We start from the raw sequence: 110983 nt of genomic DNA, 5'->3' as shown, positions 1-110983 counted from the left end.
GTGTCCAAGAACCCGGCCGAGGCCGTCGGTCTTTCCGATCGCGGCGTCATCGAAGAGGGCCGCCGGGCCGACCTGGTGCGCGTGCGCCTCGACGACCACGTTCCAGTGGTGCGCACGGTCTGGCGGCAGGGGCGGCGGGTCGCGTGATGGCTTCGGCATTGATCGAGCGTGAACTGTCGGCCGAGGCGTTTCCGATACGCGACGGCGTCTTCGTTGCCGTGGTGGGCCCGAGCGGCGCCGGCAAGGATACGATCATCGGCCATGCCAAGGCGCTTTTCGCCGACGAGACGCGGCTGGAGTTCGTGCGCCGCGTCATCACCAGACCGAGCGACACGGCAAGCGAGGATCACGACACGCTGGCCGATGCCGCCTTCATCGAGGCCGAAGCCGACGGCGCCTTCGCCGTCTCCTGGGAGGCGCACGGCCTGCGCTACGGCCTGCCGGCCGAGGTCGATTGGGCAGTGGCCAACGGCCATGTCGCTGTCGCCAATGTATCGCGCTCGATCATCCCTGCCTTGCGAAAGCGCTATGCCAATCTGGTCATCGTCGAGATCACCGCTTCGCCCGATGTGCTGGCCGGGCGGCTGGCGATGCGTGGCCGCGAGTCGCGCGGGGAGGTTCTGGCACGCCTGGCGCGAAGCGCGCCTGTGACGCTCTCCGGACCCGGCGTCACCTCGATCGACAATAGCGGTTCGCGCGAAGCGGCAGGCGAGCGCTTTGCCGAGGTGCTGCGCAAGGCGATGGCGTTCTCCGACATGTCGGGGCTGATCGACTAAAGGTGTTGATGGTCAGGTGGCGCCCGCCTGACCTGAATATCGAATGCACCTTCGTTCTATGCCGCGTGCCGGTCGTGGTCGGCACGACGCGTGCCGGCCGACGGCGTTGCCGAAGGTTGTGTCGGCGCGTCCAGAACCGCGACGTGATGGCGGTACACCATTTCCCAGCCTTTCCAGCCGGTAAACAGCAGGATGCAGACAACGATCAATGAAAGCAGCACTCCCCATGGGCGAACTGCCGCTTCGGCGCCTTGGCTGTAGCGAAGATAGAAATTGATCAGCGCCAGAACGACGGCGGTCAAATTGCCGACCATATGGTACCAGGCGTCCGTCAGCGCGCGGATGCGCGGCTCGCTCAGGAAATCGATAAAGCCGGCAATCGCCGCCAGGAGAGCCATGACGATGGCTGCTCCAATCAGCCACATCGACGCGCGTGCCCAAAAGGCGTCGGCAGTCCCCCAGAACATCAAATCGGTGAGAAACGCGCCGACAAGGAACGCGACAGGAAAGGGAATGAGCATCGGATGGATGGGATGACCTCCCACCTTGGCGGTGCTTAGCAGATTCGCGGCCATGACAATGCCTCCGAATAGAAAAGCTTTGAACAACGCCCAGACAAGGGTTTCGTTCCAATCCGGATGGAAGCTCGCAAGACCGTTTTCGCGATGCCGCCCCCCTTTTGCACTCAAGTCACTTGGGGCCGCACAGATACGGCCGACAACAGATCGAGCGGAATTGCGGGGCGGGCGAGATAGAGCGGCGTTATCTTTCGACGGCCACGGCGGATGGTGGCTTTTTGCCCCTGACTATTCCGCCGCTGCGCCGGCGATGCTCTTGCGGCTGGCGTCGACCATGCGCCGCCGCGCGCGGAACACACCCCATTGCTGGTCGATCAGCACGCCGATGAGGATGACGCCGCCCATCACCGCGAAGTTGAGCGAGGACGGGATGCCGAGCAGATTGACGAGGTTCTGCAGCTCCTGCAACAGCACGGTGCCGAGGATGACACCAATCAGCGAGCCCTCGCCGCCGCGCAGCGAGAAGCCGCCGAGCACGGCCGCGGCAATGGCGTAGAGCTCGTAGAACTGGCCGTGGCTGGCTGGCGAGATGGAGCGCGTGTACATGGCGAAATAGATCGCCGACAGCGCCGTCAGTACCCCGCAGATGACGTAGGCGGCCATGACGACACGCCCGGTGCGGATGCCGGAATATTTCGCCGCCTCCTCGTTCTTGCCGATGGCGTAGAGATAGCGGCCGAACACCGAGCGGTGCAGCACCACCCACATGACGATGGCGATGACGATCAGGGCGAAGAAGGAGTTCGGCACGCCCCAGGAGCGGCCGGCGGTCAAGAATTCGAGCTCCGGGAAATTCTGGCCGAAGGCGAAGCCGGCGGTGCCGTCGGCGGTGTAGAAGCGGGCGACGCCGCGATAGATCAAAAGGCCGCACAAGGTCACCACGAAGGGCTGCAATTTGAGCCGCGTGATCAGCCAGCCATGCGCCAGGCCGATGATGGCACCGAGCACCAGGATGAGCACGAAGGCCAGCGGCCATTCCATGCCGCGCACGGCGATGAAGTCGATGAAAAGCGTTCCCAGCAGCGCCACCAGCGAGCCGACCGACAATTCGATGCCGCCGGTGATGATGACGAAGGCCTGGCCGATCGACAGGATGCCGAACAGTCCGATCAGGTTCGAGGTGTTGGCGAGATTGATCGGCAGCAGGAAGCGCGGATTGATGATGGCGACGATGGCGCCGACCACCAGGATCAGGATCAGCAGGCCGAGATCTTTCTTGCTCATCATCTTCTCCCCAATGCCGGCCCGAGCGCTTCCGCGGCGCGGCGGCAGAATCATTTCGGCTGCTTGCCTACCGCCAGCAGCAGCACGTTTTCCTGGCTGAACTGGTCCTTGTCCAGAATGCCCGAGATCTGGCCCTCATGCATGACGGCGATGCGGTCGGACACGCCGATCACCTCCTCCATGTCGCTGGAGATCATCAGCACGGCGACGCCGGCGTCGGCCAGCGCACGCATCAGCCCGTAGATCTCCGCCTTGGCGCCGATGTCGATGCCGCGCGTCGGCTCATCGAGGATCATCACCTTGGGGTTCATCGCCAGCCATTTGGCCAGCACGACCTTCTGCTGGTTGCCGCCCGACAGCGTGCCGGTGCGCGTCTGAACCGAGGGCGCCTTGATGCCGAGATCTTTTTTCTGCTTCTCGGCGGTTGCCGTTTCGGCGCTGGTCGACACCAAGGAGCGCTTGGCATGCGCCGGCAGGTTGGGCAGCGAAATGTTCTGGGCGATCGAAAGGTCGAGCAGGATACCGGTCAGCTTGCGGTCCTCCGGCACCAAGAAGATGCCGTGCGCGACGGCATCGGCCGCCGAGCCCAGGGAGAGCGGCTTGCCGGCGAGCTCGAGCGTGCCGCCGAGGCTGCTTTCGATGCCGAAGAACACCCGCGCCAGCTCGGTGCGGCCGGAACCGACAAGGCCGGCAAGGCCGAGGATTTCACCGCGCCTGACGTCGAGATCTACCGGGCGGCCGGGATAGGTCGGGGTGCGGATGGCCTTGGCCGACAGGGCGACGGCGCCGGGGGCGCGGGCCGCCTCGGAAGCCTTCTCGCGCTCCTTCAGCATGCGGCCGATCATCAGCTTGACCATCTGGTCGTGGTTGATGTCGCGCTTGGGCAAGGTGCCGGCCAGCATGCCGTCGCGCAGCACGATGACGCGGTCGGCGACGCGCTCGACCTCGTGCAGGCGATGCGAAATGAAGATGACGCTGATGCCGTCCGCCTTCAGCGCCTTGATGACGTCGAGCAATTTGTCGGTCTCGGCGATCGGCAGGCTCGACGTCGGTTCGTCGAGGATGACCAGCCTTGCCTTGATCGACAGCGCCTTGGCGATCTCGACCATCTGTTGCTGGGCGAGCGACAGTTCGGCGACGGGCGTGTCGGCGGAGAAATTGGCGCCGACGCGCTTCAGGAGCGGCGCCACCATGGCGCGCAGCCTGGCGCGATCGACGAGCCTGAGCGGCCCGGCGCGCAGCGGTTCGCGGCCGAAGAAGATGTTGGCAGCGACGTCGAGATTCTCGAACAGGTTGAGTTCCTGGTGGACGAAGGCGATGCCGGAGCCAAGGCTGCCCTCGACGCTCAGGCCGTCATGGGCGGTGCCGTCGACGGTGACGGTGCCGCTGTCCGGCCGCGTCACGCCGCCGAGGATCTTCATCAAGGTGGATTTGCCGGCGCCGTTCTCGCCGACGAGACCGATGACCTCGCCCGGCCTGACCTCCATCGAGAAGCCATCGAGCGCTACGACGCCCGGATAGGTCTTGCGCACGTTCTCGAGGCTGAGGAACGCGGTGGTCGCGGCGATGGATGTGTCGGAATAATTCATCATGCCTGACAGCGTTGGCGGGCCGACCTCTTGGCAGACTGACTGGCCTCGAAGGGTTCGTCAATGCAAGAGCAGCCGGCTCAAGCGACGTTGAGCCGGCTGAACTGCCTTCGGTCTTAGTTTCCAGCCATCGCCTTCAGATTGGCGGCGTAGGCGTCGACGTCATCCTTGCCGATGATCTTGGTCGGGATGATGATGAGGCCGTCGGCCGGGATGCCCGACTTGTCGCCCTTGAGATAGGATGCCATCAGCTTCATGCCCTGATAGGCCCACTCGAAGGGCTGCTGCACGACGGTGGCGGCAATGGTGCCTTCCTTGACGCCGCCCAGGGTGATCGGATCGTCATCGAAGCCGACGACGGTGATCGAGCCGAGCTTGCCGGCATCGCGCAGCGCTTCATAGATGCGCGGCGTGTTGTAGGAGTAGAAGCCGACCATGCAGGTGACGTCGGGGCTGGCGACGAGCGCGTCCTCGACGTTCTTCTTGGCGCGGGCCTGGTCGATGTCGTCGCCGCGCACGTCGACGAGCTCGATCTTGGTGCCGGCCAGGCCATCCTTCATGCCCTGGATGCGCTCCTTGGCATTGTCGGCGCCGAGCAGGCCGACGAAGCCGAGGCACTTGCCGCCATCCGGCATCGCCTTCTTGGCGATTTCGGCCGCCTGCTTGCCGGCATCGACATTGGACGAGCCGATATAGGCGACGCGCTTGGTCTGCGGAGCGTCGCTGTCGGTGGTGAACAGCGCCGTTTCCGAGGCGATCTTGTTCAGCCCGTCGGTAGAGGTCTTGGGATCGACGGCCGAAACCATGATGCCCTTGACGCCGGCGGTGACCAGATCGTCCATCAGCCGCTGCTGGATGGCGACCGAGGACTGCTCGGGATATTTCAGCTCGAGATTGTAGTCGGGCAGTTCGCCCTGCGCCTTCTTGACGCCGGCCTCGGCCGCCTTCCAGAAGTCGGAAGCGCCGTTGACGACGAAGGCCAGCGTCGGCTTGTCGTCGGCGCGCGCGATCGTGCTCGCCGTCAGGCCAAGCAGCAGCGCCGCGGTGGCCACGGATGCATTGCGTATCAAGGATTTCATGTTCAACCTCCCGTTTTGGCCGGTCGTCGGACCGGCCGATCCTGCACTTGTCTGATTTGCCGTTCGCGGCTTGGACGCCCTCCTCCTCAAGGGTTCCCGGCACTGAAGATGGCGTCGTTCCAGCCACGGCGACGGACTTTAGAGACTCATCCCCCGTTCGTAAATAGTCCGATTTGTCTGACATATCACATGTCCGCGACAAGGCTTCGCGGGGTACTGTCCGCTTGCCATCGGGCCATTCGCATGCACCGCGCCCCAGGGAAAACGGACGCGACGGACCGACGTTACAGCGCATTTTCGTATTAGTAAACGGTATTAGTTACGTTCGATGGCGACCACGCCGGCGGTGACGCCGTTGGGTTTGCCTGGAATGCAATGGCTTGGCGCAAACGGGGTAATCGGGTCATATGCTGTGATTTGAGCTGCCCGGAGCCGGCTAGCCAGTAGACCCGTCGTCTGCTAATAGATATAAGTTAGCCGATATTTCTATAAACCGGCGCGGCCTTGATGGTCGCCGGGCAGGCCGGACAGGCCGGGGAACACGGACAGCATGAGCGAGACCACCGATATCGCGACGGCAAGGCGCCGCAAGGCACCGGTGAAGCCCAAGGGCCGGGTCACCATGACCGACATTGCGCGCGCCGCCGGCTGCTCGCAGGCGACTGTTTCCTTCGTGCTCAACAATTCGCCTGGCATAAAACTGTCGCGACAGACGCGCGAGCGGGTGATCGAGGCGGCGCGGGCGCTGGGCTATAGTGCGCCGGCCTTTTCGGCGCTGAAGGCGCCGGCCGCCGCCTTCGACGGGCTGGACGGAGTGATCGGCTTCGCCGTCGACCAGCTCGCCACCAGCCCGGAAGCCGTCGTCGCCATCGAGGGCGCGCGCCAGGCCTCGTGGAACGCCGGCAACGTGCTTCTGGTGGCGCAGACCATGGGCGACGCCGTGATGGAGCCGCGCGCCATAGAGGCGCTGACCAGGCGGGGCATTTCGGCGCTGATCTACATGACCATCTTCACCCGCGAGATCACGGCGCCCGACTTCCTCTACAGCCTCGACATCCCGGTGATCCTGCTCAACTGCTACACGTCGGATTACGCCTTCCCCGCCGTGGTGCCCTCCGAGATCGCCGGCGGCCAGAACTCCACCCGGCACCTGATCAGCCATGGCCACCGCCGCATCGCCACCATCACCGGCGAGCCCTGGATGCAGGCGGCGCAGGACCGCCTGAAAGGCTACCGCCGCGCGCTTGCCACCGCCGACATCCCTTTCGATCCCGAACTGGTGGTCGAGGGCGACTGGTCGGCAAGTGCTGGCTATGCCGCGACCGTCAAGCTCCTGGCGCTGAAGGACCGCCCGACCGCCATCTTCTGCCAGAACGACCGCACCGCGATCGGCTGCTACGAAGCGCTGAAGGAAGCCGGCCTGCACATCCCGCAGGACATCTCCGTGGTCGGCTACGACGACGAGGAAATCGCCAGGCATCTGTTCCCGCCGCTGACCACCTCGATCCTGCCGCATATGGCGATGGGCCAATGGGCGATCGAACAGCTCGAGGCGCCGGCGACGGTGGGACGGGGGCGCTATCCCATCACCAAGCTGGAATGTCCGCTGGTGGAGAGGGAGAGCGTGCGGGCCGTGGCAGGCTGACCGACCGGCCGACAAGGCAGGCATTTGGGTGATGAAAGCCGGCGCCGCGAGCGCCGGCCGGCCACGGACGTTCCCGCTGCCGGGGCAGCCAGGCGTGCCCTTTCAATTGGCACAGCAAGCGGTCTGGCCGCCGGCCCCGAGGCCGCGAAGGCGTGAAAAATGCCGGCCAGCGACGCCGCGAGAGCCCTATTGCGCCAAGATTCGAGGACATTTGTTCCAAGCGCGGCGTGTTGGTTGAACAGATTGGGTTGCAGGCATAGCCTTGCGTCGTCCACCGGGGCTCGCCTCGAGCTTGCGGGGGCAACAGGCGGCGGATCGCGGCGTGCCGCTGATCGAGGAGACGAACATGCAGCTCGAACAATCCCTTGCCGGCATGCGCCGGCGCGACCTTCTCAAAATGATCGGCATTACGGCGGGCAGCGCCGCAATGTACCAGGCCATGACCAGCATGGGGCTGGCGGCAGAGTCCGATTACAAGGGACCGATCAAGCTCGAAGGCGACCCGAAGGGCGCTTCGGTGCTCGTCCTGGGCGCCGGCCTTGCCGGCATGCTGGCGGCGCTGGAACTGCGCCAGGCCGGCTACAAGGTGAAGATCCTCGAATACAATGCCCGCGCCGGCGGCCGCAACTGGACGATACGCGGCGGCGACACCGTCACCGAACTCGGCGGCTACACGCAGAAATGCGAGTTCGACGAGGGGCTCTACCTCAATCCCGGCCCCTGGCGCATCCCTTACCATCACAACGGGCTGTTGGCCTACTGCCGGAGGCTCGGGGTGACGCTGGAGCCGTTCCAGCAGACCAATCACAACGCCCTGCTGCACTCGACCGAGGCCTTCGGCGGCAAGCCCAAGCGCGTGCGCGAGATCGAGACCGACTTCAAGGGCCACACGTCGGAGTTGCTGGCCAAGGTGGCCAAGAAGGGCCAGTTGGAAGGGCTTGTCTCCAAGGAGGACCAGGAGGTGCTGCTCGAGGCGCTGCAGTCCTGGGGCGCGCTGGACAAGGACTACAGCTACAAATCCAGCCTCGCGACCGCCGAATTCCGCGGCTACGAGAAGGAGCCGGGCGGCGGCATCGGCGCCGAGCCGGTGGCGGGTCAGATCATCGGCGCGTCCGACGTGCTGAATTCGCGCCTGTGGGGCAGCCTCGCCAACTTCTCGCTCTACGAATTCCAGACCACCATGTTCCAGCCGGTCGGCGGCATGGGCAGGATCGGCGAAGCCTTCGCCAAGCAGGTCGGCGACCTCATCACCTACAATGCCAAGGTCACCAAGATCGCCCAGAACGACAAGGGCGTGACGGTGACCTATGAGGACGCGAAAAACCCCGGAACCGCCCAGGAAGCCAGCGCCGACTGGTGCGTGTGCACCATTCCGCTCACCATCCTCAGCCAGATCGAAATCCAGGTCGGCGGCGCCATGCAGGCGGCGATCGGGGCGGTGCCCTATGCGTCCTCGGTCAAGGTCGGCCTGCAGATGAAGCGCCGTTTCTGGGAGGAGGACGAATCGATCTTCGGCGGGGTCAGCTACACCAACCTGCCGATCTCGCAGATATCCTACCCCAGCACCGGCTTCAACGCCGGCGGCAAGGGCGTGCTGCTCGGCTGCTACACATGGAACGGACCGAACTCCTACGAATTCACCGCCATGACCCCGCAGGAGCGCGTGCAGAAGGCGGTGGAATACGGCGCGCAGCTTCACCCGCAATACAAGCAGGAATTCGAGACCGGCGTTTCCTGGGCATGGCACCGCTCGCCCTTCACGCTTGGCTGCGCGGGCGACTGGACCGAGGAGGCACGCAAGGAGCATTACGACAATCTGTGCCAGATCGACGGCCGCATCGTGCTGGCCGGCGAGCATGCCTCCTACATTCCCGCCTGGCAGGAGGGCGCGATCCTGTCCTCGCTCAACGCCATCACCCGCCTGCACCAGCGCGTCATGCAGGGATGAGGTCATGCCGATCCCTTCGTTCACCCCGTATCCCGCGAGGCATCCCATCATGAGCAGCTCCTTCAAAAGACCCTGCGGTCTCATCGCCGCCATGGCCGCCGCCATGGCGTTCACGGCTCCCGGCGCGTTCGCCGATTCGGCCGGCGTCACGTTCAGCCAGGGCGATACTTTCACCGAAAAGGACGGCGCGGCGCTCTATGCCAATGTCTGCGCCGCCTGCCACCTGGACAAGGGGCAAGGCGCGGTCGGCGCCGGCCACTATCCGGCGCTGGCCAAGAACAAGAACCTGGAGACCGGCGGCTATCCGGTAAGCCTCGTCCTGCACGGGCAAAACGGCATGCCGCCGGTGGGGCAGATGATGAGCGACGACCAGGTCGCGGCCGTGGTCAACTATGTCAGGACGCATTTCGGCAACGACTACAAGGATGCCGTGACGGCGCAAGACGTGAAGGATGTCCGCTGATTGCGGATGTCGCCCGCACATGCGGCACCGCAAACCGCGCGGCGGGCATTTTGGCGCTCGCCGCCCTCTCGAATGGAAGGAAACGGGTCATGAAACCATCGATCGGGAAATCATGGATTGGGGCCGCCGTGCTGGCGGCGGGAATGCTGGCGGCCGGCGCGGCCGTGGCCGACGACGTCGTTCGCCACAAGATTCCGAATTCGGATTTTCCGATCCTGCGCGCCGTCGAGGTGCCGGCCGGCAAGACCACGGTCTATCTCAGCGGCGCCGTGCCGTCGGTCATCGACGAGAAGGCGGACAAGGCGACGGTCGCCGCCTATGGCGACACCGAGGCCCAGACCGGCTCGGTGCTGAAGTCGATCGACAAGACGCTGGCCGATCTCGGCCTGAAGATGGGCGACGTCGTCAAGATGCAGGTCTTCCTGGTCGGCGATCCCGCCAAGGGCGGCAAGATGGATTTTGCCGGTTTCATGAAAGGCTACACGAAGTTTTTCGGCACAAAGGACCAGCCGAACCTGCCGACGCGTTCGGTGGTGCAGGTCGCGGGCCTCGCCGGCCCCGGCTTCCTGGTCGAAATCGAAGTGACCGCCGTGCGGCCCTGAAGCCGGGGCGTTCGGCCAGCCCGTCGAGCCAGGATGCCGAACGGGCTGGCGAGGCGCGGATCTGGCGGGCCGCGAACCGGGGCGGCTGAAGCGGCCTCGCTCGCCCAGGCACCCACCGAAAGGCGGAGTTGGGCGATGTTGACCCGCCAGTGAGGGCTAAACCGCGCGGAGCCCACGCCCAGGCACTAGCCATTCGTCGAAGGCAGGTCGCGCGACCGCGGACGGAAAACCGCCTCACACCTTTCCCGGAATTGCCCTAGCCTCGCCTCTTCAGCGCAGGGAGAGCGAGATGACATCAAGTTTCACCGTTCATGACGCCAGCGGATATGAGCAGCTCATGGGCCGCTGGAGCCGCAAGCTCGCGCCCAAATTCATCGACTTCGCCGGGCTTGCCCGCGGCGAAAAGATCCTCGACGTCGGCTGCGGCACCGGCAGCCTGACATTCGAGCTGGCCAAATCCGCCGAGCTCGCGGCGATCGCGGCAATCGACTTTTCGCCCGTCTTCGTCGAGGCGGCGAAGCGGCGCAACACCGACCCGCGCATCGAGATCCAGCAAGCCGACGCCACCGCCTTGCCGTTCGCCGACGATGGTTTCGACCGCGCGCTGGCGCTGCTCGTGCTCCACTTCGTGCCGGAGGCCGGCAAGGCGGTGGGCGAGATGCGCCGCGTGGTGCGGCCGGGCGGCGTGGTGGCGGCCGTCGTGTGGGATCATCTCGGCGGCATGCCCGGCATGCGCATGATGATCGACACGGTGGCCGCGCTCAGCGAAGGCGGACGCCAGATGCGCAGCCGCTATTGCTTCCAGCCGATGATGCAGCCGGGCGAAATGAAGCGGACTTTTGTCGAGCAGGACCTGGCCGACGTGACCGAAACCGAGCTGATGATCCGCATGGACTACCGCGACTTCGACGACTATTGGGCGCCGATAGCGGCCGGCGAAGGCCCGCTCGGCAAATACATGATGACGCTCGACCCAGCCGAGCGGACGCGCAGCGAGGCCGCCGTCCGCGATGCCTATGAGGCCGGCCGGCCGGATGGCGCGCGGTCGTTCGCGAATGTTGCCTGGGCTTGCAGGGGCGTGGTGCGGTAAGGGCGCCGAAGAACCGCCCATCCGCCATCTGCCGCCCAGGCCGGTCTCCATGAAGACGCGCCGGCGCTATTGCGGCAGACCGGCGGCCTGCAGCGCCTCGCCGAGGCATTGCGCGAGCGCCGGGGCACAGTGCACGGCCGCGAACTGCCGACCGTAGCGAAACGTCGGATGCAGCTCACGCACCCGCGCCGCTGCCGCCGCCGCCTCTTCCAGCCGGCCGAGCTTGGCCAAGGCGGCGGCCAATTGCACATAGGTGATGCTGTGGGCGGGATTGGCCTGCACCGACCTGTATGCGGCGCGGCAGGCCTCGTCATAGCGGCCGCGCAGCAGATGGCTCATCGCCTGCGCGTCGAAGGCGGCGAAGGCCCAGGGGTCGAAGGGGCTGAGCCGCATCCCGCGCTCGCTCCACGCGATGGCCTGCTCCGCTTCGCCGCTCCAGCCGAGGATGACGCTGCCCAGAATGTAGGTCAGGGCGGATGACGGGCTGACGGCAAGCGCGGCTTCCAGGGCGGTGAAGGCGGCCTTGCGGTCATGTCCATCCATGCCGATCGAAAACCCCGCAAGGGTAAGCGCGGCCGCGTCGTCCTGTCCGTGCAGGATGGCCAGGCGGGCATGGCGCACCGAAGCCTCGCGATCGGCTTCCTGCAAGCCGGCGCGAAGGAACAGGCAATGGTGGCACATGGCGGCGTTGCCATGGGCAAGCGCATAGGTCGGCTCGAGTTCGATGGCGCGTTCGAGCAGCACGAGCGCCTGCGTCACCCGCTCGGGCATGCCGGAATCCACGTCCGGCTGGGCGCGCAGCACGAGGTCGTAGGCATCGAGACTGTTGGGGCGCTTGCGCCTCACCCTCTCGATTTCGACACGCCGCAGGCTGGGCGCGATCGCGCCGACGGCCGCCAGCGCGATCTCGTCCTGCAGCGCGAAAATATCGGCGGAGGCGCGGTCGAAGCGCTCGGCCCATATGTGGGCGCCGGTCGAGGTGTCGATCATCTGGCCGGTGACGCGCACGCTGCCGCCGGCCCTGCGCACGCTGCCTTCGAGCACATAGTGGACGCCGAGCTCGCGGCCGACCTGCTTCACGTCCACCGCGCGCCCCTTGTAGGTGAAGGAGGAGTTGCGGGCGATGACGAACAGCCAGTTGATGCGCGCCAGGCCGGTGATGATGTCGTCGACGATGCCGTCGGCGAAATAATCCTGTTCGGGATCGCCGCTCAGGTTCGAGAACGGCAGGACCGCGATCGAAGGCTTGCCGGGCCATGTCAGCGTTGCCGCCTCGGGGCCCAGACCACCGATCGCGACCTCGGGCCCGACATAGCGATAGCCGTGCCGCGGCAGCGTCTCGATCCAGCTTCCGCCGCCGGCCGCGCTCTCCAGCATGCGCCTGGCCGCCGCGATCTGCACCGTCAGATTGCTGTCCTCGATCGCTTGCCCCGGCCATGCGGCGTCGATCAGCGCCTGCTTGGGAACCGGCTTGCCCGTGCGTTCGACAAGCAGCGCCAGCAGCGCGACGGCCCGTTGGCCGAGTGGCGTCGGCTGGTCGCCGTGGAACAGGATCCCGGCTTCGCCGTCGATGCGAAAGGGGCCAAAGGCGAGGCTTGTTGCCATTCCCGAAGGAGATACCGTTTGCAATCTTTTCGCAATGATTTCGCAACGGCTTCACGACTGGCCGGCTCGATCGAGGCATCCTGTGCCGGTGGCTGCGGGAAAAGCAGCGAACCGATGGAGGATCAAATGAGCGCCGCACCTGTCATCCGGATGCCCGACGAGACCAAGGGGGTCATGCTGCGTGGCCAGCCGATGGTGTTTCTCGTCACCGGCGGGGATACCAGACACACGAGCATGTTCGACTGGACCATACCGGCCGGCTTCGCCACCGGCCTGCATGTCCATCGCGTGCAGGAAGAGACCTTCTATGTGCTTGACGGCGAATGTGTCTGGTACGTGGGCGGAAAGGTGATCCGGGCGACGCCGGGCACCTTCCTGTTCATTCCGCCCGGCGTGCAGCACAACATCACCAATGTCGGCGAAAAACCGGCCCGCGTGCTGATGACCGTCTCGCCGCCCGGCCATGAGCACTATTTCGAAGACCTTGCCAGGCTTGCCGCAAAGGGCTCCCCGGATCCGAAGGCGCTCGCCGAGCTGCGGAACCGCTACGACACCGACCAGCTCTCCACCCTGACGACAAGTGCCTAGGCGAATTGGTGCATAGGCGTAATTGGCCCGCTTACGGGGGGCGAACGCCGGCCGCCGGCGCCTGCGTTGTCTGGACACAGCAAAGATTATCGCTGCGGCCGAGAGGCCAGGCTTGGCTTTGGAGGCTGGCCTGTATCCCGCCGGAAATTTTCCTGTTCGGCTATGACGACGAGGAAATCGCCCGACATCTGTTCCCGCCGCATATTTCGATAGGCATGGGCGATCGCGCAGTTGGAAGCGCCCGTGGTGGTGCGAAGGAGATGTTATTCGATCACCAGACTGGAGTGCCCGCTGGTGGGGCGGGCGAGTGTGTGGGGTTAGTGGATGGCTTCCAGTCGAGCGGTTTTCGGATCATATTGGAAGTTCACAACTGACCCATCCCGAATCTTACCCACGACGTCATCGATCACCGGCAACGGAACAAGGAACCATTCCCTGGGCTTCACGGGATGCCCAAAACGATCCTCGATTGCAAGGTCGAGGCGCGCGGGCGCAAACACGCGATGCAACACGTTTTCCAGTTTCGTCCGATTGATATTGAAGAGCTTGTAGGTGGCAACGATCTCGACATCTGCAAGGAGATAGGTCGCATCCAGCGCAGCGTTGGCAATTCGCGTCTCGACCTTGCCGCCAGTTACACCAATCTTGTGAATCAGTTCCCTATGAGGCGCGATGTCCGGATGATCGGACTTGCTGCGCAAGACGTAGATCGTTCCACTCTCCAGGTCGTCGTCTGCTGCGTCACCGCCGAACAGCGGCCCGGCTGAAGGGTCGGTGATGCGCCGGCCAGCTTCGTCGCGATGCAGCGCTCGCTGAAGCGAGCGCAGCAGCACGTCGCTCTCCGTTCCATTGTCGTAGATGACCCGGAGGCGACTGTCGCGCCGATCATAATCCGTAACGAATTCTTCCCCGGCTTCGGCGACAAAGGCGATCTGTCCACCGACGATGAAGAACTCGCCCTGCTTGATTTCGGCCATGGTCTGGAACCGCCGAGTCTGCCGAACACCTGCGTCCAATTCCTTCTTCACCTGCTCCAGGATCGGCTTGAACCGCTCGAAGTCTTTGCAGACGGTGCGATTGGCGATCTCCTCGGCCGCGCGCACTTCCTCACGCGGCCTTACGTGGGTGAGTTTCGTAATATCAACGGCCTCGACCTTCTCGACGCCGAGTTCGGCAAGCAGCGCGTCGTCGTCCGCATCTTCGGCGAACCCGCCATGGGCCTGCACAAATGGCTTTAAAAGGTCGTATCGATCGAACTCCGCCACCAGCGCGCGGCAATCCGGCAGTTCACGCAGCCGATCAAGCCGAACGGCATAGAGCCGCTCGAAGATATCGCGCTCCTCGCCATGCTGGGGTGGTCGGCCGTGTTCGTCGACAAACTTCAGGATATCCTCGAAGCCCGCGATGACGCGCTCTTCCGTCGGCGTGCGTGCAGCCGCTTTCTTGGTCTCGACCGAGACGCCAAGCGCTTCCAACAGTTCCCTGTCGTCATGCTCAGGCATTGGCAGCTGCAACGTTTCTCTGGAGGAACGCGACGCCCTCGGCCATCCGCTTCTCCCACGCATCCGGAGACGTGATCTCCGGAAGCCGGCCGCGTTCGGTCTTGAACCTCAAGGCGCGTCTGGCGAGGTCGCGGGCTTCCTCGATGGTCATGCTGATCCGCTTTCCCGCGATCACCGCAGCCACCTGCTTCAAGGTCTGCTCGCTCATCGACTTCGCCAGGATCGCATAGGCAGCCTCGAACGGGTTGATACGGTCGATCAGATCGATGTCGAGGTTACGCACGTCCATTGCGTATTTGCGTACCCCATCGATCAAGGACGAACCGCCCCTTACCTCGCCCTTCTCGTCCATTTCCGCCGCGATCGCCTTGGCCTTCTGGGTGAGGTTCAACGCAGCCACCGCGTGCTGCCGGATCGCTTCCTGATCGGTCTCGCTGAGCTCGGGATAGCGTTCCTTGACGATCTTCCCCATGCGGACCTGAGTCAGCTCCTCCGGCACGGTCTCCTCGTCGAAGAGGCCGCGCTCCAGAGCGGACTTGTCCTGCACAAAGGCGGTGATCACCTCGTTCAGATCGTCCCGGCAGATGCGCTTGGCTTCGTCGCTTTGCGGTGTCACGAGACCATTGATCTCCAGATGGAACTGGCCGGTCGTCTCGTTGAATCCGACATTGGTGCCCTTCGGATCGTATCCGCCTTCGCCATAGTCAAATCCAACGCGCTCCCCGCTGTTCTTCGGTGCAAAGTCGAAACGCGGCGCAAGCACCTGCTCCATCAGCAGGCTGGCCGCGATGGCTTTCAGCGTGTCGTTTACGGCGTCGATGACCACTTCTTCGCTCGCATCCGGCTCGGCGATCAGATTGGTGAAGCTGGCGCTCGCCTTGCCTGGCGCGTCACGGGTCGCACGTCCGATGATCTGGATGATCTCGGTCAGGCTGCTCCGGTAGCCCACCGTCAGAGCGTGTTCGCACCATATCCAGTCGAAACCCTCCTTCGCCATGCCAAGCGCAAGGATGATGTCGACATGGTCGCGATCATAGCGGTGCGAGGGATCCTTCAGCGCACCGACCACCTTGTCGCGTTTGCCGGGATCGTCGTCGACGAGGTCGGCGACCTTGATGACCTTCCCGGCCGGCAGCCGAACAAGATGGAATCCGGTTGCGGGGTCTTCGCCCTCCCATGACCCGAGCGCGTCCATGATCTCGTTCACCTCCCTCACCTTATCCTTGGTGCTCTCGCGGGAATTGACGTTCGGGATGTGGACGATGGTCTTCCTGGCCGGGTCGAGCACCTTCATGATCGCGTCGAGATAGCGGCCCGAATAAAAGAAATAGCCGATGTCGAGCGACTTCAGATGCTCGTAGCCGTTGAGCTGCTCATAATAGGTGTACGTCACCGAAACGAATTTTGACTCATCGGACGGCGACAAAACGGCCTCGGCGTCGCCACGGAAGTAGGAACCAGTCATCGCGACAAGGTGCACCTTGTCGCGCGCCAAGAACTGACCGAGCTGGGCGCCCAGTCGATTGTCCGGATTGGCGCTGACGTGGTGGAACTCGTCGACGGCTATCAGGCAACCGTCGAAAGCGCCGACGCCAAGCTCGTCGACCGCGAAACGAAAGGTGGCATGGGTACAGACCAGCACTCGGTCTTCGCTCCCAAGGAACTGGCCGACAGCCTTCACCTTTGACTTTGCCACGCTCGGCGTGTCGATGCCGGGGGCGTTGCACAGGTTCCACTGCGGTCTCACCGTCCAGTCCCAATGGAAGCCACATTGCGACAGCGGCTCGTCGGCGAAGCTGCCGCCGATAGAGCGTTCCGGCACGACGATGATCGCCTTCCGGATGTTTTGATTGTGCAGCTTGTCGAGCGCGATGAACATCAGAGCACGCGACTTGCCGGACGCGGGCGGCGACTTGATGAGAAGGTATTGCTCGCCGCGCATAGCGTAGGCGCGCTCCTGCATGGTGCGCATACCAAGCTCATTGGCCTTGGTGGAGGCGCCTGTGTGGGCGGTCCGCAAGGAAACAGATGGGATCGTGTTCACCGCCATGCCATCAAATCCTGTAAAGCTGAAGGAGTTCGGCTGCCCAACTCGGGAACTTCGACCAATGAAAGATGCCTCGTTCCGCCCATGAGACCGTTTCTCCAATCTGACCACGCCCCACCACGGCAGCTAGGACATCGTCGTGCGGGTAGACGTAGCAGTCATCTCCGAGAATGAAGGCGATGTGCAGGTCTCGCCCGCAATATTTCTTATAGAACCCAAAGCGCCCCTTCAGTTGAATTCGTAAAACATTCGTACCGTCCACATGGACGGCAAGGAAATCCGCTCCGTGCCAGTCATCGTTGAGACGAAGACAATTGTATCCGTAGTCAGCCAGCCGCCCAGCCACCTTCTGGAAATTGTAATTTTCCTTCTGACGGGCGTTGAGGCTTTTGTATGCTATTCTTTCAAACATCAGGCATCCCTTTCGTCAAAGCGACGAAGAAACAATCGCGCCGTGATCAGGCTGATCTGGAGACGGAACGTGGCATCGTCCTCTTCGGACACTCCAGGGTGACCACCATGCGGATGCATTCTGTTCATGAGGGCCTGGACGTACTGTGTCTTCTGGCCATCCCATTCGTTGTAGTCAGCGAGCAGAAATGGCGGTTGCACACCCCCGCCCAGGAAGTCCCGTTTCGCCTTACGTCCTTCTTGGCGCTACAACCGAGGCGCTCCGCCATCTCGTTCAGGTAGCTCTTGTAGAAATTGCGAAGCGCTCCCTTCGCTGATGCCCATTCACCGCGCTGGAATGCTGCTATTGCCTGCTTCAGATGGCCCTTGGCGACATGAAATCCATGGCGATCTAACAGAGTCGCTATCTCGCTTTCGGCTTCCCGAAATGCGAGTTCCGGCACGTCCTCAGGCAGCATCCTGACCAGTTGTGTTAGCTTTTCAGTGCGAGCGCTCTGCCAAGGACGATCAAGCTCGATCTCGGTGCTGGTCTCGACAATCTCGAACCCGTCAAATCGCAAGCCAGCTGTGAGCTTCCTCCAACTTTGGCTGCTCCTGACATGGTCCGGCGCCTTGATTGCTGTTTCCACTAAGGCCCTCTTAAGATCGACGATCCCGGCTTCCGTGTAGACTTCGATCACCTCATCGATGGCGGTCTGAGACAGACTTGCTACCCGAGCCGCCTTGCTGGAGCCGCCGCATCGATCCGATATGCCCCATTGGACCGCTAGGACGTCAAGATCGCTGTGAGAGTGGAAATCTGACACTACCTCTGCGGCAGCAACAAGCGTCATGTGGTTGAACTCGCTCATGCCGCTCTCTTGGCCTTGGTCATCTTGGTGTAGAGGTCGAACAACTTCTCTAGCCGCTCGGTGTCATTCCGGAAGCGCCGGCCGATATAGATGCGCTCTAGCGTCTCGTCGTTTCGCTCATGGGCAGCGCGAAGGTCGTCCGGCATGTCCTCTGGATCATAAAGGTCTGCGATCGTGGCCGGGAAGTGCGCCTCGCGAACAAGCAAGATGTCCTCAGCGCACCGGGTCAGGTCGGCCTTGTTCTTTTCGGTGAGTGTCGGAACAGGGAAAGCGTTCCAGCCCATGGTGCTGGAGTAGCGCAAACGTGTCTCCAATTGTCCGCAAACTGTTCGTACCCAAATCATATGAAGCCGCGACGCAATCAGCGCTACGTTCCACACAGGGGCGTCGTACAAGGCGAATGCATTATCAGACACAATCGCATGGGAAGGCAAAAGTCCCACAGGGAGGTAGGGGCGGGATTCTGATGTGACCTTTGGAACGACAATTGAGTAATCTACACCTCGTCCCTGGATCTGCCTGAATCTGTGTGGCTTATCGGCATAATCTCGCGTTGACGCCGCTGTACTTGCAGCTCGCATCGCGCCGACGGCAGCTAGGCGATGCTCTATAAAGGGCGATGCTCTCGCAACATTAACATCAACATCTTCAATCCATACGCACTTCCTGACTATTCCTTTCACAAATTCTTGGGCACCGACGAATTCAAAAATGAATCTAGACAGAAGTGGCTCACCCTCCAGCACCTCTTTGGCTTCAGACGCTGACAATATTAGATTTCCGCCATCTGACGGTTTGTTTCCCCACACCATTGCGGCTTTATCCGCAGGACTTCGTGAAATCGCCTCTACAATCACGTTGGGTCCTGATACGAGATAAGCGTTTATATATTCCGTCTGCTTGGCAGTAACGCTCCCGTCGTCGACAATTGAATACAACCAGCGCATTCTGCCTGCATGATTCGAGATGCCTACAACGGCAACAGTTACGCCCGCGTTGTAGCTGGCAAGATTAGCCCATTTGAAGGACGTGTGAGCAAAGGCGATCTCATGGCCCGTCTCGAAGATCAACGGCCAGAGGATCGGTACTTGCTCTCCTTGACAGATCGAGTTGGTGGACACGAACGCTGCCATCGCGTTGGTCTGCGTACCGTAGTCAGCAGCCTTCATGAACCAGCCAGCGACATAGTCGAGCGACTTCCAGCTTTTGGTTCGACTCTCGAAGATCGCTTGCAGTTCTGACTTCTGCTCCGCTGATTGCCATGTGAAGCCCAAATAAGGCGGATTTCCGCAAATGTATGTCTCACCACCTTCATTCTCGAAATCGATCTGCGCTTGGTCGAGCGGCGTATGAAACAGGTCTTCGGCGTGGTGCTTCACGCCTATTCCAGTCGGCGGGCAGATGCTGAGCCAGTCTAACCGCAGCGCATTGCCGCACGTGATCCAATTCATGGCGTCGAGCGGCAGGAACTCGGCCAGCGCCTCTTTCTGTCCGCGATAGAGCACGTCGCATTGATACTCGGCTATGATGAGGGCGAGGCGTGCGATTTCGGCCGGAAAGTCGCGCAACTCGATGCCCCGAAAATTGGTCAGCGGGATTTCCGAGCGGAGATCCCGCTCGCCACGCCGCCGATTGATCTCTGCCTCGATCGCTCGCATTTCCTTATAGGCGATGACGAGGAAATTGCCGGAGCCGCAGGCCGGGTCGAACACCCTGATCTTCGCGATGCGTTTGCGTAGGTTAAGCAGCATGCGGGAATTGTCGCCCGCCTCCTCCAGCCGAGCCCGCAGATCGTCGAGGAAGAGCGGGTTCAGCACCTTCAGGATGTTCGGCACGCTTGTGTAGTGCATGCCGAGTGCGCCGCGCTCCTCGTCGTCGGCGACGGCCTGGATCATCGAACCGAAGATGTCCGGATTGATCTTCTTCCAGTCGAGATTGCCGATATGGATGAGGTAGGATCGGGCAATCCGGCTGAAGCGCGGCACGTCCGTGCTGCCGGAGAAAAGTCCGCCGTTCACATAAGGGAAAGCATCGGCCCAGCGAGGGAGCTTTGCGGGCGTCCGATCCGCGATTTTGGTGTTCATCGCCCGGAAAAGCTCTCCAATCACCTCGTGGGTGTTCGAAGAATCTCGCGCGCTCATCTGGTCGACCGTGGCCGTGAAGAGGCGGCTGCCGTTGAAGATGTCAGTGTCCTCGGCGAAAAAGCAGAAGATCAGACGCGCCATGAAATGATTCATGTCCGGACGACGATCGGCTGTGCTCCACTCGGGATTGTCTTTCAGAAGCTCGACGTAGAGACGGTTGAGCCGCCCGGTCGCCCGAATGTCAAAGGAATTTTCACGGATCTGCTTGACCGTCGTGATTCCGGCTAACGGCAGGAAAAAGCCGAAATAGTTCGGGAAATCCGCGTACTCGCAGGCAACCGTCTCGCCGCTGGTCAGGTCCTCTGCCTCGAAGGTGACGCCGTCGGTCGCCAGGATGAACCGGGCCTTGTTGGCGGCCGTCTTCGGACTCGACCGAAGCGCTGGCAGCGTTTCGCCAACCTGGCCTTCCTGACAGACCGCGATGTGGATATTGTTGCGTTGGAGGACGCCTCCCGCCACATCCGAGGAATTGGACGAACTGCTGCGCAGCCGCTTGACCGTGGTTTCCTTATTGCCGAACGCCGTTAGGAAAGCGAACGGGAACTCGTCGCGATCGAAAGGCGCCGCCGCCAGTTCGGATACGGCCTCTTCGATCTCTACCGCGTTCAACCCATCCCCCAAATCCCAACAGTCGAATTAGGCTCGACTGCGAACGCGGCTCTTTGATTAGCTCTAGCGCTAAATGTACCGCTATCAGTTTATCCGACTCGCGGTGCACCTCAAGCAGCAACATTGGCGCACCCGACAGGATTCGAACCTGTGACCTCTGCCTTCGGAGGGCAGCGCTCTATCCAGCTGAGCTACGGGTGCTTCCCGGCGGGCCGGAAAACGAACCGGGTGAACCGGCAAGTCACGGCTTCTTAGCGGAAGCGGGCGCGGGCTTCAACGGGCAATTGGAGATTGGCGGTTTCCAAAGGTTCGCCTCGCGGGTGGTGCCCCGTCGCGTGCGGCGTTCCCCCTCTCCGTCTCGGCTTCGCCGAGCCACCTCTCCCCCGCCCTTGGCGGGGGCGAGAAACTTGAGCCCCTCACTGCCCCGTCTCACCCTCACCCGCCCGCCTCGCTCTTCACCGCCCGCCTCCTCACTCCCCTTGCCGCCCTCTTCGCCTTCTTCGCGCCGGTCAGCTCGTGCATGGCGTCGAGCTGCATCTGCTGCATTTCGGCCAGGCGCGTCCATTGGCGCGAGATGAGGTAGTCAAGTTTTTCGTGCAAATGGCGCACTTCGAGCTCGGCCTTGAGGTTGACGCGGTAGTCGTTGAAGGAGCGCAGGCGGTCTTTCACCTCCTGGCGCTTCTGGCTCATCATGATGATGGGCGCCTGGATGGCGGCGATGCAGGAGAGCAGCAGGTTGAGCAGGATGAAGGGGTAGGGATCGAAGGCGCGGTTCAAGCCCTCGAACAGGTTGATGGCGATCCACACCAGGAGCACGCCGGCGAACGAGATCAGGAACCACCAGCTGCCGCCGAAGGCCGCCATGTTGTCGGAGACGCGGTCGGCGAACGAGCGGTGCTCCTCGAACTCCTCTTCCGAGTTTTCCGAAATCGTGTCCTGCCTGGCGATCGATTCCACCACCTGGCGGTCGAGCTCGGAGAATTCGCCGTGCTCCTGCTGGAGCAGCTCCTCCATGTAGCGCATGCGGTAGCGGCCGAGCTCCTCGCGGCTGATGCGGGCGCCATGCGGCAGGTCGGGATGGTCGGAGCGGATGCGGTCGGCCAGGCTCGGGCGCAAATCGTCGATGCGCACCAGGTCGCGCTTGCGGAATTTGCGGCCCGAGATCGCCGACGGTCTTTTCTTGGGCTTGGCCCGCGAGGCTCCGGGCAAGGCGGGCTCGGAGTCCGGCACCTCCGGCGTGTCGAAATGCTCGTCCGAAACCCCGTGCAGGTCCTCCCCCGTGGTCGGCGCCTCGAAATACTCGCCGCCGCTGTCATTGTCCGCCGCCTGCTGCTCGGACGCCTTGGGAAGGGTGCTCATGATGCGGGCTCCTGCTGTGGTGGAAGACGATAGACCGATGCGGCGATGCTTAGCCAGCATCGCGGCGATTTGGCATGCCTATGCCACGTCTTGCGGACGATTGCGTGACAGGAAGGGGCAGCGGGCCGCCTTTCGGGGCTCGCCTGGTAGACATTCGAGGTTGGCGGCGGCTCTGTGAAATCGTCATCAACCGCTGAGGAACCATAACGGGGGCGAAGCTCCGTCGCGGAGCCTGGATCCATTCAATGACATTGGCCGCAGCGGAGCAGAATTGCGAACCGTTGCGGCGCTTGCCGAGTCGCGGCATGGATCCTCGCGCCGCGTCGCTACGCTCCTTGCTCCGCCCGTGGATGACGAAGTGATTGGCCGGCGCCTGGGCGACGGCAACAAAAACCCGCCTTGCGGCGGGTGGCCGGCGCAAATCAGCACCATAGCGAGAATAGTAGCATAGTTGCCTTCACCCTGTCAAGAAAAAATTCCTATCGGGTCAAGTGGACGCCATCGCCCGCTTTCGAGCGACTGCGCCGCCCCTCACTGTCCTGCCGGACATCTCTCCCCGTAGAACGGGGAGAGAGGGGCTGTTATCGCCGGTTTCGCCCATCACCAACGCTGCAAAAAGGGTGCCGAGGTTGCGGCCAGCCCCTTCTCCCCGTCACTATACGGGGAGAAGTGCCCGGCAGGGCGATGAGGGGCGGCACCGACTTCGATAGTTGAGCAAGCTGGTCCGAAGCGAGGCAGCCCCGCAGTTCGCCCGCTCACTGCTGTTCGGCGTACATCACCCTGGTCGGGGCGTCGGCCGGCGACAAATTGCGCTGGATCAGCGCCTCGACATGGTCGTTGCGCTGGCGGGCGCTGTCGGCGCCCATCACCACCACGATCAGCTGGCGGCCATCGGCTTCGTAGGAGGTGACGATGTTGAAGCCGGAAGCCCTGATATAGCCGGTCTTGATGCCGTTCACGCCGCGCACGCGGCCGAGCATGTCGTTATGGCCGCGCACCAGCCGGCCGCGGAACATGAAGTCGCTTTCGGAAAAATAGTGGAAATGCTGGGGGAAGCGCTGGTGCAGCGCCATGCCGAGCACCGCCATGTCGCGCGCGCTGGTGACCTGGCCGTCGTCGGGCAGGCCCGAGGCGTTGCGGAAAATGGTGCTGGTCATGCCAAGCTGGCGCGCCTTCGACGTCATCATGGCGGCGAACTCGTCCTCCGAGCCGCCGAGATATTCGCCCACCGCCACCGCCACGTCATTGGCCGACTTGACGACGATGGCGCGGATGGCGGAATCCACGTCGATCGTTTCCCCGCGCCGGAAGCGCATCTTGGTCGGCGGCTGCGAGGCCGCGTGGTCGGAGACCGGGATCTGCGTTTCCTTGGAGACGCGGCCGCTCTCCATCGCCTCGAACAGGAGGTAAAGCGTCATCATCTTGGTCAGCGAGGCCGGATAGCGCTGCGCCCTCGAATTGACCTCGAACAGCTGCTTGCCGCTTCTGATATCGACGACGATGGCGGCGTATTTCTGCGGCGGCGCCGGCACGGCGAGCACAGAGTCCGGCGGTGTCGTGGTCGAGCAGCCCGCAACCATCAGCAACAGGCCAAGGGCGACGAAAAGTCTCTGGACGAGCGGAAGGCGACGCTGGTGGGACAAGGGCAAGTCTGTTCGGGTCAGGCTGTTGCTGAGATGCGGCGAAGCTAACGTAACCCGCCAGCCGCGTCCATTTGGTTAATGGCGGTAGCCCCAGCTTTGTCTGCTTTCGCAAGCTTGCGTTCCAAGGTGATGCAAAATGCCGGTCGCGACGCTTGCGCAACCGGTGGCGAACGGTTCTTGTTGCGCTTTCGGATTCGATGAGAGCACCATGGATACGCTCACCCTCAAGGCACGCGGCATTTCGGTTTCGCTCGACACCACGGTCGGCCATATCGCCGACATGGTGGTCGAGGATGGCGGGCGCCAATTGCGGCCGCTGCACCGCGCACCCTGGGTCGGCGCGCCACGCGATACGCTGCCGGCCGACTTGCCCGAGGGCACGGTGCGACTGTCCGGCGATTTCCTGTGCGCGCCGTTTTCGCGCAGCGACGTCGAGGAAGCGCCGCTGCATGGCTGGCCGGCCAACAGCGCCTGGGACGTCACCCAGAGCAGCGCCGTGGACGGCGGCTGGCGAGCCGTTTTCCGGCTGCGCCGCAAGGTCATGGGCGCGACCGTCGACAAGATCCTGACGCTGCGCGACGGCCATGCCTTTCTCTACCAGGAACATGTGTTTTCCGGCGGCCACGGCGCGATCTCGGTCGCCCATCATCCGATGACGGCAATGACGGATGGCGGCCGGCTGGCCTTTTCGCCAAAACGCTTCGCGGCCTCGCCCGCCGATCCGCTGGAGCCCGACCCCGTGCGCGGCCGCTTCCTGCTCGCCTATCCCGGGCGCAGCAGCGATCTCGGCCATTTTCCCGCCGCGGGCGGCGGCACGCTCGACCTGACGGATTACCGCATGGACGACCGGCGCGAGGATTTTGTCACGCTGGTCGAGGCCGATCATGGCGGGCCGGGCTGGACGGCCCTGGCGCGCCGGGCCGAGGACGATCTGGTTCTGGTGCTGAAGAACCCGGCGGAGCTGCCGGTCACCATGCTGTGGTTCAGCAATGGCGGCCGCGACTACGCGCCGTGGAGCGGACGGCATCTGGGCGTGCTCGGCATAGAGGACGGGCGCACGGCGATAGGCCACGCCGCCTCGATCGGCGACAACTGGCTGACGCGCGAAGGCGTGGCGACGGCGTTCGCGCTCGGCGAAGGCGCCAGCGTCTCCTTCCGCCATGTCATCGGCGCCCTGCCGCTGGCGGGCGGCGAGCCGCCGCAAGAGGTCACCACGGCGGAGGGCCGCATGCGGCTCTTGGGCCGAGGCTCGGCGCGGGAGGTGCCGTTCGACAGCGATTTCCTGCGCATCGGGCAGGCCGCGGCTGGTTGAGCGGATTGGCTTCGAACGTCGGCGTTTCGACACTTGACCACCGCACCTTACCCAAAATGCCGGTTTGAAATTTCCGCCGAGTGCCGCCAGAATAACGGTCGCGCCAACCATCAGGGGCAAGCGAGGCCGCCATGTCCGAAATCGCCCATCTCGCCGCCACCATCTTCAAGCGCGCCGGCAAGGCAAAGCGCTTCATCGTCGCCATTGCCGGACCGCCGGGGGCCGGCAAGTCGACATTGTCGGCGAGCCTGCACGATCTGCTGCCGGAAGGCGCCGTGGAGGTCGTGCCGATGGACGGCTTCCACTATGACGACGTCGTTCTCAACCAGCGCGGGCTGCGCGCGCGAAAGGGCGCGCCGGATACGTTCGACTTCGGCGGCTTCGAGACGCTTCTGAAGCGCATCCGGGCGGGAGAGCCCGACATCGCCATCCCGGTGTTCGACCGCGGCATGGAACTGTCGCGCGCCGCGGCGGCGATCATCGGCGCGGAGACCAAATTCATCCTGGTCGAGGGCAATTACCTGCTGCTCGACGAGGAGCCGTGGTCGCGGCTGGCGCCGCTGTTCGATTTCTCGATCTTCGTCGAGGTGCCACGCAACGAGCTCGAGCGCCGGCTGATGGAGCGCTGGCACGAACATGGCCGCTCCGAGGAGGATGCGCGCGCCTGGATCGCCTCCAACGACATGCCCAACATCGAACGCGTGCTGGCGCGGCGCCGGGCGGCCGACCTGGTGATTGGTTAACCTGCTTAATTGTCGGTATTTTTCGACGGGAACCTTAAGGGGTTTCGCACCGTTATGGCGGGGAACCGATTGTCCTGCGTAAGGGGATTTTGCAATGGCAACCAAGGCAAGAAAACCCGCGACCGCCAAGACCAGGACGACGAAGACGACGCAGGCGAAAGCCGGCGCTGGTCCGGCGATCGCCGAACGTTCGAAGGACGCCAAGCCCAGCTTCGGTAAGGCCGCGCCTCGGAAGGTCGCGGCCGCGGCCGCAAAGCCGGCCAGCGCGCGCAAGCCGGCGCCAGACAAATCCGGCGCCGTCCGCACCGTGGCGAGCGTTGCAGCCGGCGCGGTGGTGGCGACGGCACGCGGCGCCGCTTCGCTGGCGGCTTCCGTGATGGGCAAGGGCGGCCCGAAAGCCAAGGCGAAATAGCCCAGCCGAGTCGGCCAAGGCTACGATATCCCGCGCCCCAGGGCGGCCGGGCCGCTTCAGCCCTTTGCCGGGATTGTCAGGCCCTTCTGCACCGCCGGCCGAGCCAGGCCGCGCTCCAGCCATGCCGCCACATGCGCGAAATCATCGAAGCCGACGAGGTCGCGCGCTTCATAGAAGCCGATCAGATTGCGCACCCAGCCGATGAGCGAGATGTCGGCGATGGTGTAGTCATTGTCCATGATCCATCGGCGGCCCTTCAGCCTGCCGTCGAGAACGCCGAGCAGGCGGCGCGATTCATCGCGGTAGCGTTCCAGCGGCCGCTTGTCGGCGATCTCGCGGCCGGCGAATTTGTGGAAAAAGCCGACCTGGCCGAAGATCGGGCCGACGGCCGCCATCTGGAAGAACACCCACTGGATCGTCTCGTAGCGCCGCGCCGCGTCCGCCGGGACGAGCAGGCCGGTCTTGTCGGCGAGGTAGAGCAGGATGGCGCCGGACTCGAACAGGCCGATCGGCTTGCCGTCGGGACCGTTCGGATCGATGATCGCCGGTATCTTGCCGTTGGGATTGAGCGACAGGAATTCCGGCGTCCAGCTTTCGTTTTTGCCGATGTCCACATAGTGCGGCTCGTAGGCCAGGCCGATCTCTTCCAGGGCGATCGATATCTTCACCCCATTCGGGGTCGTCGCCGAATAGAGCTGGATCCGGTCCGGGTGCCTGGCCGGCCAGCGGGCGGTGATTGGAAAGGCGGACAGGTCGGCCATCGAGAACTCCTGGGCGGGATTTCGCACCGAGCGGCGCGGTCTGGGTGGGGTCGGCAAAGAATTAGGCGTACGCCCCGGCACGATCAATGCGGCGTCAGGCGTTTGGCCGTGCACGCACAGTCAACAAATCGAATGATGCCGGCATCGGGAGCCGGCAGATTGACCTGCCGGGGCAGAACACGATCGCCGGGATCAGATCGCCTTGAAGGCCAGCACCGCATTGGTGCCGCCGAAGGCGAAGCCGTTGCTGATGGCGGCGCGCACCTTGCGCTCGCGCGCGACGTTCGGCGTCACGTCGAGATCGCAATCGGGGTCGGCCTCGCGGAAATTCGCCGTGGGCGGCACCACGCCCTCTCGGATCGCCATCACGCAGGCGATCATCTCCAGCCCGCCCGAGGCGCCAAGGCAATGGGCATGCATCGACTTGGTCGAGGAGACGGAAAGCGAGCGCGCGTGCTCGCCGAAGACGCGCTTGATCGCGGCGGTCTCGATCTGGTCATTGGCCTTGGTGCCGGTGCCGTGCGCATTGAGGTAGTCGATGTCCTCGGGATTCAACCCGGCGTCCGCCAGGCAGAAACGCATCGCCGCTTCCGGCCCTTCTATGGTCGGCGCAACGATGTCGGAGGCATCGGCCGAGAGGCCGGCGCCGACGATTTCGGCGAGGATGTTTGCGCCGCGCGCCACCGCATGGTCGTAGCTTTCCAGAATCGCCATGCCGGCGCCTTCGCCGAGCACCAGGCCCTGACGGTCGGCCGAAAACGGCCGGCAGGTATCGGGCGACAGCACGCGCAGAGCCTCCCACCCCTTCAGCACGCCCCAGACCAGCGGCGCCTCGGTGCCGCCGGCGACCATGACGTCGGCGCGGCCGAGCCTGATCTGGTCGACCGCCGATGCGATGGCGTGGTTGGCCGACGAGCAGGCCGAAGTGACGCCGAACACCGGTCCGCGCAGGCCGAGATGCATGCTGACCTGGCCGGCGGCGGCGCCCGGCATGACCTTCGGCACCGTGAAGATGCCGGCGCGATTCTTGCCCTCGATCAGGATGGCGCGATAGTTCTCCTCGACCGTCTCGAAGCCGCAGACGCCGATGCCGATAACGGCACCCATGCGGTAGGTATTGTCCGCATGGGCGGCCAAGCCGGACTGCTGTAAGGCTTCGCGGGCGGCAATCACCGCCAACAGGCTGAAACGGTCCATCGAGACCAGCTGCTTGCGCTCGATGCCATGGTCGGGCAGCCCCTTGATCTCGCAGCCGATCTTGACCTTCAAATCGTGCAGGAACGGGTTATCGATGGGGCCGATCGCCGAGCGGCCGGCGCGCATCTCGGTCCAGATCGCCGGCACGTCGGTGCCAAGCCCGCACAAACCGCCGATGCCGGTAATGACGACGCGCTTGTGCATCCGGTCAGGCTTTTTTCGCGATCAGCGCGCGAACGGCCTCGACCATGTCGCCAACATTCTTCAGGTTGCTCCAGGCATCGACCGTGTTCATCTCGATCTCGATGCCATACTGCTCCTCGAGATCGAAGATGATCTCGGTCAGTTCCAGCGAATGGATGCCGAGCGCCGTCAATTCGGTGCTGGTGGTGATCTCCTCGCCGCCCGGCTCGGCATGAGCCTTGATCTTTTCGATGATTTCGGTCGCCAGTTGGTCAGCCATTCGGTTTCTTCCCCACTTTGTCGTTTCCCGACGCCAACTGAACAGCGCCTTTTTGTCCTCGATATCAGGCCGCGACCGTCGCCTTGGACCCCCGCCAGGCGTCGCATGAGCGTACCAAGGTGGCTCCCTCTATAGAAACGGAAACGCCATCAAGCAACAAGCTATATATCGACAAAACCGCCGCGGTGCTTAACCTGACGGCGTGGATACGATCGAACATACCGGATTTTCGGCCCCGCCGGCGCAGCGGGCGGCCGGACTGGCGCAGCTCGTCTGCGCCAGTCAAGACGGCCGCACACGGCTGCGCCGCCTCTATCAGGACGGTTCCGCCAAGATAAGGATGCCGGCCGTTTCCGGCGGCCCGCTGGAAGCCGTGCTGATCAACACCGCGGGCGGGCTGACCGGAGGCGACCGCCTCGGCTGGGAGATCGACGTCGGCGCGCATGCCAGCGCCACGATAACGACGCAGGCCTGCGAGAAAATCTATCGCGCCGCTTCCGACCGGGCCGAAGTCAGCGTCCGGCTAACGGTCGGCGAAAACGGCCGCGTCGCCTGGCTGCCGCAGGAGACCATCGTTTTCGACCGATCGGCCTTTGCCCGCACGCTCGACCTTGATCTTGCCGCCGGCGCCGAGGCGCTGGTGCTGGAAGCCACCGTCTTCGGCCGGACGGCGATGGGCGAACGCGCGGTCCAGGGCGGCTTTCACGACCGCTGGCGCGTCCGCCGGGGCGGGACTCTCATCCATGCCGAGGATTTCCGCATCGGGCCCGACATCGCCGCGACCCTGACGCGCCCGCCGATTGCCGGCGGCGCCGTCGCCATGGCGACGGTGCTATTGATCTCGCCGCGGGCGGAAGCGCTTCTCGATCCAGTTCGGGAGATCATCGGCGGCCAGGGCGGCGCCAGCACCTGGAGCGTGCAGGAATCTGGCAAGCTTCTTGCGAGGCTTTATGCCGGCGACGGCTACCGGCTGCGCCAGCATCTGGTTCCGCTCGTCGGCTTGCTCAACGGAAAGGCGGGGCTGCCCAAAATATGGTCACTGTGATCGTGTCCGCATCATTCCAGGGAAACGCATGAACCTGACGCCGAGGGAAAAGGACAAGCTGCTGATCGCCATGGCGGCGATCGTGGCGCGCAAGCGGCTGGAGCGCGGCGTCAGGCTCAATCATCCGGAGGCGATCGCGCTGATCACCGACTTCGTCGTCGAAGGCGCCCGCGACGGCCGTCCCGTCGCCGAGCTGATGGAAGCCGGCGCCCATGTCGTCAGCCGCGCCCAGGTGATGGAAGGCATCGCCGAGATGATCCATGACGTGCAGGTGGAGGCGACATTCCCCGACGGCACCAAGCTGGTGACCGTGCATGAGCCGATACGGTGAGGAGACAGATATGCTTGAGCTGCGCCCGAACTGCGAATGCTGCGACAAGGACCTGCCGCCGGAGGCGACGGATGCGCTAATCTGCACCTTCGAATGCACCTTCTGCGCCGATTGCGTCGAAGACGTGCTCGGCGGCGTCTGCCCCAATTGCGGCGGCAATTTTTCGGCACGGCCGATCCGTCCGGCGGCAATGCTGAAGAAATATCCGGCGTCGACCAAGCGCGTCCTCAAAGCCGAGGGTTGTGGCCCGCGCGAGGCCGCGTGAACGCCAGACGACCCTGATAGGCCAGACGATCCTGATAGGAAAGACGCACCGATGATCTCAGCACAGATGAAACGCACAGCCCTCTCGGCGATTCTGCTCATGGCAGCCGCCATGCCCGCTTATGCCCATGTCGGGGCCGGCACGACCTCCTCCTTCGCGGCCGGCTTCATGCATCCGCTCTCCGGCCTCGACCACATCACGGTAATGGTCGCGGTCGGCCTGTGGGCGGCACAGAAAGGCGGCGAGGCTGTGTGGGCATGGCCGGCCGCGTTCGTCGGCGTCATGCTGGCCGGCGGCGCGCTCGGCATGCTGCATGTGCCGCTGCCCTTCGTCGAGCCGGGCATACTGGCGTCGGTGGTGGCGCTCGGATTGTTCGTGGCGCTGGCCGTCGATCTTCCTGTCACGGCCGGCGTCGCCATCATCGGCGCGTACGCGCTGTTTCATGGCCACGCCCATGGCACCGAAGTGCCGGAAAATGCCGCAGGGCTTGAATATATGGCCGGCTTTGCCGTCGCCACGACGCTGCTGCACGCCGTCGGCATCGCCGCCGGGCTTGGCCTCGGCAGGCGATTTCGCGTGCTCGTGCGGGCCGCGGGTGCCGCCTGCACGGCGATAGGGCTCGGCCTCGTCTTCGGCGCCGTGTGACGAACGATGATCCCAGGTGAAATCATTCCCGCCGACGGCGACATCGACCTGAACAAAGGCCTGCCGACGGTTACGCTCAAAGTGGCCAACAGCGGCGACCGGCCGATCCAGGTCGGCAGCCACTATCATTTCTTCGAGACCAATGAGGGCTTGAAATTCGACCGCGAACAGGCGCGCGGCATGCGCCTCGACATCGCCGCCGGCACCGCCATGCGCTTCGAGCCCGGACAGGAGCGCGACGTTACGCTGGTGCCGCTGGGCGGCAAGCGCGAGGTCTATGGCTTTCAGCAGAAGGTGATGGGCAGGCTGTGAGGCCGAGGGCGTCTCATGCGCGGCGTGCAAAGAGGGCAAAGGGCTTTCGGGCGAGCACGAAAGCGAGTTGTGCCCTCGGCTCAACCGGACGGCTTGGCCGCCGCATAGATGACGATTTTTCCGGGGTCGTCGAATTCCACAGCGAGAACGTCCTGCGCAAGCACGCGTCGCGAGTCGATGGCATTGAACAGCAGCGCGTTGGCCTCGATCTCCTTGCGCAGCTCCGCAATGTCGTCCTGATGCTGCTTGACCTTGGTTTCGATCGCCGGCGGCGGACCGCCTTCGGTGCGCGCGGCATCGGTCAGGAACACGATATCGACCTTGTCGAGCTTGGATGTCTTGCGCACCGTGCCGATGTTTTCACGCGTCCGATCAATCGCCCTGGCAACTTTGCCGGCTTCGGCATCGCTCCTGGTTTCTTCCTGCTTGACGTCCGAGCCGATGATCCGGTTGACGGTCTCAGGGCTTTCGAGCCCTTGTGCGTGAAGGGAGGCTCCGGGGCTGCCCACCGCCAGGAATGCCATGGAGGCGAAGGCATAGAGCCGTCTCTTGCCGGGATTGATCGCCATCGCTCGCTCCTGGACGGGTTCATTTCGCGGCGCCGTTCAGCGCCGATGAAACGAAACGGCTCCTGCCCGGCCAAGGTTCCCTTCCAGATAGCGCGGGCGGACCGGACGACGGCCCGCCGCGCAGGCGCGCCGTCAGCTCGCCTTCTTGGTGATCAGGGTCAGGGCGCCGTTGGGCTCCATGCTGGCCGCGACCACCTGCGCCGAGGTCATTCCCTTGGCCTCGAGGGCGGATTTGACCTTAGGCGTGGCATCGATCGAGCTGCGCAGCTTCTGCAGGCCGGCATCGCCGCGCTGGGCGATCACCTGGTTGACCTGCGTCTGGGTGTCCTTCGGCAGTTCGGTGATGTCGACGATGTTGACGCTCTGGATCGTCGGCGCGGCCTGCTGCCCGCCGGGGGCGGGCGCGGCCGGCGCTGCCGGAGCGGGCTGCTGCGCGGGCTGCTGCTGGGCAATGGCGGCACCCGCCAGCATCAGGGTGGCGGCAGCGGCGAGAACTATCGTTTTGCGCATGGATTTTCCTTCCATCGATTTGGCAAACGGTCGTTTTGGGGTGACCCTCCAACCTCAACCGCCAAATGGGATCAGAAGGTGTCGACCAGCGGGTCATTGCGTGACCATTGGATGGCAGCAATGTGCAGCCCGGTTTCACCAGCACCGCAATTCGGGAGCAATCACTGATGGCCAGAATAACCCGCGCCGCCTATGCGCAGATGTACGGCCCGACGGTCGGCGACAGGGTGCGGCTTGCCGATACCGAACTCTTCGTCGAGGTCGAGAGGGATTTCACCATTCATGGCGAGGAGGTGAAATTCGGCGGCGGCAAGGTCATCCGCGACGGCATGGGCCAGAGCCAGGTTTCCCGCGCTGAAGGAGCGGTCGACACCGTCATTACCAATGCGCTGGTGATCGACGCCAGCGCCGGCATCTTCAAGGCCGATATCGGCCTCAGGGACGGCCGCATCGCGGCAATCGGTAAGGCCGGCAACCCGGACACGCAGGATGGCGTCACCATCATCATCGGCCCCGGCACCGAGATCATCGCCGGCGAAGGCAAGATCCTTACCGCGGGCGGCTTCGACGCGCATATCCATTTCATCTGCCCGCAGCAGATCGAGGAAGCGCTGATGTCGGGCATCACCACGATGCTGGGCGGCGGCACCGGCCCGGCGCACGGCACGCTCGCCACCACCTGCACGCCCGGGCCATGGCACATGGCGCGCATGATCCAGTCCTTCGACGCCTTCCCGATGAATATCGGCCTGTCGGGCAAGGGCAACGCTTCCCTGCCCGCGGCGCTCGAGGAGATGGTGCTGGGCGGCGCCTGCTCGCTGAAGCTGCACGAGGACTGGGGCACGACGCCGGCCGCGATCGACTGCTGCCTGTCGGTGGCCGACGACCATGACGTGCAGGTGATGATCCACACCGACACGCTCAACGAGAGCGGCTTCGTCGAGAACACGGTGGCGGCGATCAAGGGCCGCACCATCCACGCATTCCACACCGAAGGGGCGGGCGGCGGGCATGCGCCCGATATCATCAAGGTCTGCGGCCTGCCCAACGTCATCCCGTCCTCGACCAACCCGACGCGGCCCTACACGGTCAACACGCTGGCCGAGCATCTCGACATGCTGATGGTCTGCCACCATCTGTCGCCGTCGATTCCGGAAGACATTGCCTTCGCCGAAAGCCGCATCCGCAAGGAGACCATCGCGGCGGAGGACATTTTACACGACATCGGTGCCTTCTCGATCATCTCCTCGGATTCACAAGCGATGGGCCGCGTCGGCGAAGTGGCGATCCGGACCTGGCAGACCGCCGACAAGATGAAGCGCCAGCGCGGTTCGCTGCCGCAGGAGACCGGCAACAACGACAATTTCCGCGTCCGCCGCTATATCGCGAAATACACGATCAACCCTGCCATCGCGCATGGATTGTCCAGGGACATCGGCTCGGTCGCTGTCGGCAAGCGCGCCGACCTGGTGCTGTGGAACCCGGCCTTCTTCGGCGTCAAGCCTGATATGGTGCTGATCGGCGGCATGATCGCGGCGGCGCCGATGGGCGACCCCAACGCCTCGATCCCGACGCCGCAGCCGATGCACTATCGGCCGATGTTCGGCGCCTATGGCAAGGCGCGCACCAACTCGTCGGTAACCTTCGTCTCGAAGGCGGCACTGGAGTCCGGTCTGCACGGCCGGCTCGGCGTCGACAAGCAGTTCGCCGCGGTCGAAAACACGCGTGGCGGCATCGGCAAGCACTCCATGGTGCTCAACGACGCCACGCCGCATATCGAAGTCGATCCCGAGACTTACGAGGTTCGTGCCGACGGCGAACTCTTGACCTGCGAACCAGCGACGGTGCTGCCGATGGCGCAGCGATATTTTCTGTTTTGATAAGATCGCCGCGAGCCATTGCCCTCGTTAAATGCGGCGGTGAGTGGGTTGTGCCGACTGCCCGAATGGGCCCACTCGTTCTCCGCGGGCTTGGAAATTGTGCACTTTGGGAGCAATATCTCCTCAATGAACAAGATATTTCGCAAACAGCAATTGACGCCCTACGAGGCCGACTATGCTCAGTGGTGCGCCGAGCAGGGCGCGTTGCTGCGCGAAGGTCGTCTTTCCGACCTCGATCGTGAGAATGTTGCCGAGGAGATCGAGAGCTTGGGGCGGAGCGACAAAAGGGAAATTGCGAGCAGGCTTGGCACTTTGGTCCTTCATTTGCTAAAATGGGAGTTTCAGTCTGAGCAGCGCAAAACGGGCTGGTTGCTGACAATTCGGGAGCAACGGCTTCGGATTGAGGGCCTGCTTGATGAAAGTCCGAGCCTCAAAAAATATCCTGCGCAGGTGCTCGATCGAGAGTTCAAGATAGCAAGATTAAAGGCCTTGGACGAAACAGGCCTGAGAGATCGGGATTTCCCTGTCCATTGCCCCTATGGGATCAAGGAAATCTTGGACGATGATTATTTCCCAGGATCACCGTGGTCTTCAGACAACCTTATGCGCGAATAGACTGATAGTGGTGTGTTGACGGACGTTCCATCACCTGGCGAGCATTCGGCATGGCCACCGAAATAGCTTCGCCCCACGACATCTTCCCGCATATCCGCATCGTCCTGGGCATGGTGATCGGGCTCGGCGTCGCGCGCCTGTTGTCGGGGGTGGCGCGCATCGTCCAGCATCCCGGCCAGTACCGGCTCTATACGGTGCATCTGGCCTGGGTCGCTTCGGTGCTGTTGATGCTGGTGCATTTCTGGTGGTGGGAGTTCGGCCTCTACGCCATCGAAACATGGACCTTCGGCAAGTACCTGTTCATCATCTTCTACGCCATCACCCTGTTCCTGCTCTGCGCGCTGCTGTTTCCGGATTCGATGCTCGACTACACCAGCTATGAGGATTTCTTCTATTCGCGCCGCGCCTGGTTCTTCGGCCTGCTGGCCGCGACCTACGTGCTCGACGTGATCGACACGCTGCTAAAGGGGCCGGAGCATTTCGCCCGCTTCGGCAACGAATATCTGTTTCGCACGCCGGTCTTCGTCGCGCTGTGCATCGCCGCGATCCTGGTGCGCGACCGCCGGTTTCACATCGCCTTCGTCGCGGCGGCGCTGATTTACCAGGTATCGTTCATCCTGCGGCTGTTCGACACGATCGTATGACGGCCGCGGATGCTCTAGGCTGACCGGGAAAGGCAGGGTTCAATCATGTACAAGGCCGTCGGATCGCGTGGATCCCGGGTTAGCCGTGTTCTGTGGATGCTCGAAGAACTCGGGCAGGCCTATGAATTCGTCGAAATTCCCCTGCGCTCGCCCGAAGCCTATGCGCTCAATCCCTCGGGCAAGGTGCCGATCTTGATCGACGGCGAGCTGACGCTGACGGATTCGGCGGCGATCTGCGTCTATCTCGCCGATAAGCACGCGGATAAGGGCATGGGCGCCAGTCCCGGCCTCGCAGGCCGCGCCGAAATGGATTCCTGGATGCATTTCGCCCAGTCCGAGCTGGAAGCGCCGTTGTGGAACAAATTGCGCCACCGTTTCCTGCTGCCCAGGGAAGTCCGGGTCGATGTCGGCCCCGCGGCCGCCTACGATTTCGCCTCGGAGGTCAAGGCGCTGGACCGCCGGCTTGGCGACAAGCCTTTCGCGCTCGGCGACCGGTTCTCGGCTGTCGACGTGCTGCTCGGCGACATGGGCGGCTGGGCCCGAGCCGGCCGCTTTCCAATAGAATCCGACCGCGTCAACGCCTATTTCGACCGCGTGCTTTCACGCCCTGCCCGTGCCCGGGCGCAAGCCAATGGCGGAGCCATGAAATGAAGCTCAACCTCAACACCGACTTCACGAAGTTCCCGCGCGCCATCTCGGTGCTGACCTCCGGCAATGCCGGCACCACGGCGCCATCCGGCCGCGCGGTTCTTGCCCATGACGAGCGGCATCTGCGCCGCCGGGCGATCGAATTGTCCGATGGCAGCAAGGTACTGGTCGACCTGCCGGAGCCCGTCACCCTCAACGACGGCGACAGGCTGGTGCTGGAAGACGGCCGCCACGTCGAGATCATCGCGGCGCCGGAGGAGGTCTATGATATCCGCGCCCGCGACGCCGTGCATCTGGCCGAGCTTGCCTGGCATATCGGCAACCGCCATCTCGCGGCGGCGATAGAGGCGGAGCGCATCCTCATCCTGCGCGATCATGTCATCAAGGCGATGCTGGAGGGGCTCGGGGCCACGGTGAGCGAGGTTTCCGAACCGTTCAAGCCGGTGCGGGGCGCGTATTCCGGCGGCCATGACCACGGCCATGCGCACGCCCACAGCCACGCCGAAGCGCACAGCCACGGCGGGTCGCATTCGCACAACCATTCGCACGACCACCATGATCACCACGACTGATCAGCCATCCGGCATCGCCCTGCTGCGATTGATGGCATGGCTGTCGCCGGTCTTTCCGGTCGGCGGCTTTTCCTACAGCCATGGCCTCGAACGCGCCGTGCATGATGGGCTGGTGACCGATGCGGCGGGCCTCGCCGCTTGGCTTGAAACGCTGGTCGAGATGGGCTCCGCCTGGAACGATGCCGTGCTGTTCGCGGAGAGCTGGCGCAACGCCCGCGACGGCGGCGATCTGGCCGAAGTCGCCGCACTGGCCGAGGCGTTGGCCGGGTCACGCGAGCGCCATGCCGAGACGATGCTGCAAGGTGCTGCTTTCCTGAAGGCCGCGGCGGCGTGGCCCAACCCGGTGCGGGCGCGCCTGCCGGCGGAGTGTGCCTATTGCGTCGCCGTAGGCGCGGTCGCCGGCGGAAACGGCATCGCCTTGCCGGACGCCCTGTCCGCCTTCCTGCAGGCCTTCTTCTCCAATCTCGTCCAGGCTGCAATCCGGCTGGGTGTCATCGGCCAGAGCGACGCCGTGATGCTGCTCGCCAGCTTCGAAGTACTGGCCCTTGCGACGGCCGCCCGCGCATCCCGCTCGACAATGGACGATCTCGGCGGTTGCGCCTTTGTCTCTGATATCGTGGCGATGCAGCACGAAACCCAGTATTCGCGATTGTTCCGCTCATGATCGTCCTTGCCTTCATCCTCTCATTCGTCCTGCTGGTGATCACCGCGTTGCACGTTTATTGGGGCATTGGCGGGATATGGCCGGGCAAGGATGCGGCATCCTGCGCGCATGCGGTCGTCGGCTTTCGCGGCGTCGACGAGATGCCGGCGCCGTTCGCCTGCTTTGCCGTCGCCGCCTGCCTGGCGCTGGCAACGCTCTGGCCGATGGCTCTGGAGGGTGTGTTTGCCTCGCCCTTTCCCAGGGAAGGCCTCGCCGCCACCGCGCTGCTGATCGGGCTGGTGTTTCTCGGACGCGGCATTGCCGGCTTCACGCCCCGGTGGCGCCGGCTGGCACCGGAACAGCCTTTCGCGCGGCTCGATAGGAGCCTTTATTCGCCGCTGTGCCTGCTGATCGGGCTCGGCTTCGCAGTTCTCGCCATCACGGAGTTCCCGACATGACGCAGCCCAACGGTCCCCTTCGCATCGGCATTGGCGGCCCCGTCGGTTCGGGCAAGACGACGCTCACCGAGAAACTGTGCAAGGCGCTGCGTGAGGAATTCTCCATCGCCGTCGTCACCAACGACATCTACACAAGGGAAGACGCCATGATGCTGGCGCGGCTGCAGGCGCTGCCGGAAGAGCGCATCGTCGGCGTCGAGACCGGCGGCTGCCCGCACACCGCCATCCGCGAGGACGCCTCGATCAATCTGCAGGCGATCGCGGAGCTCAACCGCAAATTCCCCGATCTCGACATCATCTTCATCGAATCCGGCGGCGACAACCTTGCCGCCACCTTCTCGCCGGATCTCGCCGATCTCACGCTCTATGTCATCTCCGTCTGCCAGGGCGAGGAGATCCCGCGGAAAGGCGGCCCGGCGATCACCCGTTCCGATTTCCTGATCATCAACAAGAGCGACCTGGCGCCCTATGTGAACGTCAATCTCGACGTGATGGAGAGCGACGCCACCCGCATGCGCGGCAAGCGGCCGTTCGGCTTCACCGACCTGTCGCGCGGCAAGGGGTTGCGGGAGGTGATCGATTTCATCGTCGAGCATGGCGGCTTGAGGCTCGGGACCGCCGCAAGCACGGCGGCGTGAGCCGGCTGCACCAACCGAAACCGGTTGCGGGCACAAGCAGGGCACGGCATTGTTCCTAAAACCCGGAGGATTTTTCGATGAGCATCGCCCGCCTGCAAAAGGAACCGCTGACCAACCTGCCCTTCTACGAGGAGCGCGTCGATCTTGCCTGCGCCTTCCGCTGGACGGCGCGGCTCAACATGCACGAGGCGGTGGCCAACCATTTCTCGCTGGCGGTCAACGAGGACGGCACAAAATTCCTGATGAACCCCAATCAGGTGCACTTCTCGCGCATCAAGGCGAGCGACCTTTTGATGATCGACGCCAACGATCCCGAGACGCTGTCCGGCCCGAATGCGCCCGACCCGACGGCGTGGGGCCTGCACGGCGCCATCCACCGCAACGTCCGCCATGCGCGCTGCGTCATGCATGTGCATTCCATCCACGCCACCGTGCTGGCCTCGCTCGCCGATTCTAGGCTGCCGCCGATCGACCAGAATTCGGCGATGTTCTTCAACCGCCACGTCGTCGACGCCCATTATGGCGGTCTGGCCTTCGAGGAAGAGGGCGAGCGCTGCTCGCAGCTCCTGACCGACCCCAAGGTCAAGGTAATGGTGATGGGCAATCACGGCGTGCTGGTCATCGGCGACACGGTGGCCGACGCCTTCAATCGCATGTTCTATTTCGAACGCGCCGCCGAGACCTACATCAAGGCGCTGTGGACAGGGCGGCCGCTACGCACGCTTTCCGACGCCATCGCCGAGAAGGCGGCAAGCGAAATGGACGACTATCCCGGCCAGGCCGAGCGGCATCTCAGCGAGCTGAAGGCGATCCTCGACGAGCAGGAGCCGGTCTACCGGAACTGAGGTTTAAAGCCCCAGTTCAGCCCGCAATTCCTCGGCGCTGTTGATGACCACCGCACCGGGCGGGCCGTCCATCGGTTTTTCCGGCCAGAAGATCGTCTTCATGCCTGCCGCCAGCCCCGCCATGGCGCCCGGCCAGCTGTCGTCGACCGCCACCGCGTGCGCGGGATCGACATCGGCCAGATAGGCGGCGCGCAGGAACGGCTCGGCTTGCGGCTTGCCTTCGCGCACGTCGTTGCGGCTGATGGTCTTCATGCCTGGATAGATCAGGCCGACCATGTGCAGATTGGCGTCGACGATCATGCGGTCGGAATTCGAGACCACGGCTTGCTGCACGCCAAGCGCGCGCAATTCGTTGAATATCTCGATCGCACCGGGGCGCGGCTTCAATGTCGCGACAAGCGGCAGATAATGCTCGTATTTATGGACGATCCACTCGTCGAAGGGCAGATCCAGGCCGAACTCGTCGCGCATCATCAGGTAGACCGGCCAGGCAGCGACCCCGAGAACGCGCTCATGCAGGTCGGGCGGAGGCTGAAGGCCGACATTGCGCATCGCCGCCACCAGGGCTGCTTCGTGCAGCGGTTCGCTGTCGACCAGCGTGCCGTCCATGTCCCAAAAAACCGCTTTCGGTGTCATGCAACGCTCCTTTTGGCGTTCCCTTAAAGGGTTTACCCCGCGAGATAAACCATCCGGACGGCAGAACGTGCCACCTGTCGGAACGGAAATCCCCCTTTTGCCTGCCGTGGAATCCCCAGGCCGACGATGATCCGGCCGATCCCTCGCCCGCAGAAGCAAGCAATTGCCCTGGCGATTGACAATTGCGCAGCGCGCTGTTCCCTGCGAAAGTAGGCGCGACCGCTTCCATGACCGGCGGTTTCGGGAGGCAGGACGTGAACAACCGGCAGGAGGGCGGCAGCAACAGGTTGGACGATGCCGCGCGCGCGGGCTGGCTCTATTACGTTGCCGGCAACACGCAGGACCAGATCGCCGCCACGCTCGGCATCTCCAGACAGACGGCGCAGCGGCTGGTGTCGCTGGCAGTGTCGGAAGGCCTGATCAAGGTGCGCGTCGACCATCCGATCGCCAACTGCCTCGACCTCGCCGCCCGCCTGAAATCGCGCTTCGCGCTCGACCTGGTGGAGGTGGTGCCGAGCGACCCGACCTCATCATCGACGACGATCGGCATCGCCGAGGCGGCGGCAGCGGAAATTGAGAGGCGACTGAGATCGCCGGCCCCGATCGTGCTGGCGATCGGCACCGGCCGTACGCTGAAGGCGGCGATCGAGCAACTGCCGCCGATGGAGTGCCCGCAGCACAAGGTGGTGTCCCTGACCGGCAATATCTCGCCGGACGGTTCGGCCGCTTTCTACAACGTCATCTTCACCATGGCCGACAGGGTCAAGGCGCGGTCGTTCCCGATGCCGTTGCCGGTCATCGCCTCCTCGCCGCAGGAGCGCGAGATGCTGCTCAGCCAGCCGATGATCCAGCCGACGCTGGCGCTGGCCGCGGAGGCCGACGTCACCTTCGTCGGCATCGGCGACCTCGGCCCGAAGGCGCCGCTCTATGAGGACGGCTTCATTTCCGACGCCGAGCTGAAGGCGCTACAGAAGGCCGGCGGCGTCGCCGAAATTGTCGGCTGGGTGTTCGATCGCGACGGCCGCATGATCGAGGGCATCACCAACGACCGGGTGTCGTCGGCGGCCCTGCCGTCACGCGAGAAGTCGCTGGTCATCGCGCTCGCCATGGGTGAACGCAAGCTGCCGGGCATCCTGGCGGCCGTGAACCGCCGGCTGGTCAACGGCCTTATCACCGACGAACGAACCGCCGCCGCCCTGCTGGCGAGCGGATGAGCCAAAAGCCTCGAGGCAACATCGATTTGCGATAAAATCCGGGCGGGCTATCCATGCCGTCCGAAGGGGTCGTTGCCGTCGAGGAAGCCAAGGTCCCGCCGCAAGTGCGGTGACAGGTCCCTGATGTCGAGATGCGCCTTTTTCCTGGTCGCGAACCAGCCGAATCCGTCCGCAAGCCATGAAATCCAGCGATGATCCGGAGCGGGAGTGCATTTTTGCTGCGCCATGGTCATGATCGTCAACCTTCGCTATCTTCAACCCGAGTGACGGGCTGAGGATGAATGTCGGTCTTGCCGGCCGCCTTTGCCAATCGAACGTCGATAAGGACCCATAAGGAGGCTTTATGCCGGATCTCAGCTCGCGACAGGTTGCGCAGCTTCCGCCGCTGCAGGCGATCCGGGTGTTCGAAGCGGTGGCGCGGCATCTGTCCTTCACCAAAGCGGCCGAGGAACTGGCGATGACGCAGGCAGCGGTCAGCTATCAGATCAAGGTGCTGGAGGAGCGGGTCGGCGCGCCGCTTTTCCTGCGCCGGCCGCGACAGATCGAGCTCACCGAAGCCGGACAGCGCCTGGCGCCGGCGGTCAGCGAGGCCTTCGCCATACTCGGCCAGGCCTATGCGGCGGCGCGCGGCGGGGCGGACGGTCTGCTGTGCGTCACCACGGTGCTGACCTTTGCCTCCAACTGGCTGGCGCATCATCTGGGTTCGTTCCAGATCGCGCATCCCGCCCTTGCCGTGCGGCTCGACACATCCAGCCGCCTGACCGATTTCGCCCGCGAGGATGTCGACCTTGCCATCCGCTCGGGCGGCGGCAAATGGCCGGGACTGGAGGCCTACAAGCTGCTCGACGCCGATTTCACGCCGATGCTGAGCCCCAAGCTCGCCGCGAGCATCGGCGGCGTCAAGGAACCGGCCGATCTGCTCAAGCTGCCTATCCTCGATCCCGGCGACATCTGGTGGACGCAATGGTTCGAGGCCGCGGGCGTGCAAAGCCATGACCTTGCCAAGCGCCCCGGCAGCAGCATGGGCGCGCAGGCCTATGAGGCCAATGCGGCCATCGCAGGCCATGACGTGGCGGTCCTGACCAGGGCGCTGTTCAAGGCGGAACTCGCCGACGGCCGCCTGATCCAGCCCTTCGACCTGGTCGGCGACGACGGCCACGCCTACTGGCTGGTCTATCCGGAGGCGCGCCGCAACGTGCCGAAGATCCGCGCTTTCCGCGACTGGATCCTGGCCGAGATCGCCTGCTGACCGGCTAACTCCAGGATCAAAACCGCGCTCCATCCAGATCACCGTTGTCGCCCGCTCCGCACCTGCGGGAAGGCCATTTGCAACGCGCCAGGTCGGCGCTCCTCCATCGAGTGTGCGCTGCACCATCGAATCTGGCTTGACATAATTCATTCTTAGTGAGTAATTGCTCACAGCCAAGGCAAATGCTCATCTTGGTCCATGGGAGGAATTTGATGAAACTTCGTACGCTCATCCTGGGCTTGTGCTCGGCCAGCGCGCTCGCGTTCGCGGCACATGCCGAATCCATCACCATCGCCACCGTCAACAATGGCGATATGGTCCGCATGCAGAAGCTGACCGACGACTTCACCAAGGCGAACCCCGACATCCAGCTCAACTGGGTGACGCTGGAAGAGAACGTGCTGCGCGAGCGCGTGACCACCGACATCGCCACCAAGGGCGGCCAGTATGACGTGATGACCATCGGCACCTACGAGGTCCCGATCTGGGCCAAGCAGAGCTGGCTGTTGCCGCTCGACAAGCTCGGCGACGACTACGACGCCAAGGACATCATCCCGGCGATCGCCGGCGGCCTCTCGGTCGACGGCAAGCTCTATGCCGCGCCCTTCTACGGCGAAAGCTCCTTCGTCATGTACCGCAAGGACCTGATGGAGAAGGCAGGGCTGAAGATGCCCGACGCGCCGACCTGGGACTTCATCAAGCAGGCCGCCGACAAGATGACCGACCGCGCCAATGGCGTGAACGGCGTTTGCCTGCGCGGCAAGGCCGGCTGGGGCGAGAACATGGCCTTCCTGACCGCCATGTCGAACTCCTTCGGCGCGCGCTGGTTCGACGAGAACTGGAAGCCGCAGTTCGACCAGCCCGAATGGAAGAACACCTTGCAGTTCTATGTCGACCTGATGAAGGCCGACGGCCCCGAGGGAGCGTCCTCCAACGGCTTCAACGAGAATTTGGCGCTGTTCCAGCAGGGCAAGTGCGGCATGTGGATCGACGCCACCGTCGCCGCCTCCTTCGTCTCCGATCCCAAGGCCTCGCAGGTCGCCGACAAGGTCGGTTACGCATTGGCGCCTGACAATGGGCTCGGCAAGCGCGGCAACTGGCTGTGGGCGTGGTCGCTGGCCATTCCCGCCGGCACGCAGAAGGCCGATGCCGCCGAGAAGTTCGTGTCATGGGCAACCAGCAAGCACTATGCAGAACTGGTCGCCTCGAAGGAAGGCTGGGCCAACGTTCCGCCGGGAACGCGCTCCTCGCTCTATGCCAATCCAGAGTACCAGAAGGCGGCTCCGTTCGCCAAGATGACGCTGGACTCCATCAATGCCGCCGACCCGACGCATCCGACCGTCAAGCCGGTGCCCTATGTCGGCGTGCAGTTCGTCGCCATCCCCGAATTCCAGGGCCTCGGCACGACCGTCGGCCAGCTGTTCTCGGCAGCCCTTGCCGGCCAGTCGAGCGTCGACGACGCGCTGAAGCAGGCCCAGGACGCCGCAACCGCGGCGATGACCGAGGGCGGCTACATCCAGTAAGGCTCCTCCCGGTGCCTAAGGCCGGTCGCCGACCATGGCCGGCAACGGCCGCCCGAAACCCAGTTCGGGCGGCCACTTCCCGACAGCTCGAGAAAATTCCGTCCGATCCTTGAAGGGTGACCGTCATGGCTACTCAGCAGACCCGTTCGCTTGCCCGTTTCATGATGGCGCCATCCGTCGTCCTGCTGCTCGTCTGGATGGTCGTTCCGCTGGCGCTCACGCTCTGGTTCTCCTTCCAGCAGTACAATCCGCTCAATCCGATCCGCGACGGCTTCGTCGGCTTCTCCAATTACGCGCTGTTCTATTCCAACCCGGCCTTCCTGCAATCGATCCTGAACACGCTGCTGATCGTCGTCAGCGTGCTTGTGATCACCGTGGTCGGCGGCATCCTGCTGGCGCTTTTGATCGACCAGCCGATGTGGGGCCAGGGTATCGTGCGCATCCTCGTCATCTCGCCGTTCTTCGTCATGCCGCCGGTGGCGGCCCTGGTCTGGAAGAACATGATCATGCATCCGCAATACGGCGTCTTCGCCGACATAGCGCGGTTCTTCGGCCTCCAGCCCATAGACTGGTTCGGACAATATCCGCTGACCGCCATCATCATCATCGTCGCCTGGCAGTGGCTGCCTTTCGCGACGCTCATTCTTTTGACTTCGCTTCAGTCGCTGGACGGCGAGCAGAAGGAGGCCGCCGAGATGGACGGCGCCGGCTTCATCAGCCGCTTCATCTACCTGACGCTGCCGCACATGTCGCGGGCGATCACCGTCGTCATCCTGATCCAGACGATCTTCCTGCTTTCGGTCTATGCCGAGATCCTCGTCACCACCAATGGCGGTCCGGGATACGCCTCCACCAACCTGCCCTTCCTGGTCTACCAGAAGGCACTGCTCGAATTCAAAATCGGCCAGGCCTCGGCCGGCGGCATCATCGCGGTCATTCTCGCCAACATCGTCGCCTTCTTCGCCATGCGCGCCGTCGGCAAGAACCTTGACAGGTAAGGGAGGAAAAGATGGCACGCGCAGTCACAACCCGGCACAAGACGATCGCGACGGCGGCCGCCTGGATCGTCGCCCTGCTGATCTTCTTCCCGATCCTCTACACGATCATCACTTCGTTCAAGTCGGAACAGGAGGCGATCCAGGGCTTCAACCTGATCCCGTCCGGGACCTTCGAGAGCTATTCCGAGGTCCAGGCGCAGAACGGCTATTTCAAGTTCTTCCTGAACTCGGTGCTGCTCTCGGTCGGCTCGACCATCCTGGCCCTGCTGGTCGCCATTCCGGCGGCCTGGTCGATGGCGTTCTCGCCGACCAAGCGGACCAAGGACATTTTGATGTGGATGCTGTCCACCAAGATGATGCCGGCCGTGGCCGTGCTGTTTCCGATCTACCTGATCTTCCGCGACACCGGCCTGCTCGACAGCCGCATCGGCCTGATGGTGATGCTGATGCTGATCAACCTGCCGATCGTGGTGTGGATGCTCTACACCTATTTCCGCGAAATCCCCGGCGAGATCCTGGAAGCGGCGCGCATGGACGGCGCCTCGCTGTGGAACGAGATCATCTATGTGCTCACACCCATGGCGGTGCCGGGCATCGCCTCGACCATGCTGCTCAACATCATCCTGGCCTGGAACGAAGCGTTCTGGACGATCCGGCTGACCACGACGGAAGCGGCACCCTTGACCGCCTTCATCAGCTCCTTCTCCAGCCCGCAAGGCCTGTTCTGGGCGAAGCTCTCGGCCGCCTCGACGCTGGCGATCGCGCCGATCCTGATCATGGGCTGGTTCAGCCAGAAGCAACTGGTGCGCGGCCTGACCTTCGGTGCGGTGAAGTAGGGGCGCCGTGAAGTAGCAGCGTGCGCCAGGCGGCGGACGGAAATCCACCGGGAGGAAAGCATGGGAAATATCACGCTCAAGAACGTCTCGAAATCCTTCGGCTCGACTTCGATCATTCCGAACATCGATCTCGTCATCGAGGACGGCGAGTTCGTCGTCTTCGTCGGCCCGTCGGGCTGCGGCAAGTCCACGCTGCTGCGCCTGATCGCCGGCCTGGAGGACACCAGCGGCGGCACCATCAACATTGACGGTCGCGACGTCACCGGCGAGGCGCCGGCCAAGCGCAAGCTTGCCATGGTGTTCCAGTCCTATGCGCTCTACCCGCACATGACGGTGGCCAAGAACATCGCCTTTCCGCTGAAGATGGCGGGCGAGGACCAGGCGACCATCGACAGGAAGGTGAAGGACGCCGCGCGCGTGCTCAACCTCACCAATTATCTGGAGCGCCGCCCCGGCCAGCTTTCCGGCGGCCAGCGCCAGCGCGTCGCCATCGGCCGCGCCATCGTGCGCCAGCCTTCGGCCTTCCTGTTCGATGAACCCCTATCCAACCTCGACGCGGCGCTGCGCGGAACGATGCGGCTGGAGATCAGCGAACTGCACCACCAGCTCAAGACGACGATGATCTACGTCACCCACGACCAGGTCGAGGCGATGACCATGGCCGACAAGATCGTCGTGCTGAATGCTGGAAATGTCGAGCAGGTTGGCTCGCCGATGGAGCTCTACAAGACGCCGAAGAACCTGTTCGTCGCCGGCTTCATCGGCTCGCCGAAAATGAACCTGATCGAAGGCGCCCCGGCGGCGAAGTACGGCGCCAAGACCATCGGCATCCGGCCCGAGCACATGGCGATCTCGACCACGGCGGGCGATTGGAAGGCAACAGTCGGTGTCGCCGAACACCTGGGATCCGACACCTTCCTGCATGTCCAGGCCGACGGTGTCGGCCCGCTGACGGTGCGCGCCGACGGCGAACTCAGCGTCCACCATGGCGACAGCATTTATCTCACGCCCGACAAGGCCAAGCTGCATCGCTTCGGCCCCGACGGCAAGGCGTCGGCGGCATGAGGCTGAAAGGCAAATCGGCGCTGATCACCGGGTCGGCGCGCGGCATCGGCAAGGCCCTCGCCGAAGCCTATGTCGGCGAAGGCGCCACCGTTGCCATAGCCGACATCAACCTCGAGGCGGCGCAAAAGACGGCCGCCGAGATCGGCGGCAAGGCCTATGCGGTCAAGCTCGATGTCACCGACCTCGCTTCCATCGACGCGGCGGTGAAGGCCGTCGAGACCAGGACCGGCGGTCTCGACATCCTGATCAACAACGCCGCTTTGTTCGACCTGGCGCCGATCGTCGACATTACCAAGGCGAGCTACGACAAACTGTTTTCCGTCAACGTCGCCGGCACGCTGTTCATGCTGCAGGCGGCCGCCCGCTCGATGATCGCGCGGGGCAAAGGCGGCAGGATCATCAACATGGCGAGCCAGGCCGGGCGGCGCGGCGAACCGCTGGTCGGCGTCTATTGCGCCACCAAGGCCGCCGTCATCTCGCTGACCCAGTCGGCGGGACTCGACCTGATCAAGCACCGCATCAACGTCAACGCCATCGCGCCCGGCGTCGTTGACGGTGAGCACTGGGATCATGTCGATGCGCTGTTCGCCAAGTTCGAAAACCGGCCGAAGGGCGAGAAGAAGAAGCTGGTCGGCGAGAGCGTGCCCTATGGCCGCATGGGCACGGCCCAGGACCTGACAGGCATGGCGGTCTTCCTCGCCAGCAGCGACGCCGAATATATCGTCGCCCAGACCTACAATGTCGATGGCGGCCAGTGGATGAGTTGAGGCGGGGGCGGCCTCTTCTCCCCGTGCCTCCGCGGGGAGAAGAGGCCAACATCAAGGTGGCGGCCGCATCGCCTCGGAAGGCATGTGCCGCTTCCTACCCTCTCCCGGTGAAGGGGAGAGAAGGGTAACGAAGGCCGCAACCCGGCCAAAGGGTAAACAGATGACCGTGAAACTCTCTTCCGCCAATCTCGCCAACCTGCCGGCCAGGGTCGCAGGTCCGAAATACGACCGCGCAGCGCTGAAGGCCGGCATCGTGCATTTCGGCGTCGGCAACTTCCACCGCTCGCACCAGGCCGTCTATCTCGACGAGCTGTTCAATTCGGGCGTCGGCCACGACTGGGCGCTGGTCGGCGCCGGCGTGTTCGAGGGCGAGAAGATCGGCCGCGGCAAACTGGAAGAGCAGGACTGGCTGACGACGGTGGTCGAGCAGGACGAGGGTCATATGAGCGCCCGCGTCACCGGCGCCATGATCGACTTCCTGACGCCGGGCGATGCCGCCGCCATCATCGAACGGCTGGCCGATCCGGCGATCAAGATCGTGTCGTTGACCATCACCGAAGGCGGCTATTTCATCGATCCTGCCTCCGGCGTGTTCAACCCGACGCATCCCGATATCGTCGCCGATGCGCAGCCGGGCGCGACGCCGAAGACCGTGTTCGGCATCATCCTCGCCGGCCTGGTGCGGCGGCGCGGCGATGGCATCGCACCGTTCACGGTGATGTCCTGCGACAACATTCCCCACAACGGCCATGTCACCTCGGATGGCGTCATCGGGCTGGCCCGCCTGATCGACGAGGATCTGGCGGCCTGGGTCGGCGGCAATGTCGCTTTCCCGAACGCGATGGTCGACCGCATCACGCCGGCCACGTCGGACCGCGAACGCGCGATCCTGGCCAAGGATTTCGGCGTCGAGGACAATTGGCCTGTCTTTTGCGAACCCTTCCGGCAATGGGTGCTGGAAGACCATTTCACCGACGGCCGGCCGCCGCTTGAAAAGGTCGGCGTGCAGTTCGTCAAAAACGTCGCGCCCTACGAGCTGATGAAGATCCGCATCCTCAATGGCGGCCATGCCACCATCGCCTATCCGGCCGGGCTGATGGACATCCATTTCGTGCATGAGGCGATGCAGGAGCCGCTGGTGCGCGGCTTTCTCGACAAGCTCGAGCATGACGAAATCATCCCGACCGTGCCGCCGGTGCCGGACACGGTCCTGGAGGATTATTACCAGCTCATCGAAAAGCGCTTTTCCAACCCCAAGATCGGCGACACGGTGCGCCGGCTCTGTCTCGACGGTTCCAATCGCCAGCCGAAATTCATCATCCCGACCATCGCCGACCGCTTGAAGGCGGGAAAGAGCGTCGCCGGCCTGGCACTTGAATCGGCGCTGTGGTGCCGCTACTGCTTCGGCACGACGGACAGCGGCGCGGTCATCGAGCCCAACGATCCGAACTGGGACCGCATGCAGGCGACGGCAAAGGCGGCAAAGGACGCGCCCGCCGCCTGGCTTGCGATGGAAGACATCTATGGCGATGTCGGGCGCGCCACCGCGTTCGTCGAGGCTTTCGCGCATGCATTGAACCTGCTGTGGACGGATGGCACGCGCGCCACGCTGACGCGCTACCTCGCCGGCAAGCTCTGAAACGGGACCATGGCGCCGGAACTGGTCATTTTCGACTGCGACGGCGTGCTGGTGGACAGCGAGGCGCTGTCGGTCTCGGCACTGCTCGGCATGATCGCGCTTGCCGGCGGCAGTATCGGCGAGGATACGGCCTACGAGCATTTCCTCGGCAAGAGCATGAAAAGCGTGCGCGAGATCCTCGCCCGCGACTTCGGCCTGCCCATCACCGATCAGCACCTGACCACGATGCGTGTCGAATTGATGCGCAAATTCCGCGAGGAGCTGAAGCCAATCGCCGGCGTCAAGGAAGTGCTGCCGAGGCTCGGCTTGCCGTTCTGCGTCGCCTCCTCGGGCACGCTCGACCGCATCCGCTATACGCTCGACGTCACCGGCCTGCTCGGATTGATGGAGCCGCATCTGTTCAGTGCCGGCATGGTGGCCAGGGGCAAGCCGGCGCCCGACCTGTTCCTTCATGCCGCCGCCTCGATGCGGGCGCATCCGCGCAAATGCCTTGTGATCGAGGACAGCCCCGCCGGCGTCGCGGCGGCGCGGGCGGCTGATATGCGCGTGTTCGCCTTCACCGGCGGCGCGCATGCCGGCAACCCTGCCCTGAAAGCGCGGCTTGCGTCGAGTGAGCCGGACTTTATATTCGCTGACATGCTGCAATTGCCCGATCTGATTGCAGGCCTGGGAGCGAGAGACAGAGCATCTTGACGAAACAGTTCGTTTGCGCGGTCGATGTCGGCACCGGGAGCGCCCGCGCGGGCATTCTCGACACCAGTGGCACCTTGCTCGGCCGCGCCGAGCACCCGATCGCCATGCACCAGCCGAAGGCCGATCACGCCGAGCATGATTCGCGCGATATCTGGTCAGCCGTGTGCGCCGCGGTGCGTGCGGCCCGCGAAAAATCCGGTGTTGCCGCCGAGGACATTGCCGGCATTTCCTTCGATGCCACCTGCTCGCTGGTCGTGCGCGACAGGCAAGGCGGCCAGCTCAGCGTTTCGGTGACCGGAGAGGAGCGCTGGGACACCATCGTCTGGCTCGATCACCGCGCCATCGCCGAGGCCGACGAATGCACGGCGAGCGGCCACGAGGTGCTCGACTATATCGGCGGCGTGATGTCGCCGGAAATGGCGACGCCGAAGCTGATGTGGCTGAAGCGAAACCTGCCGAAGACCTGGAATGAAGCCGGCTATCTATTCGACCTCACCGACTTCCTGACCTGGCAGGCGACGGGGTCGCTGGCCCGCTCGCAGTGCACGCTGACCGCCAAATGGACCTATCTGGCGCACCGGGAACCCGCATGGCAGCGCGATTTCTTCGAACTCGTCGGCCTCGGCGACCTCTTCGAGCACGGCAATCTGCCCGAAAGGGCCAGTCCGGTCGGCGCCTACATCGGCTCTTTGAGCGCGCAAGCAGCGGCGGAGCTCGGCCTGACGGAGACATGCCGGGTCGGCGCCGGGGTGATCGATGCCTATGCCGGTGCGCTTGGCGTGCTCGGCGGGTTTGCCGGCGACGAGCGGAATATCGGCCGTCATTTGGCGCTGATCGCCGGCACATCCTCCTGCGTCATGGCGATGTCACCCGATCCGCAGCCCTTCGCCGGGGTCTGGGGGCCATACTACGGCGCCGCGCTACCGAAGCTGTGGCTGTCGGAGGGCGGCCAGTCGGCCACCGGCGCCCTGCTCGACCACATCATCCGCTGGCACGGCGCGGGCGGCGAGCCGAACGCGGCCATGCATGCGAGGATTGCAAGCCGCGTCGCCGAGCTGCGCGCGGCGGAGGGCGATGCCCTTGCCGGCCGGCTGCATGTGCTGCCCGACTTTCACGGCAACCGCTCGCCGCTCGCCGACCCGCATGCGGTCGGCGTGGTCAGCGGCCTTACGCTGGATTCCTCCTTCGACAGCCTGTGCCGGCTTTACTGGCGCACCGCCGTGAGCATCGCGCTCGGCGTGCGCCATGTGCTGGAAGCGCTGAACGAGAACGGCTATCTCATCGACACGCTGCATGTCACCGGCGGCCACACCAAAAATCCCCTCTTGATGGAACTCTATGCCGACGCCACCGGCTGCACGGTGGTCGAGCCGCTGGCCGACGAGGCGGTGCTGCTCGGCACAGGCATGGTGGCTGCGACCGCCGCCAGGCTTTTCCCCGACCTCAACGCGGCCTGTCTGGCCATGCAGCAGGGCGGCAGGACCCGCGCCGCCAACCCGGCCGCCGGCGCCCGCTTCGATCGCGACTACCGGATTTTCCTGGAGATGCACCGGCAACGCCAGGCGCTCGACGCGATCCAGTAGAACGCGCCTTACCGTGTCAACAAGGATAGGCCGGACTTGGCATCGAACAGATGCATATCCGATTCGTCAAACGTATAGCGGACATCGCTGCGGATAGTTGGGCAGACGCGGCTGGGAACGAGTGCGCTGATCTCCTTGCCGCCAAGAGCGAATGTCACCAGTGCATCGTTGCCATGAAACTCGATGAGATCGGCCGTTCCCGCCAGGAAATTTCCGGCGCTGCCGGGGGTCGCGGGCTTGAGATCCGGAGGCCTGATGCCAAGCACCGCCTGCTCGCCATGTTGTAGCTTGAAGCGCGAGCCGTCGAGGGTGAAGACAGTTCCGCCATTGGTCAGCGTCCAGCCATTTTCTTTCCGGGCCACTGTCACATCGATGAAATTCATGTTCGGCGTGCCGATGAAGCCGGCAACGAACAGATTGCCCGGCCGCTCGTAGATTTCCGCCGGCGAGCCGACCTGCTCGATGACGCCGTCCTTTAGCAGCACGATGCGGTCGGCGAGCGTCATCGCTTCGAGCTGGTCATGGGTGACATAGACGGTGGTGGTCTTCAGCGACTGGTGCAGCCGCGCGATCTCGACGCGCATGTGGTTGCGCAGCTTGGCGTCGAGATTGGACAGCGGCTCGTCGAACAGGAAGACTTTCGGCGTCTTGATCATGGCGCGCGCGATCGCCACGCGCTGCTGCTGGCCGCCGGAAAGCTCGGCCGGCTTGCGGCCGAGATAGGGTTCCAGCCCGAGCGTCCTTGACACCGCTTCGACCCGCTTCTGGATCTCGGCCGCCGGCACTTTCTGGCGCCGCAGCCCGAAGGCGATGTTGTCGAAGATCGTCATGTGGGGGTACAGTGCGTAGTTCTGGAACACCATGGCGATGCCGCGGTCGCCCGGATCGAGATCGTTGACCACCTTGCCGCCGATCGAGACCTCGCCGCCGCTGATGTCCTCCAGCCCCGCCAACATGCGCAGCAAGGTCGACTTGCCACAGCCGGACGGGCCAAGGAACACGACGAACTCGTGCTCCTCGATCGAGAGATTGAGGTCGCGGATGACCGTCGTGGTGCCATAGGCCTTGTCGACATGAGAACAGGTGATCGCGGACATGGTCAGCCCTTTTCGCCGCTGAGCAGGATCTGCAGCTTGACGTCCTGCGGATGCGCTGCCGCCGCCCGCTCGAAAGCCTCGATGCTGTCGGAGAAGGGATAGGTGCCGGTGATCAGCGGCTTGAGATCGACCTTGCCGGAAGCGATGAGCTGCAAAGCGCGGTCGAAAATGTTGGCATAGCGGAACACGGTTTCGATGCGCACTTCCTTCGATATGGCCGCCGGCACGTTGAGCGACACCGGCTCCACCGGCAGCCCGACGAGCACCACCGCGCCGCCGGGGCGCACGACGTCGAACAAATCAGCGAAGGCCTTGGGGCTGCCGCTGGCCTCGAAGACGATGTCCGCACCCCAGCCATCGGTGGCCGCGCGTACCGCATCGACCAGCGGCTGCTCGCCGATGTTGACCGGAACGACGCCGGGATAGCGCCCGGCAATTTCGAGCTTGGGCGCGGAGAAGTCGGAAATCAGCACTTTCGAGCAGCCGCCGGCCAGGGCGGCCAGCGCGATCATGATGCCGATCGGGCCACAGCCGACCACAGCCGCCACGTCACCCGGAACGATGCGCGCGCGCGCCGCCGCCTGCATGCCGATGGCGAAAGGTTCGACCATCGCGCCTTCGGCGAAGGAGACGTTGTCGGGCAGCCTGTAGGTGAACGCCGCCGGATGCACGGCTTGCGGCGCCAGAATGCCGTGCACCGGCGGCGTCGCCCAGAAGGTGACGTCCGGGTCGACATTGTAGATGCCGAGTTTTGTCGCCCGCGACGACAGGTTCGGTACGCCCGGTTCCATGCAGACGCGATCGCCGACCTTCAGCGTCCGGACATTGGCGCCGATCTCGACGATCGTTCCGGACGCTTCGTGGCCGAGCACCATCGGCGCGCGCACGACATAGCTGCCGATGGCGCCATGGGTGTAATAATGCACGTCGCTACCGCAGACGCCGACCGTGTGGATGGCGATCCTGACGTCGTCCGGCCCGACCTCGAGCGGCAACGCGATTTCGCGCAGCGACAGCTCGCCCTTTTTCTCAAGCACCAGTGCCCGCATCGTGTCGTCCTCGCTTCAAGTCTTTTTTTTCCGGAAAACGGAATTCAGGAAGCCGCTGAGCACGCCGAGAAACAACAGCGGCGGCAGCGACAGAAGCACGACCGAGGCGTTCAGGATTCCCCATGGCACGTTCATGCCTTGCTGGGAGAGTTCCGAGGCGACGATCGGCAAGGTCTTGGCGTTGGAGCTCGACAGCATCAGCGCGATCAGGAACTCGTTCCAGACCAGCACGAAACTGAAAGCCACCGCACCGATCAGCGAACGCGCCGCGACCGGCAGCGCAATCCTCCAGAACACCGAATAGGCGCCGTAGCCATCGACGAAGGCGGCTTCCTCGACCTCCTTCGGCACGGCCTGGAAGGCAGGAATGGCGAGCCACATGATCACCGAGATGGTGAGCAGGCAATAGGTGACGATCAGCGCGGCGAGCGTGTCGTAAAGCCCGAGCTGAAGCCAGATCACCATCAGCGGGATGGCGACCGCCACCGGCGGCAGGAAGCGAAGCGACAAAACGAAGAACTGGATGTCGCCGGCCCAGCGGTTCGGGTAGCGCGCCACCGCGTAAGCCGCCGGCAGGCCGAGCACCACGCCGATCAGCACCGCGCAACCGCAGGCGACGACCGAATTGTAGAGGCCGGTCATGACGCTGTCGCGGCCGACGATATAGCTGATGTTGGCCAGCGTCGGCGTGAACACCAGGCGCGGGACGCGGGTGATGATGTCGACATTGTTCTTCAGCGAATTGAGCGCCGTCCAGAGCAACGGAAACACGGCCATGAAACCGGCAAACGCCAGCACGGTCTTGCCGATCAGGCGGCCAGGTCTCATGCGATATGACCTCATGCCTGCACCCGCCTCCACAGCATGGTGAAGGTGATGACCGTGGCGATCATCATCAGCACCGCCATCGCCGAGGCGTAAGAGACCTTGCCGGACTCGATGAAGCCTTGCGAGAAGGCGTACATGTCGAGCGTCTCGGTTGCCACGCCCGGACCGCCGCGGGTCATCACATAGATCAGATCGAAGGAGCGCAGCGATTCGATCATCTTGACGAACATCAGGCTGACCAGCGGCGCCTTCAGCATCGGCAAGGTCACATAGGCGTGGATCTGCCAGCGTTTGGCATGGTCGAGCCGGGCCGCCTCGATCGGCTGCGGCGGCAGCGTTTCCAGGAGCTTCAGCACGATGACGGCGAAGAACAGGCCCCATTGCCAGACATCGACCGATGCGACCGCGAACAACGCCGTCGACGGCTTGGACAGCGGATCGAAGATCAGCCCACCGGTCAGCAGTCGGTAGGGGTAAGTGGCGATGCCGTAGAGCGGATGATAGGCGAACTTCCAGACGAAGGCCGCCGAGACGCGCGGCAGCAGGACCGGGATGATGAACAGCAGACAGTAGATGTTGCGCAGGCGCGGCGACGCGACCTCGAACATCAGGACGCCCAAGCCGATGGCGACCGTCATTGTCGCGATGACCGTGACGAATTCCCATTTCACCGACACCCAGACGGCGTTGAGAAAGCGGCGGTCGACGAACAGGTCGGCGAAATTCGAGAACCAGACATAGGAATAGGCTGTCGAGCTGAGTTCACGGTTCTGCAGGGCGATGACGACCGCGTAGAGCGTCGGCACCATCGACAGCACCAGAAGGATGGCGAGTGTCGGCACGACGAAGGTGACCGGCAGGGATGAGCGTCGCGGCATCTGTCTAACCTCTGCTGCGTCTCGAACGATTGAGCATGACTGACCTTTCGCGCGAAGGCTGGCTCAAACCGCAATGATGAACCAAGACCTGCGGCGCACAGGTTCCGGCGCTCCACCGAATGCCGTGGACCGCGCGCCGCAGGGGGAGGATGGCTTATTTCTTCACCAGCTCGTTGGCATAAGCCTCGAGTTCGTTTAGGCCGCCCTTGATATCGGTGCGGGTGCCGGTGACCAGTTCCTCGAGGATGATGCCCCAGCGGTCGCCGAGATCGGGCCAGCGCGGGTCCTGCCAGAAATTGACCGCCGTGACTTTGCCGGTTTCGGCCAGTGCCTGGCCGAGATCGGCGCCGTAAATATCGGCGAATTCCTTGCTGGCCAGGATGCTGGTGCGGTTCAGCTCGCCGAACTGGTGGGCGTCGAGCCGGCGCTTCTCGTTTTCCTTCGATGTTGCCCAGGCGATGAACAGGCCGGCGCATTTCTTCGACGCGTCGTCGGCATTGGCCTTCGTCGCGATGGCGAGGCCATGGCCGTAACCGCCGCCCGGCAGTGGCGACGGCGGCGGCATGAAGCCGATGTTGCCGACGACCTGCGAGGTCTTCGGATCGACCGCCATGCCCGACAGCGGCGTCGATTCGACCAGGATCGCGACCTGGCCCGACAGGAAGGCGCCGGTCGATTCATCCCAGCTGCCGGTCTGCGTGCCGGGCGCCGAATCCTTGAACAGTTTCAGGTAGGTCTCGGTCGCCTTGACCGCGGCATCCGAATTGAAGGCCGGCTTGTCACCGTCGAACCACTGGCCGCCATAGGCCTTGAAGAAGGGCATCCAGCGCCAGACATTGGCGCCCGAACCGCGCGCGCCGCGCAGCGCGATGCCATACATGCCCTTGTCCGGATTGGTCAGCTTCGGCACGTCGGCGATCAGCTCGTCGAGCGTCTTCGGCGGCTGGATGCCGGCGGCCTCCAGCACGTCCTTGCGGTAGACCATCAGGTCGCCGCCGCCGGTCAGCGGTGCGAACCAGACCTTGCCGTCATAGGTGGCGACCTTCTGGCGGCCGGGGTCGAAATCGGCATAGTCGTAGTCGGCCGGATAATAGTCGGCCAGCGGCACGATCCATTTCGAGGAAGCGAACAGCGCGACATTGGCTTCGTCGACATAGTAGACGTTGTAGTTGCCGACCGTCGACGCGTCGGCGCGCGATTTTGCCCGGCGGTCGTTCTCGTTGAGGTAGTCGATCTGGAAGCCGGCGCCGGCAAGCTTCTCGAACTCGGCCTTGGAGTCCTCCAGAAGCGTCAGGCCGTCACGTGGCTGCGCCAGCACCTTGACCGGCGCCGAGCAGACCGGCGCCTGCGCCAAAGCGATGGTGGAAACGGTAGCGGAAAGCATGAAAGCTGCACCAAGGCTGGCAGCGAGCCGAATTGGTTTCATTATTTTCTCCTCCAGGAACACGTCGCAGGAAGCGGACGTCCTCGGGTTGCGCGATCCTCACCATCGCCCGAGCGACTTGCCACCCATCGCCAAAATGCGGAGTTGCAGCGGCTCGCGCTAGAAGCCCCGTTGCAGAAGACCTGTACTTTTATGCATTGTGCGGCGCAAAATAGCCCGCCCCGTGACGAAGTCCGTCACACGAGTATCGATCGCATCTAAGCCGTTGATTTAGGGCGTGCTTACGCGCGCATCGCCAGCCGCTGCCGCGACAGCTTGCGATAGGATGACGGCGTCATCTTGTGCTTGCGCATGAAGGCGCGGTTGAAATTGGAGATGTTCATATAGCCGACCTGGAAACAGATGTCGGTGATCGGAATATCGGTATCGGCCAGCAGCTTGCAGGCCTGCCACAGCCTCAGCTTGGCAAGGTGGTCACTGAAGGAATTGCCGGTGTTCTTCTGGAAGAAGCGCGAGAATGTGCTCTCGGTCATCCCAGCGAGCGCCGCCACATCAGGCAGCTTCAGATCCTCGGCGAAATGCTGGAACAGATAGGTCAGCGTGCGCTGGATGATGTCGAGCGAGGCGGCATCCAGAACAGGGGAGAAATCCGGCGAGGACAACAGCTCGTATTCGTCGGTCCTGGCGAGGAGATCGACGAGGTTCAGGAACAGGCAGAACCTGGTTAGCCCGCTGACCTCCCCCATCCGTTCCATCAGCTCGGCGCCTTCCAATGCCGTGCGGCCATGAAAAACCATGCCGCGCAGCGACCGCTCCAGGAACGGCTCCAGTTCGCGCAGTTCGGGCAACAGGCCAGCCGACCCGCGCAGCCTCTCGGCATCGAACTGGAGGACGATGTCGCGGCCTTCGATCAGCTCGCCCGGCTGCACCGCCGTCACCCAATCATGCGGCAGCCCGCCGCCGACAATGGTCAAGTAACCCGGTCCGAACTCGCCGATGTGGTCGCCGACCAGCACGACGCCGGAGGATTTTCGCAACAGGTGGATTTCGTACTCCGGATGGAAATTCCAGACATTGCGCTCCCAGGGATAGTCGTCCAGCCGCCACAGGAAACTGTCGCTCGCCTCGGTGACGATATGTTCGAAGGCCGGCGCCGTGCGCGGGATCGCGGCCGGATTTTTCCTGCGCCTGAACTGCATCCTTCCCTCCCGGCAATTCGCCGGCTGCTCATGTCTCCTGATGATCCCGTAGCAGCCCCTGGCCGGCAAGGGAACGAGACGCAGGCATCTCCCTGAAATGCCGCTGGCTCAATCTCTTCCGGTGCCTCCTCCCTTGCCTTCATGTCGCATTTCGTTCAAGAGACGGCGCAAACGCCGCGAAACTGAAGGTTTTGCCGTTTGACACGCGGCTTCCGGCTTTTTGCCGACGCGCCGCGACCTTGAAAGAGCGGAACAATGTCTGCGATCGAAGCCGGCGCTCGCGCGCCGGAAAATCTTTGGCGTCAGGAAATCAGGGCGACTTTGGCGCTCGCCTGGCCCATGGTGCTGACCAATCTCGGCCAGACCGCCATGACGGCCACCGACGTCATGATGATGGGCAGGCTGGGGGCGGACACGCTGGCCAGCGGCGCGCTTGGCGCCAATCTCTATTTCATGCCGCTGATCTTCGGCCTCGGCCTGATGCTGGCGACCTCGCCGATGATGGCGACCGAGCTCGGCCGCCGCCGTCATTCGGTGCGCGACCTGCGCCGCACCGTGCGCCAGGGCCTGTGGCTGGCGATCCTCATCTGCATCCCGATCTGGATCTTCCTCTGGCACGGCGAGAACGTGCTGCTCGCCATGGGCCAGGAGCCCGCTCTGGCGCACAGCGCCGGCATCTACCTGCGCTGGCTGGAATGGGCGGTGCTGCCCTTCTACGGCTATATCGTGCTGCGTTCCTTCATATCGGCGCTGGAGCGGCCGGGCTGGGCATTGATAATCGTCTTTGTCGCCGTCGCCTGCAACGCGCTCTTCAACTGGGTGTTCATGTTCGGCAATCTCGGTGTTGCGGCCATGGGCATATCAGGCTCGGGCCTTGCCACCTCGCTGTCCTCAACGCTGATGTTCGTCGGCATGGCCGCCGTGGTGATGTGGGAGAAGAAATTCAGGCGCTATCATCTGTTCGGCCGCTTCTGGCGGTCCGACTGGCCGCGCTTCAAGGGCCTGCTGCGGCTCGGCCTGCCGATCGCGGGCATCCTCGCTTTCGAGGTGACGATCTTCAACGCCGCGGCGCTGCTGATGGGCCTGATCGACGCGGATTCGCTTGCCGCGCACGCCATCGCCATCCAGATCGCGTCGATCTCCTTCATGGTGCCGCTCGGCCTCAACCAAGCGGTGACGGTGCGCGTCGGGCTTGCGCATGGCGCCGGCAATCCGGAAGGCGTCTCGCGCGCCGGCTGGACCGCCTTCGTCATCGGCGTCTCGTTCATGGCCCTGATGGGCCTGATAATGATCCTGTGGCCGCATCTCCTGATCAGCGCCTTCATCGACCTGGCCAATCCGGCCAATGCCAGGGTGATCACGCTTGCCGTATCGTTCCTGGTCTTCGCGGCCCTGTTCCAGGTCTTCGATGGCGCGCAAGCGGTTGCCGCCGGCATGCTGCGCGGCCTGCACGACACCAAGGTGCCGATGATCTATGCCGCCATCGGCTACTGGGGCGTCGGCCTGCCGCTGGGCGTGCTGCTCGCCTTCCCGTTCGGCTTCCATGGCGTCGGCATCTGGATCGGGCTGTCCAGCGGACTGGCGGTGGTGGCGGCGCTGCTTCTGGCGCGCTGGCTACGGCGGGATCGCCTCGCGCCGCCGCTGGTGTTCGAACACTGATGCAGAGGGCCGCCGGGTTGTCCGGTGGCCTTTCCGTCATTGTCGGCGTCAGCTGTTTTTGAGCGCCGGGCTGAACACCATCAGGCTCAGTATTTCGAACAGCACCTGGGCGCCGGCATGCGCGGTGTTGGTGGTCGCATCATATTGCGGCGCCACCTCGACCACGTCGCCGCCGACGATGTTGAGGCCTTTGAGGCCGCGCAGCAGTTCGAGCACTTCCCGAGTCGTCAGGCCGCCGACTTCCGGCGTGCCGGTGCCCGGCGCGAAGGCCGGATCGACGCTGTCGATGTCGAAGGAAACATAGGTCGGTCCGTCGCCGACTATTCTGCGCGCCTTCTCGATAATGGCGGGGATACCGAGGCCGGTCACCTCCTCGGCATGGATCACGGTCATGCCGGATTCGTAGGTGAACTCCCACAGATATTCGGCCGAGCCGCGGATGCCGATCTGGATGGTGCGCGTCGGGTCGAGCACGCCATCGAGCACCGCGTTGCGGAACGGGCCGCCATGGTGGAACTTGGTCATGTCGAACAAGCCGCTTGTATCGCAATGGGCGTCGATGTGGATGAGGCCGACCGGGGCCTTCTTGCCGACGGCCTTCAGGATCGGATGGCTGATCGAATGGTCGCCGCCGACCGACAATGGAATGACGCCGGCATCGACGATCTGGTTGGTGCGGCGCTCGATGTCCTCATGGCAGGTCTCGAGTCGGTAGCGGCTCTGGAACGGCACGTCGCCGATGTCGGCGACCCTGAGCTCATGCGTCGGTGCGCATTCCAGCACGTGATTGTAGGGGCCGATGCGCTCGATGGCGCGCAGCGCCCGCGGCCCGAAGCGGGAGCCCGGCCGGTTGGTGACGCCGAGATCCATCGGCACGCCTGTTATCGCCACCTGCAAATCGCCGAAATCCGGGTTGTCGGCCGATATTTCGCGATAGGGTGCGGCGAGGAAGGTGGGGATACCGGAATAGGGCGCCAGCCGCGTGCCTGACTTGGAGAATATCTTGTCGGCGACCTTGCGGAACTTCGGGTCGAACATCTCGCCGCCATGGCTCTCGCCATATTTGCGGCGCAACGCGTCGAGCTTGCCGCTGTCATAACCCATGTCGGTTTTCTCCTGTCTGTTTCTCCGGAGTGTCCGGTAGCGCTTTGGAAAAATCAATTGCGTTCGGACGGGTTGGCTGCCGCAGGTCTTTCTTTTTGTCGGGCCAGCCTGAAACCGGGCAGCGCTTTTGCCAATTCGATGCTATGAGGCCTGTCGCGATCATGGGCGGCAGGCAGCGAAGGCGGTAACGAGACATGGCCAGGACCGATATTGCGCGGCGCGTCTACAACCATACCTGGAAGCTCGACCCGATCGTGCGCAGCCTGCTGGACACGGATTTCTACAAGCTTCTGATGCTGCAGATGATCTGGGGCATGTACCCCAAGGTCGACGCCACCTTTTCGCTGATCAACCGCACCACTTCGGTGCGGCTGGCCGAGGAGATCGACGAGGGCGAGTTGCGCGAACAGCTTGACCACGCCCGCACCTTGCGCTTCTCCAAGAAGGAGATGATCTGGCTGGGGGGCAACAATTTCTATGGCCGCAAGCAGATATTCGAGCCGGAATTCCTGGCCTGGCTGGAGAATTTCCGGTTGCCCGAGTACGAGCTTTCCAGGCGCGGCGGGCAGTATGAACTCTCCTTCAGCGGCCCGTGGATGTACACCACGCTGTGGGAGATTCCCGCACTCGCCATCATCAACGAATTGCGCTCGCGCGCCGCCTTGCGGTCGTTCGGGCCTTTCACGCTCGACGTGCTCTACGCCCGCGCCAAGGCCAAGATGTGGGCCAAGACCGAACGGCTGAAGGCGCTGCCCGGCATCCGTATTTCCGACTTCGGCACGCGCCGGCGCCATTCCTTCCTGTGGCAGCGCTGGTGCGTGGAAGCGCTGAAGGAAGGCATCGGCGAGGCTTTCACCGGCACCTCCAACGTGCTTCTGGCCATGGACAACGACCTCGAGGCGCTGGGCACCAACGCGCATGAACTGCCGATGGTGCTTGGGGCGCTGGCCAATTCGGAAAAGGAATTGAAACAGGCGCCCTACAAGGTGCTGCAGGATTGGCAGCGCTACTATGGCGGCAATTTGCTGATCGTGCTGCCCGACGCCTTCGGTACGGCTTCCTTCCTGCGCGACGCGCCGGACTGGGTGGCCGACTGGACGGGCTTTCGCCCCGACAGCGCGCCGCCGATCGAGGGCGGCGAGAAGATCCTGTCCTGGTGGCGCGAGAAGGGCAAGGACCCCAGGCAGAAGCTGCTGATCTTCTCCGACGGGCTCGAGGTCGAGACCATCGAGGAGACCTACCGCCACTTCAAGGGCAAGGTGCGCATGTCCTTCGGCTGGGGCACGAACCTGACCAATGATTTCGAGGGCTGCGCGCCTACGGCAACCGACAGCCTCGACGCCATATCGCTGGTCTGCAAGGTGACCGAGGCCAACGGCCGGCCAGCGGTCAAGCTCTCCGACAATCCGGCCAAGGCGACGGGCGACCTCAAGGAGATCGAGCGGTATCTGCGCATCTTCGGTGAAAAGGACCGGGTGGAGCAGTTGATCAAGGTGTGAGGGCACCACCGGTGCTTCCGGCATCGCCATACGAGACGGCAAAGTCGGATAGGCTGAGTTCCTTGGCGCCCTCCTCTGTCCTGCCGGACATCTCCCCCTCAAGGGGGGAGATCATGCTGTCATCTTCGTCTTCGCGAACCTCCGGCGTTGCAAGGGAAGCGCCGACAGAGAAACCGCCAATCTCCCCCCTTGAGGGGGAGATGTCCGGCAGGACAGAGGGGGGCGCCGTAGAGTGCCGTCGTCGGTCATTAGCATCTTTGCCTATCGCTCTATTGCTCCTCTCACCCACCCCAGCCTTCGCCCACGCCTCGGACCGCGGCCACGTCCTGCTTCTCCCGACCGGCTATTACCTTGTCGGCGGCGCTTTCGCCGTGGCCGCCAGCTTCCTCGTGCTGGCGCTGCTGCCGGCGCATCGGCTCGATCGTTTCTGCCGGCGGCGCCTGCCACTGTTCACACTGGGTGATGATGCCCGCACCGCTGCCAGCCTGATATCCTTTGCCGGCTTTGCATGTCTCATCGCCGCGGGTTTTCTCGGCAGCCGCGATCCGCTCTCCAACCCGCTGCCTCTGGTGATCTGGACACTGCTGTGGGCCGGCTTCACGCTCCTGCAAGGTTTCCTCGGCGACCTCTGGTCCTGGCTCAATCCCTGGTACGGGCCGGTGCGTCTCCTGTCGCGCCTGGCCGGCAGGGGCGGTGAAGCGGCCAGGCGCCTTCCATCATGGCTCGGATACTGGCCGGCTGTCCTCCTGTTCTTCGCTTTTGCCTGGTTCGAGCTCATCGATCCGGCGCCCGACGATCCGACACGGCTGGCCCGGGCCGCCGGCCTCTACTGGTTGTTCACCTTGCTGGCGATGCTGTCGTTCGGTTATGGGGCGTGGGCCCGTAGCGGCGAATTCCTTACCGTCTTCTTCTCGATGGTGGCACGCTTCGCGCCGCTCGTGCGCGACGAGCGCGGCCGGCTTGCGCTATGCTGGCCGGGCGCCAAGCTGCTGACCGCCGCGCCTTTGCCGGCAAGCGGCGTGGCCTTCCTGCTGCTCGCCCTGTCCTCGGTTTCCTATGACGGCCTGTCGAAGACCTTCTTCTGGCTGGGCCTGTTCGGCATCAATCCGCTTGAATTCCCCGGCCGCACGGCGGTGATCGGCAGCGGCAGTTTTGGCCTCGTCCTGACATTCATGCTGCTTGCGGCGGTCTTCCTGCTTGCCGTGGTCGTCGGCCAGAAGCTCGCCGGCGACGGCCACAGGCTTGGCGAGGCGACGGGGCTGCTGGTCTGGTCGATCGTGCCGATCGCGCTCGCCTACCACATCGCGCATTACCTGACGGCGCTGCTGGTCGACGGCCAGTATGCGCTTGCGGCACTGTCCGATCCGTTTGCGCTCGGCTGGAACCTTTTAGGCACCGCCGACATGCAGATCGAAGCCGGCATCGTCGCCGGCGCGGGCTCGGCATGGTGGCTGTGGAACATCCAGGCCGGTGCCATCATTCTCGGTCATCTGCTTGCCGTGCTCGTCGCCCACGGCTTCGCCGCACGCCTGCATCCGGTTCCCGCTCGCGCCGCGCTCAGCCAGTTTCCGCTCACCTTGCTGATGATCGCCTACACCGTCTTCGGCCTCTGGCTGCTCGCCACGCCGACCGTTGGCTAGACGCGGTGGAAATAAACCGGGATCCCCCTGGGGAAACGGCATTGCCGTGTCCGGACTTTGGTGATTTAGTTTGTACACATGCAATTTCGGCCGTCCGCAGGAAGCGGTCTGCTACGTTCCAGCCATTGGTCAAAACTCAAAAACAGGGGAACTGCCGTGACTGACAAGAATGGGTTTTTCGATCTCTCCAAGGCCGGTCTCACCCGCCGCACCGCGCTGAAGGGTCTGGCCGCCGGCGCCGGCCTGGCGGTCGCGCCCGGTTTCGTCCGCTACTCCCAGGCGCAAAGCTCCGCCCCGATCAAGATTGGCTTCCAGTCGCACCGAACCGGCATCGGCGCCGCCTATGGCCGCTGGTACGAGAAGACCACGGCCGCGGCGGTCAAGGCGATCAACGCGGCCGGCGGCATCAATGGCCGGCCGGTCGAGGTCATCATCGAGGATGACGGCACCGATCCCGGCCGCGGTGCCGAGGTGGTCGGCAAGTTCGCCACCCAGCACAAGACCGACATCGTCTTCGGCACCTTGTTTTCGCACGTCGTCATCGGCTCGGCACCCGCCGCCGGCGAAGCCAAGATGCCCTATTTCGTCGTCAGCGAAGGCCACCATGTCGCCTCGACCAAGCTCAACCGCTATGTCTTCCAGCCCGGCATCACGGACGTAAAGAGCCAGATCCAGTCGATGGCGCCGTGGATCGCGGCCAATGCCGGCAAGAAGGTGACGCAGATCTTCCCCGATTTCGCTTTCGGCTACGACCACCGCGACTACCTCCCGCCGGCGCTGAAGGCGCAGGGCGCAGAGGTCATCGCGCAAATCGCCATTCCGCCGACGGAGAGCTCCTTCACCAAATACTTCCCGCAGATTCCGGCCGAGACCGAGGTGATCTACCACGTCATGGTCGGCCCGGCGGTGCTCACCTTCGTCAAGGAGCTTGGCGAGTTCTACGGCTCCAACCGGCCGCAGCTGTTCGGCTTCATCGATTCGCTCGAAGCCGTCGACATCAACAGCCCCGGGCTCGAATTCCTGGACGGCAGCCATTTCTGGGAAGGCTCGCCACGTTATGCCCAGACGGACGATTCCGAGGCGCAGAAGGCCTATCGCGCCGCCGTCGGCATCGATGACAATGGCGCGGCCGTCGGCGACCCCAAGGATGTCTCCACCGCCGCGCATATGTTCGGCTGCTGGGAGACGCTCTACGTCGTCAAGAAGGCGATGGAAGACGCCGGCTACAAGGGCCCGGAAGACCGCGCCAAGCTGGTCGAGGCGACCGAGGCGCTGACCGAATTCGCCGAAGGTCCGGAGCATCCGCAGGGGCCAAAAACCTTCAACGGCAAGATCCACCAGTGCTTCGGCATCCAGAACATCTCCAAGGTCGACGGCGGCAAGCTCAAGGTGGTGCACAAGACCAAGATCGAGGACGGGCTTTACGAGGCCGAGGGGGATTATACGACGCAGGCGTTGTAGGCTTAGCCATCTAACAAGCGTGAGCGCCAAGCCGCCCCCCTCTGTCCTGCCGGACCCGGCCCTTCGCTGTCGCTCCGGGCGTTCGTCGTTCGGAAAGCCAAGCAATTGGCTTTCCGTCCGCTGCGCGGACCACTTCTCACCCCCCTCAAGGGGCGCGATTGCGCTATCGGTGAGTGCCTAACCCATGCATTTCGGACCCCACCTCCTCCTTGCCGCCCTCGAAGGGCTCGTCACATCCGCCGTGCTGGCGCTGACCGCGCTCGGCCTGTCGCTGGTGTTCGGCGTGATGCGCGTGGTCAACGTCGCGCATGGCGAGTTCTTCATGCTGGGAGCCGTGCTCGCCTGGGCGATCACGACTGCGATCGGAGGCCATCCGGCGCTCGGGTTCCTGGCGGCACTTATCATCGCACCGCTGGTCGTCGGCGCCCTTGCACTGGTGGCCGAGCGGCTGGTGCTGCGCCGGCTGAACTACAATCCGGAAGCCACCATCGTCGCCACCATCGGCATGCTCTACATCATCCAGCAGCTGGCGCTGACCTTCTATGGTCCGGAAGCGCGCCCGGTAGAGCCGCCCTTCAGCTATCGCATCCTTCTGCCGTGGTTCGGCTATTCGGGCTACAAGCTGTCGATCATCGCGGCATCCGTCCTTCTGCTCGTGGTGACATGGCTGGTGCTGACGCGCACCAGGGTCGGCCTCGTCATGCGTGCCACGCAGTATGACAGCGAGACGGCGCAGGCCTTCGGCATCCCTGTCGATCGAGTCTATGGCGGCGTCTTCGCGCTCGGCGCCATGCTCGCGGCCATCGCCGCGGTGCTGATCGTGCCGATCAGCCAGGCGCATTACCTGATGGGGCAGGACCCGCTGCTGCTGTCCTTCATCGTCGTCATCATCGGCGGCCTCGGCTCGTTGCGCGGAACCGTCATCGCCGCCGTGCTGATCGGCCTGTCCGACGGCATCATCTCGATGTTCTTCTCGCCGACGCTGGCCAAGATCATCGCCACGCTGCTGGTCGCCATGGTGCTGGTGTTCCGGCCGCAGGGCCTGTTCGGGACGACGACGCGATGAGCGAGACCTCGCCGGCAAAAGCCTATGGCTTGCATCTCGGCGTCATCGCGCTGCTTTTTGTCCTGAGCTTCGTGCTGCCGGATTATCATCACGGCCTCGTCGCTCGTATCATGGTGCTGACGGTCTTCGCCATGGGCTACAACATGCTGTTCGGCTATGTCGGACTGCTCAGTCTCGGGCATGCCATGTTCTTTGCCGCAGGCCTCTACGGCGCCGGCCTTGCCGTCATCCAGCTTGGCTGGAGCGTGCCGGCGGCTTTGTTGAGCGGTATCGCCTGCGGCGCGGTGCTGGCACTGGTGATCGGGCTGCTGGCGCTGCGCACCACGGGTGTCGCCTTCATGATCGTCACCATGATGTTCGCGCAGGTCTTTTACCTCCTCATCCTCTATTTTGCCGCGTGGACCGGCGGCGACCAGGGCATGGTGGTGCCGCAGCCGGCACGCGTCCTGAATTTCGGCGCGACGTCGCTCGATCTCACCAATCCGACGGTGCGCTACATGAGCGCGCTGGCTCTGTTCTCGCTCGTGCTTCTGGTCACGCTGGCCGTCGTCCGCTCCCGATACGGCCGCGTGCTGGTCGCCATCCGCGAGAACGAGGAACGGACCAAAATGCTGGGGTACGACACCTTCTCCAACAAGCTCGCCGCCGTGGTCGTCTCCGGCGCCATCTGCGCGGCGTCGGGCGCTGCCTATGCGCTGCTGTTCGGCTATGTCGGCTCGAGCTTCGCCTCGGTACAGTACTCGATCCTGCCGCTGCTGTGGGTGCTGCTCGGCGGCGCCGCCACCACGCTCGGACCGCTGATCGGCACGCTGTTCATGTACTATGTCATCGACGTCACCAGCGGCTTCACCTCCGCCTACCTGTTGATCGTCGGCGTCGCGTTGATCCTGCTGGTGCTGTTCTTCCCGAAAGGCATTCTGGGCAGCATCCGGCAGCGCTGGCTCGGATGGCTGCCATGACGCCGCTTCTGACCACCAAAGGCCTGTCGCGCAATTTCGGCGGCCTGCGCGCCGTCGACAGCGTCGATTTCACCTTGGTGCCAGGCGAAATCTGCGCCGTCATCGGCCCCAACGGTGCCGGGAAGACCACTTTCGTCAGCCTGATCAGCGGCCGTATCCCGCCCTCGTCCGGATCGATCGTTTTCGACGGCTCCGACATCACCGGCCTGCCGGCCTATGTCAGGGTCCGCCAGGGCATCGCCTACACGTTCCAGATCACCAGCGTCTTCGCCAATCTCAGCGTCTACGACAATGTCGCGCTGCCGGTGCAGCTCACGCTGAGCGACGGCCTTTCGAAGGGCGCGATCAAGGCAGGCGTCATGTCGGCGCTCGAACGCACCGGCCTGGCCGACCGCGCCCATATGCAGGCCGGGCAGTTGTCCTATGGCCACCAGCGGCTGCTGGAGGTGGCGATGGGCCTGGCGCTGAAGCCGCGCCTGCTGATCCTCGACGAGCCGACGCAGGGGCTGGCCGACAGCGAGATCGACAATTTCATCGCACTCGTGCGCGACATCGCCGACCGCGCCACGGTGCTGCTGATCGAACACAACATGCCTGTCGTCATGCAACTGGCCGACCGCATCACCGTCTTCAACGCCGGCAAGATCCTGGCAGAGGGCACGCCGGAGGCGATCCGCGAAAATGCGGCGGTGCAGGAAGCCTATCTCGGGACCGCCCCATGACCGAGACGAGCAAGACGCAAGCGTTGCGGATCGCGGGACTGGACTGCTTCTATGGCGAGGTTCAGGTGCTCTATGGGCTCGACCTGGCGCTGAACAAGGGCGAGGTGCTGTGCCTGTTCGGCCGCAACGGCGCCGGCAAGACGACGACGCTGAAAGCCATCATGGGGCTGGTCCGGGCGAGTGCCGGTTCGATCAGCCTCGCAGGCCAGGAATTGACCGGTCTGGCCGCCCACGAGGTGCCTAAAGCCGGCATTGCCTATGTGCCGCAAGGCAGGCGGCTGTTCGCCGAAATGACGGTGGCGGAGAACATCGAGATCGGGCTGATGGCGCGCGGCAAGGGGAAGGCCGTGCGCGAAAACGTGCTCAACCTGTTCCCGGTGCTGCGCCAGCGGCTCAGGCAGCGCTCGGGCACCTTGTCGGGCGGCGAGCAGCAGATGCTGGCCATGGCACGCGCGCTCTGCCTGGAACCGCAGGTGCTACTGCTCGACGAGCCGACCGAAGGGCTGATGCCGTCGATGATCGCAAAAATCCGCGAGACGGTGGCCAAGCTGCGCGAACTGGGCGTTTCCACCATCCTGGTGGAGCAGCGGGTCGATGCCGTGCTGTCGGTCGCCGACCGCGTCGCCTTCATCGAGAATGGCCGCAACCGTGAGACGGTCGACGTAGAGGCGTTGCGCGCCGACCCGTCGGCGGTCAGGCGCTATGTCGGCGTAGGCTGAGGATTTGCCCTCCCCTTGTGGAAGGTAAGGGCCTGGCGTCCTCGCCGGCTCACCCGAAGAACAGGAAGCCCGCCATCAAGAACGTGGGGATCAGCACCGCGCCCGACCATGCCATGTAGCCGAAAAAACCCGGCATGTTCACGCCGCGGTGCCGGGCAATGGCGTAGACCATGAAGTTCGGCGCGTTGCCGATATAGGTGTTGGCGCCCATGAACACCGCACCCGCCGAGATCGCCGCCAAGGTCGAAGCGAGCTCCGTCATCAGATGCCGGGGAGCGCCGCCGGCCAGCTCGAAGAACACCAGGTAGGTCGGAGCGTTATCCAGGAAGGACGACAGCGCTCCGGTCAGCCAGAAATAGGCGAGATCGTTGGGCATGCCCTGCGCTGACGTGACGAGCGCGACCAGCGGCGCAAGCGCGCCTTCGTGGCCGGCCCTCAGGATGGCGACCACGGGCACGATGCAGACGAAGATGCCGGCGAACAGTTTCGCCACTTCCGCGATCGGCCCCCAGTTGAAACCGTTCGCCTGCCGATACTCCTTGCGCGAGACGGCCAGCGAAACGAAGGCAAGCGCCAGGATGACGACATCGCGCACAAGGTTCTGCAACTCGAGGTCCACCCCCTGAATGGAAAGACTGATGCCGGGCTTCCATGTGGCCGAAAGCAGGATCGCACCGATCACGCCGGCCAGCAGCGGCAGGTTGGGCAGGCCGCGGATGCGCACTTTCGTGTCCGGCGTCGGGTCCTTGATCTTTGGCGCGCCCATTTCGCGGCGATGCAGCGTGGTGTCGATCGCCAGGAAGACGGCGAGCACGACGACGCTGACGAACAGGGTCTCGCGCCAGAGGTTGGCGGTGGTCCAGAAGAAATCGACGCCGCGCAGGAAGCCGACGAACAGCGGCGGGTCGCCGAGCGGCGTCAGCGAACCGCCGATGTTGGACACCAGGAAGATGAAGAAGATGATGACATGGGCGTTGAACGCCCGGTTGTCATTGGCGCGGATGAGCGGCCGGATCAGGATCATCGAGGCGCCGGTGGTGCCGATGACGGAAGCGAGCAGGGCGCCGATGAGCAGCAGCCCGGCATTGACCAATGGCGTGCCGTGGATGTTGCCGGCCACGAGAATGCCGCCCGAAATGGTGAACAGCGCGAACAGGAGAATGATGAACGACATGTATTCGGTGAGCAGCGCATGCAGCACCGCTTCCGTTGCCACCGTCGTGCCGAAGGCCGATGCGAGCGGCACCACCACGAGAGCCGCCCAAAATGCAGCAATCTTGCCGTAATGATGCTCCCAGACATGGTTGAAAAGCAGCGGTCCCGTGGCGATCGAAAGCAACAGCCCGGCAAAGGGCAGCGCCCACCACAGCGACATCGTCCGGCCTGGCAGGCCGTGCTCTTCCGCGGCGAAGGCCGTTCCCGGTAACAGCATCGCGACAGCCACCACGGCACTTGCCGTCAAAGCCGTCGCCCCTATCGACCCCTTCTCTTCTCCCACGATGAGGTCAGTCCGCCGCGTGGTCTTCGAGCGTCACGCCTGCTTGGCGCATCCTTGCCAACATCGTCTCGACCGAACCGTTGAGGTCGATCCCGCGGCAGGCATCGAGCCTGACAGTGGTCCTGAACCCCTGCTTGACCGCGTCGAGCGCCGAGAAGGCGACGCAGAAATCGGTCGCCAGGCCGACCAGGGTCAGAGTGTCGATGCCGCGCTCCCTGAGATAGCCGGCAAGGCCGGTCGGCGTCGTGTGGTCGTTCTCGAAGAAGGCCGAATAGCTGTCGATATCAGGCCGAAATCCCTTGCGGATGACGAGCTCGGCCTTGGTCCAGGCAAGACCCGAGTGAAAATCCGAGCCGAGGCTGCCCTGGATACAATGGTCCGGCCACAATGTCTGCTGGCCGTAGGGCATCTCGATGGTTTCAAAAGGCTGGGCGCCTGGATGGCTTGAGGCAAAGCTCGAATGGCCGGCTGGATGCCAGTCCTGCGTCAGCACGACATGATCGGTTCGCCGGATCAGGTCGTTGACCAGCGGCACGATCTCGTCGCCGCCGGTCACAGCCAACGCGCCGCCAGGGCAAAAGTCGTTCTGCAGGTCGATGACGACAAGCGCTTCTTCGGCCATGGGGTTCCTTCCTGTCGATATCGGGCGCGGGCTCCCAGGGGATCCCGGCGAAAGAAAGCCGCTGGCGCGACCGGAGGGAGAAACTTGACCAGATGGCGGGCCGCGTCAACCATTAGAGCGCCGGGCGCAACCCCGAACGCGCAAAGGGCGCCCCAGCACCTAGATTTTGCGGAGAACAAATGCGTGGCGGCGGCAGCCGTGCGGGTGCTGCGCAAACTCCGGCTTTGACAATTTCCGCCGACTTGATATCATTTGCATACGAATGAATTTAAGCCGGGCCCGGACGCCGGCAAGTTCCCTCGGAAAGGCCCTTTTTCTGGGAAGGCAAAGCGTGATCCGTTACGCGAAACCCACCACGGTCGACGAGGCGCTCGCCCTGCTTGGCGAAGCTTCGTGGCGCATCCTTGCCGGCGGCACCGACTTCTACCCGGCGCAAGGCAACAAGCCTTTCCGCGACAATGTGCTCGACATCAACGGGCTGGCCGCGCTGCGCGGCATTGCGGAAACGGAAACGCACTGGCAGATCGGGGCGCGCACCAGCTGGACCGATATCGTTCGCCATCCCTTGCCGCCGGCCTTCGATGCGCTGAAAGCGGCCGCGCGGGAGGTCGGGTCCGTTCAGATCCAGAATGTCGCCTCGATCGCCGGCAATCTCTGCAACGCTTCGCCGGCCGCGGATGGCGTGCCGGCGCTGCTGGTGCTCGACGCCGAGATAGAACTGCGCTCGGCGCAAGCGGTGCGCCACCTGCCGCTCCGGGAATTCATCCTCGGCAATCGCCGCACGGACCTGCGGCCCGGCGAGATGGTAACCGCCATCCGCGTGCCGAAAGCGGCCGGCGCGGGTATGTCGGCTTTCGTCAAGCTCGGCGCGCGGCGCTATCTCGTCATCTCGATCGCCATGGTGGGGGCACGCCTGGTCGTGCAGGACGGCATCGTCGAGCAAGCGGCGGTCGCCGTCGGTTCCTGCTCGGCTGTTGCAAAGCGGCTCGGCGGGGTCGAGGCGGCCCTGCGCGGACTGGCGGCGGATCATGGGCTGGCCACAGCGGTCCTCGCCGCGCCGATGGAAGAGCTGTCGCCGATCGGCGACGTGCGCGGCAGCGCCGAATACCGGCAGGACGCGGCGCGCGAAATCGTTGTCCGCGCCGTGCTTGCGGCGGCGGGGCCGGTGAATGGTGACAGGACGGCGGCGGCATGAACAAAGCACAGCCTGACATCAGCCAAGGTCGACCCGGCGGAGCCCTTTCCGACAGTGACGCAGGTCAGCCCGGCCTCGCACGCGCCGAGATTACCTTCGCGGTCAATGGCGCCGCCGTCTCGGTCAACGTGCCGCCGCTGCGCCGGCTGTCCTCGGTGCTGCGCGACGAATTGCTGCTGACCGGGACCAAGGTCGGCTGCGACGCCGGCGACTGCGGCGCCTGCACGGTGCTGGTCGATGGCGATCCGGTCTGCGCCTGCCTGATGCCGGCGGCGTCGGCCGCCGGAGCGTCGGTAACGACGGTCGAAGGGCTCGCCAATGGCCGGCTGTCGGCACTACAGGCCTCCTTCCTGGCGCATGGTGCGGCGCAGTGCGGCATTTGCACGCCGGGCCTGCTGGTGGCGGCGACGGCCCTGCTGGACAAGAAAGCCAGGCCGAGCGAGATCGAAGTGCAGGACGCGCTTGGTGGTGTCCTCTGCCGTTGCACCGGGTACCGGAAGATCGTCGCTGCTGTGATGGATGCCTCCGCCCAGGCTGCAAGCCTGGATTTCCGTCTGCCTCGGTCCGGTCACGCCATTGGCTCCTCCCCGATCCGGCTCGATGGCGTGCCGAAGGTGACCGGCGGTGAGAAATTCGGCGGCGATTCGTTCCCGGCCGATGCGCTGGCGGTGCTGGTAATCCGCTCGCCGCACTACCATGCCAGCTTCGCCTTCGGCGACCTCGACGGCTGGGCAAAAGCTCGTCCCGGCATCGCCGGTATCTTCACGGCGGCCGATATCCCGGGAAAGAACTGTTTCGGCGTCATCGGTCCGTTCGCCGACCAGCCGGCTCTCGCCGAAGGCTTGGCGCGGTTTCGCGGCGAGGCGGTGGCGCTTGTTGCCGGCGAGCGCGAGGCGATGCTCGATCTCGACCTGTCGGATTTCCCGATCCGCTGGACCGAATTGCCACATCTGTTGCAGCCTTGCGAGGCACAGGCCGAAGGAGCGGCGCTGATCCATGCGAACCGCCCGGCCAACCTTCTGACCAAGGGCTTCGTCGAACGCGGCGATCCCGAGACGGCGCTTGCCGATGCCGCTGTCACCGTGACCGGTGCGATCGAGACGGCCTATGTCGAGCATGCCTATATCGAGCCGGAAGCCGGCCATGCCTATATGGATGGCGACATGCTGGTCGTCGTCGCCTGCACGCAGGCGCCCTATATGGACCGCGACGACACGGCGAAGGTGCTGGGCCTGCCCGTCGACAAGGTGCGCATCGTGCCGACCGCGACCGGCGGCGGTTTTGGTTCCAAACTCGACGTGTCCCTGCAACCGCTGATCGGCCTGGTGGCGATGAGGACCGGGCGGCCGGCGGCGCTTGCCTACACGCGCAATGAATCGATGATGTCGACCACCAAGCGCCACCCGGCGCAGATGCAAGCGACCATTGGCGCCGACGCCGAGGGCCATGTCACCGGCATGATTTTCTCAGGCGATTTCAACACCGGGGCGTACGCGAGCTGGGGACCGACCGTCGCCAACCCTGTGCCGGTGCATGCCTCGGGTCCCTATGCGACCCCGAACTACCGCGCCGAAGGCCGCGCCGTCCATACGCATGGGCCGATTTCCGGCGCTTTCCGGGGCTTCGGCGTGCCGCAGGCGACGATCATGCAGGAGACCTTGTACGACGAGCTGGCCGGCAAGCTCGGCATCGACCGGCTCGACTTCCGCTTGAGAAACTGCCTTCGTAACGGATCCGAAACAGTCACCGGACAGAGACTGGAATCGGGCGTCGGCATTGCCGAATGCCTCGATGCCCTGCGGCCGCATTGGGCGCGTGCAGTGGCTGACGCGGATGCCTTCAACAGTGCCAACGTGGATAAAAAGCGCGGCGTCGGCATCGCCTCCTGCTGGTATGGCTGCGGCAACACCTCGCTGCCCAATCCATCGACCATCCGGGTCGGCATCGCGGCGTCAGGCGAGATCATCCTGCACCAGGGCGCGGTCGACATCGGCCAGGGCTCCAACACCGTCATCACGCAAATCTGCGCCGACGCGCTCGGCCTGCCCTTGGAAAGGTTCCGGCTGAAAAACGCCGACACCGCGATCACTCCCGATGCCGGCAAGACCTCGGCCTCGCGCCAGACCTTCGTCACCGGCAAGGCGGCCGAGAAGGCCGGCCGCGCCTTGCGCGAAAAAATCCTGCGCTTTGCCAATGTCTCGGAAAAAGCGTCGCTTCAGCTCGAAGGTCCGGCGATCGTCATCCGTGAGGGCGAGGCGGTCCGCCGTGTCGATCTTGGCACACTCGAAGCGGATATCCACGGCTTCGTCTTCCGCGCCGAGGAGACCTACGACCCGCCGACGCTGCCGCTCGACGCCAAGGGCCAGGGCAAGCCCTATGCGGTCTATGGTTACGGCGCGCAGATCGCCGAGCTCGAGGTCGACCTCAAGCTCGGCACGGTCAAGCTGGTCAAGATCACAGCCGCGCACGATGTCGGCAAGGCGATCAACCCGCTGCTGGTCGAGGGTCAGATCGAGGGCGGCATCGCGCAAGGCATCGGCATGGCGCTGATGGAAGAGTATATTCCCGGCCGCACCGAGAATTTGCACGATTATCTCATTCCGACCATCGGCGACGTGCCGCCGATCGAGACGATATTGATCGAGGTGCCAGACCCGGAAGGGCCATTCGGCGCCAAGGGCCTGGGCGAACATGTGCTGATCCCGACGGCGCCGGCGATCCTCAACGCCATCCGCCATGCGACCGGCATTACGATCACAAAAGTTCCGGCAACGCCGACGCGCATCCGCGCCGCCATCCGCGAGAAGGAGGCATGCCAATGAGCGAGCTTGCCGAACGCTTCGAAACCCATGATCCCGGCGAGAAGCTGGTGGCGGAGAAGATCCGCTGCGATGCCTGCCCTGTGATGTGCTACATATCAGATGGCCGCACCGGCGCTTGCGACCGCTACGGCAATGCCGGCGGCCGGATCGTGCGCATGGACCCGCTGACCATTCTCGATCATACCGCCGAGATCGGCGGCGCTGTCGTGCCCTTCGTCGCCGAGGGCGAGGCCTGGGACGGCGAACTGGTCAACACCGGCCGCCGCTTCGTCACGGCGATCGGGGCAGGAACCACCTATCCCGACTACAAGCCGGCGCCCTTCATCGTCAGCCAGCAGGTCGAGGGCGTCGATCTCGTCACCGTCGTCACGGAGGGCATCTTCTCCTATTGCGGCGTCAAGGTGAAGATCGACACCGACCGTCATATCGGACCCGAAACGGCTGTCGTGCGGTCGCAACGCGAGGCGATCGGTCATGTCACGACGGGCGAATATGGCTCGCAGATGCTGTCGCTGGGCGGCGTGCATCATCTGACCGGCGGCTCCAAGGCCGAAGGCCGCGCCACCTGCGATGCGCTGCTCGATCTGTGCAACCGCAAGTCGGTGGAACTGACCATCGATGGCGGAGCCACCATAACAGTCGAAGCCGGCAAACCGCCCGTCATCGACGGCAAGCAGGAGCACCGCATGCGGGTCGGCTGCGGGTCGGCGACCATCGGCATGTTCGCCACCCAATGGCGCGGGCTGGTTGACGAGGTGGTGGTGGTCGACGACCACATAACCGGCGTCGTCTCGGAGCATCAGGCCGGCAAGGTGCTGGGCTGGCAGGACACGGGGATAAAGATCATCGGCCGCCGCTCGACGCCTGGGCGCTATTTCAAGGTCTCCGAGCCCGGTCTCGGCTGGGGCGGCACCAGCATATCCGACCCGCTGTCGATCCTGGGCGAATGGAACGCCAAGAAGGGCGCGCGGCCCGGCCTGTCGCTGCTGATGGTTTCGACCACCGGCGAGCAGTTCGCCTATTACGAACTCGACGACCAGTTGAAGCCAGTCGAAAAGCCATTCCCCGAACGATTGCAGAAATCCGTGGGGCTGATCGAGGATAATTGCGAACCGGCGCTGTGCACCGTGCTGTTCATCGGCGGCGCCGGCGGTTCGCTGCGCGCCGGCGTCACCGAGAATCCCGTCAACCTGACGCGTTCCGTGCAGGGCCTGACCACCTATGTGACGGTCGGCGGCGCGCCGGTCTATGTCTGGCCGGGCGGCGGCATCACGCTGATGGTGGATGTGACGCGCGTGCCGGAAGGCGCCTTCGGTTATGTGCCGACGCCGGCGCTGGTGGCGCCGATCGAATTCACGCTGCGCCGCGACGACTATATCAGGCTCGGCGGCTACGAAGCCGAGATCCGCAGCGTCGAGGATGTCGTCGCCAAGGGCGGCGAGTATCTGAACGCGCGCCGGGGCGACGGTGCGCCGGCCGGCAACCCGTGGCCACCGCTGGCGCAGTTGCGGCGCGCGCCCGCGAACGGGGCCGGATGACGATGAACGGCCCGCAAGCGCATTGGCTCGGGGATGGCAGGCGGCTGCACCTCAATCACGGGCCGATCGACCTGATCGTCGAGGCCTTTGGGACGCCAGGCGAATGCCGGCGAGCTTATGAGCAGGCCGTGGCGCGATTCCAGACCATCCTGCCGGAACTGGTGGAGGAATTGCCCGAGTTGCGCCGGCCGGCCACGTTGCGCCCCCGCGCCTTCGCCGGATCGACGGCGCGGCGCATGGAAGCGGCAGTTACCCCATTGGCGGACGACTTCATCACGCCGATGGCAGCCGTCGCCGGTTCGGTAGCCGACGAAATACTTGCCGCACTGATTACCGGGCGAAAACTCGATCGCGCCTATGTCAACAATGGCGGCGACAGCGCGCTTCATCTCGGTACCGGCCAATCGATCACCCTTGCCATTGCCGGCACCGGCCATGGCCTTGCCGACCGCATCGTCATCCGCGCCGAGGACGGCGTGCAAGGCGTTGCCACCAGCGGCTGGCGCGGGCGCTCGTTTTCCTTGGGCATCGCCGACGCCGTCACCGTGCTGGCGAGGACCGGCGCAGAGGCCGATGCCGCGGCGACGCTGATCGCCAATGCCGTCGACTTGGCCAACCATCCCGCTATTCGGCGTGTGCCCGCGCATGATCTGGCGCCGGACAACGACCTTGGAGACAGGCTGGTGACGCAAGAGGTCGGTCCGCTTTCTGCCAAAGAGATTGCCACGGCGCTGGACAGGGGACTTGCCGTCGCCGAAGATTTCCACCGCAGGGGACTGGTCGCCGCATCGGCGCTGTTCCTCGCCGGCCAGACCCGCATCGAGGGCTCAATGGCGCTTGCCGCGCCCGACAAAAGTCCAGGGAAGGAAGTTGCCCATGCCTGAGTTTCCGCTCCGCAAGATCGTGGTGCTGACCGAAGAGATCTTTCATGAGGGCGGGCCGGCGCCCAAGGTGCCGCGCCGCCGTGCCGCCGCCATGGCGCTGGTAAAGAACCCGTTCGCCGGGCGCTATGCCGAGGAGTTGCAGAGCGCCATGGACGATCTGAAGCCGCTTGGCCTGCTGCTCGCCGACCGGCTGATCGCGGCATTGGGTGGCGACGTGAAGCAGATCGACGGCTATGGCAAAGGCGCCATCGTCGGCATCTCGGGCGAACTCGAGCATGGCGCGCTTTGGCATGTGCCGGGCGGCTACGCCATGCGCGAGCGGCTCGGCGACGCCAAGGCGATCGTGCCGTCGGCCAAGAAGGTCGGCGCCTTCGGCTCGCGGCTGGATGTGCCTCTCGGCCACATCAACGCCGCCTATGTGCGCAGCCATTTCGATGCGATGGAAGTCGGCGTCAGCGACGGACCGCGTCCCGACGAGATCCTGTTCTGCCTCGCCATGACCTGCGGTCCGCGCGTGCACAATCGCATGGGCGGCCTGGCCGCCGACGACATCAAGGCATGGGACGGGCTGCGGTGAGCGGCGAAGACAATCTGCTGAAGCTGGTCGAGGTCGAGGAGGCGGACGATCAGGACTACCACCTGCAGGAGCAGGTCGGCTTCATCCTGCGCAAGGCGCATCAGCGCCACGTCTCGATCTTCGCTGCCCATATCGGCGACCTGACGCCACCGCAATTCGCGGCATTGGCCAAGCTGCGCGATGTCGGCGAGACTTCGCAGAACCAGCTCGGCACGCTGATCGCCATGGATGCGGCGACGGTGAAGGGCGTGATCGACAGGCTGAAGGCGCGCGGCCTTGTCGAGCTCTCCAAGCACGAGGGCGATAAGCGGCGGCTGCTGGTCAATTTGACCGCCGAAGGGCGCGAGGCGATCGAACGCCTGATCCCGCTGGCGCGCGAGATTACCGAGGAAACCTTGGCACCGCTCACGGCCAGGGAGATCGCCACCTTCATGAAGCTGCTGGCGAAATTGGCGTAGGCCGGCGACGAGGTCCTTTCCTCTCCCTCCGGACGGGAACCACCTGGCCACCGCCGCCGACGGATATTGAAAGGGGACCAGGGCGCAAGAACCTTCCTGCACCGCGCTAAGGGTCGACTCCCACTCCGTCGAGCTTCGCTCGACACCTCTCCCCCGATCGACGGGGGAGAGGTGGGCGCCAAGCTGTCCTGGGACGAAGAACCTGGACCTTGGGCCGGCGCTTATCTCCGGCGAAATCTCAGAGGCCGTTGTCCTTCAGCACCTGGGCGGCGTTTTCCTTGGTGATCTTCTGCGTCGGCAAGGTGATGGTCTTCTCCACCTTCTCGCCATTGAGGAACTTGATCGCCTGCCGAAGGCCCTCGGCGCCCGGGGTGACATAGGTGAAGGTCGCCGTCAGCTCGCCCTTGTTCACCATCTGCACGCCTTCGTTGGGCAGGCCGTCAATGCCGATGAACTTGATGTCCTTCTCGCGGCCGACATCCTTGGCGGCAAGATAGGCGCCATAGGCCATCGGGTCGTTGTGGCCGTAGACGAGATCGATCTTCTCGTTGCTCTTCAGCGCGTTGGCCATCAGATTATAGGCCTGGTCCTGCTTCCAGTCGCCCGACTGCTGGTCGAGCAGGTACTTGATGCCCGGCTCCTTGTCGGTGAACTCATGGAAGCCGTCATGGCGGTCATGCGCCGGCTGGGTGCCCATGCCGCCCCAGATCTCGACGACATTGCCCGATGCCTTGCCCTTGCCGCCGAGCAGCTCGACGGCATATTCGCCGGCCGCGCGGCCGATCAGCTTGTTGTCGCCGCCGACGAACTGGGTGTAGTCCTTGGTGTCGACATTGCGGTCGAGCACGAAGACCGGGATCTTGGCGTCGATCGCCTGCTGCACGACGCCGGTCAGGCCGGCCGATTCCTTCGGCGACACGAGCAACGCATCGACCTCCTGGCGGATCAGGTTCTCGACATCGGCAACCTGCTTCTCGGTCTTGTCCTCGCCGTCGGTGATGATCAGCTCGACCTCGGGATGCTTTGCGGCCTCGGCCAGGATGTCCTTGTTGAACTGCGCGCGCCAAGGCTCGATGGTCGTCACCTGCGAGAAGCCGATCTTCCACTTCTTGTCCTGGGCCATGGCGTGGCCGGTGGAGAGCAGCGCGGTGGTGGTCAGCAATGCCGCGCCAAGGGCGGCAAGCTTCAGCGTGTCACGTCGTTTCATTTCTTGTTTCCTCCGAGATTGAGAGACCGGGTCTCTTGCGACGGCCGTTTTGCCGCGGCCGTTTCCTTGTGCGCCGCTCCGGGCAGGCGCAGATAGGCTAGGAGATCACCGGCATTGCGCTCCTGCACGAGCACTGTGCCGATGATGATCATCCCCTTCAGCACCAGCTGAAGGTTCGAATTGATGTTGTGGAGCTGCAATATGTTGGACAGCAGCCCGAAGATCAGCACGCCGCAGAATGTCCCGGTGAGGCTGCCGCGCCCACCCATCAGGCTGGTGCCGCCGATGACCACGGCGGCGATGGCGTCGAGCTCCAGGCCGGCGCCGGCATCGGGCTTGCCTTGCCGGTACTGCGCGACATAGAGCACCGCGGCAATGCCGGCGAGCAGGCCCGAAACGGCGTAGGTGACGATCTTGACCCGGCCGGCGGCGATGCCGGAAAGCCTGGCCGCCTCCTCATTGCCGCCGATGGCGTAGACATAGCGGCCGAACGGCGTGAAGCGCAGCACCGCGCCATAGATCAGGATGGCGCCGAGGAAGAACAGGCCGGGCATCGGGACGACGCCGAACACCATCGAGCGCAGCAGCTCGAAATCCTCCGTGGCGTTCGAGCCGGTATAGACCGGCAGCACGGCATTGTTCTGGCCGGCGGTCAGCCGGGCGATGCCCAACGCCGTCACCATCATCGCCAGGGTGACGATGAAGGGCTGCAGCCGCCCGGCAACGATGATGAAGCCGTTGAGCGCACCGAACAGCAGGCCCACGCATGGCGCGACCAGCAGCACGCCGAGGACGCCGAATTTTGGTTCGACCTGCGGCAGCAGGTACCACAGGGAAAGACAGCACAGGACCACGCCGACGATTGCCGGCGTGACCAGGCCGCGGGCGCGGCCCAGCCTTGCGTCGCGCGAGGCATCGGCGCCGGCGCGCGACTTTTCGAGATTGAGGAAGATGAAGCGGGTGACGATGAAGCCGAGGCAGAGCGCCACCACGGCGACGGTGGGCACGCCAAGCACCACTCCCGGCGTCACGCCCGGAACCGTCAGCAGCATGGCGCAGACCACCGAACAGATTGCCATCAGCGAACCGACCGAAAGATCGATGCCGCCGGTGATGATCACCGCCGTCATGCCGGTGGCGATCAGGCCGGTGGTCGACACCTGGCGCAGCACGTCGAGCAGATTGCCGTAGGACAGGAAGATGTTGTTGCCCTTGGAGCTGACCGGCGAGCCCAGCACGCCGATCAGGAAGATGGCGATCAGGCCCCAATAGAGCTTGGTGCGGGACAGGAGTTTCAAGGCGGTCATGCGGCAGGTCTCGAAATCGTGCGGCGCGGCGCGGCGAGACGCATGATGGCCTCCTCGCTCGCCGCATCGCGGGAAAGGATGCCGGTCTGGCGGCCATCGGCCATCACCAGAATGCGGTCGGAGAGGTGCAGCAGTTCCGGCAATTCGGAGCTGATGACGGCAATGGCCAGCCCGTCGCGCGCAAGCTTGAAGATGAGATCGTAGATCTCGCGCTTGGCGCCGACGTCGATGCCGCGCGTCGGCTCGTCGAGAAGAAGCACGCGCGGCCGTGTCGCCAGCCATTTGCCGATGACGACCTTCTGCTGGTTGCCGCCCGACAGCGTGCCGGCTGGCTGGTCGATGTCCTCGCAGCGTATGCCGAGCGCCCGGACCGCGTGGCGCGCCAGCTCCTGTTCGCCGGCCAGCGAACGGATGCCGAAGCGCGCCAGCGATCCGACCAGCGGCAATGCGACGTTGTCTGTAATGGAAGCCTGGAGATGCAGGCCTTGCGTCTTGCGGTCCTCGGCCACCAGCGCAATGCCGAGGCGCCTGGCATCGCGCGGCGAGCGTATCTCGACCGGCGCACCGTCGAGCCGGATCTCGCCGCCGGTGCGGCCATCGCTCGAACCGAAGATCGCCTCCAGGATCTCGGTGCGCCCTGAACCCAGCAGCCCGCCAATGCCAAGGATTTCGCCTTCGGCGAGTTCGAAGTTGACGCCGTCGATCACGGTGCGCCAGCCATGGGCGTCGGGTTTCGTCAGCGACAGGTTCTCGACGGAAAGCACGACTTCGCCGACGGAACGGCGCTCCTCTTCCGAGGAGGCCAGCAGGTCTCGCCCGACCATTGCCGAAATGATGGCGTTCTCGTCGAGCTCGCCCATGGGCCGCGTCAGCACGTGGCGTCCGTCGCGAAACACCGTGACCCTGCCCGCCAGGTGCATGACCTCGTCGATGCGGTGCGAGATGTAGACGATGGCGACGCCGCTGTCGGCAAGCTGGCGGATGATGCGGAACAGCCTCTGGCATTCGGCTGGAGAAAGCGCCGAGGTCGGCTCGTCCATGATCAGGATGCGCGCCGACATCGACAGCGCCTTGGCGATCTCGACCAGTTGCTGTTCGCCGACGCGCAAGGCGCCGACGCGGGCTTCCGGGTCGAGCTCGATGCCCAGCCGCTGCAGAAGAGCGCTGGCGGCGCGGCTGCTCGCCTTGCGGTCGACGATCAGCCCGGCGATCAGCTTCTCGCGCCCGAGAAAGATGTTGTCGGCGACGCTGAGTTCGGGGACCAGGTTAAGCTCCTGGTGGATGATGGCAATGCCGGCGGCCTCGGCGTCGCGCACGCCGGCGAAATTCGCGGCTACGCCGTCGACGCGAACCGTGCCTTCATAACCCGTGTAGACACCGGAAAGGATTTTCATCAGCGTCGACTTGCCGGCGCCGTTCTCGCCCATCAAGGCGTGGACCTCGCCGCGCCGCAGCTCGAAACCGACGTCGACCAAGGCGGCAATGCCGCCGAAGCTCTTGGATACGTGCTCAGCGCTTAGGACGACATCCGAACGATCCGCCGCAACATCCCGACGCGCGATGGAATTTCCGTGCTCCATGACAAAGGCGGCCTCCCTTCCGTCGTCGTCTGACCTCATGAACGCTATTCTAAACGTTTCGATCCTGTCAAGCTTCTATCTGGTCACGTGAGATTGGCTCATTTCAATTCTTGCGAAAAACCGCGATATTCCGTAGGTATGATGCATAGAGAGGCGGCGAAACGTTTCGAAAATGGCAAGGTCAAGGCAGACAAGGCAGCGAAAATCGACGGCGCCGACCATGCTTCACGTGGCCGAAGCGGCGCGCGTGTCGGTCGCCACGGTTTCGGCGCTGATCAACGGCACGGCGACCGTCAGCCCGGAGCTCAGCCAGCGCATCGAGCAGGCGATCCGCGATATCGGCTACAAGCGCAATGCGATCGCCCGCAGCCTGAAAATGGGCACCACGCGCACCATTGGATTGACTGTCCCGCACATCACCAATCCGTTCTTCACCGATGTCGTGTCAGTCATCCAGCAGGCCTTCGACCGCGCCGGCTATGCGGTCATGCTGTGCTGCACGGACGAGGACCTCAACACCCAGGACGACCAGATCAGGCTGCTGCTCGACCGCATGGTCGACGGGCTGATCGTGGCGCGCGTCGGCGATGGGACGATCCTCAAGCGCATCGTCGACGACGCCAACGTGCCGGTCGTCCTGCTTGACCGCATCTGCGACGGTGTCGACACGGATGCCGTGGTGCTCGACAACCAGCGCGCCGTGTTCGACGCCATCACCTACCTGATACATCTCGGGCACCGGCGCATCGGCTACATCACCGGAACGTCGGATATCTCACCGATGCATGATCGCATGGCCGGATATCGCGAAGCGCTTCAGGCAGCCGGCCTGCCGGTCGCCGAGGAGCTGGTACGTTCCGGCAATTTTCACGAGATCGACGGCTATAACGCGGCCATGCAGCTGTTGTCGCTGCACGACAGGCCGAGCGCGATCTTCTCCGCCAACAATCCGATGGTGATCGGCACCATGAAGGCAATCCGCGATATCGGCCTGTCCTGCCCGGAAGATGTTTCAATCGCCTGTTTCGACGATTTTCCGTGGTCGGACGTGTTTGTCCCGCAACTGACCACGGTGGCACAGCCGGTGCAGGCGATCGGCGAACAGGCGGCCAATTTGCTGCTCGACCGCCTTGCCGGAAATCGCGACGCGCCGCCGCGCAAGCTGGTGCTCAAGGGCCGGCTGATGATCCGCAATTCATGCCGACCGCTGGGAGCGGTGGCGCAGAGTGTGAGTGCGTAGAGCGGTTCAGTGGTTGAATCGCTATCGGCAAGCGCCGAGCTGGAAATCTCACGCCGCTTGCGACAGCGATTTGTGGGCGTCGGCCAGGATTTCGAAGGACCTCACCCGAGCCGCATGATCGAATATCTGCGCGGTGACCATCAATTCGTCGGCGCCGGTGCGGCGAACGAAGGCGTCGATGCCTTGCCGCACCGTTTCCGGCGAGCCGACGACGGCGCAGGACAGCGCCTGGCCGAGCATGGACTTGGCCATCGGATCGAGGTCGCGGTCATAATTCTCGACCGGTGGCGGCAATTTTCCGGGGCGGCCGGTGCGCAGATTGACGAAAGCCTGCTGCAGCGAGGTGAACAGCAGCCGCGCCTCAGTGTCGGTCGGCGCGGCAAAGACGTTGAGGCCGAGCATGACATAGGGCTTGTCGAGCTGTTCCGACGGCTGGAAGCGCGAGCGGTAGATTTCCAGCGCCTGGTCTAGCTCGGCCGGCGCGAAATGCGAAGCGAAGGCGTAGGGCAGGCCGAGCATGGCGGCAAGCTGCGCGCCATACAGGCTGGAGCCGAGGATCCAGACCGGCACGGTCTGGCCTTCGCCCGGCACGGCCCGCAGCCGCTGGCCCTCTTCCGCCGGCAGGAAATAGCCCATCAGCTCGACGACGTCCTGCGGAAAATTGTCGGCACCGGCCTCGAGATTGCGGCGCAAGGCGCGCGCCGTGTTCATGTCCGTGCCGGGCGCCCTGCCGAGGCCGAGATCGATGCGGCCGGGGAACAAGGCGGCCAGCGTGCCGAACTGCTCGGCGATGACCAGCGGCGAGTGATTGGGCAACATGATGCCGCCGGCGCCGACGCGAATGGTCTTGGTGCCGCCCGCGACATGGGCAATGACGACCGAGGTGGCGGCACTTGCGATGCCCGGCATGTTATGATGCTCGGCCAGCCAATAGCGCTTGTAGCCCAGCCGCTCGGCATGGCGGGCAAGATCGAGCGAATTGGCCAGCGACTGCGAGGCATCGCTGCCTTCGACGATCGGCGACAGGTCGAGGACGGAAAGGGCTGCCATGTCAGGTCTCCACGAGATTTATCTCAAGCACCCTGCCTCGAAGGCCGTGCGGTCGGGAATGAGGATGCCAAGCCGCCCCCGAGCGCATCGTCAAATCCGCTGGCCGCGGCCATGCGTTTCTGCTCGGCGGGGCTGCCGCGATGATGGACAGGAAATGCAATCCCGGATCTGTCGACGCCAAATGTTGGCGACGCGCCCAGCCGCGCATCGCGCAAGCCGGCATGGCCGATGCGAGCGAAACAGTCGTCGAGGTCGAAGGAAGCATCGCTCATGGGAAGGGCACCGGCCATTGGACCGGCCGGATATAGGCATTCGAGCCAGGCGCCGCAAACCAGACGCGCGGCTTTATGCCGGAGCCTTACCTTCCTCGGTGGCCTCATCTTCCACCGCCGAGAGATGTTGTGCCGCCAGGAAGTTGCCGACATGGCTCAGACCGTCGAAGTGATCGCAGAACACCTTGATGAGGACCAGCAGCGGCACCGCCATCAGCGCGCCGACAAAGCCCCATAGCCATGACCAGAAGGCAATGGCGATGAAGATCGCCACGGCGTTGATCTCGAGCCGCCGGCCGACAACCATCGGCGTTACGAATTGGCCTTCGACGATGTCGCACAAAAGCAGGAAGGCAGGCGCCAACAACGCATAGGAGATCGTGTCGAAGCTGATCAGCGCGATGATCGTGACCACGATGAGCGTGATCATGGCGCCGACATAGGGCAGGAAATTAAGCAGAGCGGCCGTGGCGCCCCAGACGAGCGGGTTGGGCATACCGAGTGCCCACAGACCAAGGCCAATGATCGTGCCGAGGCCGATATTGATGATGGTGACGGTGAGCAGATAGTGCGAGATTTCCCGTTCCACGTCGTAAACGACCCGCAGCGCCCGCTTCTTCTCGGTGAGGCTGGCGAAGGACTGGATGATCTTTTCATAGAACATCGTGCCTGAAGCAAGCAGGAACAGCGACAGCACGAAGATGATGGTCAGGCTTGTTCCCGCCGAAAGAATGTTCGAGGCCGCCGACGACAGGAAGCCAGACTGGGCTACCGCGACTTTCTGTATGCCCGGCTCCTGCGACGTCTCGGTGAGGCCTTCGATCTGATGTGTAACCTCCATCATCCTCTCGAGCGGAGGTCGCAAATGCGCCAGCCGCTCGGTCAGCCGCTGGCCGATCGACGAAGTGTTGTTGATGAGATCGATCACCGGGCCGCTCAGCAGGTAGCCGGCGCTGGCGAAGAGGCAGAGGGACAGAAGCACCAGAAGCGTCGCCGAAATCACCTCGGGTATGCCGCGCTTGCGCAGAAGCCTGACGATCGGCGTCAGCGTCAATGCCAGCAGAAAGGCCAGTATGACCGGCATGAAGAAGGCACGGGCGAAATAGAGCGCGTAGATGGCCATGAAGATGAAGATGCCGACGAGCAGCGAGCGTATCAGATGCGTGTCGGCGCGGGCGGCGATGCGCGCCTCTTCTGCTTCGGAAACGCCCGCGACCGAAGCGGTGGGGTCAGCTTTCATCACGGTCCCTCGGCGGCGCACCGCAATTGGCGCAACCGCTGAGAAAACGCCCCTGCCGGTCCAAGGTTCCGTGAGCCGGCGTTGACGGCGAGCCCACGAGGCCCGCCGTCGCGGTTATTGTTCCCGCGCAATTTTTCGCGGAAGTGCAACACTACGCGGCAGGCGCCGGGGCCGGGACGGCGTCAGCCGTTTCCTTGCGCACGATCGGCGCCACCCTGGTGCCGTAGAGTTCAATCGCCTTCATGACCTTGGCATGCGGCATGATGCCGATCGCCATCTGCAGCAAAAAGCGGTCATTGCCGAAGATCTTGTGCTGGGCGACGATCTTCTCGGCCACCTGCTCGGGATTGCCGACGAACAAGGCGCCGCCCGGGCCGCGTGACTGGTCGAAATGCGCCCGCGAGGTCGGACCCCAGCCGCGCTCGCGGCCGATGCGGTTCATCACCTCGGCCTGTGGGCCATAGAAATCGTCGGCCGCCTTCTCGGTCGTGTCGGCGATGAAGCCGTGGACGTTGATGCTGGTGGCAAGACCCTTCGGATCGGCGCCCGCGCGCCTGGCGGCCTCGCGATAGAGGTCAAACAGCGGCGCGAACCGCGCCGGCTCGCCGCCGATGATGGCGAGCGCCAGCGGCAGGCCGAGCGCGCCCGCGCGGGCGGCGGACTGCGGCGTGCCGCCGATGGCGATCCAGATCGGCAGTTTTTCCTGCAAGGGGCGTGGGTAGACGCCGCGATCGTTGATCGGCGCGCGCAGATTGCCGGACCAGGTGATCTTCACCTGATCGCGGATGGCGAGCAGCAGGTCGAGCTTTTCGGCGAACAGCTCGTCATAATCCTCAAGATTGTAGCCAAACAGCGGAAAGGATTCGATGAACGAGCCGCGCCCGGCCATGATCTCGGCCCGGCCGCCGGAAAGAAGGTCGAGCGTGGCGAATTGCTGGAAGACGCGGACCGGATCGTCCGAAGACAGGACAGTGACGGCGCTGGTCAGTTTTATGCGTTTGGTTTGCTCGGCCGCCGCGGCCAGAGCCACGACAGGCGCGGACGCGGCATAGTCCGGCCGGTGATGCTCGCCAAGGCCGAAAACGTCAAGGCCGACCTGATCGGCCAGTTCGATCTCCTCGATCAGGTTGCGCAGCCGCTCGTGCGGGCCGATTGCGCCGGGGCCCGGCTGCGGGCTGACGTCGGCGAAAGTGTAGAGACCGAGTTCCATCTGGTGTCATCCTGGCGTTTGATTTTCGCGCTAGAGGTAGCGATCAGCCCGTATCACCACCAGAGGGTCTGACTGCGAACAGTGCGTGTCCGTTTCGGCCGCGAAGGCGTCTCCCGGCTGCAACAGCACGGAATTTCATGGCTGGCATACCGTTTTGGCGCTTGAACTCCCGGTTTTCGCGCGTATGTAAGCGTCGCGAATTGACTTCAGGGAAGTGGACTTGGCTATCTACAGGGAAAAAGACATTTTCGAGCGGCGCAACGCCGCGAACGAGGCAAAGAAGGCGCTTCTGGAGCGCTTCAAGTCGAAGCCGGCGGCGGACGATCCCGCGGTGCTGGCGCGACAGGCCGAACGCAAGGCTATCCTTGCGGCGCGTGAGATACGCGAGGCCGAGAAGGCGAGGCTGAAGCAGGAAAGGCTGGCACGCGAGGCAATCGAGAAGGCCGAGCGCGAGGCCGCAGCCGAAGCCGCACGGGTCGCGGCCGAAGAGGCGGCGCAGGCGGAAGCCAGGATTCGGGAAGCCGAAGAGGCCGAGCGCATCGCGCGTCTGCTGGCCGACGAGGCCGAGCGCAAGGCGAAGCGCGACGCGCGCTATGCGGCGCGCAAGGCGCGCACCGGCAGGACACCGCCAGGCTTTACCGGCCGCTAGCCTCAGACCGCCGGAGCAACCTGCTTCGAGGATCAGGGTCGCTGCGAAGCGGCCCTGCATGCGTTTGTCCGCGCGCCAATTCGTGCGATTGCCGACGCCGTTCGTGATGCGACTTTCGCAAAATTGCTCTGTTTGCTTCGACGCAATTTCGGATGGAAAACCGCTTCGCTTCCTGGATTGCTTTATGCCGCGAATTTCAGCCCCATAATGCCGCAGACGATGAGCGCGATGCAGGCGAGCCTGATGACGGTCGCCGGCTCGCCGAGCAGCCAGATACCGAGCAGCGCCGTGCCGACCGTGCCGATGCCGGTCCACACCGCATAGGCGGTGCCGACGGGCAGCGCTTTCAGCGCCAGTCCAAGCAGCGTGAGGCTGACGATCATCGAGGCGACCGTGAGCACGGTCGGGACGAGGCGGGTGAATCCGTCGGTATACTTGAGGCCGATTGCCCAGCCGATCTCGAACAGGCCGGCGAAAAACAGAAAAATCCATGACATGGGGAACGCTCCATCCAAGCATCGCACCGACGTCCGTTCAGGACGATGCAATGCGCGATCGACCGAGCACCGCGGCAGCCGATGCCCTGTCAGACAGTGGGCGGGTCGTCCCGACCGGATTTCAGGAGATGTGGGGTCGTCCCCGCACCAGATATAGGGTGTCTTAACGCCCGATCAACAAACTGCCGGCGGTGTTCCGAACGCCGCCGGCGAACTCCATCCGAGGCACGCGACTATTTTTCCTTGAGCCTCGTTGCCTTGACCGGCGGCGCCTTGAGCGTGGGAGCAGCGGCCGGCTTCTTGGCGTCCTTCTTCGGCTTGCGGGCCTCCTTGCCTGCCTTCATCGCACCTTTTGCCATGATTCGTTCCTCCAGTTGCGGGAAGTGAAGTGAAACAAGAGAAATGCCTGTAGGCAAGGGCCGTTCGCGGTCACGGCCGCGAAAACCGGCAACCTGTTTCGGCGGCCTTATGAATCCGAACCGGCGCGCAGCGACTTGAACGGACGGGGTGTTGGTGCGTCGCGATGGCCGCGGAATTTCGGCGGGCCCGCAGCATGATCTCAAGGAAATCGGCTCCCACTTTTCCTGCAATTACTCTAGACTTCGCGTGTCGGACAGGACGACAGGGAAGCAATGGCGGGGCATGGCGGCTCTCGAACGGTCATTTACGCGGCGCTCGCCGGCAATCTCGCGATCGCGCTGACCAAATTCGTCGCAGCCTTCTTCACCGGCAGTTCGGCGATGTTTTCGGAAGGCGTGCATTCGCTGGTCGATACCGGCAATGGCAGCCTGCTGCTTTATGGCATGCATCGCGCCGCACGCCCGGCCACCCGCGCGCATCCGCTCGGCCATGGCCGCGAGCTCTACTTCTGGAGCTTCATCGTGGCGCTTCTCGTCTTCGCGCTCGGCGCCGGCGTATCGTTCTACGAAGGCGTGACGCACATCATTGCGCCCGAACCGGCCGCCAATGTCAGGGTCAATTACATCGTGCTCGGCCTGTCGTTTCTGTTCGAGGGCAGCTCATGGCTGGTGGCGCTGAGGGAATTCCGCCGGCAGAAGGGCCAGCAGGGCTGGCTGCAGGCTGTGCAATCGAGCAAGGATCCAAGCGTCTACACAGTGCTGTTCGAGGACAGTGCCGCGCTTCTCGGCCTGATCGTCGCCTTTGCCGGCATATCGGCGGCGGAGATTTTCGAGATGCCGGAATTGGACGGCGCCGCCTCGATCGGCATTGCACTGATCCTGGGTGCGACCGCGGCCTTCCTGGCGCGCGAGAGCAAGGGGCTGCTCATCGGCGAGCCTGCTTCGCCGGCGGTGCAGAAAGAAGTGCTGGCGATCGCCCAGCAGGATCCGGCGGTGCAGCGGGCGAACGGGGTCCTGACCGTCCACCTGGGGCCGGAAGAGATCGTTGCCGGCCTGAGCATCGAATTCGAGGACCATCTGTCGGCGCCGGAAATCGAAGCCTGCGTCGAGCGCCTCGAAGCGCGGCTAAGGAAGGAAATGCCCGAGATCACCCGGCTGTTCGTCAAGCCGCAGACGTCAGGCACCTGGGAACAGCGACGCAAGCTGATCGAATCCGCATCCGAGTAAAGTTTGAGCATGGTCTCGAAACCCGCATCCCACTCCTCGGGATCATGCCTCTGGATCAGCGTCTCGTTCGTTGCCTTGCGCCGCTACTCCGCCAGAGCAGTTCACCGTTTCAGGGAACGGCGAAACGCTCTATGTCTTTGTTTTTGCGCAATTCCATAGGGAAAGCGCTACGCGCTTTTCCTGGGAAAACCGTACACACTTTTCCTGGAATTGCTCTAGGATCAGCCGATCGAGTTTTGGAGGACTGATTATGAAGATCGACGGCGGCTGTCATTGTGGTGCCATCACCTATGAGGCGGAGGTCGAACCGGAAAAGACCTCGATCTGCCATTGTACCGATTGCCAACAGTTGACCGGTACGGCCTTTCGCGTCACCGTTCCGGCGCCTGAAGATCACTACCGGATCACAAAGGGTACACCGAAGGTCTACATCAAGACCGTGGCAAGCGGCGCCAAGCGCGTCCAGGCCTTTTGCGCCGACTGCGGTTCGCACCTTTACGCCACGTCGGTCGGAGATGGCCCAAAGGTCTACGGCATTCGAGTGGGAACCGCGCGGCAACGCCAGGATTTGATTCCGACACTGCAAAAATGGCACCGCTCGGCGCTTCACTGGCTACCTGAATTTCACGGCATGACCACAGTGGAGGAGCAGTAGCGCCGTCCGGTGCGGCGCCTCATTCGTCGCCTTCGACGACCCTCAGCCTGAGCTGGCCGGTCTTTGAATCGGCAACGCGTGGGGAATCGACAACGCGCGGGCCGGGTTCCGGCTTCGCAGGGGCTGGTGACGCCATGTCAGGGTCGGCATCGCCTCCGGGCTGCGCCCCAAACTCCAGAGCTTCGATCTTCTGGCCGCGTTTGGTCACCTTCGACGTCGAGACGAGGATGTCGTCTATATCCTTGGCCGACTGGGCAAAATGGCCCTGCAATTTGCGCACCCGCTCGTCGACGCGCGAAACATCCTCCATCAGCCGGATCACCTCGCCCTGGATCAGGTGTGCCTGCTCGCGCATACGGGCATCCTTCAGGATCGCCTGGATGACCTGGATCGACAGCATCAGGAGCGACGGCGAGACGATGACGACGCGGGCGCGGTGCGCCTTCTGCACCACCGCCTCGAAATTTTCGTGGATCTCGGCAAACACCGATTCCGACGGCACGAACATGAAGGCGGTATCCTGCGTCTCGCCCTGGATCAGATATTTATCCGCGATATCGCGGACATGCACCTCGATGTCGCGGCGGAAGGCCTGCGACGCGACCTTCTGCTGTTCGGCGCCTTCGGCGGCGCGGATGGCGTTCCAGGCTTCCAGCGGAAACTTGGCGTCGACGGCAAGCGCCGGCGCGCCGTTGGGCATCTTCACCAGGCAATCGGGACGGCTGCCGTTGGACAAGGTCGCCTGGAACTCGTAGGCGCCGTGCGGCAGACCGTCGGCGACGATCGCTTCCATGCGCGACTGGCCGAAGGCGCCGCGCGTCTGCTTGTTGGAGAGGATCGCCTGCAATTGCACGACCTGGCCGGCGAGCGACTGGATGTTGCCTTGCGCGGTGTCGATGACGGCCAGCCGCTCCTGCAATTTGGCCAGGCTCTCATGAGTGGATTTGGTTTGCTCGGTCATGGTCTGGCCGAGGCGGCCGGTCATGGCATCGAGGCGCTGGCCGATCGATTGCGTCAGTTCCGCCTGCCGCGCGCCGAAGACTTCCGCGATGGCGCCCATGCGGCCCTGCATCTCGGCTTGGCTTTGCAATATGCCGGCCATCCGCGCCTCGGCGTCGCGGGCATGGTCGGCGGCTTCGGCAGCGGCCACGGCGCGCGCCTTGGCCGAGCGCCACAGCGCGACGACAAGCGCCACGAACATGCCAAGAAACACAAAGGCCCCGAACGCCAGCGCATGGCCGAGCGTGATCGTGGTCGCGCCAAGCCGGGCGACAGGTTCCGAAAGGATGGATGTCAGGTCGTTCATGCACATAGCATAGACGATTCGGCCGGCCAGCACAGATCAAAACGTGAACGATCCCCCGGCGTACCGGTTGACGCCCTTTATTCAAGGTCTTAGGTGAGACGCCATGCCGATCAAGCCGCTCATCATTCTTCCCGACCCCATCCTGCGCCAGGTTTCCAAGCCGGTGGAGCGCGTCGACGCGCCCTTGCGCAAACTGGCCGACGACATGCTGGCGACCATGTATGACGCGCCCGGCATCGGGCTGGCCGCGATCCAGATCGGCGAGCCGCTGCGCATGCTGGTGATCGACCTCGCCAAGGAGGACGAGACGCCGGCGCCGCATGTCTTCATCAATCCCGAAATCCTGGAAAGCGCCGACCAGCGCTCCGTCTACGAGGAAGGCTGCCTGTCGATTCCCGACTATTATGCCGAGGTCGAACGCCCGGCTTCCGTGCGGGTCAAGTACCTCGACCGCGATGGCAAGCTGCAGGAAATGGAGGCCGAGGGGCTGATGGCAACCTGCCTGCAGCATGAGATCGACCATCTCAACGGCGTGCTGTTCATCGACCACATTTCGAAGCTGAAGCGCGACATGGTGGTGAAGAAGTTCAAGAAGCTGGCCAAGGACAAGGCTCCGGGCAAGCTGGTGGGATAGGGGACAATGCCCCTTCGCGTGATTTTCATGGGGACGCCGGAGTTTTCGGTGCCGACATTGCGCGCAATTGCCGATGCCGGACATGAGGTCGCGGCCGTCTACACGCAGCCGCCGCGAGCCGCCGGCCGGCGCGGCCTTGAGCTGACGCCGTCGCCGGTACAGCGCGAGGCGGAACGGCTGGGCATCGAGACGCGCACGCCGACGTCGCTCAAGGGCGAGGCCGAACAGGCAGCTTTTCGCGCGCTGCAAGCCGATATCGGCGTGGTCGTGGCTTACGGCCTGCTGCTGCCCAGGACGGTGCTTGAGGCGCCGCGACTGGGCTGCATCAACGGCCATGCCTCGCTGTTGCCGCGGTGGCGCGGTGCGGCGCCCATCCAACGGGCGATCATGGCGGGCGACAGCGAAACCGGCATGATGGTCATGCGCATGGAAGAAGGCCTCGACACCGGCCCGGTGGGGCTGGTTGAAAAATGCGTCATCGAACCCGATATGACCGCCGGCGATCTGCATGATCGATTGATGAGCGTCAGCGCCGCACTGATCGTGGAAGCGCTGGCGCGGCTGGAAAGGAATAGCCTGGCGTTCACCGCCCAAGCGGTTGAGGGGGTGACCTACGCCAAAAAGATCGATAAATCCGATACGCACGTGGATTGGACGCGACCCGCGGCCGAAGTCCACAATAACATTCGCGGCCTGTCGCCCTTCCCCGGCGCCTGGTGCGAGGTTGAAATTGGTGGCCGGGTGGAACGGCTGAAACTGCTTCGCTCGACGCTTGCGCAAGGCATGGGCGAACCGGGAGGAATTCTCGACGACCGCCTGACGGTCGCCTGCGGAGCGGGCGCGATCCGGCTGGTCGAAGTTCAACGGGCGGGCGGAAGGCCCGCCGCCGCGCAAGAATTCCTGCGCGGGACCAAGATCGAAAAAGGAATGAAATTGTCATGAGCATGATGTCGATACGCGCGGCGACGCCGCGGGATCGCGAGGCCATCCGCCTCGTCGAGGAACACGCTTTCGGCCAGCAGGCGGAGGCCGGGCTGGTTGACGCGCTGGTTTCCGGCGGCGACGCCGTTGTCGAACTGGTGGCGGAAGAAGACGGGCAAGTGGTTGGCCACATCCTGTTTTCGCGGCTTTTCGCCCGCACCGGCGGCAAGGATTTCCCGGCGGTGGCACTGGCGCCGCTGGCGGTGGAGCCCTCCTTTCACGGCACCGGCATTGGCGGCGCGCTGATCCGCGAGGCTCACATCCGCCTGCGCGACGCCGGCGAGATGCTGGCCGTGGTGCTGGGCGACCCCACCTACTACGGCCGTTTCGGCTACAGCCACGCGCGCGCCGAAGGATTCGAGAGCGAATACCAGGGCGAGGCGCTGCAGGCGCTGGCCTGGGGCGACGCTCCCGAAACCGGCCGGCTGGTCTACGCCTCGGCCTTCACCGCACTCGCCGCCTAGGCGAGTGCGTATAGCCGCCCGGCATGCCGCGTTTTCGCCTCGACATCGAATATGACGGCAGCCTGTTTGCCGGCTGGCAGCACCAGGCGGACCAGCCTTCGGTGCAGCAGGCGATCGAGCAGGCGATCGAAAAATTCTGCGGCCAGCAGGTCCGCTTGCGCGCTGCCGGCCGTACCGATGCGGGCGTGCATGCGACGGCCCAGGTGGCGCATGTCGACCTGGCCAAGGCCTGGCCGGACGACAAGGTGCGCGATGCCGTCAACGCGCATCTGCAGGGCGCGGGCAATCGCATCGCGATCTTGAAAGCCACGACCGTCGTCGACGGCTTCGATGCCCGCTTCTCGGCTATCGGCCGTCACTACCTCTACCGCATCCTCAACCGGCGCGCGCCCTCGGCGCTGGAAAAGGGCAAGGTATGGTGGGTGCCGAAGCAGCTCGACGCCACTGCCATGCACGAAGCCGCCAAAGTGCTGCTTGGACGGCACGATTTCACCACCTTCCGTTCCACCCAATGCCAGGCCGAGAGCCCGGTGCGCACGCTCGACCGTCTTGACGTCAGCCGTTCGGGCGACATGATCGAAGTCAGAGCCTCGGCGCGTTCCTTCCTGCACAACCAGGTGCGCTCGATGGTCGGCTCGCTCAAGCGCGTCGGCGAAGACGCCTGGACGGCCGGCGATCTCAAGGCGGCGCTCGAGGCGCACAACCGCGCCGCCTGCGGTCAGGTGGCGCCGCCCGACGGGCTTTTTCTGGTCGGCGTCGATTATCCCGGATAGAGTCCCGAAAGGCTCTGAGCTCCGGTGTCCGGAACCGTGATGCCAAGCAGTGCCTGCAGCCCGAACAGCACGATCAGCGAAGCGATGAACATGCCAACGAAGACAGCGGTCCCGATTGCGGCACCCCTGCCGATGGTCGCGTTGGTCATGCGCCAGGTCAGCACCATCGACAGCGCGAACAACAGCAGCGACACAAGGCTGGAGATCTGGCTCGCCGAGGTCAGGAAAAGCCTGATCAGCGCGGACGGCAGCATCAGCCAGGCCGTGATGGCCGAAGCCCAGTTCGAGGCCACGACATAGTGCACGAAGCGGCCGCCGATGCCGGCGCGCGGCGCGACCAGAGCGAGTGCGACCAGAGGCAGCACCCAGGAACCGATATCGACTGTCGCCAGCCGCAACAGCATGCTGAAGCGGCCCGCGAAGGCATCGGGATCGCCGATCTCGTTGGCGATGCCGACCCAGCCGACGATCAATGCCGGCGCCGCGACGACGATGGCGAAAAAGGAATTCCAGAAACCATCGGCAGACAGGTCGAGCAGACGCAGGCCATCGGCCCTGCCGAGCATCAGTCGCCAGGCGCCGGTCAGCGAAACTTGGGTCTCGTCCGCCGAAAGCATGCTGCTCAGTCCTGTCCGAACCAGTCTTCGATGAAGCGCTGATAGATTTGCGTCAGCGTCTCGAGATCGGCAAGGGCGACGCGCTCGTCGACCATGTGCATGGTCTTGCCGACCAGGCCGAATTCGACCACCGGGCAATAGTCCTTGATGAAGCGCGCATCCGACGTGCCGCCGGAGGTGGACAGCGCCGGTTCTCTGCCGACCACCGCCTTGACCGAGCCGCTCAATGTCTCGATCAGCCTGTCGTCGCGGGTCAGGAAGACATGGCTCGGCCGGTCGCGCCAGACGAGTTCGTAGTCGACCGGCATCTCCTTGCCGGGCCGGTATTTCTTGCGGCCCGCCGCCTGGTCGAGACGGTTGTGGATTTCGGCCTGTATGGTCTCGGCGGTCCAGCTGTCGTTGAAGCGGATGTTGAAGGTGGCGGTTGCCTTGGCTGGAATGACGTTGGTGGCCGGGTTGCCTACGTCGATGGATGTCACCTCCAGATTGGTCGGCTGGAAATCCTTCGTGCCCTCATCGAAGACGGGATGCAGCAAAGCATCGACCAGGCTCATCAACCCGCGTACCGGATTGTCGGCAAGCAAGGGATAAGCGACATGGCCCTGGCGGCCATTGACGGTGATGTCGCCCGACAGCGAGCCGCGCCGGCCGATTTTTATCATGTCACCGAGCGCAGCCGGGTTGGTCGGCTCGCCGACGATCGATGCGTCCCATTTTTCGCCCCTGGAAGCCGCCCATTCGAGCAGCTTCGTGGTACCGTTGATGGCCGGGCCTTCCTCGTCGCCGGTGATCAGCAGCGAGACCGAGCCCTTCGGGCCGCCATTCGCCTCGATATGGCGCGCTACCGCGGCGATGAAACAGGCGATGCCGCCCTTCATGTCGACCGCACCCCGGCCATACATCTCGCCATTGGCGATCTCGGCGCCGAAGGGCGGATGCGTCCAGGCGGCTTCGTCGCCGACCGGCACCACGTCGGTGTGTCCGGCGAACATCAGATGAGGGCCATTGCCGGAGCGCCTGGCATAAAGGTTCTCGATATCGGGCGTGCCGTCTTCCGAAAACACCGGGCGATCGACGAGGAAGCCGAGCGGTTCCAGCATCGTCTGCAACGCGGTCAGCGCACCGCCTTCGGCCGGCGTCACGGAGGCGCAACGGATGAGGGCGGCGAGGTTTGCGGCGGGATCGGTCGGCAGCGTCATGGCAAAAGCGATAGTCGAAAGCTGAAGGCCTGTCACGGCCAGACGTAGGGGCCAGTCCTATGACCGGCGATACCGCCGACATTATGGTTTTCATGTCGTATAGTCGTGGGCCCGGTGCGGAGCGACAGGATGGCAAACGGGGGCAAGAGAATCGTCATTGCCGGCGCCGGCGGCATCGGCTGCTATGCCGGCGGCTGTCTGGCGCTCGCCGGGCGCAAGGTCATCCTGCTGGCCCGGCCGCGCGTCGAGGCGGCTCTGCGGCAAGGCGGATTGCGGATCAGCGACCTTGAGGGCCGCGATCGAGGCCTCGAGCCGCAAGCGCTTGCCGTCACCACCGAACCAGCCGCTGCCTTGCCGCAGGCGGACGTGATCCTGGTCACCGTCAAGAGCGGCGCGACGCGGGAGATGGCTGCGCTCATCGCCGCCCACGCCCCGCCGGACGCCGTGGTGGTGAGCCTGCAGAACGGCATCGACAATGCCGACAGGCTGCGCGCCGGTGTCGGCGGGCGACCAGTGCTGGCCGGCATGGTGCCGTTCAATGTCGTGCAATCGGCCGACGGCGAATTACCGCTGCGTGTCCACCGCGCCAGCGACGGCAAGGTCATGATCGAGGACAGCGATGCCGGTCTGATCAGCCTTCTCGGCGTCGAAGGGCTCCGGGTTGAAGCCCATGCCGACATGAAAGCCGTGCTGTGGGGCAAGCTTTTGATGAATTTGAACAATGCGCTGGTGGCGCTTTCGGGCCTGCCGCTGGCGAGCGAGCTTGCCGACCGGCGCTGGCGGCTGATCCTGGCAAGACAGATCGACGAGGCGCTCCAGGCCATGAAGGCGTCGGGCATCGAGCCGGCGCGGATCGCCGGCTTGCGGCCGGTGCTGTTGCCGATAGTGCTCCGCCTCCCCGATTGGCTATTCAGGCTGCTGGCGCGGCGGATGCTGGCCATCGACCCGGAGGCGCGTTCCTCCATGTGGGACGATCTGCAGCGCGGCCGGCCGACGGAGATCGGCGATTTGCAAGGCGCCGTTCTTCGCCTGGCGCAAGAAGCGGGCACGCCGGCGCCGACGGTCCGACGAATCATCGCCCTGGTGCGTGAAGCGGAAGCGGCCGGCCGCGGATCGCCCGGTTTCAGCGCGGATCAGGTCGCCGCGCCTGAAGCGCGTCGCGTCTGAATGAATTCAGGCGACGCGCTTCAGGCCTTCCTTTTCATGCATACCGTCAGTAGCGCATCGCGATGATGGGCGCTCAGGGTTCGGCCGGTGCATTGGTGCGCTTGCCATAGCGGTTGGGTCCGGGCTGGCCCGGAAACAGGCAAAGCACGACGAAGGCGACGATCGAGACGACCGGCACGAACAGGATCAACGCCGCGATGCCGGGCTTGTCGAGGTCGTGCAGCCGCTTCACCGCCAGTGCGATGTTTGACCACAGCGAGGCGATGAAGGCGATGAAGAAGACGAACGACCACATGTTGCTCTCGGGCGAGCCTTCCGGCACCAGCGTGAAACGATAGAGCGGGAAGGCCTGGATGATGGCCACGAGCAGCCCACCAAGAAAATAGGCCGCGCGGCTGACGCGGCCCGATGTCTTGAAGAAAAGCCAAGTAAGGTTGGATCTGTCAGGCAAGCGGGTCCCGTCCATATTGATTGACACCCTGGGCGCCTTCGAGAACGCCGAGACCGATCAGCGTCCACCAGCCCGACTTGTCGCGGTCGTGCCAGCGTTTTCCATAGAGAGCAATCGCGAAATAGATCGACGCCAGCGCGACGAGCATGCCGATGATGCCGATCCTGCCGCCGCCTGCGGTCGTGAAGCGCGTGCCGAGAATCGCATCGAGAATGAAGGCAACAATACCGATGACGATGAATATATCGATGCCGGCCCAGAACTTGGCGTGATCGATGCGGCCGTCGAAGCTCGTCAGCAGACATCTCCAGTCCATGCCACCCTCCATGTTGAACCGGCGCGACCGATCGTCGCGCCGGCGGAAGGTGCGCCCGCTTTCCAAAAAGATCAATCGCGCAGCAATTCGTTGATCGAGGTCTTGGACCGGGTCCTGGCATCGACCCGCTTGACGATGACCGCGCAATAGAGGCTTGGACCCGGCTCATTGTTCGGAAACGGCTTGCCCGGCAGCGAACCGGCTACGACGACGGAATTCGGCGGCACTTCGCCGTAGAAAATCTCGCCGGTGGCGCGGTCGACGATCTTGGTCGACTGGCCAATGAAGACGCCCATGCCGAGCACCGAGCCCTCGCGCACGATGCAGCCTTCGACCACTTCCGAGCGCGCGCCGATGAAGCAATTGTCCTCGATGATGGTGGGACCGGCCTGCATCGGCTCCAGCACGCCGCCGATGCCGACGCCGCCCGACAGGTGCACATTCTTGCCGATCTGGGCGCAGGAGCCCACCGAAGCCCAGGTATCGACCATGGTGCCCGAATCGACATAGGCGCCGACATTGACGAAGGACGGCATCAGCACGGCGCCCGGCGCGACATAGGCCGAGCGGCGCACGATCGACGACGGCACGGCGCGGAAACCGGCCTTCTCGAAATCGACGGCGCTCCAGCCGTCGAACTTCGACGGCACCTTGTCCCACCACACGGCCTGGCCGGGACCGCCCTTGATGATCTCCATCGGGTTCAGCCGGAAGGACAAAAGGACGGCTTTCTTCAGCCATTGGTTGACATGCCACTGGCCATCGGCCTGGCGCTCGGCAACGCGGGCGGTGCCGCGGTCGAGCAGATCGAGCGCCGACTGGATGGCGTCGCGTGTCTCGCCTCTGGTCGCCGTCGAAATCGCGTCACGTTCCTCGAAGGCCTTGTCGATGGTCTTTTCGAGGCTCGCCAGATCCGGCTTCGACATGAATTCGCTCCATTACCAGGCTGTTAAGGGGCTGAGCCTTAACCTGTTTTGAAAATCGCGCGGACCCTATGTGAAGGCAGAGTAGGGGTCAATCGCGACTGCGCCATGGGACGGCGCAAGTGAATGAAATGGACGGACCTGACATCATGACACCCATGGAAAAGGCGGGCTGGACGCCGCTGCCGCATTCGGACGAGGATCTGGAGCGGGCCAGGAGCGTGCCGGACACGCCGCAGACGCGCGCCGAGACCTACCGCCTGGCGTGGAACGATCCCGACTTCATGACGCGGCGCGAACTGCGCGCGGTCAGGCTGCAGCTCGAACTCCTGAAGCCGGAGATGATCCTGGCCGAGCGCGGTATCCGCTCGACCGTGGTCCTGTTCGGGGGCGCGCGGCTGCCTGAACCCGGCGGCGAGGCCTGGGCGGCCAAAAACGAGACGCAGAAGAAGAACCTCGAGGAAAACAGCAAATATTACGAGGAGGCGCGCAAATTCGCCCGCCTCTGCTCGCAGCAATCGGCCAGTTCATACTACCGCGAATATGTCGTGGTGACCGGCGGCGGGCCCGGCGTGATGGAAGCGGGCAATCGCGGCGCCGACGATGTCGGCGCGCCCTCTATCGGCCTTAACATCGTTCTGCCGCACGAGCAGGCGCCCAATGCCTATGTGACGCCGGAACTCTGTTTCAACTTCCACTATTTCGCCATCCGCAAGATGCATTTCGTCATGCGCGCGAAGGCCGTCGCGGTGTTTCCCGGCGGCTTCGGCACGATGGACGAATTCTTCGAGACGCTGACGCTGATCCAGACCGGGCGCATGGAGCGCGTGCCGGTGATCCTGTTCGGCAAATCCTTCTGGAAACGGGCGATCGATCTCGACTTCCTCGCCGAGCAAGGCACGATCAGTCCCGGCGACCAGGACATCATCGATTTCGTCGACACCGCCGACGAGGCCTGGGGCATCGTCAGCCGGTTCTATAAGTTAGGGGAGTAAGGGAGTAGGGCAGTAAGGCAGTATATCTAGAATCAAGGGCTGAGAGCGCCCCTCATCTTCCTACTGCCCTACTGCCCTACTGCCCTACTGCCCTACTGCCTTATCCCCACGACTATCTCCGTCAGAAACCCGGCCAAATCGTCGGTGACGAAGTCGACATCATCTTCCTGCGCCGGATCGCGCTCCCAGATTTCGGAGAATGTCGGCTCGAAATTGCGCGGCACCACCAGGACCGTCGTCATGCCCAGTGACTTCGGCACGGACAGGTTGCGCGCGAGATCCTCGAACATCACCGCATTGTGGCCGGTGACGGCGTGAAGTTCGGCGAATTTCTCGTAGGTCTGGCGCGCCGGCTTGGGGTTGAGCCCGGCAGCGACGATATCGAAGATGTCGTCGAAATGATCAAGGATGCCAAGCTGGCGCGCAGTGCGCTCGGCATGCCTGCGGTCGCCGTTGGTGAAGATGAACTTGCGGCCGGGAAGCTGGCGAATGGCGGTGCCGAGGACGGGATCCGGCACCAGCCAGGAATAGTCGATGTCGTGGACCTTCTCGAGGAAATCGTCGGGGTCTATGCCATGGCGCGTCATCAGCCCGTTCAGTGTCGTGCCATATTCCCGATAAAGTTCCTTTTGCAGCTTGCGCGCGTCCTCGCGCGGCAGCGACAGCAGTTCCCCGACATAGGCGGTCATCTTGACGTCGATCTGCGAGAACAGATTCGAATGATGCGGATAGAGCGTGTTGTCCAGGTCGAACACCCAGTCGGTGACATGGGCGAAGCGAGCGGGGTCGGGGTGTGTAGCCATGCGCCCCTTATGGCACGAAACGGACGATCTTGAAGGGGCTTTATCCACAACTTCTACGCGCCGAAAGTGGCAGAACAGTCTCACCGTTCAAATTTTAGGCATCCTGGAAAGGTGGCCTTCAGGGCTTGCTGGCACAGAGGCGGTCCAGTGGGAGCCAGCGATGAGCAGTATAATTCTGAAGTCCGCCACCATTGCTTTCGTCTCCGTCGCGGTTTCGCTCCTTCTGACCCTGATCATCGTCCCCGCCATGGGATTCCCGGTCAACCGCATGATCTGGCTGACCTCGACATTGTGTCCGCTGGTTCTTGCATGGGCGGCCTGCGCAAGCACGTTCTGGCACAGCGACAGGCTGAAGTCGGCGCATCGCGACCTTGCCCGCACGCACGCCCAGCTTGCCGCAGCGCATCGCCGGCTGGCGGAAAAGGCCAGCCGCGACGACATGACGGGCATGCTCAACCGGGAAAGCTTCTTTGCCGTGCTCAACGGCTCCCGGCACAAGCCCGATCGCGGCGCCTTGCTGATCATCGATGCCGACCATTTCAAGATGATCAATGACAGCTTCGGCCATCTGACCGGCGACGACGCGCTGCTCCTGATCGCCAGCGCCATCAAGCGCGGGGTGCGCGACGGCGACGTCCTCGGCCGCATCGGCGGCGAGGAGTTCGGCGCATTGCTGGTCGGAGCCACGGAACGGGAAGCCAAGCGCGTCGCCGAGCACATCCGCCGCGAGGTCGAGCTGATCCGCTTCCGGCCCGTGGACGAGCGGACCATTCCGCTGACCGTCAGCATCGGCGGAACCCTCTGCGACGAAAGCGCCAGCGTGTCGGAGCTGATGCGGGCCGCCGACCGGCGCCTCTACCAGGCCAAACATCGGGGACGCAACCTGGTGATCCTCGACACCGACATCTCCGAGGCGGCCTGAACGGGCTGATCCAGCATATCGGCTTGTTAAGGAGTCTCTAACCCTGTTTGCACTCGGCTGCGCATTGTTCCGGCTTGCAACCAGTTTTGGCACGCTTCTGGCTTCGATGATGAAGCATGTGCCGTTCAGGGACCATGCCTGGATGTTCAGGGAACATGCCTGGATAGAGACCCCGTCGAGAGACCTGTCATGAGTTTCCTTATCAAGAAGATATCGCGCCGAATGATCATGCAGACGCTGATCGCGGTGCCTGCCCTGTCGCTGTTCCGCAAATTGCCCGATGCGGGTTCTTCCGAAGCCGCCCCCGATGAGATCGTCGAGGTCAATGGCTGGATCCTGAAGCGGAGCGACCTGGCATGATCTTCGACAGTTATGAGGCGTTTCGCGCCGCGAATTTCACGCCCAGGGTCTGCGTTCTCGGCTCCGGCCCGGCCGGCACCACGATCGCCAGAAAGCTCGGCGCCGCCGGCATACCGGTCGTGGTGCTGGAGGCCGGCGGCAGGGAGTTCAGCGACACCTCGCAGGATTTCTACCGCGGCACCACGGTCGGCGATTTCTATTTCGATCTCGATATCACCCGGCTGCGGTTCATGGGCGGCAGCTCGAACCACTGGGCCGGCTGGTGCCGCGTGCTCGACAAACAGGATTTCGAGCCGAAGGCGTGGGTGCCGGACACGGGCTGGCCGATCCGGCGCAGTGACATCGAACCCTATCTGGGCGAAGTGCGCGAAATCCTGGAACTGCCGGATTTCCGGCCGGACGCGCCGATCTCGGACGACATCCGCTGGGTGCAGCTGATCAAGAGCGGTGCGGTGCGCTTCGCTGAAAAATACGCCGACGAGCTCGACAGGAGCAGGAACATCGCTGTCGTGCTCAACACTTGTGCCACCGAGCTTGCCGGCGACGGCAGACGCGTGACCGGCGCCAGGCTGCGGTCGCAGGGGCAGGATGCCGGCTTCTTCAGCGCCGACTACTTCATCGTCTGTACCGGCGGGCTGGAGAATTCGCGGCTGCTTTTGTGGTCGAACCAGCGCTCCAATGGCGGCGTCGTGCCGAACGCGACGGCACTTGGCCGCTACTGGATGGAACACCCGACCTTCCAGGGCGGCAACGCCATCCTGGCCGACTATGGCGCATTCGAGGTCGATGCGGTGAACGAGGCCTTCTTCTCGCCGATGCCGGCCGCGATGGAGCGGCTGCGGATCATGAATTTCGGCATCAGGCTGATCGAGACGCCCTATCCCGGCGTCAAGGACCTGATCGCGGATCTCGCCTGTACGGCGCCCAACATGGCGGAGTGGCTATCGGGCAGGCTCAACCAGAACCTGCGCTGCGCGGCCCAACTCTATGTCGCCTGGGAGCAGGCGCCGCTGGCCTCGAACCAGGTCGAGCTGTCGAAGACCGTGGTCGACCACGCCGGCGTGCCGCGCATCGAGCTGCACTGGAAGAAATCGGACCTGGAACGCCGCACGCTGCTCGAAGGGCTGAGGCTTTTCGGGACGACGCTAGCCCAGAAGAATCTGGGCCGGGTGCGTATAGCCGACTGGATTTCGAACGGCGGCGACTACCCGACGGACGAAGAGACGGCCGGCCACCACCACATGGGAGGCACGCGCATGGGCACCGATGTCGCCACGAGCGTCGTGGATGCCAATTGCAAGGTGCACGGCATGGACAATCTATATGTCGGCGGCTCCTCGGTGTTCTGCACCTCGGGCCAATGCAACCCGACGACGACGATCACGGCGTTGGCCTGCCGGCTCGGCGAGCATCTCGGCAAGGTGGTCGCCGCCTGAGGGTTCCGCAGTCCCCACTAAGTCATCTCATCCCGGCAAAGCCGCGTCACATGATGGCGCCGGAGCGGCTTAAAAGCCGTTTATGGCGATGCGCACCAGCACCACGGCGGCAGCCAGCGAGCGCTTCAGCGCTTGAGGGATCGCCGAGCTCCCAGCTCTTTGCCTCACGCTATTCTGGACGGAAAACCGTGAGCAGTTTTCCTGGTATTGCTCCTATGCCCGCCGTTCCGACCTGCCGAAACGCCGTTCGAGATAGGCCTGGCCGAACTCCAGCGTGATCGACAGGATCCAGTAGATCATCGAGGCGGTGATCAGCATCTCGATATGGCGGAACTCCGTCTGGCCCATGGTGCGGGCGAGATACATGATCTCCCAGACGCCGACGACCGACACGAGGGACGAGTCCTTCAGCATGGCGATGAACTGGTTGCCGGTCGGCGGGATGATGACGCGCATGGCCTGCGGCAGGATGACCAGCGCCATGGTCTGGCCGGGGCTCAGTCCAAGCGCAGTGGCGCCTTCGCTCTGTCCGCGCGGAATGCTTTCGATGCCGGCGCGGAAGATCTCGGTCATGTAGGCGCCATAACACAGCGACAACGCCAGAATGCCGGCCGGCACCGCGCCGATCACGTAACCGACCTGCGGCAGGCCGAGATAGATGATGTAGATCTGCATCAGCAAAGGAAGGCCGCGGAACAACGAGGTGTAGAAAGTGGCCAGCCCGTACACAATGCCGTTTCCGGTCAGTTTGGCGATCGCGCCGACAAGTGCGATGGCTGTCGCGATCAGGATCGAGATCGCCGAAATGTAGAGCGTGGTGGTGACGCCCTGGGTGATCAGGAAGCCGATCTTCCTGGCGATGAAGGCAAGCGACAGGTCGAAGGAATAGAAGAACAGCATCAGGAGCACGAACAGTTCGATCCAGACGCCGACGATCTGCTGCCGTCGGGGCAAAAGCAGCAGCAGCTTGCAATTCACCAGCACAATGAGCGCGATCAGCACTGCGGAAAGCGCGCGCGACAGGGCAGGGTTGGCCTGCAGCCAGCCGGATGCAACTGGAATCACCGAGCCGATCCAGCTTGACTTGATGCCCATCGCGTAAAGGCCGGCGGCCAACAGCGCCAGCACGAGCGCCGCCGCTGCGCGGCGGGTGATCCCCGGATAGAAGAGCATCAGCCTGCCGATCATGCCGTCACCTTGTCTTTCGTGGCGGCATGACGTTCTCGCCACCAGTCCTGCGCCTGCAATTTCCAGTAGGTGAGCTGCGCGGCCGCCAGGCCGGCGGCGCCGCCGGCCCAGCTCAATCCGAATGGCGCGAACTGCCGGTACCGGTCCGAAACGCCCAGAATGCCTTCCGCAACGACTTTTCCGGCGATGGCCGTGGTGTTGAGACCATGGCCGCCGAAAGCCGTGCAATACCAGACGCCCGGCTGCAATTCGCCGATCTGGGGCATCAGGTGACGGGCATAGGACATCAATCCGGACCAGGCCAGTTCGGTCTTGAGGTCCGCAAGCTGCGGATAGGTACCGATCATCTCGCGGCGCAATTCGCGCGCCAGCGCGTAGGCAGAAGCGGCGCGCGTGGTGATGCGCCCGCCCCACAGAAGGCGATTGCCGCCATCGACCAGCCGATAATAGTCGCCGGCCCGCCGGTTGTCGCCGACCGCGTCCGTGGTCGCAACGGCTTGCGCGATCAGGCGCGGCGCCGGCTCGGAAACCATCACATAGGTCGCGATGGGCAGGAAGGCGCGGTGGAGTTGGGTGAATACCGGGCCGGTGTAGCCGCCGGTAGCCACCACGACGCGAGTTGCCCGAAGCGTGCCCTCTCGCGTGCGCAGCATCTTTTGCGGCCCCGACAGATCACATTGCACGACTTCGGAGCTCTCATGGATGCTGCCGCCAAGCCGCTCGATCTCATCGGCCACGGAACGCAGATAATTAAGCGGATGGATGTGAAAGGCTTTCGGGTCGCGCAGGCCCTGATAGTAGCGAGCCGATTTAAGCACCGAACGGACGTCTTCTCTGCGCAGATATTGAAGCTCGTATCCGTGGTCGCGCGCCGTCTGGTCGGCATAGGCCTTGAGCGCGTCGCCATCGTCGTAGCGCAGGACGCTGACCAGCCCCTCGCGCGGCATGGCGGCCGATATGTCGAGAGCCTCGATGGTATGACGCACGAATTCGACGCCCTCGATCGACAGCCGGTGCAGTTGCCGCGCGGCCTCCTTGCCGACGCGCGCGGCAATGGTGTCGCCGCCGGTGGCGAAGCCAGGCGTGACGAAGCCGCCATTGCGGCCGGAGGCGCCGAAACCGACGACCTGGGCCTCCAGCACGGCGACGCGCAGCCCGGAACGCGACAGCTGCAGCGCCGTGGTCAGGCCGGCCAGTCCCCCGCCGACGATGGCCACGTCACAGTGCGCCTCGCCGCGGAGCGGGGGCCTGATCTTCCGGTCGATCATGGTGCGGGCGTAATAGGTGTCCGGATAGGCCATCGGCGACTTTCAACTGCATCCCGCTCAGAGTCAGGAAAAGCGCGTAGCGCTTTTCCCTGGGGAATTGCGCAAGAACAAAGGTTTAGAGAGGGGTGGCGATTGTTTCAAACGCTGAACCGCTCCGGCATCTGACGCGTGATGCCCGCCGGTCGCCGAGCGGCGGCCGGCGGGCAATCCAACGTCATTTGGCGCTGTAGTCCTTGCCGTACCATTTCGTGGTCAGCGCGGCGAGCGTGCCGTCCTTCTTCAGCTCGGCGATGATGCCCGAAACCTTTGCGGTCCACTCGGGATCGTTCTTCTCGGCAATGACGACGAGCGGTTCCCGGAAGGCATATTCCCCTTCGAGGATCTTCACGGGATAGCCGTTCTTGATGGCGTTCTGCGCCGTCTGCTCCGGAGCGATCACGGCATTCAGGCGAACGCCGTCGCCAAGCCGCAGGTCATCGAAGGGAAGCATGGAATCGGCGAAGGTGCGGATCTCGCCGGGCTCCAGCTTGTATTCGACGGGAGGCAGGCCGGGCGCGTCGATCTCAAGCTTGCGGCGGATGAAATCCTCCGAGGTGGTGGCCGTCTCGACGCCGATCACCTTGCCGTTGAGATCGGCGACCGACTTCGCGGTGCTGTCCTTGTGCACGACGTAGACATAGGGGCTGTAGTAATAGATGCCGACAAAATCGATCACCTTGGAACGAGCCTTGGTCGGTGTGACCGAGCCGACGCCGAGGTCGTAGCGCCCTTGCCAGCGACCGCCGGTCAGCGTCGCCCAGTCAGGCGTCTCGAACGAGACCTCGACCCCCAGCCGTTTGCCGATCTCGCGCGAGACATCGATGTCGAAGCCGGCGAGCTCGTTGCTGTCATTGAGAAAGCTTTGCGGCGGCCAGGCGGCGTTGGTGGCGACGACCATCGCCTTCTTCGACGTGACGCGATCCAAAGTTTCTCCGGCCATGGCCGCCGTCGTGATCGCGAATGTCGCGACGGCAAGAATGGCGAAATCGAGCAGTTTTTTCAAAGTTATCCTCCCTTATGGATGCAGCTGAAATGACGGTACCTGCGTCGGGCACCAGTGGTTGTTTCGATCAGCCTCGTCCGCGACGTCTCCGCGGCGTACCGTGGCGTTCGGCTTGCGGATGCAAGTCCAACGCGGCTCGGTGTCGATTTGCGTCCATCGCAGCCGAAGCTGTTCCCCCTCATGGACTGGCGTTTGTGACAGTTGACACTCAGGTCGCGAAAAGCAGGGTTCCACCCGGCGAAATGCCGGATAATGGCAGCCATGCAGTCATTACGTGCCGTGAGGCGGCAAAATGCCGGATATTTGCGCCTTGCGCAGCCTGCACCGGCGGTTCCTGAGGATTGTCGCGGCGGTGGTTCAGCCGATAGGATCGCGCCGAGCGATTGGACGGGTTCCAGGGCGGATCGAAGGAGAGGATTGATTGTGGAATTGACCGAAAAAGATCGCCAGCTGCTCGCGCTGATGCAGAAGAACGCGCGTGAGCCGGTCGCATCACTGGCGCGTCAGCTCGGCGTATCCCGGACTGCCTTGCAGGAGCGCATACAAAAGCTCGAGGCGGGCGGGGTCATCGAAGGCTACGCGGTGCGGCTGACCAAGGAGGCGGCACAGAATTCCGTCCACTGTTTCACCTTCGCCGCCCTGAACAACAAGAGCTACCCGGACGTCTCCAGGAAGATCAAGGCGATGCCTTCGATCCAGGCGGTCTATGCCATAACCGGCGAGTGGGACCTGATCATCCATGTCGCGGCCGAGACGCTCGAGAAGCTGAACCGGGAAGTGAATGCGCTGAATGAAATCAGCGGCATCGTCAAAACCGCATCGCATGTGGTGATGGAGACGAAGTTCAATCGCAACATCTATGCCGCACTGTAGGAAGGGCGAGGTTTCGCTCGCCCCTGCCCATCCAAATCCGGCTAGAGCAATTCACCGTTCCATGGAACGCTGAACTGCTCTATCTCTTTGTTTTTGCGCAATTCCCCAGGGAAAGCGCTGCGCGCTTTTACCGGGGAAACCGTGCACACTTTTCCTGGAACTGCTCTAGACAGTCGCCGGGTCGAGTGCGGGCTCGCCCATGCGGCGAGCGACGATCGCCGCGAAATCGGCGGTCTGGAATGTGTCGCGCAGCGCGTCGAAGGACGGCAGCACGAAATAGACGCGCTGGAACTTGTCGATTTCGTAGCCCGTGCGCATCACCGTCTCCAGGTCGAAAGGCGCATGGTGCGCATCCTTGCTTTCGACCGCGAACTGCAACTCCGTGAAGGATGACATCAGACCGGCGCCGAAGGCCTTCAGCGGATGACCACTCTCCTGCATGAGGCCGTATTCGGCCGTGTACCAGTAGAGCCGGCTGATCATTTCGTCGCCGCCGAGCGCGATGATGTCGCCGGCCTTCTGGCCATACATCTGCATGAAGTCGGCGAAGACCGGCTGCGACAGCACCGGCACATGGCCGAAGAAATCATGGAACATGTCGGGTTCGACGATGTAGTCGAGCTCCTGCTGCGTCCGCAGCCAGTTGGTGACGGGGAAACGGCGGCTGGCGAGATGGTCGAAGAAGGGCGCGGCCGGGATGAGCCCTGGCACGGCGACGATCTCCCAGCCAGTGAGCTTGCGCAACTTGGCACTGACTTCGTCGAAGTCCGGGATGCGGTCGAGCAGGCCGAGCTTGTCGACGCCGTCGAGATAGGAATGGTGGGCGAGCTTGCGCGTCAGTTTCGTCTGGCGGTCGCACAGCGTGCGCCAGACCGCCTGTTCCTCGGCGCTGTAGTCATAGCCTTGCGCCACGGTGAAATCGGCACGGCAGACCGAGTAGTCGCCGCGCAACCCTTGAGCCGCGCAGTCGCGGGCATATTCGGCAACGCTCATTGTCGTCATGGTTTTCTCCTCGCCAATCTTGAATTCCGGATGTGCCCGAAGTTAACCGGACTTGCGGAGGCAAATCGGTTTCGGTGATGGCCGGAATGAGGATTTTTGGATAACATCCACTCGGAATATGCCATAGCGGAGTGAAAATGCCTCAATTCGACGATTTCGAGATCAAGATGCTCGATATCCTCCAGCGCGACGGACGCAAGCCGGTCTCCGAACTGGCGCAGGAGATCGGCCTGTCGACGACACCTTGCGCGCGGCGCTTCGAGGCGCTGCAGGAGGCCGGCATCATCAAGGGCTTTGCCGCCGTGCTCAGCCGCCGTGCCGTCGGCCTGACGGTCGAGGTGTTCATCCAGGTGCGGCTGGTCAGCCACAGCGACGGTTCGCCCGAGAGCTTCATCGCCGCGGTCCAGCGCATGGACGAGGTATCATCCTGCTGGACGATGACCGGCGACCACGACTTCCTGCTGCATGTCATGGTGCCGTCGGTCGACGAACTCAACGCCTTCGTCATGCACCGGCTGATGCGGCTCGACGGTGTGCGCGACGTCCACACGCAACTCGTGCTGCAGAACATCAAGGGACCCGGCCACGTGCCGCTCGGACATCTGCGGCGGTGATGGCGCCGGCCAGCATGGGCGGATCACCCATGAAGAGGTCCCGCCATGAAGCTCGTTCTCCATGCGCTGGTATACGCAGATGGACGGCGGCTCTGGTCCGCGAGTCTGGGGATTTCTGACGCGCGATGGCCGGATGAAAGATGGCCGATTTCCGGAGCGCGCCACAGACGCGGAAGAGCAATCGATGGTGTTCGAACGGACGGCATGGAAACCTGCCGTGCTCGCGGCCATGCATTCGCACCGCGCCTGACTTTTTAACGCTGGCCGTTATCAGGCTGCGCGCTACTTCCTGGAAGCAGAGGGTGTCCGGCAGGAGGAAGCGATGGAGCTTGTCACCCATAAAAAGATGAAAGAGGGCCGGCTGATGCCTTGGGGAAAAGGCACCGTCGTCAGCGGCGCCAGGGGCTATGTCTTTCTCGCCGGCAATACGGGCACGGCCGAAGATTACGACCCGTCGACGGGCAAAGGTGGCGCCGTCGGGGACGCGGCGACGCAATGGCGCTCCATTTTGACGACCATCAAATCGGACCTGGAGGAGCTTGGCAGCTCGCTCGAGCATCTCGTCAAGATCACCCAATATGTCAAAGGACCGTTTCCGGACGGCGGCGTTCTGAGTTCCCCCAATTTCCGGCTGGACGTCATGGACGAATTCTTCGCCGCGCACTGCCCGAAACACTGCAGCTACAACAATCCGCCGCCCTCGGAAGTAATCGGGGTTGCCGCACTTGCGCATCCCGATCTCGTCATCGAGATCGTGGCGGTCGCCGCTCTGCCGGATTAGCGCCGGGCGCGACAGCCCACAAATATCAGGGCGCGATCAGCGTGCCGGCGCCG

At 64.0% G+C, this 110983-nt stretch carries 114 protein-coding genes and 1 tRNA gene (2 of these 115 running past the window's edge); 65 read left to right on the top strand and 50 right to left on the bottom strand.

Translation table 11 applies throughout. The features are described 5' to 3' along the window. Both FJ979_RS19625 and phnN read left to right on the top strand, forming a co-directional pair. On the top strand, window positions 1-147 hold the 3' portion of the coding sequence (locus FJ979_RS19625; protein WP_140582931.1) for an alpha-D-ribose 1-methylphosphonate 5-triphosphate diphosphatase. It extends 993 nt beyond the left edge of the window; the window shows 147 of its 1140 coding nt (coding positions 994-1140); the start codon falls outside the window, past its left edge; it ends in the stop codon at window positions 145-147. Then, window positions 144-776, top strand: coding sequence for a phosphonate metabolism protein/1,5-bisphosphokinase (PRPP-forming) PhnN (phnN, locus tag FJ979_RS19620; protein WP_181168533.1), 633 nt, complete (start codon window positions 144-146; stop codon window positions 774-776). The genes FJ979_RS19625 and phnN overlap by 4 nt, the downstream gene beginning before the upstream one ends. A gap of 56 nt (window positions 777-832) precedes the next feature. On the opposite strand, the gene FJ979_RS19615 is transcribed toward phnN, so the two are convergent. The 4 genes from FJ979_RS19615 to FJ979_RS19600 form a co-directional block, all read right to left on the bottom strand. Continuing rightward, complete coding sequence (locus tag FJ979_RS19615; RefSeq protein WP_140582925.1) at window positions 833-1351, bottom strand: DUF2231 domain-containing protein; 519 nt, start codon at window positions 1349-1351, stop codon at window positions 833-835. 231 nt (window positions 1352-1582) lie between these two features. After that, on the bottom strand, window positions 1583-2578 hold the full coding sequence (locus FJ979_RS19610; RefSeq protein WP_140517717.1) for an ABC transporter permease: 996 nt from the start codon (window positions 2576-2578) through the stop codon (window positions 1583-1585). 50 nt (window positions 2579-2628) lie between these two features. Continuing rightward, complete coding sequence (locus FJ979_RS19605; protein ID WP_140561826.1) at window positions 2629-4167, bottom strand: sugar ABC transporter ATP-binding protein; 1539 nt, start codon at window positions 4165-4167, stop codon at window positions 2629-2631. Window positions 4168-4283: 116 nt separating this feature from the next. Next, window positions 4284-5246 carry a sugar-binding protein gene (locus tag FJ979_RS19600; protein WP_140491278.1) on the bottom strand — a complete coding sequence of 321 codons (963 nt, stop codon included), beginning with the start codon at window positions 5244-5246 and terminating at the stop codon, window positions 4284-4286. Window positions 5247-5796: 550 nt separating this feature from the next. Here FJ979_RS19600 and FJ979_RS19595 point away from each other — a divergent pair. From FJ979_RS19595 to FJ979_RS19575, 5 genes are all read left to right on the top strand, one after another. After that, entirely contained in the window at window positions 5797-6891 is a 1095-nt protein-coding gene (locus FJ979_RS19595) for a LacI family DNA-binding transcriptional regulator (protein ID WP_181168534.1), read from the top strand. Window positions 6892-7237: 346 nt separating this feature from the next. Then, entirely contained in the window at window positions 7238-8839 is a 1602-nt protein-coding gene (locus FJ979_RS19590) for a flavin monoamine oxidase family protein (RefSeq protein WP_224681940.1), read from the top strand. 49 nt (window positions 8840-8888) lie between these two features. Further along, window positions 8889-9302, top strand: a complete 414-nt coding sequence (locus FJ979_RS19585) for a cytochrome c (protein ID WP_140517716.1) — start codon at window positions 8889-8891, stop codon at window positions 9300-9302. 89 nt (window positions 9303-9391) lie between these two features. After that, the gene (locus FJ979_RS19580) at window positions 9392-9904 is read left to right on the top strand and encodes a RidA family protein (protein WP_140517715.1); all 513 of its coding nucleotides are present in this window, start codon (window positions 9392-9394) and stop codon (window positions 9902-9904) included. 289 nt (window positions 9905-10193) lie between these two features. Further along, entirely contained in the window at window positions 10194-10994 is an 801-nt protein-coding gene (locus tag FJ979_RS19575; RefSeq protein ID WP_140582923.1) for a class I SAM-dependent methyltransferase, read from the top strand. 66 nt (window positions 10995-11060) lie between these two features. Here the strand turns inward: FJ979_RS19575 and FJ979_RS19570 are convergent, their stop codons facing one another. After that, window positions 11061-12599 carry a winged helix-turn-helix domain-containing tetratricopeptide repeat protein gene (locus FJ979_RS19570; protein WP_140582920.1) on the bottom strand — a complete coding sequence of 513 codons (1539 nt, stop codon included), beginning with the start codon at window positions 12597-12599 and terminating at the stop codon, window positions 11061-11063. A 126-nt stretch (window positions 12600-12725) separates the two neighbouring features. Between FJ979_RS19570 and FJ979_RS19565 the strand changes: the two genes are divergently transcribed. Continuing rightward, complete coding sequence (locus tag FJ979_RS19565; RefSeq protein ID WP_140582918.1) at window positions 12726-13187, top strand: cupin domain-containing protein; 462 nt, start codon at window positions 12726-12728, stop codon at window positions 13185-13187. Between the two features lie 317 nt (window positions 13188-13504). Here FJ979_RS19565 and FJ979_RS19560 read toward each other — a convergent pair whose 3' ends face one another. The 8 genes from FJ979_RS19560 to FJ979_RS19520 all read right to left on the bottom strand — a co-directional run bounded on the left by FJ979_RS19560 (window position 13505) and on the right by FJ979_RS19520 (window position 23753). Further along, the gene (locus tag FJ979_RS19560; protein WP_140582915.1) at window positions 13505-14689 is read right to left on the bottom strand and encodes a GIY-YIG nuclease family protein; all 1185 of its coding nucleotides are present in this window, start codon (window positions 14687-14689) and stop codon (window positions 13505-13507) included. Then, on the bottom strand, window positions 14682-16739 hold the full coding sequence (locus tag FJ979_RS19555; RefSeq protein WP_140582913.1) for a DEAD/DEAH box helicase: 2058 nt from the start codon (window positions 16737-16739) through the stop codon (window positions 14682-14684). Before FJ979_RS19555 ends, FJ979_RS19560 begins: the two co-directional genes overlap by 8 nt. A 4-nt stretch (window positions 16740-16743) precedes the next feature. Next, window positions 16744-17148: a hypothetical protein gene (locus FJ979_RS19550; protein WP_140582910.1), complete on the bottom strand. Its 405-nt coding sequence runs from the start codon at window positions 17146-17148 to the stop codon at window positions 16744-16746. Between the two features lie 124 nt (window positions 17149-17272). Further along, window positions 17273-17998, bottom strand: coding sequence for a hypothetical protein (locus tag FJ979_RS19545; protein WP_246679341.1), 726 nt, complete (start codon window positions 17996-17998; stop codon window positions 17273-17275). After that, on the bottom strand, window positions 17995-20751 hold the full coding sequence (locus FJ979_RS19540; RefSeq protein WP_140582908.1) for a DNA methyltransferase: 2757 nt from the start codon (window positions 20749-20751) through the stop codon (window positions 17995-17997). The genes FJ979_RS19545 and FJ979_RS19540 overlap by 4 nt, the downstream gene beginning before the upstream one ends. Window positions 20752-20875: 124 nt before the next feature. After that, a tRNA-Arg gene (locus tag FJ979_RS19535) sits at window positions 20876-20952 on the bottom strand. Between the two features lie 234 nt (window positions 20953-21186). Beyond that, window positions 21187-22110, bottom strand: a complete 924-nt coding sequence (locus FJ979_RS19530; RefSeq protein WP_140582905.1) for a DUF1003 domain-containing protein — start codon at window positions 22108-22110, stop codon at window positions 21187-21189. 755 nt (window positions 22111-22865) lie between these two features. Next, on the bottom strand, window positions 22866-23753 hold the full coding sequence (locus FJ979_RS19520; protein ID WP_140582902.1) for a D-alanyl-D-alanine carboxypeptidase family protein: 888 nt from the start codon (window positions 23751-23753) through the stop codon (window positions 22866-22868). Window positions 23754-23961: 208 nt separating this feature from the next. On the opposite strand from FJ979_RS19520, the gene FJ979_RS19515 reads away from it, so the two are divergent. The 3 genes from FJ979_RS19515 (at window position 23962) to FJ979_RS19505 (ending at window position 26220) form a co-directional block, all read left to right on the top strand. Beyond that, the gene (locus FJ979_RS19515; protein ID WP_140582900.1) at window positions 23962-25065 is read left to right on the top strand and encodes a hypothetical protein; all 1104 of its coding nucleotides are present in this window, start codon (window positions 23962-23964) and stop codon (window positions 25063-25065) included. A 131-nt stretch (window positions 25066-25196) separates the two neighbouring features. After that, complete coding sequence (locus tag FJ979_RS19510) at window positions 25197-25808, top strand: nucleoside triphosphate hydrolase (RefSeq protein WP_140491298.1); 612 nt, start codon at window positions 25197-25199, stop codon at window positions 25806-25808. Window positions 25809-25902: 94 nt separating this feature from the next. Further along, the gene (locus FJ979_RS19505) at window positions 25903-26220 is read left to right on the top strand and encodes a hypothetical protein (RefSeq protein ID WP_140582897.1); all 318 of its coding nucleotides are present in this window, start codon (window positions 25903-25905) and stop codon (window positions 26218-26220) included. Window positions 26221-26276: 56 nt separating this feature from the next. On the opposite strand, the gene FJ979_RS19500 is transcribed toward FJ979_RS19505, so the two are convergent. The 3 genes from FJ979_RS19500 to FJ979_RS19490 form a co-directional block, all read right to left on the bottom strand. Continuing rightward, the gene (locus FJ979_RS19500; protein ID WP_140491302.1) at window positions 26277-26981 is read right to left on the bottom strand and encodes a glutathione binding-like protein; all 705 of its coding nucleotides are present in this window, start codon (window positions 26979-26981) and stop codon (window positions 26277-26279) included. A gap of 192 nt (window positions 26982-27173) precedes the next feature. Next, on the bottom strand, window positions 27174-28382 hold the full coding sequence (locus FJ979_RS19495; protein WP_140582895.1) for a beta-ketoacyl-[acyl-carrier-protein] synthase family protein: 1209 nt from the start codon (window positions 28380-28382) through the stop codon (window positions 27174-27176). A 4-nt stretch (window positions 28383-28386) separates the two neighbouring features. Then, window positions 28387-28641, bottom strand: a complete 255-nt coding sequence (locus tag FJ979_RS19490) for an acyl carrier protein (protein WP_140491308.1) — start codon at window positions 28639-28641, stop codon at window positions 28387-28389. A gap of 202 nt (window positions 28642-28843) precedes the next feature. Between FJ979_RS19490 and FJ979_RS19485 the strand changes: the two genes are divergently transcribed. The 5 genes from FJ979_RS19485 to FJ979_RS19465 are packed head-to-tail and all read left to right on the top strand — an operon-like array spanning window position 28844 to window position 31239. Then, the gene (locus FJ979_RS19485) at window positions 28844-29686 is read left to right on the top strand and encodes an urease accessory protein UreD (RefSeq protein ID WP_140514399.1); all 843 of its coding nucleotides are present in this window, start codon (window positions 28844-28846) and stop codon (window positions 29684-29686) included. 28 nt (window positions 29687-29714) lie between these two features. Then, window positions 29715-30017 (top strand): urease subunit gamma, encoded by a 303-nt coding sequence (locus FJ979_RS19480; protein ID WP_013891781.1) that lies wholly within the window; start codon window positions 29715-29717, stop codon window positions 30015-30017. 10 nt (window positions 30018-30027) lie between these two features. Next, a complete protein-coding gene (locus tag FJ979_RS19475) occupies window positions 30028-30282 on the top strand; it encodes a DUF1272 domain-containing protein (protein WP_140582892.1) in 255 nt (84 codons plus the stop codon). Between the two features lie 51 nt (window positions 30283-30333). Next, window positions 30334-30927 carry a HupE/UreJ family protein gene (locus tag FJ979_RS19470; RefSeq protein WP_140582890.1) on the top strand — a complete coding sequence of 198 codons (594 nt, stop codon included), beginning with the start codon at window positions 30334-30336 and terminating at the stop codon, window positions 30925-30927. A gap of 6 nt (window positions 30928-30933) precedes the next feature. After that, entirely contained in the window at window positions 30934-31239 is a 306-nt protein-coding gene (locus FJ979_RS19465) for an urease subunit beta (protein ID WP_140491317.1), read from the top strand. An 80-nt stretch (window positions 31240-31319) separates the two neighbouring features. On the opposite strand, the gene FJ979_RS19460 is transcribed toward FJ979_RS19465, so the two are convergent. Both FJ979_RS19460 and FJ979_RS19455 read right to left on the bottom strand, forming a co-directional pair. Continuing rightward, window positions 31320-31808 (bottom strand): hypothetical protein, encoded by a 489-nt coding sequence (locus FJ979_RS19460; protein ID WP_140582887.1) that lies wholly within the window; start codon window positions 31806-31808, stop codon window positions 31320-31322. 132 nt (window positions 31809-31940) lie between these two features. Continuing rightward, entirely contained in the window at window positions 31941-32318 is a 378-nt protein-coding gene (locus FJ979_RS19455) for a hypothetical protein (protein ID WP_140524175.1), read from the bottom strand. A gap of 164 nt (window positions 32319-32482) precedes the next feature. Here FJ979_RS19455 and ureC point away from each other — a divergent pair, with 164 nt between their 5' ends. The 9 genes from ureC (at window position 32483) to FJ979_RS19410 (ending at window position 39261) form a co-directional block, all read left to right on the top strand. Further along, complete coding sequence (gene ureC / locus FJ979_RS19450) at window positions 32483-34198, top strand: urease subunit alpha (protein ID WP_140524435.1); 1716 nt, start codon at window positions 32483-32485, stop codon at window positions 34196-34198. 126 nt (window positions 34199-34324) lie between these two features. Then, window positions 34325-34813 carry a DUF29 domain-containing protein gene (locus FJ979_RS19445; RefSeq protein WP_140491324.1) on the top strand — a complete coding sequence of 163 codons (489 nt, stop codon included), beginning with the start codon at window positions 34325-34327 and terminating at the stop codon, window positions 34811-34813. A gap of 50 nt (window positions 34814-34863) precedes the next feature. Further along, a complete protein-coding gene (locus tag FJ979_RS19440; protein WP_140554597.1) occupies window positions 34864-35457 on the top strand; it encodes a hypothetical protein in 594 nt (197 codons plus the stop codon). Between the two features lie 45 nt (window positions 35458-35502). Next, window positions 35503-36108: a glutathione S-transferase family protein gene (locus FJ979_RS19435; RefSeq protein ID WP_140514385.1), complete on the top strand. Its 606-nt coding sequence runs from the start codon at window positions 35503-35505 to the stop codon at window positions 36106-36108. Continuing rightward, window positions 36105-36677, top strand: coding sequence for an urease accessory protein UreE (ureE, locus tag FJ979_RS19430; RefSeq protein WP_140524177.1), 573 nt, complete (start codon window positions 36105-36107; stop codon window positions 36675-36677). Before FJ979_RS19435 ends, ureE begins: the two co-directional genes overlap by 4 nt. Then, on the top strand, window positions 36661-37341 hold the full coding sequence (locus FJ979_RS19425) for an urease accessory protein UreF (protein ID WP_140524179.1): 681 nt from the start codon (window positions 36661-36663) through the stop codon (window positions 37339-37341). The genes ureE and FJ979_RS19425 overlap by 17 nt, the downstream gene beginning before the upstream one ends. Continuing rightward, the gene (locus FJ979_RS19420) at window positions 37338-37778 is read left to right on the top strand and encodes a DUF3995 domain-containing protein (RefSeq protein ID WP_140514380.1); all 441 of its coding nucleotides are present in this window, start codon (window positions 37338-37340) and stop codon (window positions 37776-37778) included. The genes FJ979_RS19425 and FJ979_RS19420 overlap by 4 nt, the downstream gene beginning before the upstream one ends. Next, a complete protein-coding gene (gene ureG / locus FJ979_RS19415; protein ID WP_140491334.1) occupies window positions 37775-38416 on the top strand; it encodes an urease accessory protein UreG in 642 nt (213 codons plus the stop codon). The genes FJ979_RS19420 and ureG overlap by 4 nt, the downstream gene beginning before the upstream one ends. Before the next feature lie 77 nt (window positions 38417-38493). Then, a complete protein-coding gene (locus FJ979_RS19410; protein ID WP_140524180.1) occupies window positions 38494-39261 on the top strand; it encodes a class II aldolase and adducin N-terminal domain-containing protein in 768 nt (255 codons plus the stop codon). A 3-nt stretch (window positions 39262-39264) separates the two neighbouring features. Here FJ979_RS19410 and FJ979_RS19405 read toward each other — a convergent pair whose 3' ends face one another. Continuing rightward, a complete protein-coding gene (locus tag FJ979_RS19405) occupies window positions 39265-39897 on the bottom strand; it encodes an HAD family phosphatase (RefSeq protein ID WP_140524182.1) in 633 nt (210 codons plus the stop codon). Between the two features lie 254 nt (window positions 39898-40151). Between FJ979_RS19405 and FJ979_RS19400 the strand changes: the two genes are divergently transcribed. Then, on the top strand, window positions 40152-41111 hold the full coding sequence (locus tag FJ979_RS19400; protein WP_140491340.1) for a sugar-binding transcriptional regulator: 960 nt from the start codon (window positions 40152-40154) through the stop codon (window positions 41109-41111). Window positions 41112-41158: 47 nt separating this feature from the next. Here the strand turns inward: FJ979_RS19400 and FJ979_RS19395 are convergent, their stop codons facing one another. Further along, window positions 41159-41344 (bottom strand): hypothetical protein, encoded by a 186-nt coding sequence (locus tag FJ979_RS19395; RefSeq protein WP_140514372.1) that lies wholly within the window; start codon window positions 41342-41344, stop codon window positions 41159-41161. A gap of 110 nt (window positions 41345-41454) precedes the next feature. Between FJ979_RS19395 and gcvA the strand changes: the two genes are divergently transcribed. The 9 genes from gcvA (at window position 41455) to FJ979_RS19350 (ending at window position 51464) form a co-directional block, all read left to right on the top strand. Next, window positions 41455-42360 carry a transcriptional regulator GcvA gene (gcvA, locus tag FJ979_RS19390; protein WP_140582885.1) on the top strand — a complete coding sequence of 302 codons (906 nt, stop codon included), beginning with the start codon at window positions 41455-41457 and terminating at the stop codon, window positions 42358-42360. A gap of 212 nt (window positions 42361-42572) precedes the next feature. Then, window positions 42573-43883, top strand: a complete 1311-nt coding sequence (locus FJ979_RS19385) for a sugar ABC transporter substrate-binding protein (RefSeq protein ID WP_140491344.1) — start codon at window positions 42573-42575, stop codon at window positions 43881-43883. Window positions 43884-44008: 125 nt separating this feature from the next. Beyond that, entirely contained in the window at window positions 44009-44881 is an 873-nt protein-coding gene (locus tag FJ979_RS19380) for a sugar ABC transporter permease (protein ID WP_140491346.1), read from the top strand. An 11-nt stretch (window positions 44882-44892) separates the two neighbouring features. After that, complete coding sequence (locus FJ979_RS19375; protein ID WP_140491348.1) at window positions 44893-45717, top strand: carbohydrate ABC transporter permease; 825 nt, start codon at window positions 44893-44895, stop codon at window positions 45715-45717. A gap of 60 nt (window positions 45718-45777) precedes the next feature. Further along, on the top strand, window positions 45778-46782 hold the full coding sequence (locus FJ979_RS19370; RefSeq protein ID WP_140514369.1) for an ABC transporter ATP-binding protein: 1005 nt from the start codon (window positions 45778-45780) through the stop codon (window positions 46780-46782). Next, window positions 46779-47549, top strand: a complete 771-nt coding sequence (locus tag FJ979_RS19365) for an L-iditol 2-dehydrogenase (RefSeq protein WP_140582882.1) — start codon at window positions 46779-46781, stop codon at window positions 47547-47549. Before FJ979_RS19370 ends, FJ979_RS19365 begins: the two co-directional genes overlap by 4 nt. Window positions 47550-47709: 160 nt before the next feature. Further along, entirely contained in the window at window positions 47710-49188 is a 1479-nt protein-coding gene (locus tag FJ979_RS19360; protein WP_140582879.1) for a mannitol dehydrogenase family protein, read from the top strand. Between the two features lie 9 nt (window positions 49189-49197). Then, window positions 49198-49881, top strand: coding sequence for an HAD family hydrolase (locus tag FJ979_RS19355; protein WP_140514364.1), 684 nt, complete (start codon window positions 49198-49200; stop codon window positions 49879-49881). Beyond that, the gene (locus tag FJ979_RS19350; RefSeq protein ID WP_140582876.1) at window positions 49878-51464 is read left to right on the top strand and encodes an FGGY-family carbohydrate kinase; all 1587 of its coding nucleotides are present in this window, start codon (window positions 49878-49880) and stop codon (window positions 51462-51464) included. The genes FJ979_RS19355 and FJ979_RS19350 overlap by 4 nt, the downstream gene beginning before the upstream one ends. Before the next feature lie 8 nt (window positions 51465-51472). Here FJ979_RS19350 and ugpC read toward each other — a convergent pair whose 3' ends face one another. From ugpC to FJ979_RS19320, 6 genes are all read right to left on the bottom strand, one after another. Then, entirely contained in the window at window positions 51473-52561 is a 1089-nt protein-coding gene (ugpC, locus tag FJ979_RS19345; protein ID WP_140491360.1) for a sn-glycerol-3-phosphate ABC transporter ATP-binding protein UgpC, read from the bottom strand. 2 nt (window positions 52562-52563) lie between these two features. Further along, window positions 52564-53610 (bottom strand): NAD(P)-dependent alcohol dehydrogenase, encoded by a 1047-nt coding sequence (locus FJ979_RS19340; protein WP_140582873.1) that lies wholly within the window; start codon window positions 53608-53610, stop codon window positions 52564-52566. A gap of 15 nt (window positions 53611-53625) precedes the next feature. After that, window positions 53626-54438: a carbohydrate ABC transporter permease gene (locus FJ979_RS19335; RefSeq protein ID WP_140582869.1), complete on the bottom strand. Its 813-nt coding sequence runs from the start codon at window positions 54436-54438 to the stop codon at window positions 53626-53628. Between the two features lie 11 nt (window positions 54439-54449). Then, window positions 54450-55316, bottom strand: a complete 867-nt coding sequence (locus FJ979_RS19330) for a sugar ABC transporter permease (protein WP_140582866.1) — start codon at window positions 55314-55316, stop codon at window positions 54450-54452. A gap of 154 nt (window positions 55317-55470) precedes the next feature. Beyond that, a complete protein-coding gene (locus FJ979_RS19325) occupies window positions 55471-56742 on the bottom strand; it encodes an extracellular solute-binding protein (RefSeq protein WP_140491369.1) in 1272 nt (423 codons plus the stop codon). Window positions 56743-56981: 239 nt separating this feature from the next. After that, window positions 56982-57899, bottom strand: a complete 918-nt coding sequence (locus FJ979_RS19320; protein ID WP_140559037.1) for an AraC family transcriptional regulator — start codon at window positions 57897-57899, stop codon at window positions 56982-56984. Window positions 57900-58154: 255 nt separating this feature from the next. Here FJ979_RS19320 and FJ979_RS19315 point away from each other — a divergent pair, with 255 nt between their 5' ends. After that, the gene (locus tag FJ979_RS19315) at window positions 58155-59558 is read left to right on the top strand and encodes an MATE family efflux transporter (RefSeq protein WP_140582863.1); all 1404 of its coding nucleotides are present in this window, start codon (window positions 58155-58157) and stop codon (window positions 59556-59558) included. Between the two features lie 48 nt (window positions 59559-59606). Here the strand turns inward: FJ979_RS19315 and speB are convergent, their stop codons facing one another. Continuing rightward, window positions 59607-60662 (bottom strand): agmatinase, encoded by a 1056-nt coding sequence (speB, locus tag FJ979_RS19310; protein ID WP_140491375.1) that lies wholly within the window; start codon window positions 60660-60662, stop codon window positions 59607-59609. A 194-nt stretch (window positions 60663-60856) separates the two neighbouring features. On the opposite strand from speB, the gene pncB reads away from it, so the two are divergent. The 7 genes from pncB (at window position 60857) to FJ979_RS19270 (ending at window position 68728) form a co-directional block, all read left to right on the top strand. Next, on the top strand, window positions 60857-62161 hold the full coding sequence (gene pncB, locus FJ979_RS19305; RefSeq protein ID WP_140514349.1) for a nicotinate phosphoribosyltransferase: 1305 nt from the start codon (window positions 60857-60859) through the stop codon (window positions 62159-62161). A gap of 200 nt (window positions 62162-62361) precedes the next feature. Then, window positions 62362-63801 (top strand): hypothetical protein, encoded by a 1440-nt coding sequence (locus tag FJ979_RS19295; protein WP_140582860.1) that lies wholly within the window; start codon window positions 62362-62364, stop codon window positions 63799-63801. Between the two features lie 156 nt (window positions 63802-63957). Next, the gene (locus FJ979_RS19290) at window positions 63958-65262 is read left to right on the top strand and encodes an ABC transporter substrate-binding protein (RefSeq protein WP_140582857.1); all 1305 of its coding nucleotides are present in this window, start codon (window positions 63958-63960) and stop codon (window positions 65260-65262) included. A 184-nt stretch (window positions 65263-65446) separates the two neighbouring features. Next, entirely contained in the window at window positions 65447-66328 is an 882-nt protein-coding gene (locus FJ979_RS19285; RefSeq protein ID WP_140554619.1) for a branched-chain amino acid ABC transporter permease, read from the top strand. After that, the gene (locus FJ979_RS19280; protein WP_140582854.1) at window positions 66325-67287 is read left to right on the top strand and encodes a branched-chain amino acid ABC transporter permease; all 963 of its coding nucleotides are present in this window, start codon (window positions 66325-66327) and stop codon (window positions 67285-67287) included. Before FJ979_RS19285 ends, FJ979_RS19280 begins: the two co-directional genes overlap by 4 nt. After that, a complete protein-coding gene (locus FJ979_RS19275) occupies window positions 67284-68009 on the top strand; it encodes an ABC transporter ATP-binding protein (protein ID WP_140582852.1) in 726 nt (241 codons plus the stop codon). Before FJ979_RS19280 ends, FJ979_RS19275 begins: the two co-directional genes overlap by 4 nt. Beyond that, window positions 68006-68728, top strand: a complete 723-nt coding sequence (locus FJ979_RS19270; RefSeq protein WP_140582849.1) for an ABC transporter ATP-binding protein — start codon at window positions 68006-68008, stop codon at window positions 68726-68728. Before FJ979_RS19275 ends, FJ979_RS19270 begins: the two co-directional genes overlap by 4 nt. A 49-nt stretch (window positions 68729-68777) precedes the next feature. On the opposite strand, the gene FJ979_RS19265 is transcribed toward FJ979_RS19270, so the two are convergent. Together FJ979_RS19265 and pncA are read right to left on the bottom strand one after the other, a co-directional pair. Beyond that, window positions 68778-70160, bottom strand: a complete 1383-nt coding sequence (locus tag FJ979_RS19265) for a sodium:proton antiporter (RefSeq protein ID WP_140583056.1) — start codon at window positions 70158-70160, stop codon at window positions 68778-68780. A 73-nt stretch (window positions 70161-70233) separates the two neighbouring features. Next, entirely contained in the window at window positions 70234-70848 is a 615-nt protein-coding gene (gene pncA / locus FJ979_RS19260) for a bifunctional nicotinamidase/pyrazinamidase (RefSeq protein ID WP_140514339.1), read from the bottom strand. Between the two features lie 331 nt (window positions 70849-71179). Here pncA and FJ979_RS19255 point away from each other — a divergent pair, with 331 nt between their 5' ends. Genes FJ979_RS19255 through FJ979_RS19230 form a run of 6 tightly spaced genes read left to right on the top strand, consistent with a single transcriptional unit; the run spans window position 71180 to window position 78322 of the window. Beyond that, window positions 71180-72043, top strand: a complete 864-nt coding sequence (locus FJ979_RS19255) for a xanthine dehydrogenase family protein subunit M (RefSeq protein ID WP_140554622.1) — start codon at window positions 71180-71182, stop codon at window positions 72041-72043. Then, the gene (locus tag FJ979_RS19250) at window positions 72040-74865 is read left to right on the top strand and encodes a molybdopterin-dependent oxidoreductase (RefSeq protein ID WP_140582847.1); all 2826 of its coding nucleotides are present in this window, start codon (window positions 72040-72042) and stop codon (window positions 74863-74865) included. The genes FJ979_RS19255 and FJ979_RS19250 overlap by 4 nt, the downstream gene beginning before the upstream one ends. Next, complete coding sequence (locus FJ979_RS19245) at window positions 74862-76403, top strand: 6-hydroxynicotinate reductase (protein ID WP_140582844.1); 1542 nt, start codon at window positions 74862-74864, stop codon at window positions 76401-76403. The genes FJ979_RS19250 and FJ979_RS19245 overlap by 4 nt, the downstream gene beginning before the upstream one ends. A 2-nt stretch (window positions 76404-76405) precedes the next feature. Then, window positions 76406-77287, top strand: a complete 882-nt coding sequence (locus FJ979_RS19240; RefSeq protein WP_140583053.1) for a UPF0280 family protein — start codon at window positions 76406-76408, stop codon at window positions 77285-77287. Next, the gene (locus FJ979_RS19235) at window positions 77280-77864 is read left to right on the top strand and encodes an amino acid synthesis family protein (protein ID WP_140582841.1); all 585 of its coding nucleotides are present in this window, start codon (window positions 77280-77282) and stop codon (window positions 77862-77864) included. Before FJ979_RS19240 ends, FJ979_RS19235 begins: the two co-directional genes overlap by 8 nt. Next, window positions 77861-78322, top strand: a complete 462-nt coding sequence (locus tag FJ979_RS19230) for a MarR family transcriptional regulator (protein WP_140493433.1) — start codon at window positions 77861-77863, stop codon at window positions 78320-78322. The genes FJ979_RS19235 and FJ979_RS19230 overlap by 4 nt, the downstream gene beginning before the upstream one ends. 238 nt (window positions 78323-78560) lie before the next feature. Here FJ979_RS19230 and FJ979_RS19225 read toward each other — a convergent pair whose 3' ends face one another. From FJ979_RS19225 to FJ979_RS19215, 3 genes are read right to left on the bottom strand one after another with little or no spacing between them, the layout of a single operon-like run. After that, window positions 78561-79529, bottom strand: a complete 969-nt coding sequence (locus FJ979_RS19225; RefSeq protein WP_140491405.1) for a substrate-binding domain-containing protein — start codon at window positions 79527-79529, stop codon at window positions 78561-78563. After that, entirely contained in the window at window positions 79526-80836 is a 1311-nt protein-coding gene (locus FJ979_RS19220) for an ABC transporter permease (RefSeq protein ID WP_140582839.1), read from the bottom strand. The genes FJ979_RS19225 and FJ979_RS19220 overlap by 4 nt, the downstream gene beginning before the upstream one ends. Then, window positions 80833-82416 (bottom strand): sugar ABC transporter ATP-binding protein, encoded by a 1584-nt coding sequence (locus tag FJ979_RS19215; RefSeq protein ID WP_140583050.1) that lies wholly within the window; start codon window positions 82414-82416, stop codon window positions 80833-80835. The genes FJ979_RS19220 and FJ979_RS19215 overlap by 4 nt, the downstream gene beginning before the upstream one ends. Before the next feature lie 220 nt (window positions 82417-82636). Here FJ979_RS19215 and FJ979_RS19210 point away from each other — a divergent pair, with 220 nt between their 5' ends. Continuing rightward, window positions 82637-83656, top strand: coding sequence for a LacI family DNA-binding transcriptional regulator (locus FJ979_RS19210; RefSeq protein ID WP_140491411.1), 1020 nt, complete (start codon window positions 82637-82639; stop codon window positions 83654-83656). A 48-nt stretch (window positions 83657-83704) separates the two neighbouring features. Here the strand turns inward: FJ979_RS19210 and FJ979_RS19205 are convergent, their stop codons facing one another. From FJ979_RS19205 to FJ979_RS19190, 4 genes are all read right to left on the bottom strand, one after another. After that, window positions 83705-84706 carry an LLM class flavin-dependent oxidoreductase gene (locus FJ979_RS19205; protein ID WP_140582836.1) on the bottom strand — a complete coding sequence of 334 codons (1002 nt, stop codon included), beginning with the start codon at window positions 84704-84706 and terminating at the stop codon, window positions 83705-83707. 23 nt (window positions 84707-84729) lie between these two features. Then, entirely contained in the window at window positions 84730-84978 is a 249-nt protein-coding gene (locus FJ979_RS19200) for a hypothetical protein (RefSeq protein ID WP_140582833.1), read from the bottom strand. Between the two features lie 73 nt (window positions 84979-85051). Next, complete coding sequence (locus FJ979_RS19195; RefSeq protein WP_140491417.1) at window positions 85052-86218, bottom strand: AI-2E family transporter; 1167 nt, start codon at window positions 86216-86218, stop codon at window positions 85052-85054. A gap of 151 nt (window positions 86219-86369) precedes the next feature. Beyond that, entirely contained in the window at window positions 86370-87428 is a 1059-nt protein-coding gene (locus tag FJ979_RS19190; protein ID WP_140491419.1) for an LLM class flavin-dependent oxidoreductase, read from the bottom strand. A gap of 220 nt (window positions 87429-87648) precedes the next feature. Here FJ979_RS19190 and FJ979_RS19185 point away from each other — a divergent pair, with 220 nt between their 5' ends. Beyond that, complete coding sequence (locus FJ979_RS19185) at window positions 87649-88077, top strand: DUF6481 family protein (protein ID WP_140491421.1); 429 nt, start codon at window positions 87649-87651, stop codon at window positions 88075-88077. A gap of 182 nt (window positions 88078-88259) precedes the next feature. Here the strand turns inward: FJ979_RS19185 and sugE are convergent, their stop codons facing one another. Together sugE and FJ979_RS33370 are read right to left on the bottom strand one after the other, a co-directional pair. Continuing rightward, a complete protein-coding gene (sugE, locus tag FJ979_RS19180) occupies window positions 88260-88574 on the bottom strand; it encodes a quaternary ammonium compound efflux SMR transporter SugE (protein ID WP_140491423.1) in 315 nt (104 codons plus the stop codon). A 233-nt stretch (window positions 88575-88807) separates the two neighbouring features. Then, window positions 88808-88933 (bottom strand): hypothetical protein, encoded by a 126-nt coding sequence (locus tag FJ979_RS33370; protein WP_140491427.1) that lies wholly within the window; start codon window positions 88931-88933, stop codon window positions 88808-88810. 273 nt (window positions 88934-89206) lie between these two features. Here FJ979_RS33370 and FJ979_RS19170 point away from each other — a divergent pair, with 273 nt between their 5' ends. Beyond that, on the top strand, window positions 89207-90160 hold the full coding sequence (locus tag FJ979_RS19170) for a cation diffusion facilitator family transporter (protein ID WP_140582830.1): 954 nt from the start codon (window positions 89207-89209) through the stop codon (window positions 90158-90160). 250 nt (window positions 90161-90410) lie between these two features. Beyond that, window positions 90411-90815 carry a GFA family protein gene (locus tag FJ979_RS19165; protein ID WP_140491431.1) on the top strand — a complete coding sequence of 135 codons (405 nt, stop codon included), beginning with the start codon at window positions 90411-90413 and terminating at the stop codon, window positions 90813-90815. Window positions 90816-90834: 19 nt separating this feature from the next. Here FJ979_RS19165 and FJ979_RS19160 read toward each other — a convergent pair whose 3' ends face one another. Further along, window positions 90835-92121, bottom strand: coding sequence for a DNA recombination protein RmuC (locus FJ979_RS19160; protein WP_140582827.1), 1287 nt, complete (start codon window positions 92119-92121; stop codon window positions 90835-90837). Window positions 92122-92224: 103 nt separating this feature from the next. Here FJ979_RS19160 and def point away from each other — a divergent pair, with 103 nt between their 5' ends. From def to truA, 4 genes are read left to right on the top strand one after another with little or no spacing between them, the layout of a single operon-like run. Further along, window positions 92225-92755 carry a peptide deformylase gene (gene def, locus FJ979_RS19155; RefSeq protein ID WP_056573548.1) on the top strand — a complete coding sequence of 177 codons (531 nt, stop codon included), beginning with the start codon at window positions 92225-92227 and terminating at the stop codon, window positions 92753-92755. A gap of 6 nt (window positions 92756-92761) precedes the next feature. Further along, on the top strand, window positions 92762-93697 hold the full coding sequence (fmt, locus tag FJ979_RS19150) for a methionyl-tRNA formyltransferase (protein ID WP_140582824.1): 936 nt from the start codon (window positions 92762-92764) through the stop codon (window positions 93695-93697). After that, window positions 93694-94200: an N-acetyltransferase gene (locus FJ979_RS19145; protein ID WP_140514323.1), complete on the top strand. Its 507-nt coding sequence runs from the start codon at window positions 93694-93696 to the stop codon at window positions 94198-94200. Before fmt ends, FJ979_RS19145 begins: the two co-directional genes overlap by 4 nt. Window positions 94201-94223: 23 nt before the next feature. Next, window positions 94224-94973, top strand: coding sequence for a tRNA pseudouridine(38-40) synthase TruA (gene truA, locus FJ979_RS19140; protein WP_140582822.1), 750 nt, complete (start codon window positions 94224-94226; stop codon window positions 94971-94973). On the opposite strand, the gene FJ979_RS19135 is transcribed toward truA, so the two are convergent. Together FJ979_RS19135 and dapE are read right to left on the bottom strand one after the other, a co-directional pair. Continuing rightward, a complete protein-coding gene (locus FJ979_RS19135; RefSeq protein WP_140514320.1) occupies window positions 94961-95590 on the bottom strand; it encodes a transporter in 630 nt (209 codons plus the stop codon). The two genes, truA and FJ979_RS19135, sit on opposite strands and share 13 nt — an antisense overlap. A 5-nt stretch (window positions 95591-95595) precedes the next feature. Continuing rightward, on the bottom strand, window positions 95596-96789 hold the full coding sequence (gene dapE / locus FJ979_RS19130; RefSeq protein WP_140582819.1) for a succinyl-diaminopimelate desuccinylase: 1194 nt from the start codon (window positions 96787-96789) through the stop codon (window positions 95596-95598). A gap of 129 nt (window positions 96790-96918) precedes the next feature. Here dapE and FJ979_RS19125 point away from each other — a divergent pair, with 129 nt between their 5' ends. Then, window positions 96919-97956, top strand: a complete 1038-nt coding sequence (locus tag FJ979_RS19125; protein ID WP_140582817.1) for a 2-dehydropantoate 2-reductase — start codon at window positions 96919-96921, stop codon at window positions 97954-97956. A gap of 73 nt (window positions 97957-98029) precedes the next feature. Here FJ979_RS19125 and FJ979_RS19120 read toward each other — a convergent pair whose 3' ends face one another. The 3 genes from FJ979_RS19120 to dapD form a co-directional block, all read right to left on the bottom strand. Then, window positions 98030-98407 carry a DUF805 domain-containing protein gene (locus FJ979_RS19120; RefSeq protein WP_224556389.1) on the bottom strand — a complete coding sequence of 126 codons (378 nt, stop codon included), beginning with the start codon at window positions 98405-98407 and terminating at the stop codon, window positions 98030-98032. After that, window positions 98400-98723 carry a DUF805 domain-containing protein gene (locus FJ979_RS19115; RefSeq protein WP_140491449.1) on the bottom strand — a complete coding sequence of 108 codons (324 nt, stop codon included), beginning with the start codon at window positions 98721-98723 and terminating at the stop codon, window positions 98400-98402. Before FJ979_RS19115 ends, FJ979_RS19120 begins: the two co-directional genes overlap by 8 nt. A 71-nt stretch (window positions 98724-98794) precedes the next feature. Then, entirely contained in the window at window positions 98795-99649 is an 855-nt protein-coding gene (gene dapD, locus FJ979_RS19110) for a 2,3,4,5-tetrahydropyridine-2,6-dicarboxylate N-succinyltransferase (protein ID WP_140491451.1), read from the bottom strand. A gap of 146 nt (window positions 99650-99795) precedes the next feature. On the opposite strand from dapD, the gene FJ979_RS19105 reads away from it, so the two are divergent. Continuing rightward, window positions 99796-100641 carry an LOG family protein gene (locus FJ979_RS19105; protein WP_140491453.1) on the top strand — a complete coding sequence of 282 codons (846 nt, stop codon included), beginning with the start codon at window positions 99796-99798 and terminating at the stop codon, window positions 100639-100641. Window positions 100642-100733: 92 nt separating this feature from the next. Here FJ979_RS19105 and FJ979_RS19100 read toward each other — a convergent pair whose 3' ends face one another. Beyond that, complete coding sequence (locus FJ979_RS19100; protein WP_140491455.1) at window positions 100734-101444, bottom strand: pyrimidine 5'-nucleotidase; 711 nt, start codon at window positions 101442-101444, stop codon at window positions 100734-100736. A gap of 160 nt (window positions 101445-101604) precedes the next feature. On the opposite strand from FJ979_RS19100, the gene FJ979_RS19095 reads away from it, so the two are divergent. The 3 genes from FJ979_RS19095 to FJ979_RS19090 all read left to right on the top strand — a co-directional run bounded on the left by FJ979_RS19095 (window position 101605) and on the right by FJ979_RS19090 (window position 104162). Then, a complete protein-coding gene (locus tag FJ979_RS19095) occupies window positions 101605-102366 on the top strand; it encodes a GGDEF domain-containing protein (protein ID WP_140491457.1) in 762 nt (253 codons plus the stop codon). 189 nt (window positions 102367-102555) lie between these two features. Beyond that, window positions 102556-102726, top strand: coding sequence for a hypothetical protein (locus FJ979_RS32590; protein WP_181165184.1), 171 nt, complete (start codon window positions 102556-102558; stop codon window positions 102724-102726). Further along, on the top strand, window positions 102723-104162 hold the full coding sequence (locus FJ979_RS19090) for a GMC family oxidoreductase (protein ID WP_140582814.1): 1440 nt from the start codon (window positions 102723-102725) through the stop codon (window positions 104160-104162). The genes FJ979_RS32590 and FJ979_RS19090 overlap by 4 nt, the downstream gene beginning before the upstream one ends. Before the next feature lie 213 nt (window positions 104163-104375). Here the strand turns inward: FJ979_RS19090 and FJ979_RS19085 are convergent, their stop codons facing one another. From FJ979_RS19085 to FJ979_RS19075, 3 genes are all read right to left on the bottom strand, one after another. After that, window positions 104376-105350: an amino acid ABC transporter permease gene (locus FJ979_RS19085; protein WP_140582811.1), complete on the bottom strand. Its 975-nt coding sequence runs from the start codon at window positions 105348-105350 to the stop codon at window positions 104376-104378. Continuing rightward, on the bottom strand, window positions 105347-106651 hold the full coding sequence (locus tag FJ979_RS19080; RefSeq protein ID WP_140582808.1) for an FAD-binding oxidoreductase: 1305 nt from the start codon (window positions 106649-106651) through the stop codon (window positions 105347-105349). Before FJ979_RS19080 ends, FJ979_RS19085 begins: the two co-directional genes overlap by 4 nt. A gap of 181 nt (window positions 106652-106832) precedes the next feature. Then, entirely contained in the window at window positions 106833-107597 is a 765-nt protein-coding gene (locus FJ979_RS19075; RefSeq protein WP_224519058.1) for a transporter substrate-binding domain-containing protein, read from the bottom strand. A 315-nt stretch (window positions 107598-107912) separates the two neighbouring features. Here FJ979_RS19075 and FJ979_RS19070 point away from each other — a divergent pair, with 315 nt between their 5' ends. After that, on the top strand, window positions 107913-108533 hold the full coding sequence (locus tag FJ979_RS19070; RefSeq protein ID WP_224519054.1) for an Lrp/AsnC family transcriptional regulator: 621 nt from the start codon (window positions 107913-107915) through the stop codon (window positions 108531-108533). Between the two features lie 165 nt (window positions 108534-108698). Here FJ979_RS19070 and phhA read toward each other — a convergent pair whose 3' ends face one another. Continuing rightward, the gene (gene phhA, locus FJ979_RS19065; RefSeq protein WP_140563667.1) at window positions 108699-109535 is read right to left on the bottom strand and encodes a phenylalanine 4-monooxygenase; all 837 of its coding nucleotides are present in this window, start codon (window positions 109533-109535) and stop codon (window positions 108699-108701) included. A 137-nt stretch (window positions 109536-109672) separates the two neighbouring features. On the opposite strand from phhA, the gene FJ979_RS19060 reads away from it, so the two are divergent. Next, complete coding sequence (locus tag FJ979_RS19060) at window positions 109673-110149, top strand: Lrp/AsnC family transcriptional regulator (protein WP_140491470.1); 477 nt, start codon at window positions 109673-109675, stop codon at window positions 110147-110149. Window positions 110150-110471: 322 nt separating this feature from the next. Further along, complete coding sequence (locus tag FJ979_RS19055) at window positions 110472-110930, top strand: RidA family protein (protein ID WP_140582807.1); 459 nt, start codon at window positions 110472-110474, stop codon at window positions 110928-110930. A gap of 25 nt (window positions 110931-110955) precedes the next feature. On the opposite strand, the gene argB is transcribed toward FJ979_RS19055, so the two are convergent. Next, a protein-coding gene (gene argB, locus FJ979_RS19050) for an acetylglutamate kinase (RefSeq protein WP_140582804.1) crosses the window boundary here: on the bottom strand, window positions 110956-110983 show its end. Its footprint extends 866 nt past the window's final position; only the last 28 of its 894 coding nucleotides appear in the window; its start codon lies beyond the right edge, outside the window — the gene reads right to left on this strand; the stop codon is at window positions 110956-110958.

It is taken from the genome of Mesorhizobium sp. B1-1-6 (assembly GCF_006443035.1).
Lineage (GTDB): Bacteria > Pseudomonadota > Alphaproteobacteria > Rhizobiales > Rhizobiaceae > Mesorhizobium.
This window is presented reverse-complemented; position numbering and strand designations above follow the sequence as displayed.

What these genes read in the sequence shown, in the direction of transcription:
- FJ979_RS19615 (WP_140582925.1), bottom strand. Translation starts at nt 1,351, where the DNA reads ATGGCCGCGAATCTGCTAAGCACCGCCAAGGTGGGAGGTCATCCCATC.
- FJ979_RS19610 (WP_140517717.1), bottom strand. Translation starts at nt 2,578, where the DNA reads ATGAGCAAGAAAGATCTCGGCCTGCTGATCCTGATCCTGGTGGTCGGC.
- FJ979_RS19605 (WP_140561826.1), bottom strand. Translation starts at nt 4,167, where the DNA reads ATGAATTATTCCGACACATCCATCGCCGCGACCACCGCGTTCCTCAGC.
- FJ979_RS19600 (WP_140491278.1), bottom strand. Translation starts at nt 5,246, where the DNA reads ATGAAATCCTTGATACGCAATGCATCCGTGGCCACCGCGGCGCTGCTG.
- FJ979_RS19595 (WP_181168534.1), top strand. Translation starts at nt 5,797, where the DNA reads ATGAGCGAGACCACCGATATCGCGACGGCAAGGCGCCGCAAGGCACCG.
- FJ979_RS19590 (WP_224681940.1), top strand. Translation starts at nt 7,238, where the DNA reads ATGCAGCTCGAACAATCCCTTGCCGGCATGCGCCGGCGCGACCTTCTC.
- FJ979_RS19585 (WP_140517716.1), top strand. Translation starts at nt 8,889, where the DNA reads ATGAGCAGCTCCTTCAAAAGACCCTGCGGTCTCATCGCCGCCATGGCC.
- FJ979_RS19580 (WP_140517715.1), top strand. Translation starts at nt 9,392, where the DNA reads ATGAAACCATCGATCGGGAAATCATGGATTGGGGCCGCCGTGCTGGCG.
- FJ979_RS19575 (WP_140582923.1), top strand. Translation starts at nt 10,194, where the DNA reads ATGACATCAAGTTTCACCGTTCATGACGCCAGCGGATATGAGCAGCTC.
- FJ979_RS19570 (WP_140582920.1), bottom strand. Translation starts at nt 12,599, where the DNA reads ATGGCAACAAGCCTCGCCTTTGGCCCCTTTCGCATCGACGGCGAAGCC.
- FJ979_RS19565 (WP_140582918.1), top strand. Translation starts at nt 12,726, where the DNA reads ATGAGCGCCGCACCTGTCATCCGGATGCCCGACGAGACCAAGGGGGTC.
- FJ979_RS19560 (WP_140582915.1), bottom strand. Translation starts at nt 14,689, where the DNA reads ATGCCTGAGCATGACGACAGGGAACTGTTGGAAGCGCTTGGCGTCTCG.
- FJ979_RS19555 (WP_140582913.1), bottom strand. Translation starts at nt 16,739, where the DNA reads ATGGCGGTGAACACGATCCCATCTGTTTCCTTGCGGACCGCCCACACA.
- FJ979_RS19550 (WP_140582910.1), bottom strand. Translation starts at nt 17,148, where the DNA reads ATGTTTGAAAGAATAGCATACAAAAGCCTCAACGCCCGTCAGAAGGAA.
- FJ979_RS19545 (WP_246679341.1), bottom strand. Translation starts at nt 17,998, where the DNA reads ATGAGCGAGTTCAACCACATGACGCTTGTTGCTGCCGCAGAGGTAGTG.
- FJ979_RS19530 (WP_140582905.1), bottom strand. Translation starts at nt 22,110, where the DNA reads ATGAGCACCCTTCCCAAGGCGTCCGAGCAGCAGGCGGCGGACAATGAC.
- FJ979_RS19515 (WP_140582900.1), top strand. Translation starts at nt 23,962, where the DNA reads ATGGATACGCTCACCCTCAAGGCACGCGGCATTTCGGTTTCGCTCGAC.
- FJ979_RS19510 (WP_140491298.1), top strand. Translation starts at nt 25,197, where the DNA reads ATGTCCGAAATCGCCCATCTCGCCGCCACCATCTTCAAGCGCGCCGGC.
- FJ979_RS19505 (WP_140582897.1), top strand. Translation starts at nt 25,903, where the DNA reads ATGGCAACCAAGGCAAGAAAACCCGCGACCGCCAAGACCAGGACGACG.
- FJ979_RS19500 (WP_140491302.1), bottom strand. Translation starts at nt 26,981, where the DNA reads ATGGCCGACCTGTCCGCCTTTCCAATCACCGCCCGCTGGCCGGCCAGG.
- FJ979_RS19495 (WP_140582895.1), bottom strand. Translation starts at nt 28,382, where the DNA reads ATGCACAAGCGCGTCGTCATTACCGGCATCGGCGGTTTGTGCGGGCTT.
- FJ979_RS19490 (WP_140491308.1), bottom strand. Translation starts at nt 28,641, where the DNA reads ATGGCTGACCAACTGGCGACCGAAATCATCGAAAAGATCAAGGCTCAT.
- FJ979_RS19480 (WP_013891781.1), top strand. Translation starts at nt 29,715, where the DNA reads ATGAACCTGACGCCGAGGGAAAAGGACAAGCTGCTGATCGCCATGGCG.
- FJ979_RS19475 (WP_140582892.1), top strand. Translation starts at nt 30,028, where the DNA reads ATGCTTGAGCTGCGCCCGAACTGCGAATGCTGCGACAAGGACCTGCCG.
- FJ979_RS19470 (WP_140582890.1), top strand. Translation starts at nt 30,334, where the DNA reads ATGATCTCAGCACAGATGAAACGCACAGCCCTCTCGGCGATTCTGCTC.
- FJ979_RS19465 (WP_140491317.1), top strand. Translation starts at nt 30,934, where the DNA reads ATGATCCCAGGTGAAATCATTCCCGCCGACGGCGACATCGACCTGAAC.
- FJ979_RS19460 (WP_140582887.1), bottom strand. Translation starts at nt 31,808, where the DNA reads ATGGCGATCAATCCCGGCAAGAGACGGCTCTATGCCTTCGCCTCCATG.
- FJ979_RS19455 (WP_140524175.1), bottom strand. Translation starts at nt 32,318, where the DNA reads ATGCGCAAAACGATAGTTCTCGCCGCTGCCGCCACCCTGATGCTGGCG.
- FJ979_RS19445 (WP_140491324.1), top strand. Translation starts at nt 34,325, where the DNA reads ATGAACAAGATATTTCGCAAACAGCAATTGACGCCCTACGAGGCCGAC.
- FJ979_RS19440 (WP_140554597.1), top strand. Translation starts at nt 34,864, where the DNA reads ATGGCCACCGAAATAGCTTCGCCCCACGACATCTTCCCGCATATCCGC.
- FJ979_RS19435 (WP_140514385.1), top strand. Translation starts at nt 35,503, where the DNA reads ATGTACAAGGCCGTCGGATCGCGTGGATCCCGGGTTAGCCGTGTTCTG.
- ureE (WP_140524177.1), top strand. Translation starts at nt 36,105, where the DNA reads ATGAAGCTCAACCTCAACACCGACTTCACGAAGTTCCCGCGCGCCATC.
- FJ979_RS19425 (WP_140524179.1), top strand. Translation starts at nt 36,661, where the DNA reads ATGATCACCACGACTGATCAGCCATCCGGCATCGCCCTGCTGCGATTG.
- FJ979_RS19420 (WP_140514380.1), top strand. Translation starts at nt 37,338, where the DNA reads ATGATCGTCCTTGCCTTCATCCTCTCATTCGTCCTGCTGGTGATCACC.
- ureG (WP_140491334.1), top strand. Translation starts at nt 37,775, where the DNA reads ATGACGCAGCCCAACGGTCCCCTTCGCATCGGCATTGGCGGCCCCGTC.
- FJ979_RS19410 (WP_140524180.1), top strand. Translation starts at nt 38,494, where the DNA reads ATGAGCATCGCCCGCCTGCAAAAGGAACCGCTGACCAACCTGCCCTTC.
- FJ979_RS19405 (WP_140524182.1), bottom strand. Translation starts at nt 39,897, where the DNA reads ATGACACCGAAAGCGGTTTTTTGGGACATGGACGGCACGCTGGTCGAC.
- FJ979_RS19395 (WP_140514372.1), bottom strand. Translation starts at nt 41,344, where the DNA reads ATGACCATGGCGCAGCAAAAATGCACTCCCGCTCCGGATCATCGCTGG.
- gcvA (WP_140582885.1), top strand. Translation starts at nt 41,455, where the DNA reads ATGCCGGATCTCAGCTCGCGACAGGTTGCGCAGCTTCCGCCGCTGCAG.
- FJ979_RS19385 (WP_140491344.1), top strand. Translation starts at nt 42,573, where the DNA reads ATGAAACTTCGTACGCTCATCCTGGGCTTGTGCTCGGCCAGCGCGCTC.
- FJ979_RS19380 (WP_140491346.1), top strand. Translation starts at nt 44,009, where the DNA reads ATGGCTACTCAGCAGACCCGTTCGCTTGCCCGTTTCATGATGGCGCCA.
- FJ979_RS19375 (WP_140491348.1), top strand. Translation starts at nt 44,893, where the DNA reads ATGGCACGCGCAGTCACAACCCGGCACAAGACGATCGCGACGGCGGCC.
- FJ979_RS19370 (WP_140514369.1), top strand. Translation starts at nt 45,778, where the DNA reads ATGGGAAATATCACGCTCAAGAACGTCTCGAAATCCTTCGGCTCGACT.
- FJ979_RS19365 (WP_140582882.1), top strand. Translation starts at nt 46,779, where the DNA reads ATGAGGCTGAAAGGCAAATCGGCGCTGATCACCGGGTCGGCGCGCGGC.
- FJ979_RS19360 (WP_140582879.1), top strand. Translation starts at nt 47,710, where the DNA reads ATGACCGTGAAACTCTCTTCCGCCAATCTCGCCAACCTGCCGGCCAGG.
- FJ979_RS19355 (WP_140514364.1), top strand. Translation starts at nt 49,198, where the DNA reads ATGGCGCCGGAACTGGTCATTTTCGACTGCGACGGCGTGCTGGTGGAC.
- ugpC (WP_140491360.1), bottom strand. Translation starts at nt 52,561, where the DNA reads ATGTCCGCGATCACCTGTTCTCATGTCGACAAGGCCTATGGCACCACG.
- FJ979_RS19340 (WP_140582873.1), bottom strand. Translation starts at nt 53,610, where the DNA reads ATGCGGGCACTGGTGCTTGAGAAAAAGGGCGAGCTGTCGCTGCGCGAA.
- FJ979_RS19335 (WP_140582869.1), bottom strand. Translation starts at nt 54,438, where the DNA reads ATGAGACCTGGCCGCCTGATCGGCAAGACCGTGCTGGCGTTTGCCGGT.
- FJ979_RS19330 (WP_140582866.1), bottom strand. Translation starts at nt 55,316, where the DNA reads ATGCCGCGACGCTCATCCCTGCCGGTCACCTTCGTCGTGCCGACACTC.
- FJ979_RS19325 (WP_140491369.1), bottom strand. Translation starts at nt 56,742, where the DNA reads ATGAAACCAATTCGGCTCGCTGCCAGCCTTGGTGCAGCTTTCATGCTT.
- FJ979_RS19320 (WP_140559037.1), bottom strand. Translation starts at nt 57,899, where the DNA reads ATGCAGTTCAGGCGCAGGAAAAATCCGGCCGCGATCCCGCGCACGGCG.
- FJ979_RS19315 (WP_140582863.1), top strand. Translation starts at nt 58,155, where the DNA reads ATGTCTGCGATCGAAGCCGGCGCTCGCGCGCCGGAAAATCTTTGGCGT.
- speB (WP_140491375.1), bottom strand. Translation starts at nt 60,662, where the DNA reads ATGGGTTATGACAGCGGCAAGCTCGACGCGTTGCGCCGCAAATATGGC.
- pncB (WP_140514349.1), top strand. Translation starts at nt 60,857, where the DNA reads ATGGCCAGGACCGATATTGCGCGGCGCGTCTACAACCATACCTGGAAG.
- FJ979_RS19295 (WP_140582860.1), top strand. Translation starts at nt 62,362, where the DNA reads ATGTCCGGCAGGACAGAGGGGGGCGCCGTAGAGTGCCGTCGTCGGTCA.
- FJ979_RS19285 (WP_140554619.1), top strand. Translation starts at nt 65,447, where the DNA reads ATGCATTTCGGACCCCACCTCCTCCTTGCCGCCCTCGAAGGGCTCGTC.
- FJ979_RS19280 (WP_140582854.1), top strand. Translation starts at nt 66,325, where the DNA reads ATGAGCGAGACCTCGCCGGCAAAAGCCTATGGCTTGCATCTCGGCGTC.
- FJ979_RS19275 (WP_140582852.1), top strand. Translation starts at nt 67,284, where the DNA reads ATGACGCCGCTTCTGACCACCAAAGGCCTGTCGCGCAATTTCGGCGGC.
- FJ979_RS19270 (WP_140582849.1), top strand. Translation starts at nt 68,006, where the DNA reads ATGACCGAGACGAGCAAGACGCAAGCGTTGCGGATCGCGGGACTGGAC.
- FJ979_RS19265 (WP_140583056.1), bottom strand. Translation starts at nt 70,160, where the DNA reads ATGCTGTTACCGGGAACGGCCTTCGCCGCGGAAGAGCACGGCCTGCCA.
- pncA (WP_140514339.1), bottom strand. Translation starts at nt 70,848, where the DNA reads ATGGCCGAAGAAGCGCTTGTCGTCATCGACCTGCAGAACGACTTTTGC.
- FJ979_RS19250 (WP_140582847.1), top strand. Translation starts at nt 72,040, where the DNA reads ATGAACAAAGCACAGCCTGACATCAGCCAAGGTCGACCCGGCGGAGCC.
- FJ979_RS19245 (WP_140582844.1), top strand. Translation starts at nt 74,862, where the DNA reads ATGAGCGAGCTTGCCGAACGCTTCGAAACCCATGATCCCGGCGAGAAG.
- FJ979_RS19240 (WP_140583053.1), top strand. Translation starts at nt 76,406, where the DNA reads ATGAACGGCCCGCAAGCGCATTGGCTCGGGGATGGCAGGCGGCTGCAC.
- FJ979_RS19235 (WP_140582841.1), top strand. Translation starts at nt 77,280, where the DNA reads ATGCCTGAGTTTCCGCTCCGCAAGATCGTGGTGCTGACCGAAGAGATC.
- FJ979_RS19225 (WP_140491405.1), bottom strand. Translation starts at nt 79,529, where the DNA reads ATGAAACGACGTGACACGCTGAAGCTTGCCGCCCTTGGCGCGGCATTG.
- FJ979_RS19220 (WP_140582839.1), bottom strand. Translation starts at nt 80,836, where the DNA reads ATGACCGCCTTGAAACTCCTGTCCCGCACCAAGCTCTATTGGGGCCTG.
- FJ979_RS19215 (WP_140583050.1), bottom strand. Translation starts at nt 82,416, where the DNA reads ATGGAGCACGGAAATTCCATCGCGCGTCGGGATGTTGCGGCGGATCGT.
- FJ979_RS19210 (WP_140491411.1), top strand. Translation starts at nt 82,637, where the DNA reads ATGCTTCACGTGGCCGAAGCGGCGCGCGTGTCGGTCGCCACGGTTTCG.
- FJ979_RS19205 (WP_140582836.1), bottom strand. Translation starts at nt 84,706, where the DNA reads ATGGCAGCCCTTTCCGTCCTCGACCTGTCGCCGATCGTCGAAGGCAGC.
- FJ979_RS19200 (WP_140582833.1), bottom strand. Translation starts at nt 84,978, where the DNA reads ATGAGCGATGCTTCCTTCGACCTCGACGACTGTTTCGCTCGCATCGGC.
- FJ979_RS19195 (WP_140491417.1), bottom strand. Translation starts at nt 86,218, where the DNA reads ATGAAAGCTGACCCCACCGCTTCGGTCGCGGGCGTTTCCGAAGCAGAA.
- FJ979_RS19190 (WP_140491419.1), bottom strand. Translation starts at nt 87,428, where the DNA reads ATGGAACTCGGTCTCTACACTTTCGCCGACGTCAGCCCGCAGCCGGGC.
- sugE (WP_140491423.1), bottom strand. Translation starts at nt 88,574, where the DNA reads ATGTCATGGATTTTTCTGTTTTTCGCCGGCCTGTTCGAGATCGGCTGG.
- FJ979_RS33370 (WP_140491427.1), bottom strand. Translation starts at nt 88,933, where the DNA reads ATGGCAAAAGGTGCGATGAAGGCAGGCAAGGAGGCCCGCAAGCCGAAG.
- FJ979_RS19170 (WP_140582830.1), top strand. Translation starts at nt 89,207, where the DNA reads ATGGCGGGGCATGGCGGCTCTCGAACGGTCATTTACGCGGCGCTCGCC.
- FJ979_RS19165 (WP_140491431.1), top strand. Translation starts at nt 90,411, where the DNA reads ATGAAGATCGACGGCGGCTGTCATTGTGGTGCCATCACCTATGAGGCG.
- FJ979_RS19160 (WP_140582827.1), bottom strand. Translation starts at nt 92,121, where the DNA reads ATGAACGACCTGACATCCATCCTTTCGGAACCTGTCGCCCGGCTTGGC.
- def (WP_056573548.1), top strand. Translation starts at nt 92,225, where the DNA reads ATGCCGATCAAGCCGCTCATCATTCTTCCCGACCCCATCCTGCGCCAG.
- fmt (WP_140582824.1), top strand. Translation starts at nt 92,762, where the DNA reads ATGCCCCTTCGCGTGATTTTCATGGGGACGCCGGAGTTTTCGGTGCCG.
- FJ979_RS19145 (WP_140514323.1), top strand. Translation starts at nt 93,694, where the DNA reads ATGAGCATGATGTCGATACGCGCGGCGACGCCGCGGGATCGCGAGGCC.
- truA (WP_140582822.1), top strand. Translation starts at nt 94,224, where the DNA reads ATGCCGCGTTTTCGCCTCGACATCGAATATGACGGCAGCCTGTTTGCC.
- FJ979_RS19135 (WP_140514320.1), bottom strand. Translation starts at nt 95,590, where the DNA reads ATGCTTTCGGCGGACGAGACCCAAGTTTCGCTGACCGGCGCCTGGCGA.
- dapE (WP_140582819.1), bottom strand. Translation starts at nt 96,789, where the DNA reads ATGACGCTGCCGACCGATCCCGCCGCAAACCTCGCCGCCCTCATCCGT.
- FJ979_RS19125 (WP_140582817.1), top strand. Translation starts at nt 96,919, where the DNA reads ATGGCAAACGGGGGCAAGAGAATCGTCATTGCCGGCGCCGGCGGCATC.
- FJ979_RS19115 (WP_140491449.1), bottom strand. Translation starts at nt 98,723, where the DNA reads ATGGACTGGAGATGTCTGCTGACGAGCTTCGACGGCCGCATCGATCAC.
- dapD (WP_140491451.1), bottom strand. Translation starts at nt 99,649, where the DNA reads ATGTCGAAGCCGGATCTGGCGAGCCTCGAAAAGACCATCGACAAGGCC.
- FJ979_RS19105 (WP_140491453.1), top strand. Translation starts at nt 99,796, where the DNA reads ATGACACCCATGGAAAAGGCGGGCTGGACGCCGCTGCCGCATTCGGAC.
- FJ979_RS19100 (WP_140491455.1), bottom strand. Translation starts at nt 101,444, where the DNA reads ATGGCTACACACCCCGACCCCGCTCGCTTCGCCCATGTCACCGACTGG.
- FJ979_RS19095 (WP_140491457.1), top strand. Translation starts at nt 101,605, where the DNA reads ATGAGCAGTATAATTCTGAAGTCCGCCACCATTGCTTTCGTCTCCGTC.
- FJ979_RS32590 (WP_181165184.1), top strand. Translation starts at nt 102,556, where the DNA reads ATGAGTTTCCTTATCAAGAAGATATCGCGCCGAATGATCATGCAGACG.
- FJ979_RS19090 (WP_140582814.1), top strand. Translation starts at nt 102,723, where the DNA reads ATGATCTTCGACAGTTATGAGGCGTTTCGCGCCGCGAATTTCACGCCC.
- FJ979_RS19085 (WP_140582811.1), bottom strand. Translation starts at nt 105,350, where the DNA reads ATGATCGGCAGGCTGATGCTCTTCTATCCGGGGATCACCCGCCGCGCA.
- FJ979_RS19080 (WP_140582808.1), bottom strand. Translation starts at nt 106,651, where the DNA reads ATGGCCTATCCGGACACCTATTACGCCCGCACCATGATCGACCGGAAG.
- FJ979_RS19075 (WP_224519058.1), bottom strand. Translation starts at nt 107,597, where the DNA reads ATGGCCGGAGAAACTTTGGATCGCGTCACGTCGAAGAAGGCGATGGTC.
- FJ979_RS19070 (WP_224519054.1), top strand. Translation starts at nt 107,913, where the DNA reads ATGGCAGCCATGCAGTCATTACGTGCCGTGAGGCGGCAAAATGCCGGA.
- phhA (WP_140563667.1), bottom strand. Translation starts at nt 109,535, where the DNA reads ATGACGACAATGAGCGTTGCCGAATATGCCCGCGACTGCGCGGCTCAA.
- FJ979_RS19060 (WP_140491470.1), top strand. Translation starts at nt 109,673, where the DNA reads ATGCCTCAATTCGACGATTTCGAGATCAAGATGCTCGATATCCTCCAG.
- FJ979_RS19055 (WP_140582807.1), top strand. Translation starts at nt 110,472, where the DNA reads ATGGAGCTTGTCACCCATAAAAAGATGAAAGAGGGCCGGCTGATGCCT.